Annotated in this window: 91 protein-coding genes and 1 pseudogene (1 of these 92 cut by a window edge); 48 read left to right on the forward strand and 44 right to left on the reverse strand. The window is 73.7% G+C overall.

Features of this window, described 5'->3' with window-relative positions:
• Nucleotides 1-5895, reverse strand: the 5' portion of a protein-coding gene (locus ACFYZS_RS27000; protein WP_389017653.1) for a LamG-like jellyroll fold domain-containing protein. The gene continues 1428 nt to the left of window position 1, outside the view; the window shows 5895 of its 7323 coding nt (coding positions 1-5895); its start codon is at nt 5893-5895; the stop codon falls past the left edge of the window.
• A 394-nt stretch (nt 5896-6289) separates the two neighbouring features.
• Between ACFYZS_RS27000 and ACFYZS_RS27005 the strand changes: the two genes are divergently transcribed.
• A complete protein-coding gene (locus tag ACFYZS_RS27005; RefSeq protein ID WP_389017656.1) occupies nt 6290-6538 on the forward strand; it encodes a hypothetical protein in 249 nt (82 codons plus the stop codon).
• 230 nt (nt 6539-6768) lie between these two features.
• Here the strand turns inward: ACFYZS_RS27005 and ACFYZS_RS27010 are convergent, their stop codons facing one another.
• On the reverse strand, nt 6769-8292 hold the full coding sequence (locus ACFYZS_RS27010) for an aldehyde dehydrogenase family protein (protein ID WP_389017659.1): 1524 nt from the start codon (nt 8290-8292) through the stop codon (nt 6769-6771).
• A 55-nt stretch (nt 8293-8347) separates the two neighbouring features.
• Nucleotides 8348-9673 carry a GAF domain-containing protein gene (locus ACFYZS_RS27015; RefSeq protein WP_389017662.1) on the reverse strand — a complete coding sequence of 442 codons (1326 nt, stop codon included), beginning with the start codon at nt 9671-9673 and terminating at the stop codon, nt 8348-8350.
• 215 nt (nt 9674-9888) lie between these two features.
• On the opposite strand from ACFYZS_RS27015, the gene ACFYZS_RS27020 reads away from it, so the two are divergent.
• Nucleotides 9889-10071, forward strand: a complete 183-nt coding sequence (locus ACFYZS_RS27020; protein WP_030158088.1) for a hypothetical protein — start codon at nt 9889-9891, stop codon at nt 10069-10071.
• A gap of 55 nt (nt 10072-10126) precedes the next feature.
• Here ACFYZS_RS27020 and ACFYZS_RS27025 read toward each other — a convergent pair whose 3' ends face one another.
• Entirely contained in the window at nt 10127-10582 is a 456-nt protein-coding gene (locus tag ACFYZS_RS27025) for an SAM-dependent methyltransferase (protein ID WP_389017911.1), read from the reverse strand.
• 43 nt (nt 10583-10625) lie between these two features.
• Nucleotides 10626-11420 carry a hypothetical protein gene (locus ACFYZS_RS27030; RefSeq protein ID WP_389017665.1) on the reverse strand — a complete coding sequence of 265 codons (795 nt, stop codon included), beginning with the start codon at nt 11418-11420 and terminating at the stop codon, nt 10626-10628.
• A 135-nt stretch (nt 11421-11555) separates the two neighbouring features.
• On the opposite strand from ACFYZS_RS27030, the gene ACFYZS_RS27035 reads away from it, so the two are divergent.
• Nucleotides 11556-12470: an oxygenase MpaB family protein gene (locus ACFYZS_RS27035; protein ID WP_389017668.1), complete on the forward strand. Its 915-nt coding sequence runs from the start codon at nt 11556-11558 to the stop codon at nt 12468-12470.
• A gap of 74 nt (nt 12471-12544) precedes the next feature.
• Here the strand turns inward: ACFYZS_RS27035 and ACFYZS_RS27040 are convergent, their stop codons facing one another.
• Nucleotides 12545-13144, reverse strand: coding sequence for a class I SAM-dependent methyltransferase (locus tag ACFYZS_RS27040; protein ID WP_389017670.1), 600 nt, complete (start codon nt 13142-13144; stop codon nt 12545-12547).
• Between the two features lie 158 nt (nt 13145-13302).
• Between ACFYZS_RS27040 and ACFYZS_RS27045 the strand changes: the two genes are divergently transcribed.
• The 5 genes from ACFYZS_RS27045 to ACFYZS_RS27065 are packed head-to-tail and all read left to right on the forward strand — an operon-like array spanning nt 13303 to nt 18319.
• A complete protein-coding gene (locus tag ACFYZS_RS27045; RefSeq protein ID WP_389017673.1) occupies nt 13303-14124 on the forward strand; it encodes an MHYT domain-containing protein in 822 nt (273 codons plus the stop codon).
• 58 nt (nt 14125-14182) lie between these two features.
• Complete coding sequence (locus tag ACFYZS_RS27050) at nt 14183-16831, forward strand: nitrate- and nitrite sensing domain-containing protein (protein ID WP_389017676.1); 2649 nt, start codon at nt 14183-14185, stop codon at nt 16829-16831.
• Nucleotides 16831-17274 carry a roadblock/LC7 domain-containing protein gene (locus ACFYZS_RS27055; RefSeq protein WP_099894014.1) on the forward strand — a complete coding sequence of 148 codons (444 nt, stop codon included), beginning with the start codon at nt 16831-16833 and terminating at the stop codon, nt 17272-17274. The genes ACFYZS_RS27050 and ACFYZS_RS27055 overlap by 1 nt, the downstream gene beginning before the upstream one ends.
• 17 nt (nt 17275-17291) lie before the next feature.
• Nucleotides 17292-17672, forward strand: a complete 381-nt coding sequence (locus ACFYZS_RS27060; protein ID WP_389017680.1) for a DUF742 domain-containing protein — start codon at nt 17292-17294, stop codon at nt 17670-17672.
• Nucleotides 17672-18319, forward strand: coding sequence for an ATP/GTP-binding protein (locus ACFYZS_RS27065; RefSeq protein WP_389017683.1), 648 nt, complete (start codon nt 17672-17674; stop codon nt 18317-18319). The genes ACFYZS_RS27060 and ACFYZS_RS27065 overlap by 1 nt, the downstream gene beginning before the upstream one ends.
• A gap of 36 nt (nt 18320-18355) precedes the next feature.
• Here the strand turns inward: ACFYZS_RS27065 and ACFYZS_RS27070 are convergent, their stop codons facing one another.
• The gene (locus ACFYZS_RS27070) at nt 18356-18784 is read right to left on the reverse strand and encodes a PPOX class F420-dependent oxidoreductase (RefSeq protein ID WP_389017686.1); all 429 of its coding nucleotides are present in this window, start codon (nt 18782-18784) and stop codon (nt 18356-18358) included.
• Between the two features lie 107 nt (nt 18785-18891).
• On the opposite strand from ACFYZS_RS27070, the gene ACFYZS_RS27075 reads away from it, so the two are divergent.
• A complete protein-coding gene (locus tag ACFYZS_RS27075) occupies nt 18892-19290 on the forward strand; it encodes a roadblock/LC7 domain-containing protein (RefSeq protein ID WP_030158066.1) in 399 nt (132 codons plus the stop codon).
• 112 nt (nt 19291-19402) lie between these two features.
• Nucleotides 19403-20263: a DUF6397 family protein gene (locus ACFYZS_RS27080; RefSeq protein ID WP_389017689.1), complete on the forward strand. Its 861-nt coding sequence runs from the start codon at nt 19403-19405 to the stop codon at nt 20261-20263.
• On the opposite strand, the gene ACFYZS_RS27085 is transcribed toward ACFYZS_RS27080, so the two are convergent.
• From ACFYZS_RS27085 to ACFYZS_RS27095, 3 genes and pseudogenes are all read right to left on the reverse strand, one after another.
• On the reverse strand, nt 20227-20628 hold the full coding sequence (locus ACFYZS_RS27085) for a YchJ family protein (RefSeq protein ID WP_030860500.1): 402 nt from the start codon (nt 20626-20628) through the stop codon (nt 20227-20229). The two genes, ACFYZS_RS27080 and ACFYZS_RS27085, sit on opposite strands and share 37 nt — an antisense overlap.
• 50 nt (nt 20629-20678) lie before the next feature.
• Complete coding sequence (locus tag ACFYZS_RS27090) at nt 20679-21581, reverse strand: acyl-CoA thioesterase II (protein ID WP_134068242.1); 903 nt, start codon at nt 21579-21581, stop codon at nt 20679-20681.
• A 79-nt stretch (nt 21582-21660) separates the two neighbouring features.
• A pseudogene (locus tag ACFYZS_RS27095) lies at nt 21661-24244 on the reverse strand (DEAD/DEAH box helicase).
• Nucleotides 24245-24328: 84 nt separating this feature from the next.
• Between ACFYZS_RS27095 and ACFYZS_RS27100 the strand changes: the two are divergent.
• Nucleotides 24329-25120, forward strand: a complete 792-nt coding sequence (locus tag ACFYZS_RS27100; RefSeq protein WP_389017692.1) for a metal-dependent hydrolase — start codon at nt 24329-24331, stop codon at nt 25118-25120.
• A 105-nt stretch (nt 25121-25225) separates the two neighbouring features.
• Here the strand turns inward: ACFYZS_RS27100 and ACFYZS_RS27105 are convergent, their stop codons facing one another.
• The 4 genes from ACFYZS_RS27105 to ACFYZS_RS27120 form a co-directional block, all read right to left on the reverse strand.
• Nucleotides 25226-27007, reverse strand: a complete 1782-nt coding sequence (locus ACFYZS_RS27105) for an ABC transporter ATP-binding protein (RefSeq protein WP_389017695.1) — start codon at nt 27005-27007, stop codon at nt 25226-25228.
• Nucleotides 27004-28866: an ABC transporter transmembrane domain-containing protein gene (locus ACFYZS_RS27110; protein WP_389017698.1), complete on the reverse strand. Its 1863-nt coding sequence runs from the start codon at nt 28864-28866 to the stop codon at nt 27004-27006. Before ACFYZS_RS27110 ends, ACFYZS_RS27105 begins: the two co-directional genes overlap by 4 nt.
• 155 nt (nt 28867-29021) lie before the next feature.
• Nucleotides 29022-31970, reverse strand: a complete 2949-nt coding sequence (locus ACFYZS_RS27115) for an FAD-binding and (Fe-S)-binding domain-containing protein (protein WP_389017700.1) — start codon at nt 31968-31970, stop codon at nt 29022-29024.
• Between the two features lie 67 nt (nt 31971-32037).
• The gene (locus ACFYZS_RS27120) at nt 32038-32499 is read right to left on the reverse strand and encodes a MarR family winged helix-turn-helix transcriptional regulator (RefSeq protein WP_389017703.1); all 462 of its coding nucleotides are present in this window, start codon (nt 32497-32499) and stop codon (nt 32038-32040) included.
• Nucleotides 32500-32612: 113 nt separating this feature from the next.
• On the opposite strand from ACFYZS_RS27120, the gene ACFYZS_RS27125 reads away from it, so the two are divergent.
• Nucleotides 32613-34469, forward strand: coding sequence for an ABC transporter ATP-binding protein (locus ACFYZS_RS27125; RefSeq protein WP_389017706.1), 1857 nt, complete (start codon nt 32613-32615; stop codon nt 34467-34469).
• Nucleotides 34470-34532: 63 nt separating this feature from the next.
• Nucleotides 34533-35441 carry an endolytic transglycosylase MltG gene (gene mltG, locus ACFYZS_RS27130; protein ID WP_389017710.1) on the forward strand — a complete coding sequence of 303 codons (909 nt, stop codon included), beginning with the start codon at nt 34533-34535 and terminating at the stop codon, nt 35439-35441.
• A 33-nt stretch (nt 35442-35474) separates the two neighbouring features.
• On the opposite strand, the gene ACFYZS_RS27135 is transcribed toward mltG, so the two are convergent.
• From ACFYZS_RS27135 to ACFYZS_RS27145, 3 genes are read right to left on the reverse strand one after another with little or no spacing between them, the layout of a single operon-like run.
• Nucleotides 35475-36596, reverse strand: coding sequence for an FAD-dependent oxidoreductase (locus ACFYZS_RS27135; RefSeq protein ID WP_389017914.1), 1122 nt, complete (start codon nt 36594-36596; stop codon nt 35475-35477).
• Nucleotides 36597-36655: 59 nt separating this feature from the next.
• Nucleotides 36656-37333, reverse strand: a complete 678-nt coding sequence (locus ACFYZS_RS27140; RefSeq protein WP_389017713.1) for an HAD family hydrolase — start codon at nt 37331-37333, stop codon at nt 36656-36658.
• Between the two features lie 46 nt (nt 37334-37379).
• Entirely contained in the window at nt 37380-37859 is a 480-nt protein-coding gene (locus ACFYZS_RS27145; RefSeq protein WP_229342613.1) for an Lrp/AsnC family transcriptional regulator, read from the reverse strand.
• Between the two features lie 123 nt (nt 37860-37982).
• On the opposite strand from ACFYZS_RS27145, the gene ACFYZS_RS27150 reads away from it, so the two are divergent.
• The 3 genes from ACFYZS_RS27150 (at nt 37983) to ACFYZS_RS27160 (ending at nt 42175) form a co-directional block, all read left to right on the forward strand.
• Entirely contained in the window at nt 37983-39683 is a 1701-nt protein-coding gene (locus ACFYZS_RS27150; RefSeq protein ID WP_389017716.1) for an SDR family oxidoreductase, read from the forward strand.
• Nucleotides 39680-41068 (forward strand): cryptochrome/photolyase family protein, encoded by a 1389-nt coding sequence (locus ACFYZS_RS27155; RefSeq protein ID WP_389017719.1) that lies wholly within the window; start codon nt 39680-39682, stop codon nt 41066-41068. Before ACFYZS_RS27150 ends, ACFYZS_RS27155 begins: the two co-directional genes overlap by 4 nt.
• 135 nt (nt 41069-41203) lie before the next feature.
• Nucleotides 41204-42175, forward strand: a complete 972-nt coding sequence (locus ACFYZS_RS27160) for a MerR family transcriptional regulator (protein WP_389017917.1) — start codon at nt 41204-41206, stop codon at nt 42173-42175.
• Here the strand turns inward: ACFYZS_RS27160 and ACFYZS_RS27165 are convergent.
• Complete coding sequence (locus tag ACFYZS_RS27165) at nt 42102-42689, reverse strand: RNA polymerase sigma factor (protein ID WP_389017722.1); 588 nt, start codon at nt 42687-42689, stop codon at nt 42102-42104. The genes ACFYZS_RS27160 and ACFYZS_RS27165 overlap by 74 nt on opposite strands.
• A gap of 291 nt (nt 42690-42980) precedes the next feature.
• On the opposite strand from ACFYZS_RS27165, the gene ACFYZS_RS27170 reads away from it, so the two are divergent.
• From ACFYZS_RS27170 to ACFYZS_RS27195, 6 genes are all read left to right on the forward strand, one after another.
• Nucleotides 42981-43574 carry a histidine phosphatase family protein gene (locus ACFYZS_RS27170; protein WP_389017725.1) on the forward strand — a complete coding sequence of 198 codons (594 nt, stop codon included), beginning with the start codon at nt 42981-42983 and terminating at the stop codon, nt 43572-43574.
• 45 nt (nt 43575-43619) lie between these two features.
• Nucleotides 43620-45767 carry an FUSC family protein gene (locus ACFYZS_RS27175; RefSeq protein WP_389017728.1) on the forward strand — a complete coding sequence of 716 codons (2148 nt, stop codon included), beginning with the start codon at nt 43620-43622 and terminating at the stop codon, nt 45765-45767.
• Nucleotides 45768-45857: 90 nt separating this feature from the next.
• Nucleotides 45858-46499, forward strand: coding sequence for a class I SAM-dependent methyltransferase (locus ACFYZS_RS27180; protein ID WP_389017730.1), 642 nt, complete (start codon nt 45858-45860; stop codon nt 46497-46499).
• 273 nt (nt 46500-46772) lie between these two features.
• Nucleotides 46773-48266 (forward strand): FUSC family protein, encoded by a 1494-nt coding sequence (locus ACFYZS_RS27185; RefSeq protein ID WP_389017919.1) that lies wholly within the window; start codon nt 46773-46775, stop codon nt 48264-48266.
• A 228-nt stretch (nt 48267-48494) separates the two neighbouring features.
• On the forward strand, nt 48495-49631 hold the full coding sequence (locus ACFYZS_RS27190; RefSeq protein WP_389017733.1) for a nitric oxide synthase oxygenase: 1137 nt from the start codon (nt 48495-48497) through the stop codon (nt 49629-49631).
• A gap of 58 nt (nt 49632-49689) precedes the next feature.
• Nucleotides 49690-50784: a lactonase family protein gene (locus ACFYZS_RS27195; RefSeq protein WP_389017736.1), complete on the forward strand. Its 1095-nt coding sequence runs from the start codon at nt 49690-49692 to the stop codon at nt 50782-50784.
• A 93-nt stretch (nt 50785-50877) separates the two neighbouring features.
• On the opposite strand, the gene ACFYZS_RS27200 is transcribed toward ACFYZS_RS27195, so the two are convergent.
• From ACFYZS_RS27200 to ACFYZS_RS27210, 3 genes are all read right to left on the reverse strand, one after another.
• Nucleotides 50878-51807: a sirohydrochlorin chelatase gene (locus ACFYZS_RS27200; RefSeq protein ID WP_389017739.1), complete on the reverse strand. Its 930-nt coding sequence runs from the start codon at nt 51805-51807 to the stop codon at nt 50878-50880.
• Nucleotides 51808-51916: 109 nt separating this feature from the next.
• Nucleotides 51917-52603, reverse strand: a complete 687-nt coding sequence (locus tag ACFYZS_RS27205) for a uracil-DNA glycosylase (RefSeq protein WP_119096650.1) — start codon at nt 52601-52603, stop codon at nt 51917-51919.
• Nucleotides 52604-52626: 23 nt separating this feature from the next.
• Nucleotides 52627-53718, reverse strand: coding sequence for a WD40/YVTN/BNR-like repeat-containing protein (locus tag ACFYZS_RS27210; RefSeq protein ID WP_389017741.1), 1092 nt, complete (start codon nt 53716-53718; stop codon nt 52627-52629).
• Between the two features lie 216 nt (nt 53719-53934).
• Between ACFYZS_RS27210 and ACFYZS_RS27215 the strand changes: the two genes are divergently transcribed.
• From ACFYZS_RS27215 to ACFYZS_RS27225, 3 genes are all read left to right on the forward strand, one after another.
• On the forward strand, nt 53935-55290 hold the full coding sequence (locus tag ACFYZS_RS27215; protein WP_389017922.1) for a wax ester/triacylglycerol synthase family O-acyltransferase: 1356 nt from the start codon (nt 53935-53937) through the stop codon (nt 55288-55290).
• Between the two features lie 80 nt (nt 55291-55370).
• Nucleotides 55371-56516, forward strand: a complete 1146-nt coding sequence (locus tag ACFYZS_RS27220; protein WP_389017744.1) for an NADH:flavin oxidoreductase/NADH oxidase — start codon at nt 55371-55373, stop codon at nt 56514-56516.
• A 96-nt stretch (nt 56517-56612) separates the two neighbouring features.
• Nucleotides 56613-56960 carry an ArsR/SmtB family transcription factor gene (locus ACFYZS_RS27225; protein ID WP_389017746.1) on the forward strand — a complete coding sequence of 116 codons (348 nt, stop codon included), beginning with the start codon at nt 56613-56615 and terminating at the stop codon, nt 56958-56960.
• Nucleotides 56961-57090: 130 nt separating this feature from the next.
• On the opposite strand, the gene ACFYZS_RS27230 is transcribed toward ACFYZS_RS27225, so the two are convergent.
• Nucleotides 57091-58452: an FAD-dependent oxidoreductase gene (locus ACFYZS_RS27230; protein ID WP_389017749.1), complete on the reverse strand. Its 1362-nt coding sequence runs from the start codon at nt 58450-58452 to the stop codon at nt 57091-57093.
• 52 nt (nt 58453-58504) lie between these two features.
• Nucleotides 58505-59161 (reverse strand): DUF305 domain-containing protein, encoded by a 657-nt coding sequence (locus ACFYZS_RS27235; protein ID WP_389017752.1) that lies wholly within the window; start codon nt 59159-59161, stop codon nt 58505-58507.
• Between the two features lie 91 nt (nt 59162-59252).
• Here ACFYZS_RS27235 and ACFYZS_RS27240 point away from each other — a divergent pair, with 91 nt between their 5' ends.
• Complete coding sequence (locus tag ACFYZS_RS27240) at nt 59253-60737, forward strand: LVIVD repeat-containing protein (protein WP_389017755.1); 1485 nt, start codon at nt 59253-59255, stop codon at nt 60735-60737.
• A 31-nt stretch (nt 60738-60768) separates the two neighbouring features.
• Here ACFYZS_RS27240 and ACFYZS_RS27245 read toward each other — a convergent pair whose 3' ends face one another.
• The 3 genes from ACFYZS_RS27245 to ACFYZS_RS27255 form a co-directional block, all read right to left on the reverse strand.
• Nucleotides 60769-61398, reverse strand: coding sequence for a TetR/AcrR family transcriptional regulator (locus ACFYZS_RS27245; RefSeq protein ID WP_389017758.1), 630 nt, complete (start codon nt 61396-61398; stop codon nt 60769-60771).
• A 163-nt stretch (nt 61399-61561) separates the two neighbouring features.
• On the reverse strand, nt 61562-62500 hold the full coding sequence (locus tag ACFYZS_RS27250) for a M56 family metallopeptidase (protein ID WP_389017761.1): 939 nt from the start codon (nt 62498-62500) through the stop codon (nt 61562-61564).
• Between the two features lie 91 nt (nt 62501-62591).
• Nucleotides 62592-63119 (reverse strand): DUF5134 domain-containing protein, encoded by a 528-nt coding sequence (locus ACFYZS_RS27255; RefSeq protein WP_389017763.1) that lies wholly within the window; start codon nt 63117-63119, stop codon nt 62592-62594.
• 146 nt (nt 63120-63265) lie between these two features.
• Here ACFYZS_RS27255 and ACFYZS_RS27260 point away from each other — a divergent pair, with 146 nt between their 5' ends.
• A complete protein-coding gene (locus ACFYZS_RS27260; protein ID WP_389017766.1) occupies nt 63266-63805 on the forward strand; it encodes a GNAT family N-acetyltransferase in 540 nt (179 codons plus the stop codon).
• A gap of 19 nt (nt 63806-63824) precedes the next feature.
• Here ACFYZS_RS27260 and ACFYZS_RS27265 read toward each other — a convergent pair whose 3' ends face one another.
• Nucleotides 63825-64517 (reverse strand): glycerophosphodiester phosphodiesterase, encoded by a 693-nt coding sequence (locus ACFYZS_RS27265; protein WP_389017769.1) that lies wholly within the window; start codon nt 64515-64517, stop codon nt 63825-63827.
• Nucleotides 64518-64705: 188 nt separating this feature from the next.
• Nucleotides 64706-65365, reverse strand: coding sequence for a PadR family transcriptional regulator (locus ACFYZS_RS27270; protein WP_389017772.1), 660 nt, complete (start codon nt 65363-65365; stop codon nt 64706-64708).
• A 49-nt stretch (nt 65366-65414) separates the two neighbouring features.
• Between ACFYZS_RS27270 and ACFYZS_RS27275 the strand changes: the two genes are divergently transcribed.
• The 5 genes from ACFYZS_RS27275 (at nt 65415) to ACFYZS_RS27295 (ending at nt 70690) form a co-directional block, all read left to right on the forward strand.
• Entirely contained in the window at nt 65415-66536 is a 1122-nt protein-coding gene (locus ACFYZS_RS27275) for an LLM class flavin-dependent oxidoreductase (protein ID WP_389017775.1), read from the forward strand.
• A 226-nt stretch (nt 66537-66762) separates the two neighbouring features.
• On the forward strand, nt 66763-68169 hold the full coding sequence (locus ACFYZS_RS27280; protein ID WP_389017778.1) for a DUF6421 family protein: 1407 nt from the start codon (nt 66763-66765) through the stop codon (nt 68167-68169).
• A 26-nt stretch (nt 68170-68195) separates the two neighbouring features.
• The gene (locus tag ACFYZS_RS27285) at nt 68196-68960 is read left to right on the forward strand and encodes an SDR family NAD(P)-dependent oxidoreductase (RefSeq protein WP_389017781.1); all 765 of its coding nucleotides are present in this window, start codon (nt 68196-68198) and stop codon (nt 68958-68960) included.
• A complete protein-coding gene (locus ACFYZS_RS27290; RefSeq protein WP_389017784.1) occupies nt 68957-70018 on the forward strand; it encodes a threonine aldolase family protein in 1062 nt (353 codons plus the stop codon). The genes ACFYZS_RS27285 and ACFYZS_RS27290 overlap by 4 nt, the downstream gene beginning before the upstream one ends.
• Before the next feature lie 72 nt (nt 70019-70090).
• Complete coding sequence (locus ACFYZS_RS27295; protein ID WP_389017787.1) at nt 70091-70690, forward strand: transglutaminase family protein; 600 nt, start codon at nt 70091-70093, stop codon at nt 70688-70690.
• Here ACFYZS_RS27295 and ACFYZS_RS27300 read toward each other — a convergent pair.
• The gene (locus tag ACFYZS_RS27300; RefSeq protein ID WP_389017790.1) at nt 70626-71870 is read right to left on the reverse strand and encodes an MFS transporter; all 1245 of its coding nucleotides are present in this window, start codon (nt 71868-71870) and stop codon (nt 70626-70628) included. The genes ACFYZS_RS27295 and ACFYZS_RS27300 overlap by 65 nt on opposite strands.
• An 81-nt stretch (nt 71871-71951) precedes the next feature.
• Between ACFYZS_RS27300 and ACFYZS_RS27305 the strand changes: the two genes are divergently transcribed.
• Both ACFYZS_RS27305 and ACFYZS_RS27310 read left to right on the forward strand, forming a co-directional pair.
• The gene (locus ACFYZS_RS27305; protein WP_389017793.1) at nt 71952-72518 is read left to right on the forward strand and encodes a CGNR zinc finger domain-containing protein; all 567 of its coding nucleotides are present in this window, start codon (nt 71952-71954) and stop codon (nt 72516-72518) included.
• Between the two features lie 177 nt (nt 72519-72695).
• Nucleotides 72696-73907 carry an alginate lyase family protein gene (locus ACFYZS_RS27310; RefSeq protein ID WP_389017796.1) on the forward strand — a complete coding sequence of 404 codons (1212 nt, stop codon included), beginning with the start codon at nt 72696-72698 and terminating at the stop codon, nt 73905-73907.
• A 253-nt stretch (nt 73908-74160) separates the two neighbouring features.
• Here ACFYZS_RS27310 and ACFYZS_RS27315 read toward each other — a convergent pair whose 3' ends face one another.
• Nucleotides 74161-74883, reverse strand: a complete 723-nt coding sequence (locus tag ACFYZS_RS27315) for a lysophospholipid acyltransferase family protein (protein ID WP_389017798.1) — start codon at nt 74881-74883, stop codon at nt 74161-74163.
• Nucleotides 74884-75119: 236 nt separating this feature from the next.
• Here ACFYZS_RS27315 and ACFYZS_RS27320 point away from each other — a divergent pair, with 236 nt between their 5' ends.
• The 5 genes from ACFYZS_RS27320 to ACFYZS_RS27340 all read left to right on the forward strand — a co-directional run bounded on the left by ACFYZS_RS27320 (nt 75120) and on the right by ACFYZS_RS27340 (nt 79720).
• Nucleotides 75120-75461 (forward strand): thioredoxin family protein, encoded by a 342-nt coding sequence (locus ACFYZS_RS27320; protein ID WP_389017800.1) that lies wholly within the window; start codon nt 75120-75122, stop codon nt 75459-75461.
• A gap of 268 nt (nt 75462-75729) precedes the next feature.
• Nucleotides 75730-76254, forward strand: a complete 525-nt coding sequence (locus ACFYZS_RS27325) for a flavin reductase family protein (protein WP_389017802.1) — start codon at nt 75730-75732, stop codon at nt 76252-76254.
• A gap of 203 nt (nt 76255-76457) precedes the next feature.
• A complete protein-coding gene (locus ACFYZS_RS27330) occupies nt 76458-77243 on the forward strand; it encodes an electron transfer flavoprotein subunit beta/FixA family protein (protein WP_030161916.1) in 786 nt (261 codons plus the stop codon).
• 62 nt (nt 77244-77305) lie between these two features.
• The gene (locus ACFYZS_RS27335; RefSeq protein ID WP_099894061.1) at nt 77306-78268 is read left to right on the forward strand and encodes an electron transfer flavoprotein subunit alpha/FixB family protein; all 963 of its coding nucleotides are present in this window, start codon (nt 77306-77308) and stop codon (nt 78266-78268) included.
• Between the two features lie 153 nt (nt 78269-78421).
• On the forward strand, nt 78422-79720 hold the full coding sequence (locus ACFYZS_RS27340; RefSeq protein ID WP_389017806.1) for a DUF6986 family protein: 1299 nt from the start codon (nt 78422-78424) through the stop codon (nt 79718-79720).
• Nucleotides 79721-79778: 58 nt separating this feature from the next.
• On the opposite strand, the gene ACFYZS_RS27345 is transcribed toward ACFYZS_RS27340, so the two are convergent.
• Nucleotides 79779-82337 (reverse strand): hypothetical protein, encoded by a 2559-nt coding sequence (locus ACFYZS_RS27345; RefSeq protein ID WP_389017809.1) that lies wholly within the window; start codon nt 82335-82337, stop codon nt 79779-79781.
• Nucleotides 82338-82536: 199 nt separating this feature from the next.
• On the opposite strand from ACFYZS_RS27345, the gene ACFYZS_RS27350 reads away from it, so the two are divergent.
• Nucleotides 82537-82731, forward strand: coding sequence for a hypothetical protein (locus ACFYZS_RS27350; protein ID WP_389017812.1), 195 nt, complete (start codon nt 82537-82539; stop codon nt 82729-82731).
• Nucleotides 82732-82741: 10 nt separating this feature from the next.
• On the opposite strand, the gene ACFYZS_RS27355 is transcribed toward ACFYZS_RS27350, so the two are convergent.
• Entirely contained in the window at nt 82742-83779 is a 1038-nt protein-coding gene (locus ACFYZS_RS27355; protein ID WP_389017815.1) for a LacI family DNA-binding transcriptional regulator, read from the reverse strand.
• A 148-nt stretch (nt 83780-83927) separates the two neighbouring features.
• Between ACFYZS_RS27355 and ACFYZS_RS27360 the strand changes: the two genes are divergently transcribed.
• The gene (locus ACFYZS_RS27360) at nt 83928-84968 is read left to right on the forward strand and encodes an NUDIX domain-containing protein (protein WP_389017818.1); all 1041 of its coding nucleotides are present in this window, start codon (nt 83928-83930) and stop codon (nt 84966-84968) included.
• Nucleotides 84969-85036: 68 nt separating this feature from the next.
• On the opposite strand, the gene ACFYZS_RS27365 is transcribed toward ACFYZS_RS27360, so the two are convergent.
• Nucleotides 85037-85738 (reverse strand): MBL fold metallo-hydrolase, encoded by a 702-nt coding sequence (locus ACFYZS_RS27365; protein WP_389017821.1) that lies wholly within the window; start codon nt 85736-85738, stop codon nt 85037-85039.
• A 74-nt stretch (nt 85739-85812) separates the two neighbouring features.
• Nucleotides 85813-87177, reverse strand: coding sequence for a dipeptidase (locus ACFYZS_RS27370; protein WP_389017824.1), 1365 nt, complete (start codon nt 87175-87177; stop codon nt 85813-85815).
• A gap of 300 nt (nt 87178-87477) precedes the next feature.
• Between ACFYZS_RS27370 and ACFYZS_RS27375 the strand changes: the two genes are divergently transcribed.
• On the forward strand, nt 87478-88749 hold the full coding sequence (locus tag ACFYZS_RS27375) for a geranylgeranyl reductase family protein (protein ID WP_389017925.1): 1272 nt from the start codon (nt 87478-87480) through the stop codon (nt 88747-88749).
• 269 nt (nt 88750-89018) lie between these two features.
• On the opposite strand, the gene ACFYZS_RS27380 is transcribed toward ACFYZS_RS27375, so the two are convergent.
• Nucleotides 89019-89477, reverse strand: a complete 459-nt coding sequence (locus ACFYZS_RS27380; RefSeq protein WP_389017827.1) for a nitroreductase/quinone reductase family protein — start codon at nt 89475-89477, stop codon at nt 89019-89021.
• Between the two features lie 146 nt (nt 89478-89623).
• Here ACFYZS_RS27380 and ACFYZS_RS27385 point away from each other — a divergent pair, with 146 nt between their 5' ends.
• On the forward strand, nt 89624-90322 hold the full coding sequence (locus ACFYZS_RS27385; RefSeq protein WP_389017830.1) for a TetR/AcrR family transcriptional regulator: 699 nt from the start codon (nt 89624-89626) through the stop codon (nt 90320-90322).
• Nucleotides 90323-90537: 215 nt separating this feature from the next.
• Nucleotides 90538-91470 carry a spherulation-specific family 4 protein gene (locus tag ACFYZS_RS27390; protein WP_389017833.1) on the forward strand — a complete coding sequence of 311 codons (933 nt, stop codon included), beginning with the start codon at nt 90538-90540 and terminating at the stop codon, nt 91468-91470.
• A gap of 96 nt (nt 91471-91566) precedes the next feature.
• Here the strand turns inward: ACFYZS_RS27390 and ACFYZS_RS27395 are convergent, their stop codons facing one another.
• Both ACFYZS_RS27395 and ACFYZS_RS27400 read right to left on the reverse strand, forming a co-directional pair.
• Nucleotides 91567-91818, reverse strand: coding sequence for a DUF6332 family protein (locus tag ACFYZS_RS27395; RefSeq protein WP_389017836.1), 252 nt, complete (start codon nt 91816-91818; stop codon nt 91567-91569).
• 94 nt (nt 91819-91912) lie between these two features.
• The gene (locus ACFYZS_RS27400) at nt 91913-92659 is read right to left on the reverse strand and encodes a maleylpyruvate isomerase family mycothiol-dependent enzyme (RefSeq protein ID WP_389017839.1); all 747 of its coding nucleotides are present in this window, start codon (nt 92657-92659) and stop codon (nt 91913-91915) included.
• A 48-nt stretch (nt 92660-92707) separates the two neighbouring features.
• On the opposite strand from ACFYZS_RS27400, the gene ACFYZS_RS27405 reads away from it, so the two are divergent.
• Both ACFYZS_RS27405 and ACFYZS_RS27410 read left to right on the forward strand, forming a co-directional pair.
• A complete protein-coding gene (locus ACFYZS_RS27405; protein ID WP_389017842.1) occupies nt 92708-93460 on the forward strand; it encodes an alpha-ketoglutarate-dependent dioxygenase AlkB family protein in 753 nt (250 codons plus the stop codon).
• Nucleotides 93461-93504: 44 nt separating this feature from the next.
• Complete coding sequence (locus ACFYZS_RS27410) at nt 93505-94809, forward strand: ROK family protein (protein WP_389017845.1); 1305 nt, start codon at nt 93505-93507, stop codon at nt 94807-94809.
• 116 nt (nt 94810-94925) lie between these two features.
• Here ACFYZS_RS27410 and ACFYZS_RS27415 read toward each other — a convergent pair whose 3' ends face one another.
• On the reverse strand, nt 94926-95450 hold the full coding sequence (locus ACFYZS_RS27415; RefSeq protein WP_389017848.1) for an ATP-binding protein: 525 nt from the start codon (nt 95448-95450) through the stop codon (nt 94926-94928).
• Nucleotides 95451-95648: 198 nt separating this feature from the next.
• Between ACFYZS_RS27415 and ACFYZS_RS27420 the strand changes: the two genes are divergently transcribed.
• The gene (locus ACFYZS_RS27420) at nt 95649-96785 is read left to right on the forward strand and encodes a PLP-dependent cysteine synthase family protein (protein WP_389017851.1); all 1137 of its coding nucleotides are present in this window, start codon (nt 95649-95651) and stop codon (nt 96783-96785) included.
• A gap of 33 nt (nt 96786-96818) precedes the next feature.
• Here ACFYZS_RS27420 and ACFYZS_RS27425 read toward each other — a convergent pair whose 3' ends face one another.
• The gene (locus ACFYZS_RS27425; protein ID WP_389017854.1) at nt 96819-97313 is read right to left on the reverse strand and encodes an SRPBCC family protein; all 495 of its coding nucleotides are present in this window, start codon (nt 97311-97313) and stop codon (nt 96819-96821) included.
• Nucleotides 97314-97596: 283 nt separating this feature from the next.
• Between ACFYZS_RS27425 and ACFYZS_RS27430 the strand changes: the two genes are divergently transcribed.
• Nucleotides 97597-100101, forward strand: a complete 2505-nt coding sequence (locus tag ACFYZS_RS27430; RefSeq protein ID WP_389017928.1) for a hypothetical protein — start codon at nt 97597-97599, stop codon at nt 100099-100101.
• Here the strand turns inward: ACFYZS_RS27430 and ACFYZS_RS27435 are convergent.
• The 5 genes from ACFYZS_RS27435 to ACFYZS_RS27455 form a co-directional block, all read right to left on the reverse strand.
• Nucleotides 100043-102502: a right-handed parallel beta-helix repeat-containing protein gene (locus ACFYZS_RS27435; protein ID WP_389017857.1), complete on the reverse strand. Its 2460-nt coding sequence runs from the start codon at nt 102500-102502 to the stop codon at nt 100043-100045. The two genes, ACFYZS_RS27430 and ACFYZS_RS27435, sit on opposite strands and share 59 nt — an antisense overlap.
• A 138-nt stretch (nt 102503-102640) precedes the next feature.
• Complete coding sequence (locus ACFYZS_RS27440) at nt 102641-103252, reverse strand: hypothetical protein (protein WP_389017860.1); 612 nt, start codon at nt 103250-103252, stop codon at nt 102641-102643.
• A 249-nt stretch (nt 103253-103501) separates the two neighbouring features.
• Nucleotides 103502-104326 carry an MOSC domain-containing protein gene (locus ACFYZS_RS27445; RefSeq protein WP_389017862.1) on the reverse strand — a complete coding sequence of 275 codons (825 nt, stop codon included), beginning with the start codon at nt 104324-104326 and terminating at the stop codon, nt 103502-103504.
• Nucleotides 104327-104428: 102 nt separating this feature from the next.
• Nucleotides 104429-104950, reverse strand: coding sequence for a DUF6643 family protein (locus ACFYZS_RS27450; RefSeq protein WP_389017865.1), 522 nt, complete (start codon nt 104948-104950; stop codon nt 104429-104431).
• A 259-nt stretch (nt 104951-105209) separates the two neighbouring features.
• Nucleotides 105210-106379, reverse strand: coding sequence for a glycosyltransferase (locus ACFYZS_RS27455; protein WP_389017868.1), 1170 nt, complete (start codon nt 106377-106379; stop codon nt 105210-105212).
• Between the last annotated feature and the right edge of the window lie 202 nt (nt 106380-106581).

A 106581-nucleotide genomic window follows, 5' to 3' on the forward strand; every position in this document is an offset into this window, starting at 1 on the left:
CAACTGGGCGTCGGCGAGCGGGGACGCGATGCCGAAGCCGGCCGGAGCAGTGATCGAGAGGACGCTGGCATCGGTCTCGAAGCCCACCGCGAAGCCGAAGGCGGCGTTGACGCTGCGGGTCTTGCTGGAGGACAGGCTCCGCACCACCTGGTTGGCCTCGGCGAACTCCACCGAGGAGGCGGCGGCGTAGCCGTCGGCCTTGTCTGTGAGGTTCTCCGAGGGCACCGGCGGGGCGCCCTCGATGTAGCCCATGAGTTGCGGGTCGAACTGGGCCTGGCCGACCCACTCGGTGGTCAGGTCGCCCACCTTGTAGCCGGTGACCAGGTGCCAGCGGCCGTCGCGGACGAAGCCGTAGCAGCGCTTGAGCACACCGAGCGTCTCGCCCTTCGCGTCGTACTGGAGGTCGGCGTACTCGGTGGCGCCGGGGGCGCCGGCGATGGTGTCGTGGAAGGGAGTGCGGACGTCGGCGAGGGCCGACCGCACCTGGGCGGTGTCCGTGGACACGGGGGCGGTGGAGAGCAGGACGCGGGGCCGCTTCGCGGAGAAGGCGAGGTTGTTGCCGCGCAGGCCCTCGTCGCGCACCGAGGTGGTGCCGGGTTCGGTGGAGTCCCGGTCGAAGGGCCAGTAGCCGAGCAGGTCCCGCTTGTTCTCGCGCAGGCGGGTGAACAGGTTGTCGCTGATCTGCTCCCGGGTGCGGACGGTGCGCCAGATCCGCACCTCCTCCAGCGTTCCGGTCAGCAGCTCCGTCGGTTTGGCCCCTTCCAGGCGGGCGCCCAGGGTGAGCTGGGCATCGCCCCAGGAGGCGGTGTCCTGGGCGGTCACGGGGGCCTCGGACAGCGGCTCGCCGTTGCGGTACAGCCGCAGCGGGCTGGCCGTGGGGTCGACGTCGCGGGTCCAGCGGGCGCCCCGCAGCTTGGCCGGGAAGGAGCCGGAGACGTCGACGGTGACGTTCCCGGCGTTCTCGTTGAAGGGCCAGCGGGCCAGCAGCCCCTTCTCACGCGCGGTGACCGGCTGCCCGAGCTGGACGGCCGGCCGTGCGGAGTTCCACAGCCGCACCTCGCACAGGACACCGTGCAGCCCACGGCCGATCTCCAGCTCGCCGGAGTTGGACTGTGCACCAGGGCCGCTGTACAGGTGACTGCCGGCGGCTGCGCCGTCCAGGTAGAAGCGGATGTCCTGCTCGGACTGGATGCTCGCGTTCGCCTGGGCGGCAGCTGAGGTGTCGGGTTTGCGGCGCTGCCGCACCACGGTCACCCGCTGGAAGGCACCGACCGTCACGGGCCGGTCGGAGGTATGCCGGACGGCCTTGCCGTCGGCCTCGGCGAAGGCGAACTCCACCCGGCCGTCGGCCAGGATGCCCAACTGGTACGGGACGCCGTCCCGGCCGCCGTCGACCACCGTGCCCTTGGCGAGCAGGCCCATCGGGGCGCCGAGCTTGTCGATCCGGACGAACGCCTCGATGGTGAGGTCCTCCAGGACGTCCAGCGAGTTCTGCGGGGCCACCGACAGGCCCGCGCCGCCGTTCAGGCTCAGGGCCCAGGACTGGGTGAAGGTGGCGGCCAGGTGCGCCCACTCGTTGCACGGGAAACGCTCTGCCGAGCGCACCACCCGGTCGCCCACCCGCGCGACCACCTGGTAGCCCTTGATCGGTGAGGGCGGGCTGCTCGGCCCGTCGAAGGTCCAGTGGCCGAGCAAGCCCGGTTCGCGGCCGGAGAGCCGCTGGTGGCGCTCGGAGGAGATCTCGTGCTGGGTGCGGGCCCGGCCGAAGACGCGGACCTCGTCGATCCGGCCGTCGAGGTAGTCGCCGGTGAAGGGGAAGTGGCCCAGGATCAGCGGGCCGTTGCCGGTGTAGGCCCCGTTGGAGGTGCGGCGGGCGACCTCGACGCCGTCCCGGTAGAGGATCTGCTCGTGGGTGGCGTTCTTGTAGACCGCGGCCCAGTGGTGCCACTCCAGGTCCGGGTAGGCCTGGGTGGTCTTCAGATCGTCGCCGTACAGCGAGAAGTAGAAGGTCTCGTCGGGGTGGACCCACAGGTGCAGGGACTGGTCGACCCGGCCGTCCGTCGCACCGTGGAACAGCAGCGGCTCGACGCGGCCCCGGGACTGGTTGCGCTTGGCCCACAGCTCGATGGTGAAGTCCCGGTTCGCCAGGTCGAGCGAGGGAGTCAGCTGGGCCTTGGTGCCGCCGACGAACTGCCAGGCCGGCAGGGCGGCCGGGGCGAGCGCCAGGGAGTAGCCCGATCCGTCCGTCCTGGCGTGGACGATCCGGCCCCCTCCGGCCTCGGGGTTGACCCAGGCCTCCAGGCTCAGGTCACCGGTCGGGGCGATGTTCTGCTGCTGGCCGGCGGGCAGGGTCAGGTACTGCTCCTTGCCGTCGAACAGGAAGGCCCGGCCGGGCATCTCGGCCCGCCAGCGGCAGCCGCGGCCGGTGATCGTCGCCTTGGCCGTGCCGTTGGGGACGGAGTCGACGCCGCCCGGGGTGAGCCCGATCAGGCGGGAGCCGGCGGACAGCAGGACCCCGGCCCGGGTGGACTCCGCCCGGGCCGAGTCGTAGCCGACCAGGCTGACCTTGTCGCCGGGCTTGATCGCGGTGCCCGCCGTCGTGAGGGTGAGCGTCTTGGCGCCGGTGAGGTTGTCGGCCTCCGCGGCGTAGCCGGTGCTGCCGATCACGAGGTGGGCCTTGGCCGGGACCGGCACGGTGGTGGCCCCGGTCAGCTCCACACTTCTGCCTGTCACCCGGGCGACCGCCCCGACCGTCACCGGCCGGCCGGGGCTCCCGGCCAGGGCGGCGGCCATCAGGTCGGCCTTGCGCGGCAGCGACCGCCAGGTCTCGGTGTCCGTCCCGACGGTGATCGTGAGGTCGCAGCGGCCGGGCGCGTCGCCGTCCGCGACCTTGATGGTGGCGCTGTCCAGGGCAACGGCCGGGTCGCGGGCGAGGAAGGTGAGCGTGCCGCCGTCCCCGGCGAGGGTCTGGGCACCGCGGACGACGCCGGTGTCGTAGTACACGGCGAAGAACTGGTTCTCGGCGCCGCGGAAGTACAGCACAACGTTGCCGGTGCCGCTGTCCAGCAGTGCGGGCCGGTCGGTGCCCCGGGCGAATTCGAGCAGGCCGCCGGACAGGCTCAGACCGGTGGAGTCCACCGCCAGCAGCGGCATCGCCACCGTCAGGTCGTCGTCCCCCTGCAGGGCGGTCGACAGGCGGGCCAGCTGGTCCCGGGCGTCCTTGAGTTCGGCCTGCTTGGCGGCCAGCACGAGCTGCAGTTCGGCGACCCGCTGTTGGGCTGTGCGCGCCTCCTGGAGGAGCTGGCGCGCGGCGTCCAGCTTCTCCTTGGCCGCGAGGTACGCCACGTCCACACCTGAGCGCATGGACAGACGCGTCATCTTGAACAGGCCAGAGTCCGCCGTGAGGCATTCGCTCGACTGGACCAGGTGGGGCAACTGGTACGTGGAGGGCGAACCGATCGCGAGCCGGCTGCCGCGGTTGACGATGCGGACGTACTCGCCCTCGGCGATCAGCTGGAACTGCGCGCTGACGTTGCCCGGTTCGCGGACGATCGTGCTCAGCCGGGCGGTATCGGACGTCGAGTTGCCGGTGACGCGCAGGTCCCGGTTGCGCTCGCGGGCGACCAGGAAGTAGCAGGGCCGGCCGTTCTGGCTCTGACCGGTGTCGTCCAACCACCAGGTCGTCCGGGGGCCGTTGGGGGGGACGAACTGCACCCCGGCCTCGTACTCCGAGGTGAGGATGGCGAAGAGCGACTGCGCCAGGTGGCCGCTGGCCAACTGGCGCGGTGTCTTGAGCTCCAGGCTGTAGGTCCAGGAGGTGACCAGGTCCTTCTCGGCGAGGTATCGCCGCTCCAGGTCGTCGAAGCCCGGCTTCAGCCGGTCGACTTCCGCCTGGCACTCGGCCACCCTGCCCGCGGTGCCGGCCAGCCGGGTTATCTCCGACTGAAGGGACGCGACCTCCGGCTCCAGCCGCTTGATCAGCTGCTGCAGGGCGCTGACCTGCTCCGAGTCCTGGCCCTTCGTCGGCCGCTTGAGCACCGCCGGGTCCAGCACGTCCGGCGCCTGAGCCAGCCGGCCGTCGCGGCCGACCGCGAAGTCCAGGCCCGCCAGGCACGGGTTCTGGCCGTACCTGGCGGCGAACGCCAGCAGCACCCGGGCCTGCCGCTTGGCGGGCTTGGGGTCGGGGCGGTACCCGGCGACCACGTTCTCCTGCTGGTGGTACAGCACGGCCGACAGGCCGGACACCACCGAGCGCCCCTTGAGGACGAAGCTGTCGCGCCGCACCCCGGGGTGGTCGCCGACCGGGGCCTCCGAGCCGGTCCACTGCACGCCGCCGCCGAGGGTGCCGTGCAGTGCCCGGTCGGTCTGGTCGTTCGCGGTGCTCCCCGTGCCCTCGTCGAACCGGTAGTAGGCCACCAATCCCGGCTCGTTGCCGATCAGCCGGTAGCTCATGTCCTCGGTGAGCTCGGCGGCAGAACGCACCCGGTCCCAGATCCGGAGCTCGTCGACGTCGCCCTTGAAAAGCTTGTCCGTACCGCCGGAGGAGTCCTTGCCGACCAGGGTGTTCACACCGGTGGCCGGGGTGAACGGCAGCGCCCCGGTGCCGGCCGGCCTGCCGTTGACGTACAGCTTCGCGGTGGTGCCGTCAAAGGTGGCGGCGATGTGGGTGTAGGCGTCCGTCGGCACCGACTCGGTGGACAGCAGCGGCGACGGCGCGCCCCGGTGGGTGAGGCTCACCAGGCCGGCGGCGTCCACCGCCAGCAGGTACTCCCCGCTCCTGGCCAGCACCGGACCGTCGAGGGCAGCCGGTTTGACCCAGGCCTCGATCGAGTACGCCTTGCCGCCGAACCGCAGCGCCGCCGGATCGCCCAGGTCGACGTGGGCGTCGGTGCCGTCCAGCCGCAGCGCGGTCTCCGCGCGCCCCTCGGTGCCCGTCACCGATACCAGCTCGCGACCGGTGAAAGGGCAGTTGCCCGGGCTGCGCTCGAACACCGCGTCGCGGTAGAGCGGGTCGGGGCTGGTGTAGAAGCGGGTGCCCCGGGTGTTGAACAGGCCCTGGGTGCCTTGCTCGACGCTGAAGGAGTCGACCCGCCCGGTGGCGTCGTTGTGGGCGAACAGCTGCCAGCGCTGCACGCCGCTGATCGCGGTGGGCACCAGCACGGCGGCGAACCGGCCCTGGGTCAGGTTCCGTACGAAGGACAGCTCCTGGGTCGGCTCGTGGAACGGGCGGCCCTCCATGTCCTCGGTGCCCAGGCTGTCCTTGGCCGACTCGGGACGGGTGGCGTGCCGACTGCGCTTGTAGCGGACCTCGAGCACCGGCTTGAGCTTGCCGTCCACCAGCAGGAACCGGTCGCACAGCAGGGTGTCGCGCACCAGCGGCACCTTCTTCGTACCGCTGAGCACGTAGTCCGTGCGGGACGCGTTGCCCGAGCAGCCGCCGCCGGTCAGCTTGTACACCGCGTCGGAGTGCGTCTCGCCGACCGACTGCCGTAACACCACCACGTACGTGCCGTCGGAGACCACGTGGAACGGGGCGTCCGCCGTCAGCCGCGCGGTGGTGGACAGGAACGGGTCGGTCTCCTGGGCCGTGGGCCGCTCGTCGACGGCCGCCTCGGCCCCGCCGCGCTTGACCGTCGGCATCGCCGTCGCGCCGACCACTGCGTACCCCACCTCGGCCAGCTCCCGGGGGAAGACCAGCTCGGCCGGGTTGTCGCTCCAGTACGCGGTGTCCGCCTCGCCCTTGGCCGGCGGGCCGGACAGGTCCAACACCGAGTAGACGATCCGGCGGGACGCATCCATCGCGAACGCGATGGTGGTGCCCTGGTGCCGCGCCATCGTCACGTGCCGGTACGACCGGTCTCCGTAGATCTTGAGCAGGGATTCCTGCGGTGCCACTGCTTCCCCTCCCGCGAGCATGGCCGCTGACCCCGGCCCTCACGGTCCGGAGCGGCGCTGGACGTGCGGATCACTCCTGACGGAGCGTCGGCCATTCTGGCACCCACAGTTACGATTGCGCGGAGGTCGTGGAGCCACTCGGGCGGTACACGGCTTGAACACCGCTCCGGGTGGCCGGACTTCGCCGTCCGGCGACCATTGTCACGGCCGAGGGGTCGCAGGCCCGGCGAAGCCGTCGGGTGGCCGCCCCGCCGTGTCGTTCCGCGTTCCACCCGCCGTCGGCACCCGTTGCGACCGGCGCCTGCTGCCGCCCGAGCGGTAGGCCGAGCGGCTCAACTCGCTCCTGCCGGAGCCGGGAAAACCGGAAACCAGCTACGGCCTTGGTCTTATGGGCGTGCGCGACTGGATCGGGCACACCGGCGAGATTCCCGGCTTCACCGCGACGCTCTTCTACCACCCGGGGCTGGACGCCACTGTGGTGGTGCTGGTCAACAGCGATGTCGCGGCGGGAGGATGCCCGCCTCAGATACCCACCTTGGCGAAGAGCCGCCGCAACGGCCCGTGCGACGTACCGGCGAACCTGATCAGTGCCGCACTCGCGGACGCCCTTGGCAAGCCCATTCCGCCGCCGCCCACCCCCTGAGAACATCCTGCGAGGCGAACGGCGACACCCCTCCGCCCGGCTGTAGCTGGAGGATCGACTTGCGCTGTTCCGCAGGGGCGCCGGCCGGGAATCTGGTCCGTGACTGGTCCGGAAGGAAGGGCTGAGTTGACCCCTTGGGTACTCGGTGCAGTGGTCTCACACCGGTCGGTGTCTGATCGCAAGAGAGCTCCCGGAGAGCAATCTGCATTCCAGGAGCTCGACTTCGGGCTCTAGAAGAATCCGAGCTTCTTGGGGGAGTAGCTGACCAAAACGTTCTTCGTCTGCTGGTAGTGCTCCAGCATCATCTTGTGGGTCTCGCGGCCGATGCCCGACTGCTTGTAGCCGCCGAAGGCGGCGTGGGCCGGGTAGGCGTGGTAGCAGTTCGTCCAGACGCGGCCCGCCTGGATCGCCCGGCCCGCGCGGTACGCGGTGTTGATGTCGCGGGTCCAGACGCCCGCGCCCAGCCCGTACGCCGTGTCGTTGGCGATGCGGACCGCGTCGTCGAAGTCCTGGAAGGAGGTCACGGACACGACCGGGCCGAAGATCTCCTCCTGGAAGATCCGCATCCGATTGTCCCCCTCGAAGATGGTCGGCTGGACGTAGAAGCCCCCCGCCAGCTCGCCGCCCAAGTCCTGCCTCAGGCCGCCCGTCAGGATCTTCGCTCCCTCCTTCTGGCCGATCTCCACGTACGAGAGGACCTTGCGCAACTGCTCCTCGGAGGCCTGCGCGCCGATCATCGTGTCCGTGTCCAACGGGTGTCCCGGCACGATCAGTTCGGTACGGGCCACGGCCGCGTCGAGGAAGTCCCCGTACCGGCCCCGCTCGATCAGCGCGCGCGACGGACTCGTGCACACCTCGCCCTGGTTCAGGGCGAACATGGTGAACCCCTCCAGCGCCTTGTCGCGCAGGTCGTCGTCGGTGGTCCAGATGTCGTCGAAGAAGAGGTTGGGGCTCTTGCCGCCGAGTTCGAGGGTGACCGGCTTCAGGTGCTCCGCCGCGTACTGCATGATCAGCCGCCCGGTGGAGGTCTCCCCGGTGAACGCGATCTTCGCCACCCGCGGGCTGGACGCCAGCGGCTTGCCCGCCTCCTCGCCGAAGCCGTTGACGATGTTGACCACCCCCGGCGGCAGCAGGTCCGCCACCAGGCTCAGCCAGTAGTGCACCGAGGCCGGGGTCTGCTCGGCCGGCTTCAGCACCACCGTGTTCCCCGCAGCGAGCGCGGGGGCCAGCTTCCACACCGCCATCAGGATCGGGAAGTTCCACGGGATGATCTGCCCGATCACACCCAGCGGCTCGTGGAAGTGGTAGGCGACGGTGTCCTCGTCGAGCTGGCTCAGCGTCCCCTCCTGGGCGCGCAGCGCACCCGCGAAATAGCGGAACTGGTCGATGGCCAGCGGCATGTCGGCGGCCAGGGTCTCGCGGACCGGCTTGCCGTTCTCCCAGGTCTCCGCGACCGCCAGGGCCTCCAGGTTCTGTTCCATCCGGTCCGCGATGCGCAGCAGGATCGTGGACCGCTCGGCGGCCGGGGTGCGGCCCCAGGCGGCCGCGGCCGCGTGCGCCGCGTCGAGCGCCCGCTCCACGTCCTCGGCCGTGCCGCGCGCGACCTCGGTGAAGGTCTGGCCGTTGACGGGGGAGGGATTGGCGAAGTAGGCGCCGCGGGCGGGCTCGACGTACTCACCGCCGATGAAGTGGCCGTAGCGGGGCGCGTACGACATGAGCGCGCCTTCGGTACCGGGCGCAGCGTAACGGGCCATGGTGTCCTCCCCTTGCCGGGCGCCGGCCGCCGTCGGACAGCGCTCGGGGAGGAGGCTAGGAGCGGGCAGGTTGCGGATACGTTGCGCGGCGCGAGGGCGCGGTCCCCTCCGCGCGTACGGGGGCGGGTCCGGCGCCGAGCTCCTCGTCGAGCCTCCGTACGCGGGCCAGCGCGGCCGGGCGACCCTCCGGCGGCAGCGCTTCGGCCAGCGCCCGCCACGCCGCCGCGTCCTCCGCGCCCCACGGGGTACACACCCAGTCGGCCAGCAGTCCCGCGTCCGCCCGGGCGATCAGCGCGGCCCGCGCCTGGTCCTCGATCCGGCGCCGCAGCCGGACGATGCCCGGGGCGCTCGATCCGGGGAGCAGCGGGCCCGCGTAGTGGTGGAGGGCCGCCGAGACGGCGCCGGCCGCCAGGTGGCGGGTCACCACGGTGAAGTCCGCCTCCAGCGGCGCCGCCGTGCGGTACGGGCGCGAGAGCGGGGCGCGGTCCCCCAACAGCCCGCGAAGGCGTGACATCTCGGCGCGCAGGGTCACCGGTGACACCGACTCGTCCTCATAGAGCGCGATCGCCAGCTCCTCGCCCGACAGGCCCGCCGGGTGGTGCGCGAGGAGCGCCATGATCTCGCTGTGCCGCCTGCCCAGGCGGACCGTGGCACCGCCGCCGGCCAGCAGCGCCTCGTCCCGGCCGAGGGCGCCGAGGGTGTCCCCGCCGGCCGGCGGGACCGGGTCCAGCAGCGCCAGCTGGGCCTCCGCGGCCCGGGCCACCGCCCGGACGAAGGCGAGGGAGTGCGGATGGGCCAGCCCGTCCCCGCCGGTGATGTCCACGGCGCCGAGCAGCCGCCCGGTGCGGGGGTCGCGCACCGGGGCCGCCGCGCAGGTCCACGGGTGGACGCGGCGGCTGAAGTGCTCGGCCCCGAAGACCTGGACCGGCTCGCCGACGGCGACCGCCGTGCCGGGTGCGTTGGTGCCCATCGCCGTCTCCGCCCACCGCGCGCCCGGCACGAAGCCGAGCCCCTCCGCCCGTCGCAGGGTGGCCGACTCGCCCTCCACCCAGAGCAGGCTGCCCCGCGCGTCGCACACCGCCAGCAGATGGGCCCCGTGCGCCGCGAACGCCCCGACGAGGTCCCGGAACACCGGCATCACCCGCGCCAGGGGGTGCTGCGCACGGTACGAGCGCAGTTCCGCCTCCGCCAGCTCCACCCGGGGCGCGCACTCCGGGCTGACCCGGGCCCGGGCGCACCGCCGCCAGGACTTCGCGATCACCGCCCGGACCGGAGCCTCGACCCGTCCGTCCCGCGTGAAGGCGGTGTGCGCCCGGCGCAGTACGCGCGTGCGCTCGGCGGGATCGGCCCCGCCCGGCAATGCCACCGACGGATCGTCCATTCACCCTCCCGTGGGTGCCGCGGTACCCGGAGCGCCCCCCATCGTCGTGCCGGCACCGGATCCCGACAAGCGCAGCGTCGGCCACGGCTCAGCCGAATCGCCGCCAAGGGGTGCCGCCCCGGTCGCGTTCGGTGACGGCCCGCGGGGCCGGGAACGGGTGGCCGCGGCGGCGCGTTGTGGGGGTAGTGGACGACGACAGGTGGAGGTGTCCGCAGATGTCCAAGCGCGGCAAGGTCGCGGTTGCCGGAGTCGCGGCAGCCATCGTGTTGTTCTGGACGGTCGGGTTCTGGGCAGGGCTGCTGGTCCTGATCGGTGTGCCGGCGGCCGCCTACCTGCTGCTGGACTCCTCCCAGCGGCGTCGTCTGCGGGGAATATCCAGGAAGCAGCTCGGCCGCTGAGCGGGCGGCGCCGGCCCGGCCCCGGGCCCGCGCCCGGGCCGGAGGGCGGCGCGGCTCAGTAGTAGTCGCGCATCAGGGTCGTGGCCCAGCCGGGCTGGCGAAGTTCGCCGCGCGGGCCGAACTCGGCCATGTACGGCTTCAGGTCCAGGACCGGGGTGCCGTCCACCGCGTCCAGGCCCTCCACGTGTACGTCCAGGCCGTCCACCTTCAGGATCCGGCAGCGGGAGACGCCCAGCCGGTTCGGCCTGTTCTTCCCGCGCTGGGCGAAGATGCCGACCAGCGGCCAGTCCGGGTTGCCCCGGGGATGCCGCGCGCCCGTCTCGATCTTCGCCACCGGGACCCGGTCGAAGTGGTAGACGACCTCCAGGTGGGAGAAGTCCGCCAGCCCGTACAGGGCTTCCGGGCCGAACCGCTCCGGGTCCAGGCGGATCACGGCCGTCTCCCGCCCCCAGTCGTCGTCGACCGCCTCGGCGCGGCCGCCCACCACCACGGCCACCGGCTCCGATTCCACCAGCACAGCGTCTCCCTCGGTTCAGGTTCGGGTCGGGCCCGCTTCAGGCCGGGCGTACGGCGACGCGGTCCAGGGCCGCGAGCAGCTCCGGCAGTTTCGGCAGGCCGAGATCAGGATCCCCGTCGCGGGGGACCGCGAGGACCTCGCTCGGCTCCTCGTCCAGCAGTACGAAGGCCGCGTCGCCGGTCCGCGCCACCAGTGACCAGCCGGGGCCGTCCACCCGCAGCGTCCGCACGCCCTCCCCCGCGAACGAGGACCGGACCCGGCCGGGCGGCGGCGGGCTCTGCGTGTACTCCAGGGCCTCCTGGAGCGCCCGCGCGAGCCCGGGGTGCGCCGCCGCGGCCGCGCCGCCGTCCGTCGCGACCCGCTCGCGCCACCCCGTCCACTCCCGGGCGATCTGGTCCGCGCCCATCCGCCGCTGCACCGGCCCCCAGACCTCGGCGGAGGGCGGCGCCAGCGGCACCCGCCCCGTGCCGTCTGCGCCCTGTTCCGGGTCGTGCGGCTCCGGGATGCCCGGCGCCGCCACCGACAGGGCCAGCGGCCATCCCGCCAGCGAGACCACGATCGAGCGCTCGTCGGGCGAGAGGTCGTACTCCATGCCGCAGTCCCAGGAGGCGATCGCCATGGCCACGAGGGAGACGTCGTCCACGACGACGGTCCAGCGCGCGCCCTCCTCGTCCTGGCCGAGCACCAGCCCGTATCCCTGCGGCGCCGGCTTCACACCCAGGAGCGAGCACGCCTCCGGGAAATCGTCGCCCAGGATGCTCGGAAACTGCGCGGGGGTCAGCAGTACGGCGGTCAGCACATAGAGCGAACCGCCCCCCTCCTCGTCGGTCACGTGGCCTCCCGGTCGCTCTCTCGTCGGCGCACCCTAACCAGCGGGTAACCCCCGCGTCGAGAGCCTGCGGCCGTCGATTTCCAAGCCCGCCACCTGCACGTAGAGTTGGCCACCCGCCACAGAAAGGGACACCCGGTGCAGCGTTACGACCGGCTGAGGGAGATCCTCCGTCTCGACCCCGACAAGGACTTCCTCGCCATCTACCGGCTCACCGCCACCTACGAGTTCCCCTGGGACTTCACCCGCGCCCTGGAACTCGCGCTCTTCCGCACGTACGCGGTCCCCGGCATCGGCCGCCTGCTCGCCGAAACCGCCGAATTCACCGAACGTCCGCAGAAGCGCTACGACGACACCTCGCTGCTCCTCGACGCCGTCGTGGAGCACGGCTTCGAGAGCGAGACCGCGCGCACCGCGATCCGCCGCGTCAACCAGATGCACCGCGCCTACGACATCAGCAACGAGGACATGCGCTATGTCCTGTGCACTTTCGTGGTGATTCCGGCGCGCTGGCTGGACGCCTACGGCTGGCGCCCGCTGACCCACCACGAGCGCCGCGCCAGCGCGAACTACTACGCCGAGCTCGGCCGGCACATGGGCATCACGGACATCCCGGACTCCTTCGAGGAGTTCGAGGAGACCCTGAACTCCTACGAGGACGCCCACTTCGGCTGGGACGAGGGCGGTCGCACGGTCGCCGACGCGACCATCGGTCTGATGGCCTCCTGGTACCCGGCGGCGCTCACCCCCGCCGTGCGCGCGCTCAGCCTCTCCCTCCTCGACGAGCCGCTGCTGGCCGCCTTCCGCTACGAGAGCCCCCGCCCGCAGGTCAAGCGGCTGTTCCGGGGCGCCCTCAAGCTGCGCGGGCGGGCGGTCCGGCTGCTGCCGCCGCGCAAGGCCCCGCACTACGCCCGGCAGAACCCGGAGATCAAGGGCTACCCCCACGGCTATGACGTGGGCGAGCTCGGCACGTTCCCGGTGCCCGGCTCAGGGGGGTGCCCCGTACCCCATCCCCGCCGGCCGGCCGGGGCCGAGGCTCAGCCTCCGATGTGATCCGGGGCGCCTCCGGGCATGCCGGGCCGGTGCCGACGTACTCGGTGCACTCGATGTCCTTCGGGAGGGGCCCTTCAGGGGCGGCGCAGCGCGAGCGCCAGGAAGCGGGCGTCCTCGTCGGCGTACGAGGTCATGTCCCAGCCCGAACCGGCCAGCAGCGGGCCCAGGTTGTGCTCCGCCCGCATGTCGTCCGGCGTCAGCTCGCGGCCCTGGCGCGCCGCCAGGGCCGCCCGCCCGATCGGGTGGAACAGGGCGAGCCGGCCGCCGGGGCGGACGACGCGGGCGAGCTCGCGCAGGTTCGCCCCGGGGTCGGGCAGGTGCGCGACGAGCCCGGCGGCGAACACGGCGTCGAGCGCCCCGTCGCGCAGCGGCAGCCGGGCCACGTCCGCCAGCAGCAGCGTGCCTTCGGCGTCCCGACCGGCCCGCCGCGCGGCGGCGAGCATCTGCGGGGTGAGGTCCGCCCCGAGCACCGTGCCGGCCGGGCCGACGGCGGCGCGCAGTGCCGTCAGTGCGCGACCGGTCCCGCAGCCCGCGTCGAGGACGCGGTCCCCGGGGCGCAGGCCGAATTCGGCCACGGCCGCTTCGAACGCGGGTCCGTCCGCCGGGAACTTGCGGTCCCAGTCGGCGGCGCGCGCCCCGAAGAACTCCTGCACGTGCGTGTGGTCTTCGCTCATGTGGACATGATCCCCCATGGGGCTCCGCGCGGTGCGTGTGCAAGCTGGCACGCGGCGTGATCGAAGATGAACGTAGCTCTGTCATATTCCAGCAGTTCCAGCTGCTTTCGGAATGCGCCCCTTGTTCGCGCCCTCACCCGGACTAGCGTCCCGGGGCCATGGGACACCTCGACCACGCGGCCTACGGCTGGCTGACACCCGTACTGTCATATGTGATGGCATCCATCGGCGCCGCCCTCGGGCTGCGCTGCACCGTCCGCGCGCTCGCCGCGACCACCGGATCCTCCCGCCGCAACTGGCTCCTGACCGCGGCCTCCGCCATCGGCACCGGAATCTGGACGATGCACTTCGTCGCGATGCTCGGCTTCAACGTCACCGGCACCGAGATCCACTACAACGTGCCGCTGACCATCCTCAGCCTCCTCGTCGCCGTGCTCGTCGTCGGCGCCGGAGTGTTCGCCGTCGGCTACGGCCGGGCCCGCGGCCGCGCCCTGGTCCTCGGGGGGCTCACCACCGGCCTCGGCGTCGCCAGCATGCACTACCTCGGCATGGCCGCCCTGCGCCTGCACGGCAGCATCTCGTACGACCCGCTCACGGTCGGGCTCTCGGTCGCCATCGCCGTCGTCGCCGCCACCGCCGCGCTGTGGGCCGCGCTCAACATCAAAGCGCCGGCGGCCGTGGCCGTCGCCTCGCTCGTCATGGGCGCCGCCGTCAGCAGCATGCACTACACCGGGATGCTGGCGGTCGCCGTCCGCGTCGTCCCCTCGGACCAGGCCCTGCCCGGCGCCACCGCGATGCAGTTCATCTTCCCGCTCGCCGTCGGACTCGGCTCGTACCTGTTCATCACCTCCGCGTTCGTCGCGCTCTCCCCGACGGCCGACGAGCGCGCCGCCTCGGCATCGGCCTCCCGGCACCTGGGCGGGCAGGCTCCGGCGCCCGGTTCGGCGGCCTACGCGGTGCCGCCCGCGCCGACCCGCTGAGCTCCCGAGCCGACCCGCCCCGACCGCCCCGCTGGACCGCACCCGGAACGAGGAGCCCATGCGCACCCCCCGAAGACGACCGGAAGTGGCTGCCTCGCAGGTGCCCGCGCCCCCGGCGCGCGGCCGCCGGGCCCACGCCGGCCCGCCCGCCGAGGAGCCGGCGGCGCCGGACGGCGGGTGGACGGACGGACGCGGTCCGGTGCCGGCGGCCGCGGCCGCCCCCGACGGCGGAGGGTCCCGCCGGCCCACGCTGCGCCCCGCCTCCGTCCGTGCGAAGATCGTGTCGCTCCTGATGGTCCCGGTCGTCTCCCTCCTCGCCCTCTGGGGCTTCGCGACCGTCAGCACCGCCCAGGACATCGCCCGGCTCACCCGCGCCCAGCGGGTCGACGAGCAGATACGCACCCCCGTCGCGGCGGCCGTCACCGAGCTCCAGGCCGAACGGCGCGCCGCCGTCCGCTACCTGGCCGATCCCGGCTCCGACCAGGGCGCCGCGCTCGAACAGCAGACGCGGCGCACCGACGCGGCCGTCCGGCGGCTCCGTCTCGGCGACCGGCACACCGTCGCCGAGTCCGGAGAGCACCGCTCCGACGTCGTGGTCCGCGTCGGCGCCTTCGTGGCCGCGGCGGAGGGGCTCGGCGCCACCCGCAAGGAGGTCACGGACCGGCGGGCGACCCAGGACGCGGCGTACGAGACGTACACGCGCGTCGTCGACAGCGCCCTCGCCGTCGACGGCTCCCTCACCGGCGGCGTGGAGGCCGAATTGGGGCCCGACGCCAGGGTCCTGCTGGAATTCGCCCGCGCCGGGGAACTCCTCGCCCGCGAGGACGCGCTGATCGCCGCGCCCGGCCCGCGCACCGCCGAAACGCTTCGGCGCCTCACCGGCGTCATCGAGACCCGCCGCGCCCTCACCGCGGCCAGCGCCGACGACCTGCCCGCCGCCCAGCAGGCCGCCTGGCAGTCCGTCGCGAAGAGCGCCGCCTACGCCGAACTGACCGCCGCCGAGGACCGGATGCTCACGGCCGGGGCGGCCACGGGACCACCCACCGGGTCACCCAAGGACACGGCCAAGGACACGGCCACCGGATCGCCCAAGGACGCGGCCACCGTGCAGGCGCAGGCCAAGGACGCGGCCCGCGGCGCGCCCGCCGGCTGGGACGCCGCGTTCACGAGCGTCAGCACCTCGATGCGCGAGATCGGGGCCGCCGCCCACGCCGGAGCCGTCGACCGCACCGACCCCCTCGCCCAGGGCGGTCTCAGCCCCGCCGGAGCCGCCGTACTGCTGGGCCTCGCCGCGGTCGCCGCCTCCCTCGTGATCTCCGTGCGCATCGGCCGCGCCCTCGTCGTGGAACTCGTCTCGCTGCGCAACACCGCCCTGGAGATCGCCCACCGCAAGCTCCCGCACGCCATGGACCGGCTCCGGGCCGGTCAGGACATCGACGTCGAGGCCGAGACCCCGCCCCCGCCGCCCGCCGACGACGAGATCACCCAGGTCGGCGAGGCACTCGCCACCGTCCACCGGGCGGCCCTGAGCGCCGCCGTCGAGCGCGCCGAGCTCGCCAGCGGCGTGAGCGGGGTCTTCGTCAACCTCGCCCGCCGCAGCCAGGTCCTGGTGCACAAGCAGCTCACCCTGCTCGACTCGATGGAGCGGCGCGCGGACGACCCCGGCGAACTCGGCGACCTCTTCCGCCTCGACCACCTCACGACGCGGATGCGCCGGCACGCCGAGAGCCTGATCATCCTGTCCGGGGCCGCTCCCGGGCGGGCCTGGCGGATGCCGGTCCCGCTGACCAACGTGGTACGGGCCGCCGTCTCCGAGATCGAGGACTACCCGCGCGTCGAGGTCCGCCAACTGGCGGAGGCCGCCGTGATCGGCGGCGCCGTCGCCGACCTCACGCACCTGCTCGCCGAACTCATCGAGAACGCCACCCAGTTCTCCCCGCCCCACACCAAGGTCCGCGTCAGCGGCGAGCCCGTCGGCGCCGGCTACGTCCTGGAGGTCGAGGACCGCGGGCTCGGCATGGGCCGCGATTCCCTCCACGAGGCCAACCGGCGCATCGAGCAGTCCGAGGCCCTCGACCTCTTCGACAGCGACCGGCTCGGGCTCTTCGTGGTCAGCCGGCTCTCGGCCCGGCACGGTGTGCGGGTGCACCTGCGCACCTCGCCGTACGGGGGCACGACCGCGGTGGTGCTCCTGCCGAACTCCCTCCTCCAGGGTGCGATCGAGACCGGCCCGGCGCCGGCGCCGGCCCCGGAGGCGCAGTTCGGGGCCCCGGCGGAACCGCGGCGGCAGGCGCCGCCGCCGCCCGCGATGACCGTCGTACGGGAGGACGCGCACCGCTCGGCGGTACGGGAGGAACCCCGCGGCATCCCGGCGCCGGAGCGGGGTCCCGTACGGGAGGAGGAGCCGCACCCGGCGCCGGTGGCCTCCCTGCGGCCGAGGGGCCCCGGGGGCGCGGCGGTCACCGAACTGCCGCGCCGCGTGCGCCAGGCCAGTCTGGTCCCGCAGCTGCGCGAGGCCCCCGCCGCGAAGGACCCGGCGGCCGGGGCGCGCCTGCCCGAGGACCCGCCGGGGCGCAGCCCGGAGCAGGCACGGGACCGGATGGCGTCCTACCGGGCCGGCTGGGTCCGCGGTGCCCAGGAGAGCGGCGTCCAAGACACGGGCGCCCGGGAGACCGGCGCCCACGCAGGCAGCGAAGGAGAAGCGTGATGATCGAGCACCAGAGATTCAACCCCGACGGAATCCGCAGGTCCGGCGAACTGGACTGGCTGCTGGACGATCTGGTGGTCCGGGTCCGCGAGGTCCGGCACGCCGTGGTCCTGTCCAACGACGGCCTGGCGGTGGGCGCGTCCAGCGCGCTCAGCCGGGAGGACGCGGAGCACCTGGCCGCCGTCGCCTCCGGCTTCCACAGTCTCGCGAAGGGCGCGGGCCGGCACTTCCACGCCGGGGGCGTGCGCCAGACGATGGTGGAGATGGACGAGGGATTCCTCTTCGTCGCGGCCGCCGGGGACGGGTCCTGCCTGGCCGTGCTGAGCGCGGCGAGCGCCGACATCGGGCTGATCGCCTACGAGATGGCCCGGCTCGTGAAGCGGGTCGGGGAACACCTCTACACCCCCTCCCGGTTCGCGGCCCGGCCGCCGGCCGCGGGCTGAGAGCGGCGGTCCGGTACATGAACGGCCAGTGGTACGACGCCGACGCGGGCCCGCTCGTCCGTCCGTACGCCATGACGGGCGGGCGTACGAAGCCGGGACCCCACGGCGTCCGGTTCGACCTGATCGCGCTGGTCGTCGTGGACGGCGAAGGCGGGGACGCGGCGGCCGAGTCGCTGCTCGGCCCCGAACACCGGGCGCTGCTGGGGCTCTGCCGGTCCGTGACCCAGTCGGTGGCGGAGCTCGCCGCGGACGCGGACCTGCCGGTGGGCGTGGTGCGGGTGCTGCTCGGGGACCTGCTGGAGGGCGGGCACGTCAAGGTGAGCCGGCCGGTGCCGCCCGCGCATCTGCCGGACGAGCGGATTCTGCGTGAAGTCATCGAGGGATTGCGAGCGCTGTGATGGGACAAGACCACGACGGAACCGGCGCGGCGGACGCGGATCCGCAGGACGACGGGGAACTGGCCGCGCTGGCGCTGAAGATACTCGTGGCGGGCGGGTTCGGGGTCGGCAAGACGACGCTGGTCGGTGCGGTCAGCGAGATCCGGCCGCTGCGGACGGAGGAACTGCTCAGCGAGGCGGGCGAGCTGGTCGACGACACGGGCGGGGTCGCCCAGAAGACGACCACGACCGTGGCCATGGACTTCGGACGGATCACCATCCGGTCCGGACTCTCGCTCTACCTCTTCGGGACGCCGGGGCAGGACCGGTTCTGGTTCCTGTGGGACGAGCTGTCGCAGGGCGCCCTCGGCGCGGTCGTGCTCGCGGACACGCGCCGGCTGGAGGACTGCTTCCCGGCGGTGGACTACTTCGAGCACCGGCGCATCCCGTTCGTGGTGGCCGTCAACTGCTTCACGGACGCGCGGAGGTACGGGGCGCACGAGGTGGCGCGGGCCCTGGACCTGGAGTCGGGGACTCCGGTGGTGCTGTGTGATGCGCGGGACAAGGACTCGGGGAAGGAAGTGCTGATCAGGCTGGTCGAGTATGCCGGGCGGGTGCACACCGCCCGGCTGCTGGACTCGGTGGAGCCGCAGGCCGATTCCGTGTGAGGGCCGGGCTGCGGCCGGGGAGGGGCGGTGCGCGCGTCAATGGGTGATGCCGTCGACGGAGATCACCTTGTCGACGGGGACGCGGACGAGGAGTTCGCCGGGGACGGCGTTGCGGCGGCCGAAGGCCTCGGCGCGCTCCTCGCCCATGTAGCGGGCGGCGATCCGCGTCGCCCAGGGGAGCATCTCCTGCACGTCCTCGCCGATTTCGGCGCGTCCCTGGAGGACGACGTAGGAGTAGGGCGGACGGTCGTCGTCCACGCAGAGCGCGACGCGGCCGTCGCGCAGCAGGTTGCGCCCCTTCACCGTGTCCTTGCCGGTGTTGAAGACGAAGGCGTCGCCGTCGAGAACGAACCAGACGGGTGCGACGTGCGGGCTGCCGTCCTCGCGGACGGTGGACAGCTTGCCGGTGCGGGTCCCGTACGAGACGAATGCCCGCCATTCCTCTTGAGTCATCTTCTTCGCCATGGGGACATCCTCCTTGCCCGAAAGGCGCTGGTGGGGAAGGCTGGCGGCACTTACTACCAGGGGTGGGGCGCGGCCGTGCCGGCGGCGTCGACGGGGAGGGGCTCGAAATGGCACTGGACAAGCAACTCGACTGGCTGCTCGATGACCTGACGCGCAGGGTCCAGCAGGTCAGGCATGCCGTGGTCCTCTCCAACGACGGGCTGGTGACGGGCGCGAGCGCGGGGCTGGCCCGGGAGGACGCGGAGCATCTGGCGGCGGTGGCGGCGGGATTGCAGAGTCTGGCGAAGGGTTCGGGCCGGCATTTCCGGGCGGGCGAGGTACGGCAGACGATGGTGGAGTACGACGACGGCGCGCTGTTCGTCATGGCCGCGGGCGCGGGGAGTTCGCTGTGCGTGCTGAGCGCGGCCGAGGCCGACATCGGCCAGGTCGCGTATGAGATGACGCTGCTGGTCAACCGGGTGGGCGAGCACTTGGGAGTGGCGGAACGGCGGATCACCGGGGGCTGAGGGCTTCCGGTCGCCGGGATTTCCCGGAGTTGTCCACAGGCCTCGCGGGCCGTCGTCGCGCTGAGTTACGGTCTTCACACAGAGTAATCGTCTCGTGTGGGGGAGGACCGTCATGGAGGTCGCGACGCAGGTCTTGTCGGATGTGCGGGGGCCGGCCCTGCCGGTGGTGCGGACTGCCGGTCCCTCGGTGGTACGGGCGGAGCCGCTGCCGGATGCTGCGGTGGGAGGTGCCCGGGCGGCCGGGGAACTGCGCCTGACCCGGACCGAGTTCGCCCGGGCCGTGCAGCTGGGCATCGTACGGGCCGGGCCGCCGGCGCCGGGTGGGGGCGCGCGGTACACCCGGGCCGAGCTGGAGCGGGTCCGTTCCGCCGAGGGCTTCCCGGACGCGCTGCGGGAGCGGGTCGAGACCGTGGCCGGAGCCGAGGCCGCCGGTGCGGTACTGGGCACCAGCCCGGGCCGGTTCACCCGGCTCGCCCGCTGCGGGCACATCACCCCGGTCGGCTACCGGATCAACCGCTACCGGGTGGTGGTGTGGCTCTATCTGGCCGCGGAGCTGAGGGAGTTCGCCGACCGGGAGGCGGGGATGCTGCGCGGCGGCGCGCCCCCGGGCGACCGGGAGCTGCTGGCCGCCAAGGCGGATCTGCGGCCGCGCAAGTGGCGTGGGCGGCATGTGGGGTTGCTGCTGAGACGAACCGCCGATCCCTGGGAGCGGGCCGCGGTGCTGGCCTCCGTCCTCCCGGAGGAGGAGCTGCGGGAGGCGGTGCCCGATCCGGCGGAGCGGCTCGTCCTGTCCGCGCTCGCCCCGCCCCCGCCGTACGGGCACCCGCAGATCCCGGCCGCGGCGGCCGTGGCGCTCCGGCTGCTGCGGGCGCAGCCGCCGGACGAGGTCCACTGGTACCGCACCAGCCTGGACTTCGCCCTGACCGGGGCCCGCGGTCAGTCGAAGTCGACGGGGGAGAGCGGGCCGACGTAGACCCAGGCCCCGGCCTCCCGGGCGAAGGCGCTGTGCTCGTGCAGGGAACCGGCGTGCCGGCCCTCGCGGTAGTGCGCCCGGAACTCCACCGACCCCTCCGTCTCGAACATCCCGCCGCGCTCGGTGGCGAGGATCTCCAGACGCTCCCAGCGCTGGCCGGGGTCCAGGTCGAGCCGGCCGGGCCGGGTGCTCGGGTGCCAGGAGCGCAGCAGGTAGGCGGTGTCGCCGACGGCGAACGCGCTGAACCGGGAGCGCATCAGCAGCTCGGCGGTGGGCGCCTGCTGCGCACCGGAGTGGAAGCGGCCGCAGCACTCCGGGTAGGCGGCGGGCAGCCCGCAGGGGCAGGGGAGGGCCGGGGTGGGCATGGGTGCGCTCAGCTCTTCGTGGACGGGACGGACTGCCGGAAGGGGGTGGGCTACTGGGGTGACACGGGCGGCTTGGCCGCGTTCTCGGCGTAGGGGCGGAAGAGGCCCTCCTGGACCACCGAGACCAGCAGCCTGCCCTCCAGGTCGTAGATGCGGCCGCGGGCGAGACCCCGGCCGCCGTGCGCGATGGGCGATTCCTGGTCGTACAGGAACCACTCGTCCGCGCGGAAGGGCCGGTGGAACCACATGGCGTGGTCCAGCGAGGCCATGTCGAAACCGCGCATGCCCCACAGGGGCTCCACGGGGATGCGCACGGCGTCGAGGAGGGTCATGTCACTGGCGTAGGTGAGGGCGCAGGTGTGCACCAGCGGGTCGTCGCCCAGCGGGCCGACCGCGCGCATCCACACCGCGCTGCGCGGATCGGCGTCCTTGAGCTCCTCGGGAGTCCAGCGCAGCCGGTCCGTGTACCGGATGTCGAACGGCTGGCGGCGGGCCATCCGCTCCAGCGCCTCGGGCAGCGCGCCCAAGTGCTCGCGGATCTCGTCCGCGACCTTCGGGAGCGTCTCCGGGTGGGGGAAGTCGAGTCGGGGAGGCAGCTGGTGCTCGATGCTGCCCTCCTCCGGATGATGGAAGGAGGCGGTGAGATTGAAGATCGTCTTGCCCTGCTGGACCGCGGTGACGCGCCGTGTGGTGAAGGACCGCCCGTCGCGCACCCGCTCCACCTGGTACACGATCGGCACCCCGGGGATGCCGGGGCGCAGGAAGTACGCGTGCAGCGAGTGGACCGGGCGGTCGCTCTCGGTGGTACGGCCGGCGGCCACCAGGGCCTGGCCGGCGACCTGCCCGCCGAAGACCCGCTGGAGGGATTCCTGCGGGCTGGCGCCGCGGAAGATGTTGACCTCGATCTGCTCCAGGTCGAGCAGATCGACGAGTCTCTCGGCGGGATTCGTCATCAGAGGTTCTCCACTGTCGGGTCCGGAGCCGCCGGCGGGGCCGGCTGCTCGGGCGGGTCGGGTCGCGTGCGCGGGTCGGTCAGAGCGCGCCGAGCTCACCGACCGAGGTCAGCCGGATGATCGCACGGCCTTCCTCGTCGGAGGCAGCGAGGTCGACCTCGGCGCTGATGCCCCAGCCATGGTCCCCGTTGGGGTCCGCGAAGGTCTGGCGGACGCGCCACAGGCCGTGCGCCGGGTCCTCCTCGATCTGGAGCAGCTTCGGGCCGCGGGCGTCGGGGCCGGTGCCGAGGTCGTCGTACTCGTCCCAGTACGCGTCCATGGCCTCGCCCCAGGCGTCTGCGTCCCAGCCGGCCTCGGCGTCCAGCTCGCCCAGCTGGTCGACGTGGTCCAGGGCGGCGAGCTCCACGCGGCGGAACATGGCGTTGCGCACGAGGACGCGGAAGGCGCGGGCGTTCGCCGTGACCGGCTTCACCTGGTCGGCCTTCTCCTGGGCCTGCTCCGCCGTCTCCACCTCCGGGTTCGCCAGCTGCTCCCACTCGTCGAGCAGGCTGGAGTCGACCTGGCGGACGAGCTCGCCCAGCCAGGCGATGAGGTCCTGCAGGTCCTCGGACTTGAGGTCGTCGGGGATGGTGTGGTCCAGCGCCTTGAACGCGCTCGCCAGGTAGCGCAGCACGATGCCCTCGGTGCGGGCGAGTTCGTAGAAGGAGGTGAACTCGGTGAAGGTCATCGCGCGCTCGTACATGTCGCGGATGATCGACTTCGGCGAGACCGGGTGGTCGCGGACCCACGGATGGCTCTTGCTGTACACGTCGTAGGCGTGGAAGAGGAGCTCTTCGAGCGGCTTGGGATAGGTGACGTCCTGGAGGCGCTCCATCCGCTCCTCGTACTCGATCCCGTCGGCCTTCATCGCGCCCACGGCGATGCCGCGCTCCTTGTTCTGCTGGGCGGCCAGGATCTGGCGCGGGTCGTCCAGCGTGGACTCGACCACGGAGACCATGTCCAGCGCGTAGGAGGGGGAGTCCGGGTCCAGCAGCTCGAAGGAGGCGAGCGCGAACGTGGACAGCGGCTGGTTGAGCGCGAAGTCCTGCTGGAGGTCGACGGTGAGCCGGATGGTGCGGCCCTCCGCGTCCGGGGTGTCGAGCTTCTCGACCACGCCGCCGTCCAGCAGCGAGCGGTAGATCGCGATGGCCCGGCGGATGTGCCGCAGCTGCGCCTTGCGCGGCTCGTGGTTGTCCTCCAGGAGGTGGCGCATCGCCTGGAAGGCATCCCCAGGACGGGCGATGACCGACAGCAGCATGATGTTGGTGACCTTGAACCGGGAGGTGAGCGGCTCCGGGTCGGCGGCGATGAGCTTCTCGAAGGTGGTGTCCGACCAGGCGACGAAGCCCTCGGGGGCCTTCTTGCGCACCACCTTGCGGCGCTTCTTCGGGTCGTCGCCGGCCTTCGCGAGGGCCTTCTCGTTCTCGATGACGTGCTCGGGCGCCTGGGCGACCACGTAACCGGCCGTGTCGAAGCCGGCCCGGCCGGCGCGGCCGGCGATCTGGTGGAACTCGCGGGCGCGCAGCGTGCGGACCCGGTTGCCGTCGTACTTGGTGAGCGCGGTGAACAGCACCGTGCGGATGGGGACGTTGACGCCGACACCGAGGGTGTCGGTACCGCAGATCACCTTCAGCAGACCGGCCTGGGCCAGCTTCTCGACCAGGCGCCGGTACTTGGGCAGCATGCCGGCGTGGTGGACGCCGATGCCGTGCCGGACGTAGCGGGAGAGGTTCTGGCCGAACTTGGTGGTGAAGCGGAAGTTGCCGATCAGATCGGCGATCTTGTCCTTCTCCTCGCGGGTGCACATGTTGATGCTCATCAGCGACTGCGCCCGCTCCACCGCCTGGGCCTGCGTGAAGTGCACGATGTACACCGGGGCCTGCCGGGTCTCCAGCAGCTCGGTGATGGTGTCGGTGATCGGCGTCGTGACGTACTCGTACGACAGCGGCACGGGCCGGGTCGCGGAGCGGACCACCGAGGTCGGCCGGCCGGTGCGCCGGGTCAGGTCCTCCTCGAACCGCTTCACGTCGCCGAGCGTCGCCGACATCAGGACGAACTGCGCCTGCGGGAGCTCCAGCAGCGGGATCTGCCAGGCCCAGCCGCGGTCCGGCTCCGCATAGAAGTGGAACTCGTCCATGACGACCTGGCCGATGTCGGCGTACTTGCCGTCACGCAGGGCGATGGAGGCCAGCACCTCGGCGGTGCAGCAGATCACCGGGGCGTCCGCGTTCACGGAGGCGTCGCCGGTCAGCATGCCGACGTTCTCGGTGCCGAAGAGCTTGCACAGGTCGAAGAACTTCTCCGACACCAGCGCCTTGATCGGTGCGGTGTAGAAGGTCACCTTGTCCTGGGCGAGGGCGGTGAAGTGCGCGCCCGCCGCGACGAGGCTCTTGCCGGAGCCGGTCGGCGTGGACAAGATCACGTTCGCCCCGGAGACGACCTCGATCAGCGCCTCCTCCTGAGCCGGGTACAGGGTGATGCCCTGATCCTCCGCCCACGAGGAGAAAGCCTCGAAGAGGGCGTCGGGGTCGGCGTTCGGCGGGAGCTGATCAATGAGGGTCACACCCCCCATCTTGCCTGGCTTCACGCCGGAAGAGGGAACCGGCGGACGGATCGAAGATCACCGCCGGTACGCTGTGCCGTTGACCGGGCCCGAACGAAACCGTCAACAGGGCCCGACCACCACACGACTGGGGCGGGGAACGACCATGATGGGTCCGGCGCACTCACTGTCCGGGGCGGCAGCCTGGCTGGGGGTGGGAGCGGCGGCCGCGGCCGCCGGGCACCCGATGCCCTGGCCGGTCCTCGTCGTCGGAGCGCTCATCTGCGCCGGCGCCGCGCTCGCCCCGGACCTGGACCACAAGTCGGCGACGATCTCGCGCGCCTTCGGCCCGCTCTCCCGGGGCCTGTGCGAGGTCGTCGACAAGATCTCCTACGCGGTCTACAAGGCCACCCGCGCTCCCAAGGACGCCCGCCGGACCGGGGGCCACCGCACCCTGACGCACACCTGGCTGTGGGCCGTCCTGATCGGCGCCGGCTCCTCCGCGCTGGCGGCCACGACCGACCGCTGGGGCGTGCTGGTCCTGCTCTTCGTCCACCTGGTCCTTGCCGTCGAGGGCCTGCTGTGGCGGGCTGCCCGGATGTCCAGCGACGTCCTCGTCTGGCTGCTGGGCGCGACCAGCGCCTGGATCCTGGCCGGCGTCCTCGACCAGCCCGGGAACGGCGCCGGATGGCTCTTCACCGACCCCGGCCAGGAATACCTCTGGCTCGGCCTGCCGATCCTGCTCGGCGCCCTGGTCCACGACATCGGAGACGCCCTGACCGTCTCCGGCTGCCCCATCCTGTGGCCCCTCCCCATCGCCGGGAAGCGCTGGTACCCCCTCGGCCCGCCCAAGGGGATGCGCTTCCGGGCCGGCAGCTGGGTGGAGCTCAAGGTGCTGATGCCCGTGTTCATGCTGCTCGGCGGGATAGGCGGAGCCTCCGCCCTCGGCTTCATCTAGGCCGCGCCCTGCGGATCAGGCAGGGCCGCCCAGCAGGGCCGAGGCCCCGGTCCCCCGCACACCGGCGGGGGACCGGGGCCCCGTACGGCCGCAGGCTCGGGCCGGTCAGCCGTGCCAGGAGCGCCACAGAGCCGCGTAGGCGCCGTCCGCCGCGACCAGCTCGTCGTGCGAGCCCAGTTCGCTGATCCGGCCGCCCTCGACCACCGCGATCACGTCCGCGTCGTGCGCGGTGTGCAGCCGGTGGGCGATCGCGATCACCGTACGGCCGTCCAGCACCCGGGCCAGCGAACGCTCCAAATGCCGTGCGGCCCGCGGGTCCAGCAGCGAGGTGGCCTCGTCCAGCACCAGCGTGTGCGGGTCCGCCAGCACCAGCCGGGCCAGCGCGATCTGCTGGGCCTGCGCCGGGGTCAGCGCCGTACCGCCCGAGCCCACCTCGGTGTCCAGACCGGCCTCCAGCGCCCGGGCCCAGCCGTCGGCGTCCACCGCGCCGAGCGCCGCCCACAGCTCGGCGTCACCGGCCCCGGTGCGCGCGAGGCGCAGGTTGTCCCGCAGCGAGCCCACGAACACGTGGTGCTCCTGGTTGACCAGCGCCACCTGCTCGCGCACCCGCTCCGCGGGCATCCGCGACAGCTCCGCCCCGCCGAGGGTGACCTCGCCGGTCCGCGGCGCGTAGATGCCGGCCAGCAGCCGGCCCAGGGTGGACTTGCCCGCCCCCGATGGGCCGACCAGGGCCATCCGGGTGCCCGGCGGCACGGACATGGACACCTGGTGCAGCACGTCCACGCCCTCCCGGTAGCCGAAGCGCACCTCGTCGGCCCGCACGTCACGCCCCACCGGGGAGACGCCCGCGTCGCCGGCGTCCGGCTCGATCTCCCGTACGCCCACCAGCCGGGCGAGCGACACCTGGGCGACCTGCAGCTCGTCGTACCAGCGCAGGATCAGGCCGATCGGATCGACCATCATCTGCGCCAGCAGCGCACCGGTGGTCAGCTGCCCCACCGACATCCAGCCCTGGAGCACGCAGTAGCCGCCGATCATCAGCACGGAGCCGAGGATCGTCACGAAGGTGACGTTGATGACCGGGAAGAGGACCGTCCGCAGGTACAGCGTGTACCGCTCCCACGCCGTCCACTCCTTGATCCGCCGCTCCGACAGCGCGATCCGGCCCGGCCCGAGGCGGTGCGCCTCCACCGTGCGCCCGGCGTCCACCGTCTCGGTGAGCGCGGCCGCGACCGCCGCGTACCCGGCAGCCTCCGAGCGGTACGCCGACGGCGCCCGCCGGAAGTACCAGCGGCAGCCGACCACCAGCACCGGCAGCGCCACCAGCGCGGCCAGGGCCAGCGGCGGCGCGGTCACGGTGAGCGCCCCGAAGAGCAGCGCGACCCAGACCACGCCGATGGCCAGCTGCGGCACGGCCTCGCGCATCGCGTTGGCCAGCCGGTCGATGTCGGTGGTGATCCGCGACAGCAGGTCACCGGTGCCGGCCCGCTCCAGCACGCCCGGGGGCAGGCCCACGGACCGCACCAGGAAGTCCTCGCGCAGGTCGGCCAGCATCTCCTCGCCCAGCATCGCGCCGCGCAGCCGGACCAGCCGGACGAAGAACGTCTGGACGACGAGGGCCAGCGCGAACAGCAGGGCCACGCGCTCCAGGTGGAGCTCGCGCGCCCCCGCCGCCAGCTGGTCCACGACCCGGCCCAGCAGGTACGGGCCGACCATGGAGGCGGTCACCGCGGCCGCGTTGACCGACACCAGCACGACGAAGGCCCGCCGGTGGCGGCGGAACAGGCCGCGCACATAGCCCCGTACGGTCGCCGTCGTGCCCACGGGCAGGGTGGCGGCCGATTCGGGGGCCGCCGGATCGTATTGCGGCGGCGCCACGCCGATCATGCCGATTCCTCGATCTCTGTCAGTGCCTTTTCCAGCCGGACTTCTTCCAGCCGGGTCAGTTCCCTCCGGGCCACCCGCTGCTCCTCCTCGGTCTCGCGGGTGACGACCGCCCGGTAGAGCGGTTCGCCGTGCAGCAGTTCGCGGTGCGTACCGGTCGCGGCGACCGCGCCCTCGTGGATCAGGACCACCCGGTCGGCGCGGTCCAGGAGCAGCGGCGAGGAGGCCAGCACCACCGTCGTCCGCCCGGCGCGCAGGGCGGTGATCCCGTCCGCGATCCGTGCCTCGGTGTGCGAGTCGACCGCCGAGGTCGGCTCGTCCAGCACCAGCACCTCCGGGTCGGTGGCCAGGGACCGCGCCAGCGCCAGCCGCTGGCGCTGCCCGCCGGACAGGGACCGGCCGCGCTCGGTGATCCGCGCGTCCATCGGGTCCTCCACCCCGTCCGGGGCCGACTGCAGCAGTGCGTCCAGGACGTCCGCGCACTGCGCGGCGGCCAGTGCCGCCCCGGGCTCGACCGCTCCGGACGCCGGTACGGCGAACAGTTCGCGCAGCGTTCCGGACAGCAGCACCGGGTCCTTGTCCTGTACGAGGACCAGCGTGCGCGCGGTGTCCAGTGCGAGCTCGTCCAGCGCGACCCCGCCCAGCAGCACCGAGACCCGCTCGGCAGCCGGGCCGTCGTCCGCCGGATGCCCGCCCAGGCGCTCGGCGAGCCGGCCCGCCAGGTCGGGGTCGCCGCACACCACGGCGGTGAACCGGCCCGCGGGGGCCAGCAGTCCCGTCGCGGGGTCGTACAGGTCCCCGCCCGGGGCCGGAGCCTCGGGGACCGCGGCCTCCGGTGCCTTCGGAGCCTTAGGCCCCGGGGCGTCCGTCCGTGTCAGCGACAGCACCCGCGCCGCCCGCGCCGCGGAGGGCCGGGAGAAGGAGTACGCCATGGCGATCTCCTCGAAGTGGCGCAGCGGGTAGAGCATCGTGGCCACCGCGCTGAAGGCGGCGACGAGTTCACCGACCGCGAGCCGGCCGTCCAGCACGAGCACGGAGCCGTACCAGACCACGGTGATCAGCAGCGCGCCCGGGAGCAGCACCTGGATCGCGGAGATCAGCGCCCACATCCGGGCGCTGCGCACGGCGGCCTTGCGGACCTCCTGCGAGGCCTCGCGGTAGCGGCCCAGGAACAGCTCCTCGCCGCCGATGCCGCGCAGCACCCGCAGGCCGGCCACGGTGTCGGAGGCGAGTTCGGTGGCCTTGCCGGCCTTCTCGCGCTGGACGTCCGCGCGCCGGGTGGCGCGCGGCAGCAGCGGCAGCACCGACAGGGCGAGCGCGGGGACGCCGATCGCGACGACCACACCGATCGAGGGCGCGTAGAACAGCAGGCCGACGCAGATGGCGACGACGGAGAAGGCGGCGGCGAGGAAGCGGGAGACCGCCTCGACGAACCAGCCGATCTTCTCCACGTCACCCGTGGAGACCGCGACCACCTCGCCCGCCGCGACCCGCCGGGTCAGGGCGGAGCCCAGCTCGGCGGTCTTGCGGGCGAGGAGTTGCTGCACCCGCGCGGCGGCGGTGATCCAGTTGGTGACGGCGGTCCGGTGGAGCATCGCGTCGCCGACCGAGATGGCGACGCCGATCAGCGCCAGCAGCGCGCCGACCAGCAGCAGCCGGGTGCCGTCGCGCCGGACGACCGCCTCGACCCCCAGGCCCACCGCGTACGGCAGCCCGGCGATGCCGCCGAAGTGCACCAGTCCCCAGCACAGGCTTTTGGCCTGTCCGCCGAGTTGGCCGCGCCCCAGCCACACCAGGAAGCGCGGGCCGGAGCGGGCGTCGGGTACTCCGGGGTCCGGATACGGAAGATCGCTGATCTGCATGACGCCTCATGACTGGTCGAGTGGTTCAAACCGAGCAAGGTTCGCCTTCCGGACCGGTCCCGGGCAATCCATTTTGCGTTGGCCAAGGCCCTACGCGGCGGGATGTTCGGCCCGCCCTTCCGTAAACCGCCAGGTCAGGGCCGCGGCCCCGCAGGTCAAGGGCGAGTGGCCCGCTCCAGTTCCAGCAGCGCCGAGTAATAACTGCGGCCGGTGGCCCGGTCCATGCCCACCTCGCACATCCGGTTCGCCGACAGATGCGCGTCGAACGCCCGCGAGGTCACCTCCGCCGCCTCGCGCTCCGTCGCCGAGGCCGTCAGCTCCGGATGCAGCATGCCCCGGTCGCCCGCGAAGGCGCAGCAGCCCGCATCGCCGGGAACCACCACCTCCCTCGCACAGGCTTCGGCCACCGCCCGCAGCTGTGCCACGTCGCCCAAGTGGTGCATGGAGCAGGTCGGATGGAGCACGGCCGAGCCCACCGTGCGCCGGATCTCCAGGTGCGGGAGCAGCTCGTCCGCCGCCCACACGAGGGAGTCGACGACCGTCAGCTCCGCGTGCAGCGCCCGGTTGTCGTCCGTGAGGTACGGGACCACCTCGTGCGCGATGCCCAGCGTGCACGAGGAGGCGTCGACCACCAGCGGCAGCCGCCCGCCGGCGGTCCAGCCCCAGGCGGCCTCCACGATCCGGTTGGCCATCAGCCGGTTGCCGGCTTCGTAGCCCTTCGAGTGCCAGATCGTCGCGCAGCAGGTGCCCGCGACGTCGCCGGGGATCCACACCGGCTTGCCGGCACGCTCCGACACGGCCACCACGGCCTCGGGGAGCGAGGGGCCGGGCCGGCCCGCGGGGCCGCCGAAGATCCGGTTCACGCACGCCGGGTAGTACACGGCGGCCGCGCCCACCCGCTCGGTCCGGGGCAGCTTCCCGGCCGCCGCGCCGGGCAGCTGCGGCAGCCACCGCGGAACCAGGTCGGGACGTACGGCCTTGCGCGCGGCCCCGGTCACCGCCTCCAGCAGCCGTTTCCCGGCCCGGTCGGCCGGCGGGCCGGCCAGCTTGTCGGCGGCGGCCACGGCCAGCCGGGCGGCGCCCTCCACGGCCTTGAACCGCTGCGCGGCGAGTTCGGCGGCGCGCTCCTCGCGCGGGCCGTGCCGGCGGTGGCGGAACTCCCGCATCAGCGCGCCCGTGTCGATGCCGACGGGGCAGGCCAGCTTGCAGGTGGAATCGCCCGCGCAGGTGTCCACGGCGTCGTAGCCGTAGGAGTCCAGCAGTCCCTCCAGCACCCGGGAGCCCGGCTGCTGGCGCATCATCTCCCGGCGCAGCACGATCCGTTGGCGGGGCGTGGTCGTCAGGTCCTCGCTGGGGCAGGTCGGTTCGCAGAAGCCGCACTCGATGCAGGGGTCGGCCACCGCCTCCACCCTGGGGATCGTCTTCAGCCCGCGCAGATGGGCCCGCGGATCGCGGTCGAGGAGGATGCGCGGGGCGAGCAGCCCGTCCGGGTCGACGACCCGCTTCGTCCGCCACATCAGCTCGGTGGCCTTCGGCCCCCACTCCAGTTCCAGGAAGGGGGCCATGTTGCGGCCGGTGGAGTGCTCGGCCTTCAGCGAGCCGTCGAACCGCTCGACCGTCATCCGGCAGAAGGCGTCCATGAAGGCCCCGTACCGCTCCACGTCGGTGGGCTTCGACGCGTCGAAGGCGAGCAGGAAGTGCAGGTTGCCGTGGGCCGCGTGGCCGGCGACGGCCGCGTCGAAACCGTGCTCGGCCTGGAGGGCGAGGAGGGCCTCGCAGGCCTCGGCCAGCCGGGAGGGCGGCACCGCGAAGTCCTCGGTGATCAGGGTGGTGCCGGGGGCCCGGGCTCCGCCGACGGCGGTGACGAAGGCCTTGCGGGCCGTCCAGTACCCGTTGATCGTCTTCGTGTCGCGGGTGAACGCATTGGTGATCGAGGCCGCCGGCGCGACCAGGTCCAGCCCGGCGAGGACCTCCGCGGCGCGGCGCTCGTACCGCGCGCGGCCCGCCTCGTCCGGGGCGCGGAACTCCACCAGCAGGGCGGTCGTGTCCTTCGGCAGCCCGGCCCAGTCGGCGGGCATGCCCTCGACGCTGACCGAGGCGCGCAGGGTGTTGCCGTCCATCACCTCCACGGCGAGGGCGCCCGCCTCGTTGAACAGTGGTACGGCGGATGCCGCGGCGGGCAGCGAGGGGAAGAAGAGCAGCGCGCTGGTGAGCTCGCGGTCCAGCGGCACGGTGTCGAAGACGACCTCGGCGATGAACCCGAGCGTGCCCTCCGAGCCGACCATCAGCCCGCGCAGGATCTCGACGGGCGTGGCGCCGTCCAGGTAGGCGTCGAGCCGGTAGCCGGTGGTGTTCTTGATCTCGTACTTCGCCCGGATCCGCGAGACGAGCTCCGGGTCGGCCTCGATCTCCCGCTTGATCTCCATCAGCCCGCGGCACAGCGCCGGTTCCGCGTGCGCCAGCTCCTCGTCGGCCAGCGGGTCGGCGGTGTCCACGACGGTCCCGCCGGGCAGGACGAAGGTGAGCGAGGAGAGGGTGCGGTACGAGTTCCTCGTGGTCCCCGCCGTCATCCCGGAGGCGTTGTTGGCGACGACCCCGCCGAGGGTGCAGGCGATGGCGCTCGCCGGGTCGGGGCCCAGGACGCGGCCGTGCCGGGCGAGCGCGGCATTGGCCCGCGCCACCGTGGTGCCGGGCCGGATCCGGGCGCGGCGGCCCTCCTCCAGCACCTCGACTCCGGCCCAGTGGCGGCGTACGTCGACCAGGATGTCCTCGCCCTGGGCCTGGCCGTTCAGCGAGGTCCCGGCGGCGCGGAAGACGACCTCGCGCCCGCGGCCGTGCGCGTACGAGAGGACCGCGGAGACGTCGTCGATGTCTTCGGCGACCACCACCACCTGCGGCAGGAACCGGTACGGCGAGGCGTCCGAGGCGTAGCGGACCAGGTCGGAGACCTTCCACAGCACCTTCTCGGCGCCCAGCAACCCGCTCAGCTCGGTGCGCAGCGGCTCCGGCGTGCCGGCGGCGCGGTGGTCCGGGACCCGGTCGGGGGCGGGGCCGGCGAGGCTGTGCGGCCGCAGGGCCCCGGGCTTCGGTTCCAGCAGCGGCATGCGCGACCCCTTGACTACTCGTTCGGCCCAATCCGGGGAACCCTCTCCCGGCCCCGGAGCGGCCTTGTCAGCAGGTGCCCTCCAGCGGGGCGTCCGTCAGAGCGTTCAGCAGGCCGCCGAGCACCTCGCGCTGCTCGGCGGTCAACGGAGCCAGGATCTCCTCTGCCGCGTCGGTTCGCGCGTTGCGCAGGCGGCGCAGCGTGGCGCGGCCCGTGTCGGTCAGCTCGATCCTTATGACCCGCCGGTTGGCCGGATCGGGCGCGCGGCGCACGCATTCGGCCGCCTCCAGGCCGTCCACCAGCGTGGTCACGGCGCGAGGCACGACTTCCAGGCGGGCGGCGAGGTCCGCCATCCGGGGCGGCTGGTCGCCGTCGTAGTGCGAGACGAGGCGCAGCAGCCGGCTCTGGGCGGGGGTGATGCCGAGCGGCTCCAGGTGGCGCTTCTGGATCCGGTGGAGCCGGCGGGTCAGCCGCAGCAGCTGCTCGGCGAGCACGCCGTCCGTGCTGTCGGTTTCGGATGCGGTCCTCATACTGGGAAACAGTACCAGGACCACATTCATTGTGAGTATAGGTAACAATGAGCTATGCTCATTCGAGTCTCGTCAGGTCTCGTACTCAGACAGGTCTCGCCAGAAGGAGGCCCATGCGCCCCGAAGAGCCGAAATGGATCCCATCGAAAGAAGCCCTCGATCCCAGCCGACCCGCCCCCGCGGAGCAGCCGCGTGAGCTGCGCCGGATCGTAGGCCTGTTCCGCCCCTACCGCGGCCGCCTCGCCGTCGTGGGGCTGCTCGTCTGCGCCTCCTCGCTGGTCGCGGTGGCCTCGCCGTTCCTGCTGAAGGAGATCCTGGACGTCGCCATCCCGCAGGGGCGCACCGGACTGCTCAGCCTGCTCGCGCTCGGCATGATCCTCACCGCCGTCGTCACCAGCGTCTTCGGCGTGCTCCAGACGCTGATATCCACCACCGTCGGGCAGCGCGTCATGCACGACCTGCGCACCGCCGTCTACACCCAGCTCCAGCGGATGCCGCTGGCCTTCTTCACCCGCACCCGGACCGGCGAGGTGCAGTCCCGCATAGCCAACGACATCGGCGGCATGCAGGCGACCGTCACCTCCACCGCGACCTCGCTCGTCTCCAACCTGACGGCCGTGATCGCCTCCATCGTCGCGATGCTCGCGCTCGACTGGCGGCTCACCCTCGTCTCGCTGCTCCTGCTGCCCGTGTTCGTGTGGATCAGCCGGCGCGTCGGCCGCGAGCGCAAGAAGATCACCCTGCAGCGGCAGAAGCAGATGGCCGCCATGGCCGCGACGGTCACCGAATCGCTGTCGGTGAGCGGCATCCTGCTCGGCCGCACCATGGGCCGCGCCGACTCGCTGACCCGGTCCTTCTCCGAGGAGTCCGAGAGGCTCGTCGACCTCGAGGTGCGCTCCAGCATGGCCGGGCGCTGGCGGATGTCCACCATCGGCATCGTCATGGCCGCCATGCCCGCGCTCATCTACTGGGCCGCGGGCATCACCCTCCGGCCGGGCGCCCCCTCGCTCTCGGTCGGCACCCTCGTCGCCTTCGTCACGCTCCAGCAGGGCCTGTTCCGGCCCGCCGTGAGCCTCCTGTCGACCGGCGTGCAGATCCAGACCTCGCTGGCCCTGTTCGGCCGCATCTTCGAGTACCTCGACCTGCCGGTGGACATCACCGAGCGCGCGGACCCGGTGCGCCTGGACCGGGCCCGGGGCGAGGTCCGCCTGGAGGACGTGCACTTCGCGTACGACGCCAAGCACGGGCCCACCCTGACGGGGATCGACATCACCGTCCCGGCCGGCGGCTCGCTCGCCGTGGTCGGCCCGACCGGCTCCGGCAAGAGCACCCTGAGCTACCTCGTGCCCCGGCTCTACGACGTCACCGGCGGCCGGGTCGCCCTCGACGGGGTGGACGTCCGCGATCTCGACTTCGACTCGCTGGCCCGCTCCGTCGGCGTGGTCTCCCAGGAGACCTACCTCTTCCACGCCTCCGTCGCGGACAACCTGCGCTTCGCCAAGCCGGACGCCACGGACGAGGAGATGGTCGAGGCGGCCCGCGCGGCCCAGATCCACGAGCACATCGAATCCCTGCCCGACGGATACGACACCCTGGTCGGCGAGCGGGGCTACCGGTTCTCCGGCGGCGAGAAGCAGCGCCTCGCCATCGCCCGCACCATCCTGCGCGACCCGCCGGTGCTGATCCTCGACGAGGCCACCAGCGCGCTCGACACCCGCACCGAGCACGCCGTGCAGCGGGCCATCGACAACCTGTCCCAGGGCCGGACCACGATCACCATCGCGCACCGGCTCTCCACCGTCCGCGACGCCGACCAGATCGTCGTCCTGGACAAGGGCCGCATCGCGGAGCGCGGCACGCACGAGGAGCTGCTGGAGGCGGGCGGCCGGTACGCGGCCCTGGTCCGCCGGGACCGGGAAGCCGCGATCGCACCGGAGAAGATCGTGCAGCCCACGCCGGTAAACGTGTGATCGTATGACTGATGTGTGGGTGTGATGCCCGGAATGTGGCGCTTCGCGGGTTAGCGTGCCCGCATGCGCCATGAGTACCAGCCGCCACGGCGTCGCTCCCGGCTCACCCGCCGGGGCCGTCTGGCGCTCTTCCTCGGCATGTTGCTGGCCATCGGTGCGGCCGCCCTGGTTCCGCTGCTGCGGAGCGGGGAAGCCCCCGAGAAGCCACGCCAGTTGACCATCCCGGAGGGCTGGCGGGCACCCCAGGTGTACGCCGCGATCGACCGCGAGCTGAAGCTCCCGGCCGGCTCCACCAAGGCGGCCGTCCCCACGGCCGTACTCGCCCTGCCCGCGGAGGCGAAGGGCAATCCGGAAGGCTTCCTGTTCCCGGCGACGTACCCGGTGACCTCCGCGTCCACACCGGCCACGCTGCTCGCGTACATGGTGGACACGGCCAACCGGAAGCTGGCGACCAAGGCGGTCGCCGACGGCGCCAAGGCGCACGGCATGACCCCGTATCAGACGGCCACGCTCGCCAGCATCATCGAGGCGGAGGCGGAGTCCCGCACGGACCGGGGCAAGGTCGCCCGCGTGGTCCACAACCGGCTGGCGCGCTCGATGCCGCTCCAGATGGACTCCACCATCAACTACGCGCTGAACCGCAGCACGGTGGACACCAAGCTGAGCGAGACGCGGATCGACAGCCCCTTCAACACCTACGAGCGCCAGGGCCTCCCGCCCACGCCGATCGACAGCCCGGGCCTGGAGGCCATGGCCGCGGCCGTCGCGCCGACGCCCGGCGACTGGCTGTTCTTCGTGACCGTGAAGCCGGGGGACACCCGCTTCTCGGCGACGTACGAGGAGCACAAGAAGCACGTCGCCGAGTTCAACCGGATCCGGGCCGGCGCCGATGCCGGCACCGGTACCGGTACCGGGTCGGGGACCAGCGACACGGCCGCCGGGCACGCCCGTGCGGGCTCCCGCGCCGGCTAGGCCGTCCCAGGCGCTTCAGGCGCTTCAGGCGCTTCAGGCCGAGCGGGCCGCGGCCGGTTCGAGGGCGTCGTCGGCGCGGTCCGCCCGTTCCCCGCCGTGGGTGCCGCGGGCCAGCAGGCGGCGGATTTCACGGACCGCGGCGCCTCCGGCGCGGTTGGCGCCGATCGTCGACGCCGACGGACCGTAGCCGACCAGGTGGATCCGCTCGTCGCGGACCGCGCGGGTGCCCTCGACCCGGATGCCGCCGCCGGGCTCGCGCAGGTGCAGCGGGGCCAGGTGCTCGATGGCGGCCCGGAAGCCGGTGGCCCACAGGATCACATCGGCCTCCACCCGCCGTCCGTCCGCCCAGGCGGGACCGGTCGCCGTGATCCGGTCGAACATCGGCCGCCGCTCCAGCACCCCGGAGGCCAGCCCGGCCCGGACGGCCTCGTTCAGCGGGAGTCCGGTCACGCTGACCACGCTCTGCGGCGGCAGTCCTCGGCGCACGCGCTCGTCGACCAGGGCCACCGCCGCCCGGCCTTCGGCCTCGCCGAAGCTCCCGTCGCGGAACACCGGGGGCCGACGGGTCACCCAGGTGGTCTCCGCCGCCACCTCCGCGATCTCCAGCAGGTGCTGCACCGCCGAGGTGCCCCCGCCCACCACGACCACCCGGGCCCCGGCGAACTCCTGCGGCCCCGGGTAGTTCGCGGTGTGCAGCTGGCGGCCCCGGAAGGTCTCCTGGCCCGGGTAGCGCGGCCAGAACGGCCGGTCCCAGGTCCCGGTCGCGTTGATCAGTGCCCGCGCGGTCCAGACCCCGGCCGAGGACTCCACCCGCAGCCGCCCGTCGCCCCCGTCCCGTACGGCCGTGACGTCCACGGGGCGCCGTACGCGCAGTCCGAAGCGGTCCTCGTAGGCCGCGAAGTACTCCCCGATCACCGCGGAGGACGGCCGCAGCGGGTCGGCGCCCGTGAGCTCCATGCCGGGCAGGGCGTGCATCCCGTGCACCTTGCCGTACGTGAGGGAGGGCCAGCGGAACTGCCAGGCGCCGCCGGGCCGCGGTGCGTGGTCGAGCACCACGTGCCCGGTCCCGGCCCGCGCCAGGTGGTACGCACTGGACAGCCCCGCCTGTCCGGCACCGATGACCACCACGTCCACGTCCGCCGCACCCCGCACCATGTCGTTCACGGTTCTACCAACCCGCGGCGATCGCGGGATCTTCCCCAGGGGGTGTCGGCCTAGGCCGACTGCAGGGAGGAGAGCCAGGCGTGTGCGGCCTCCGCGGTGAATTCCGGCTGGCCGGCGGGGAAGAGGAGGTCGGCCGCCGCGAACGCCGGGTCGTCGGCGGTGGCGGCCACGTACGGGACGGCCACGCAGTACATGCCTGCCGCGCGGGCCGCCCGGGCGCCCGGGGCCGCGTCCTCGACGACCACGCAGTCGGCGGGGTCCGCGCCGAGGCGCCGGGCCGCCTCCAGGAACACGTCGGGGGCGGGCTTGCCGTGCGCCACCTCCTCGGCGGAGACCACCGTGGTCAGCAGCGAGTCCAGGCCCGTCCCCACCAGCACGGCGTCGATCGCCTCGCGCGAGGACCCGGACGCCACCGCCATCGGGACCCCCTCCGCGTGCAGCCGCTCCACGAACCTCCCCATCTCGGGGAAGGCCTCGGTCCCGGTCCGGGCCAGCTCCAGGTACGCGGCGTTCTGCTCGGCCAGCAGCTGCTCCACCGGCGCCCGGATCCCGTACCGGTCCCTGAGGATCTCCAGCGTCTCCAGGGTGCCGATGCCGATGAAGTGCGCGTGCTGCTCCCAGGTGAAGTCGGGGACGCCGTGCCGTGCCAGGGTGCGGCGCCCGGACTCGTAGTAGTTCGGCTCGCTGTCCACGAGGGTGCCGTCGAGATCGAATATGACGGAAATCATCCGCTCTGCCCGTCCTGCCGGTTACGTGCCTGTCCCCGTCATCCTGTCAGGGTTTGCGCGCCGCCCGTCCCACGGACTCCACCAGCGGCAGCAGCCGGTGCGCCACGCGCTCGCGCAGCGCCACCTCCGTACGGGTGCGGACCACGCCCGGCAGCCGGATCAGCCGCTGGATCACGTCCTCCAGGTGTGCGTTGTCCCGGGCCGCCACCCGGGTCAGCAGATCCCCGCCGCCGGTGATGGAGAAGGCCTCGATGATCTCGGGCACGGCGGCCAGGGCCTCGCCGACCTCGTCCAGGTGCCCCTGCGTGACCTCGATGTGCACGAAGGCCAGCACCGGATGCCCGAGCGCCGCGGGGGAGAGGACGGGACCGGTTCCGGTGATCACCCCGGTGCGCTCCAGCCGGTCCAGCCGGGCCTGCAGGGTGCCGCGCGCGACCCCGAGGATCCGGGCGTACTCGCGGACGCTGGTGCGCGGCTGTTCGATCAGCAGACGCAGGATCCGGGTGTCGAGCTCGTCCACCGCCATGTCGCGACTGTACCAATGGCCCCATGCGGTGCCCTTCCCGCGGACCGGTGCATCCGCCGACGGCGGTCCGCCGGAATCCCCTCAGGGGCACGCGTCGAGGAACGCCGAGGAACGGAGAGAGCGATGACGGCCACCACCGGTCTGCACTGCCTGGTCACCGGGGCCACCGGCTACATCGGAGGGCGCCTGGTGCCCGAGCTCCTCGACGCAGGACACCGCGTCCGGTGCCTGGCCCGATCCCCCGAGAAACTGCGCGACCACCCGTGGGCCGGGCGGAGCGAGATCGTCCGCGGCGATGTCACCGACGCCGAGTCCGTCGCGGCGGCCCTGCGCGGCATCGACGTCGCCTACTACCTCGTGCACGCGCTCGGCGCCGGATCCGGGTTCGAGGACCGCGACCGCACCGCCGCCCGCATCTTCGCCGAACAGGCCCGCGCGGCCGGAGTCCGCCGCATCGTCTACCTCGGCGGGCTCACGCCGGCCGGGATCCCGGTCCGTGACCTGTCCCCGCACCTGCGCTCCCGTGCCGAGGTCGGCGAGATCCTCCTCGACTCCGGGGTGCCGGCCACCGTCCTGCGCGCCGCGGTCATCATCGGCTCCGGCTCGGCCTCCTTCGAAATGCTGCGCTACCTGACCGAACGGCTCCCCGTCATGGTCACCCCCAGCTGGGTCGGCACCCGGGTCCAGCCCATCGCCGTCCGCGACGTCCTGCGCTACCTCGTCGGCAGCGCCGCCATGCCGCCCGAGGTCAGCCGCACCTTCGACATCGGCGGCCCCGACGTGCTCACGTACGAGGAGATGATGCGCCGCTACGCCATCGCCGCCGCGCTGCCCCGCCGGCTCATCCTGCGCGTCCCGATGCTGACCCCGCGGCTGTCCAGCCACTGGATCGGCCTGGTCACGCCCGTGCCGCGGGCCCTGGCCCGGCCGCTGGCCGAATCCCTGCGCCACGAGGTCGTGTGCGCGGAGCACGACATCGCGCGGTACGTCCCCGATCCGCCCGGCACCCCGATCGGCCTCGACCGGGCCGTCTCCCTGGCCCTGCGGCGGGTGCGCGAGGCGGACGTGACCACCCGCTGGTCCTCCGCCTCGCTGCCCGGTGCGCCCAGCGATCCGCTGCCGACCGACCCCGACTGGGCGGGCGGCAGCCTCTACACCGACCGGCGCGAACGCGCGGTCGACGCCTCGCCCGGCGCCCTGTGGCGGGTGGTGGAGGGCATCGGCGGGGAGAACGGCTGGTACTCGTTCCCGCTGGCCTGGGCCGTACGGGGATGGCTCGACCGGCTCGTCGGCGGGGTCGGGATCCGGCGCGGCCGACGGGACGCGGCCCGGCTGCGGGTGGGTGACTCCCTGGACTTCTGGAGGGTGGAGGAGATCGAACCGGGCCGCCTGCTGCGGCTGCGCGCGGAGATGCGGCTGCCGGGGCTGGCCTGGCTGGAGATGTGCGCGGAGCCGGCCGCGCCGCCGGGCGGTGACCGGGACGCAGGCGGCGCGGTCCGGGCCGCCCGCTACCGGCAGCGGGCCCTGTTCCATCCGCACGGGCTGCTCGGCCACCTCTACTGGTGGAGCGTGTCGCCCTTCCACGCCGTGGTCTTCGGCGGCATGGCCCGCAACATCGCCCGCGCCGCGCGCCGCCTGGACGACGAGGCCGCCGAGGCGGCCGCCGCCGCGACCCGGGGCATCGCGTCCGGCCTGCCCGCGTCCGGCCGGCCCGCATCAGACCGACCCGCGTCCGAACGCCCTGCATCCGAACGCTCCGGGTCCGGCGAAGTACCGGAAGACAGCCGTCCCCCCGGCCCCGACGCGGAGCGAGAGAACCCATGAACGTCGCGGTGGTCCTGTACACCTCCGACCTGCGCCTGCACGACCACCCGCCGCTGCGCGCGGCCCTCTCCTCCTGCGACCGGGTGGTGCCGCTCTTCGTCCGCGACCGGGCCGTCGACGCCGCCGGCTTCGCCGCGCCCAACCGGCTCGCCTTCCTCGCCGACTGCCTGGCCGACCTCGATGCCGGACTGCGCGAGCGCGGCGGCCGCCTGGTGCTGCGTTCGGGCGACGCCGTCGCCGAAGTCGCAGCCCTGGTCCGCGAGTGCGAGGCCGACGAGGTCCACATGGCGGCCGGGGTCAGCGGCTACGCCCAGGCCCGCGAGGAGCGCCTGCGCGCCGCCCTCGAAGCCGAGGGCGTGCGGCTCTACGTGCACGAGGCGGTGGTCACGGTCGCCGCCCCCGGGGCCGTACTCCCCGCGGGCTCCGACCACTTCGCCGTGTTCACCCCGTACTTCCGCCGCTGGTCCGAACTGCCGCCCCGCCCCGTCGCCGCCGCGCCGCGCGCCGTCCGGGTGCCCGAGGGCATCGGCTCCGACCCGCTGCCGCGGCGCGCGGACGTCACCGGGGTCTCCCCGGGCCTGGCCCGCGGCGGCGAGCACGAGGCCCGCGAGCTCCTCAGGCGCTGGCTGCGCGCGGGCCTCTCCCGCTATGCGGACGCCCATGACGACCTTGCGGGCGACGCCACCTCCCGGCTCTCCCCGCACCTGCACTTCGGCACGCTCTCGCCCACCGAGGCCGTCCACCGCGCCCGAGCCTCCGCCACGGGTCCCACCGCGGACCCGGGCGCCGAGGCCTTCGTCCGGCAGATCTGCTGGCGCGACTTCCACCACCAAGTGCTCGCCGCCCGCCCCGAGAGCGCCGTACGGGACTACCGCGACCGCCGCGACCACTGGCGCACCGGAGCGGCCGCCGAGGAGGAGGCCGAAGCCTGGAAGGAGGGCCGCACCGGCTACCCCGTGGTCGACGCGGCCATGCGCCAGCTCCGCCACGAGGGCTGGATGCACAACCGGGGCCGGCTGCTCACCGCCAGCTTCCTCACCAAGACCCTCTACGTGGACTGGCGGATCGGCGCCCGGTACTTCCTGGACCTCCTCGTGGACGGCGACCTCGCCAACAACCAGCTCAACTGGCAGTGGGCGGCCGGGACGGGCACGGACACCCGGCCCAACCGCGTCCTCAACCCGGTGCGCCAGGGCCTGCGTTACGACCCGGAGGGCCGTTTCGTGCACCGCTGGGTGCCGGAGCTCGCAGGGCTGGACTCCCCGAAGGTGCACGAGCCCTGGCGGCTGCCCGCACCCGAGCGGGCCCGGTACGCCTACCCGGACCCGATCGTGGAACTCGCCGACGGACTCGACCGGTTCCGGCGCGGACGGGGCGCGCAGTGAGGGGCCTGCCCGGTCCCGGCGCCCTATCGTGAGCGGGTGGACCGCGCGCCCCAGACACCACCGCAGCCCCAGACACCACCGCAGACCCGGACTCAGCCCACTCAGCCCCGGACACAGTCCCGGCCCCCCGCCGCGCTGAGCACCGGCGCCGTCGCCCGGCGCCTCGGGGTCTCGCCGACGACGCTGCGCTCCTGGGAGCGCCGGTACGCGATCGGCCCGGCCCGTCGCGAACCCGGCCGGCACCGCCGCTGGACCCCCGGGGACATCGCCCGGCTGGAGCTGATGTGCCGGCTCACCGCCGACGGGGTGCCGCCCGCCGAGGCGGCCCGGGCCGCGCTCGGCGGCGCCCCCGGAGCGCGCGGCGCAGTCGCGTCACCGGGCCCGCCGACGTCCCCCGGCGGGCCCGACGCCCTCCCGCTCGGGGCGGTCCGCCCGGAGTGCCGGGGGCTCTCGCGGGCCGCCGTACGCCTGGACGCGCCGACGGTGGCGGAGCTGCTCGAGGGGGTACTGGCCGAGGACGGCCTGGTCACGGCCTGGGAGGAGGTCATCGCGCCGACCCTGCACGCCGTGGGACGCAAATGGGCCACCGCCGGGGAGCGTTACGTGGAGGTCGAACACCTGCTGTCCTGGCAGATCTCCGCGGCGCTGCACCGCATCCGGCCCCTGCCCGAGCCGCCCCGGAGCCCGCCCGTCCTGCTGGCCTGCGTCCCCGGCGAGCAGCACAGCCTGCCCATCGAGGCCCTGACCGCGGTCCTCGGCCAGCGGGGCGTGCCCGCCCGCATGTTCGGAGCCGCCCTGCCCGCCGAGGCCCTGCACGATGCCGTGCGGCGCACCGGCCCGCACAGCGTGGTCCTGTGGGCACAGTCCCGTACGACCGCCGACCCGGCCCTGGCCCGGTCGGTGGCCGGCATCGAGTGGGGGCTGCGCGGTGCCCGCACCCGTCCGGCGCTGCTGCTCGCCGGACCCGGCTGGGGAGCGGACGTGCCCGGGCCGCGCACCGAGCGGCTGTACGGGCTGCGCTCGGGCCTCGCCGTCATCGAGTCGCTGGCGCCGCCGCGGGCAGGGACCGGCGCAGCCGGTGCAGAGCCCTTCGCATATGGCTCTTGACGGTGCCCAGCGGCAGCCCCGTGCGATCCGCGATCTGCGTCTGGGTCAGGTCCGCGTAGAAGGCGAGGTGCAGCACCCGCCGCTGCTCGGACGGCAGTCTGGCCAGCTCCCCGAGGACCACGACCCGGTCCAGGACCTGCTCCGCCTCCGCCGGCGGGGGGCCCGTGGGCCGGTCGGCCGCACCGGGGGTGGCGCGTACGGCGGCCGCCGCGGCCCGGGCCCGCCGGGTCCGCGCCTCCAGGGCGTCGGCCACCTTATGGCGGGTGATGCCGGTGATCCAGGCCCCGAGCCCGCCCGGCCCCGGCCGGTAGCGGAGCCGGCCGTGCCAGGCGGCGAGGAACACCTGCTGGGTGACGTCCTCGGCCTCCCGCTCGTCGCCCAGGCACCGGTGGGCGATCGAGTGCACCAGCGGCCGCCAGCGCCGGTAGACGGCCTCCATGCACCGCTCGTCGCCCGCCGCGAAACCCGCCGCGACGCACTCCTCGCGCGCCCTCTCGTCCATGGCTTCGTCCATGGTCCGAGCCTCGCGAGCGCGCACCCGGCCGGCCACTCGCAGCGTTTGCGCATCGATTCACGCGCGGCCGTGGTGCCCGGCGCCCGGCGGCGGCCGACCGCTCAGCGCGCGGACCAGCGCCGCCCGGGCGCCTCCGACGCGCCTGCGAGCCGGGCCCCGCACACCGTCCCGAAGGCGAAGGCCGCCACGGGGCAGCCGCGACGGGTGCGCGCTCACGTCCATGACGCCCGAACGTGACATGCCGTCCGAATCCTCCGGCGCCGACATGCCGGAGGGCTTAGGGTCCGGAGAATGAGCGACCTGCTGCTGGTGAGGCACGGCGAGACCGCATGGAGCGCCAACGGGCGCCACACCGGACGGACCGACATCCCGCTGACCGCGGCCGGGGTCGAGGAGGCCATCTCGCTGGCCCCGTACTTCCGCGACCGGCACTTCGCCCTGGTGCTGACCAGCCCGCTGCGCCGGGCCGTCGCCACGGCCGAGCTCGCCGGACTGAGCGGCGGCGTCACCGACCCCGACCTGTACGAATGGGACTACGGCGGCTACGAGGGCATCACCACGGCCGAGATCCGGCGGACCCGGCCGCACTGGTCCCTGTGGACCGACGGCGTCCCGCCCGGCGACGCCGAACACCCCGGCGAGGACGCCGCCCAGGTCGGCGCCCGCGCGGACCGCGCCCTGGCCCGCGCGGCCGAGGTCCTCGCCGAGGACCGCGGCGACGCCGTCATCGTCGCCCACGGGCACTTCCTGCGGGTCCTGACCGCCCGCTACCTGGGCCTGCCCCCGCAGGACGGCCGGCTCTTCCTCCTGCGCACCGGCACCGTCAGCATCCTGTCCACCGAACACGGCCTCCCGGTGATCGCGGGCTGGAACACCCACCCCTGAGTCCGTCCCCAGGTCCCGCGGCCGTCCCCGTGGGATTCTGAAACCGTGCGAGCCCTTGGGGAACTCGAACGGGAACTCCGGACGGGCACCGGCCCGGTGCCGGCGGCCGCGCGCCGCGCCGTCCGGACCACGTTCGCCTCCTGCACCGGCTTCTTCGTGTTCCTGTACGGATTCGACCGGCCCGTCGCCGCCACCTACGCCCTCTTCGGCGCCGTCTCCCTGGCCGGGCTCGCCCGGATCCCCGGCACCGGACGGCAGCGGGCCGCCGTCATGGTCAGGCTGCTCCCGGTGGCCTGCCTCCTGGTCGTCCTGGGCACCTTCCTCGCCGTACGGACCTGGAGCGCCGTCCTCGGCATGGCGGTCGTCGGCTTCTGCGTGGCCTTCTCCTCGGCGGCCGGACCGCGGGCGGCGGGCGTCGCGCCGGGGCTCCAACTGCTCTACATCCTGCCGAGCTTCCCGCCGTACCTCCCGCACACCCTCGGCGAGCGGCTGGGCGGCACCCTCGCCGGCCTGCTGCTCCTGATCTTCGCCGAGGCGTGTGTCCTGCCCGACCCCCGCGCGGTGACGTACGCGGAGCGGGCCGCGGGCGCCTCGGCCGAGGCCGCCCGGTGCGCCGTCGCACTGGGGCACCCGCCCTACCTGCTGGCCGCTCCGGCGGCCGAGCGCGCCCGGGCGGCGGCCGAGGCGCTGCGCGCCTCCCGCGTACCGGAGGCGGAACGGCCCGCCGGGCCGGGCCTGCGCGATCGGGCCATGGCCCACACCGGGCTGGCCGCGCGCACCCTGCTCTCCCGGCTGCGGAACCTGCCCGCACCGGCGGCCGGGCGGGAGCCGAGACAGGCCGGGATCGACCTCCTCGGCGCGGTCCGCGAATCCGCGACCGGGACCGCGACCCTGCTGCGCGACCGGCGCCCGCCCGCCCTGGACTCGGCGGAACTGCTGCGCCTGCGGGCCCGCAACGCCCGAACCCCGGCCGAACTGCCGGAGTCCCGCCGCCGGCAGGCCGCCCTGCTGGAGGTCGCGGACGCCGCCGTGGCGCTGCGCACGGCGGCGGAGATCGCCGTGAAGGGGCGGCGGGCGCACCCGGCCGCCGACGCGGCGGACCGCTTCTGGTACGTCCGGCAGAGCACCGTCGCCCTGTGGTGGCACCGGCTCGCCGCGCACACCGGGCCGCGGTCCGTGCACTTCCAGAACGCCGTACGGATCGCGCTGGCCCTCGCCGTGGCCCGCACCGTGGCCGGGCTCGACTCCCTCCCGCACGGCTTCTGGGCGATGCTCGCGGTCATCAGCCTCACCCGGACCACCGCCGTGCAGACCCGGGGCACCGTGCGCAGCGCACTGATCGGCACCTTCGTGGGCGCGCTCGCCGCCGGCACGGTGCTCGCACTGGCCGGCGGGCAGACCACCGCGTACGCGATCGCGCTCGTGCCGCTGATGCTGTTCACGTTCACCGTCGGGCCGGTACGCGGCGTGGGCTGGGCGCAGGCCCTGTTCACGCTGGTCGTCTCCGTCGTCTTCGCCCAGCTGTCCCCGGTCACCTGGCAGCTGGCCGAGGTCCGCTTCCTGGACGTGCTGATCGGCAGCTCGATCGGGATCGTGTGCGGTCTGCTGGCCTGGCCGCGCGGGGCCCATGACGAACTGAGCCGGGCGGCGGCCGGGCTGCTGCGCGCCTGCGCCGACGACGTCGAGTCGACCACCGCCGTCGTCGCGGCGCCCGGCCGGCTCCCGGAACCCCCCGGGGACGAGGAGCACCGGGTCCGGGTCGCGCTGGTGATGGCCGAGTCGGCGTACGCCCAGTACCAGAGCGAGACGCAGCGCCCGGCGGGGCCGGGCCCCGACTGGCAGGCCGCGGTGATGACCGGGCACCACGTGCTCTGGGGCGCCGGCCGGGTGCTGGGCAGCGCCGACGGGACACCGCTCGCGCGCGGTGAGGCGGCGGGGCTCCAGGAGTACGCGGCGCGGGTGGCGGCCGGACTGCGCCGTGCCGCGGCGGAGGCCGACACCCCGCCGAAGACCGGGAGCGGCACCCCGGGCCGCGCAGCGCCCCTCCTTCCCGAGGCGGTGCCCGCGCCCACCGAGGCGGCGCCGCCCGACGCCGGGCTCGCGTACTTCGCCACGACGGCCTGGCTCGACACCCTGACGGCGGACCTGGAGGCCATCGACACGGGCCGGGCCGCGGCCCGGATCCCGGGATGAGCACGTGGCCCCGCCGTTTCCCTGCCGCCCGCCCGGGCAGAACCTCCACGGCGTCCGGACCGGCCGGGCGGCGGTGAGCACGGATCGAGGGTGACGGTGGGGGAGCCGATCAAGGGCGGCAAGTCCGCGGCAGAGGTCTTCGACGAGGTCGGCGCACGGTACGAGGAGGTGTTCGGGAGCGTCCCCGGACAGCTCGCGACCCTGGACTGGCTCACGGCCCGCCTCGCCCCCGGCGCCCGCGTGCTGGACGTCGGCAGCGGTACGGGCCGGCCGACCGCAGAGGCACTCGCCCGGGCGGGCTGCGAGGTGACCGGCATCGACGTCTCGGCGCACATGGTCGATCTCGCGCGCTCCCGGGTGCCGCAGGCCCGCTTCGAGCAGGCCGACGTCCGCACCTACACGCCCGCCGAGGGCGGCTTCGACGCGGTGTGCTCCTTCTTCCCGCTGCTCGTGATGTCCAAGCGGGAGGTGGCCGCGGCCCTGGAGCGGATGGCGTCCTGGGTGGCGCCCGGCGGGTACTTCGTACTGGCCACCGTGCCGGGGGACATCAGCGACCTCGACATCGTGTGGATGGGGCACGAGGTCACCGTCAGCAGCCTGTCCCCGGCGGAGCACCTGCGGCTGCTGGGCGGGGCCGGGCTGGAGGTGGTGGAGCACCACACCGCCCTGTTCCGCCCGGAGGGGGCCGAGCCGGAGGAGCACTTCTTCTGCCGCGCCCGCCGCCCCGCCTGAGCGGGCGCTGGTCCGTTGGTCGCCACCGGCCGGAAAATACCCCCCGGTAGTGCACCAATGGTCCAGTGATCCGAAGCCGTGTTGAGCCAGTGGGCCTCCGGATGCTTATCTGTGTCGTATCCATGTACTTACGGCGCCGCGCAGCGCCGGGCGGCAACGAGGCCGGTCCGGAGCGCGGTGCCTTCGCCGTGTCCGCGTGCCGCCCACCACCCCCGGGCGGACGCGGAACGGCGCGCAGCACTGCAAGGGGGGCGGCACACCGCCGTGAAGAGGATGTTCGTGGCTCCGGATCCGGGGCGCCTGAGACTGCGCAACTCGCTGCGGGCCGTGCTCGGCATCGGGCTCGCCGTCGCCGTGTCCGAGCTCTGCGGCCTCTCCCTCACCGCCTCCATCACCGGGGGACTGGCGGCCCTGCTCACCCTGTTCACCGTGCTCGACCCGACCGTGCGGGCCCAGCGCGTGACCAGCGCCCTGCTGCCCGTCGCCGGATTCCCCGTCCTCGCGCTGGCCACCACCCTGCACGGGACACCCCTCGCCCGGGACGCGGCCTTCCTCGCCGTCGTGTTCGCCGGGGTCTACGCCCGCCGCTGGGGGCCGCGCGGGCACGCCCTCGGGATCTTCGGCTTCATGATGTTCTTCGTCACGCAGTTCCTGCACGCCGTACCCGGCCAGCTGCCCGAGCTGTACGCCGCCGTCGGGCTGGCGCTGCTCTCCGCCGGAGCGGTGCGGTACGTCCTGTGGCCGATCGAGCGGCGCACCCCGCCGCCGGCCGCGCCGCCCGGCCTGCCCGGCACCCGTCTGGCCCGGCCGACCACACGGCAGGCCTTCCAGGCCACCGCCGCCTGCGCCTTCGCGCTCGGCATCGGCCAGGCGCTTTCCGACGACCGCTGGTACTGGGCCGTCGGCACCGCCTGGTGGATCTTCGTCAACACCGCCTCCCGCGGCGAGACCCTCGTCCGCGGGTTCCGCCGGGTCGTCGGCACGGTCGTCGGCATCGCCGCCGGGCTGCTGATCGCCGTGCCCCTGCACGGCGCGCCCGCGCCCACCGCGGCGCTGGTCGCCGTATGCGTCTTCGGGATCTTCTACACCGCGGCGCCCTCGTACTCCTGGATGATGTTCTTCGTCACCGTCATGGCCGGACTGCTCTACGGGCTCCTCGGCGTCCTCCACCCCGGACTGCTGCTCCTGCGCTTCGAGGAGACCGCGATCGGCGCGCTGGGCGCCGCCCTCGCCGTGGTGCTCGTCCTCCCGGTCACCACGCACGCCGCCAACGACGCCTGGATCCAGCGCGCCCTGCACTGCGTACGGGCCTCCACGGCGGCCGCCCTCGACCGCCTCGCCGGGGACCCCGACGCCGATCCCGCCCCGCACGCGGCCGAACTCGAACTGCTGCTGGGCCGGGTACGGATGGCACTCGCGCCCCTCGTCCACCCGCTGAGCCCGCTGCGCGCCCGCAAGGCCCGGGCCCGGCAGGTCCTCGGGCTGCTCGACGACTGCGCCCGCGAGGTGCGCGGACTGGTGGCCGTCGCCGCCGACCCGCAGGCCTCGCACGACGCACGGCTGGCCGCCGCGTGCTGGCGGGTGGAGACCGCCGTCGAGGCGCTGACCGCCCCGCGCGCCACGGCGGAGCACGCCGGTCCCGCCCAGCCGCGGCCCGCCGCCGCGGAGCCGGCCCTCGCGCACCTGCACGGGCTGGAGCACGCCCTCGTGGCCCTCCACGCCCCCCTGCGCACCGACCCGCGCGCGCCCCTCACCATCACCGCCTGACCCGGCCCCGTCCCTGATCCACGAGGTCAGAACCCTGATGGCGGCGGATCCTACGCCCAGTCAGGCCCGCTCCGCAGGGCAATGGCCCCCAGATCACCCGGTGGAGTTGCGCCGCTCGCACGTGCCCCATGCCGCTGACCTGCGGCATGTACAACGGGTGGGTGTTGATAGCACATTCATCCGGCACGTACAGGGTGGATCTGGTCGGACAGGGGGTAACCGCCCGGGATGGAAATACTTCAACAGCGCTCGACCACAGCCCAAGTGTGGGAAGCAGCCGAGGAGTTCATCCGACTCTTCCACCGGGAGAATCCGCAGGCGGGTGATCCGCGGGCCCGGCTCGCCGCCGTGCGGGCCGAGCTCGCGGACACCGGAAGCTACCGGCACACCCCGCAGGAGCTCGTCCACGGGGCCCGTGTCGCCTGGCGCAACAGTAACCGCTGCATCGGCAGGCTGTACTGGAACTCGCTGCGCGTGCGCGACCGCCGCGAGCTCACCGACGCCGACGCGATAGCCGCCGAGTGCTTCGAGCACCTGCGCGACGCGACCAACGGCGGCCGGGTCAGACCCACCATCACCGTCTTCGCCCCGGACGCCCCGGACCGCCCCGGCCCGCTGATCTGGAGCGAGCAGCTCGTCCGGTACGCCGGCTACGGCGACCACCACTCCGTCACCGTGGGCGACGCCCGCAACGCACCGCTCACCAGTGCGCTGCTCGCCCATGGCTGGACCGGGGGCGCGGGCACCCCCTTCGATCTGCTGCCGCTGGTGGTCCAGGGCGTCGACGACAAGCCCCGCTGGTTCGACACCCCCGCGGACGCCGTGCTGGAAGTCCCGATCGAGCACCCCGACGACGCCGGCTGGGCGGACTGGGGGCTGCGCTGGCACGCCGTACCCGCCATCTCCAACATGTGCCTGGAGATCGGCGGGATCCACTATCCGGCCGCGCCCTTCAACGGCTGGTACATGGGGACCGAGATCGGCGCCCGCAACCTCGCCGACACCGACCGGTACAACCTCCTCCCCGCCGTCGCCCGGCGCCTCGGCCTCGACACCGCCAGCGACCGCTCGCTGTGGAAGGACCGTGCGCTCGTCGAGCTCAACCGGGCCGTACTGCACTCGTTCGACCGGGCCGGGGTCACCATCGCGGACCACCACACCGAGTCCCGGCGCTTCCTCAGCCACATGGAACGCGAGGAGCGCAAGGGGCGCGAGGTGGGCGCCGACTGGTCCTGGATCGTGCCGCCGATCTCGGGCTCCGCCACCCCGGTCTTCCACCGCACGTACGAGGACCGGCCGAGCTCGACGGCGTACGTGCACCACCCGGGCGCGCAGGAACGGGCCCGAGGGCGGGATCTGGTCTAGACCCTTCTGTTAGCGTCGGCTCCGCACGGTCGATCCGAACGGCGAAGAGGGGGATCCGGTGGACGGCACCGAAGGCACCGATGGCACCGCAGGCGCGGACGGCAGGGGCCGGAGCGGCGGACTGCGGGCCCACATCGGCTCGTTCACCTCGGGAGGCGGCCGCGGCATCACCACCGCGGCCGTGGCCCCGGCGACGGGTGCGCTGACCCTCCTGTCCGCCACCGACGCGGTCGCGGACCCCTCGTACCTCGCCCTCGACCGGGGCACCGGCGTGCTCTACGCCGTGAGCGAGACGGAGCAGGGTGCGGCCGCCGCCTTCCGGCCCACCCCCCAGGGCCTCGCCGCCCTCGGCCCCGCCGTCCGCGTCGGCGGCTCCGGACCGACCCACCTCAGCGTGGCCGGGCGCCGGCTGCTGACCGCCAACTACACCTCCGGCAGCGTCAGCAGCCTCCCGCTCGCCGCGGACGGGGGGCTCTGCGGGCCCCCCTCGGTCCTCGCCCACGAGGGCTCCGGCCCCGACGCGAGCCGCCAGGAACGGCCGCACGCCCACCAGGTGCTGCCCGATCCCGGCGGCCGCTGGGTGCTCAGCGTGGACCTCGGCACCGATTCGGTGAGGGTCTGCGCGCCGGACCCGGCCACCGGGGCGCTGCGCCTGCACGGCGAGAGCGCGCTGCGCGCCGGGACGGGCCCGCGACACCTCGTCTTCCACCCGGACGGCGAGGTGGTCTACGTCCTGCACGAGCTGGAGCCGCAGCTGACCGTCTGCCGCTGGAACGCGGGCTCCGGGCAACTGGAACCGATGGTCGAGGTTCCGATCGCGCCTGCGGCCGCTCCAGGGGGCGTACGGGCCTACCCGTCGGCCGTGGTGGCCTCGCCCGACGGCCGCTTCGTGTGGGCGGCCGTGCGCGGCTCGGACGCCATCGTCACCCTCTCGCTCGCCGACGGGGCCGAGAAGCCGCGGCTCACGGGCAGCGTGGACTGCGGCGGCAGCTGGCCCCGGGACCTCGCCGCCGACCCCTCGGGGCGCCGGCTGTACGCGGCCAACGAGCGCTCCGGGGACGTCACCTGGTTCGACGTCGACCCGCTCACCGGCCGGCCGCACCGGGCCGGCTCGGTGGCGGTGCCGGCCGCGACCTGCGTGGTCTTCGCCTGACCCGACCGGCAGAGCCCGAGCACGGACGAGGGCCCGCGCCCCGGGATTCGACCTCCGGGGCGCGGGCCCTCGTCCGTGCGGACCTGCGCGGGATCAGTGGGCAGCGGCGCCCTGGGTGAGGCCGAGCGCCGCGGAGTACTGGGTGACGACGAGCTTGCCGAGCGCCGAGTAGGCCCCGAGCACCTCGGCGGCAGCGCAGTCGGCCTCCTTGCAGGCCGTGTCCAGCAGCCCCTCGGCGGCCTCCGGGCCGATCAGGTAGGGGGCCAGCGCGAGCTGCGTCGAGCCCTCGCTGCGCAGCTGCTCGGCGACCGCGGCCACCGAGCCCTCCTGGTCGAGCGCGGCGGCCTTGACCGGCACCGCGAGGCGCGCGGCCAGCAGCATGCCGGTGACCGCGGCGACCTGGACGGCTTCCGCGCCGCCGGTGGTGGCCACGATGATGCCGTCGGCGGCGGTGGTGACGGTGAACAGCCGGGCGCGGTCGGCGCGGGCCAGTCCGGCCTCGGAGAGCCGCACGTGCAGGCCCTCGGCGAGCAGCGGGTGCGGGCCGAGCACCTCGGCCAGCTCGACGGCGGCCGAGGAGTCCATGACGGCCTGGCGCATCCGGCGCAGCAGGTCGGCGTCGGGGCCGGCCAGCAGCGGTACGACCACGGCGTCCGGGCCGGTCGGCGCGGGTACCTCGTGGCCGGCGGCGCGGGCGAACTCCGCGCGGGCGATGCGCTCGGCCGCGACCGAGGTCAGGACGCGGGAGAGGGCCGGGAACTCGGAGCTCTCGGCGCCCTCGGAGTGTTCGCCCTCGAGGAAGCCGATGCGGGCGTCGAGGCCCGGCAGCTCGGAGCGGCCGATGCTGACGATCTCTTCCGCGAGCCCCCGGGAGGCGGCGGAAGGGGCACCGGGCACGGCGAGCACCAGCGCGGGCGCGCCCTCTGGCGCCACCGCGGGCTCGGGTCGGCGGTGCCGTCCGGCAGGGCGGGGTCGCGGCATTCGTACGGGCAGGCCATTCGCGGGCCCAGTGGGGGAGCTCATGGCGCCGCATGCTACTGGCTTATCGGAACCGAGTGTTCGGGCAGGGCCTCAACGGGCGGCTTCTGTCCGTATTTATCCGCGGAATGTCGTATACCGTTCAACCGAAAGGTCAACCGGCTGCCGGAAGCCGCCAGTCCACCGGCTGGGCTCCCTGGCGAACCAGCAGGTCATTGGTCCTGCTGAACGGCCGCGAGCCGAAGAACCCGTTGGCGGCCGACATGGGGGAGGGGTGGACGGACTCCACGGCCGGCAACTCGCCGAGCAGCGGCCGCAGATTGCGGGCGTCACGGCCCCACAGCACCGACACGAGCGGCTTCCCGCGCGCGGCCAGCGCCCGGATGGCCTGTTCGGTCACGGCCTCCCAGCCCTTGCCGCGATGGCCGCCGGTCTTGCGCGGGGCGGTGGTCAGCGCGCGGTTCAGCAGCAGCACGCCCTGCCGGGTCCAGGGGGTCAGGTCCCCGTTCGCCGGCCGGGGCACCCCGAGGTCCGCATACAGCTCGCGGAAGATGTTGTCGAGGCTGGGCGGCCACGGACTGACATCGGGCGCCACCGAGAAGGACAGGCCCATCGCGTGCCCCGGGGTGGGGTACGGGTCCTGGCCGACGATGAGCACCTTCACCTCGTCGAAGGGCTGCTGGAAGGCGCGCAGCACGTTCGCCCCGGCGGGCAAGTACGTCCTGCCAGCCGCGATCTCGGCGCGCAGGAAGTCGCCCATCGCGGCGATCTGCGCCGCCACCGGCTCCAGAGCCCGGGCCCAGCCCGGCTCGACGATCTCGTTCAACGGTCGTGCTGCCACAGCGAGTCACTCTACTGGCCCATTCAGTGAGCGACGACCGCCGCCCGTACGCACAGCACGTCGGGCAGGTGCTCGGCCAGGAGCAGCCAGCTGTCCCCGTCGTCGTGGCTGGCGTACAACTCGCCGTTGCGGTTGCCGAAGTAGACCCCCGCCGGGTCCGCGTCGTCCGTGCACAGGGCGTCCCGCAGCACCGTCCCGTAGTGGTCCCCGGCGGGCAGTCCGCGGGTGAGCGGTTCCCAGGTCGCGCCCGCGTCCCGGGTGCGGAACACCCGGCACCGGTGCTCCGCCGGGACCCGGTCGGAGTCGGCGTTGAGCGGGAAGACGTAGGCGGTGTCCGGCCGGTGCGGGTGCGCGGCCACCGCGAAGCCGAAGTCGGAGGGCAGGCCGGCGCCGATGTCGGTCCACCGGGCCCCGGCGTCGTCGCTGCGGTACACGCCCCAGTGGTTCTGCAGGTAGAGCCGCTTCCGGTCCCCGGCGTCCTGGGCGATCTTGTGTACGCACTGGCCGAACTCCGGATGCGGATCCGGCAGGAACACCGCCGAGACGCCCTCGTTGGAGGGGGTCCAGCGGGCGCCGCCGTCCTGCGTCCGGAACACCCCGGCGGTGGAGACCGCCACCGTCACCCTGGCGGGGTCGGCCGGGTCCGTCAGCACCGTGTGCAGGCCCTCACCGCCGCCGCCCGGCACCCAGCTCCCCCGGCTCGGGTGCTCCCACAGCGGCCGGACCAGCTCGAAGGACTCGCCCCGGTCCGTGGAGCGGAAGAGGGCGGCCGGCTCCGTCCCCGCGTACACCACGTCCGGCGCCTCGGGGCCGGCCGGATGCAGCTGCCAGACCCGCTCCAGGGAGGCCCCGGTGTCCTTCGGGAACTTCACGGCGGGGGCGGCGGGCTCGTGCCAGCTCGCCCCGAGGTCGTCGGAGCTGAAGACGGACGGCCCCCAGTGCGAGCTGTCCGCGCCGACGAGCAGCCGGGGTACGGGCCCCCGCCGGTCGACCGCGACGGCGTAGACGGCCTGGGCGTTGAAATGGGGCCCGTCGAGCTCCCAGGGGCCCTCGCCCCGCCTGCGGCCGATGAACAGGCCCTTGCGGGTCCCCGCGAGCAGGATCGTTTCCGACATGGTCGACACCTCCGGACTTCGCCGTCCCGGCCGTCGTGCTGCGCACCTTTCCCGCCAGTCTGCACCCGGCCACCGACGGCGGCCGGTCCGCCGGGCCGCTGCGCCGAGCAGTCGGTCGGCATCGATCAACAGGCGTATCCAGAGGGTGGCTACTTGATCGTAGGAGGCCGAAAGGGGTTGACTTCCACCTCTGCCACCGCACGCGAGAGGCAATACGTGGCCACCGAGCACCTGTCCCCGCTCGACCTCGCCTTCTGGCGGATCGAATCCGCCGCCCACCCCATGCACCTCGGCGCCCTCGCGGTCTTCGAGGCCGTCCCCCAGGACGGCCCCGGCGCCGGAGCCGCCCCCGGCACCGGGCCCGATCCCGCCGTCCGCGCCGCCGCACTGCTCACCGCCCGCTGCGCCGCCGTCCCCGGCCTGCGCCGCCGCATCCACGACGTGCTGCTGCCGATCGGCGCGGCCGCCTGGTCGCCCGACGCGGACTTCGATCCCGCCCGGCACGTGTTCCTCGTCCGCACACCCGACCCGCACGCCGCCGCCGGACCCCTGATGGCGCGTCCGCTGGACCGGTCCCGGCCCCCCTGGGAGGCGCACGTCCTGGCCGGGCCCGAACCGGGCTCCTTCGCGGTGCTCTTCAAGTTCCACCACGCCCTCGCCGACGGGCTCGGGGCCCTCGCCCTGGCGGCCATGCTCTTCGACGAGGGGGCGACCGTACGGGGTCCCGTGCGACCGGCCCAGGAGCCGCAGCCCGCCGGTTCCGTGCTGCGCAACCTCCCCGGCATGCTGGCCGCCCGGGTCCAGGACGTCGGCCAGGCCCTGGAGATCGGCGCCTCCGTGGCCCGCTCCGGGCTGCCGCTCGGGGTACCGGCGGCCCTGACGGCCGCCCCGGCGCGGACCGGCACCCGCGCGGTCGCCGGCCTCGCGCTCGACCTCGACGACGTCAACCGCATCCGCAAGGTCGCCGGAGGCACCGTCAACGACGTGCTGATCGCCCTCGTCGCGGGCGCCCTGCGGCGCTGGCTGCTGGGCCGGGGCGACCCGGAGCCCGAGGGGGCCGGCCCGCGCGCCCTGATACCGGTCTCCCGCCGCCGGTCCGGCGGTGCGGCGAAGTACGGGAACCGGCTCTCCGGCTACCTGCTCCGGCTCCCGCTCGCGGAGCCGGACCCGCTGCTGCGCCTGGACCGGGTGCGACTGGGCATGGACCGGAACAAGGAGGCCGGACCCGCCCGCGGCGCCGGGGCCGTCGCCCTGCTCGCCGACCACGTCCACCCGCTCGGCCACCGGCTCGGCGGCCCCCTGGTCGCCCAGGCGGCCCGGATGCTCTTCGACATCCTGGTCACCAGCGTCCCGCTGCCCGGCTTCACCTTCTCGCTCGGCGGCAGCCGGGTCCGGGAGGTCTATCCGCTGGCCCCGCTCGCCCGCGGCCACTCCCTCGCGGTCGCCGTCTCCACCTACCTGGGCACGGTCCACTACGGCCTGGTGGCCGACGCGGCCGCCGTGCCGGACCTCGCGGCCCTCGCGGAGGCGCTGCGCGCCGAGCTCGACGAGCTTGTACGAGAGGTCTCGTAGTACGGAAGGAATCGTAGTACGCTGACTCTCGTACAAGCCGCCGATGCGCGGCGTGCCCGGCCACCTCCGGAGAGTCCTTCATGAGTGCTGTCCCCCTCGCTCCCGCCGCCCCCACCGCCCACGCCGAGGCCCTGTTCGCGCCCTTCACCCTGCGCTCGGTCACCGCGCCGAACCGGATCTGGATGGCGCCGATGTGCCAGTACGTGGCCGAGGCCTCGGGTCCGGACGCGGGCGTGGCCCACGCCTGGCACTTCGCGCACTACGCCGCCCGCGCGGTGGGCGGCGCCGGCCTGATCCTCCAGGAGGCCACGGCCGTCTCCCCGGAGGGCCGGATCTCCCCCTACGACCTCGGCATCTGGAACGACACGCAGGTCGAGGCGCTGCGCCCGATCACCTCCTTCATCAAGGCCCAGGGCGCCGTCCCCGGAATCCAGATAGCCCACGCCGGCCGGAAGGCATCGACCGGCCGGCCCTGGGAGGGCGGCGGATACGTCGGCCCCGAGGCGGACGGCTGGCTGCCGAGCGCCCCGAGCCCGCTGCCGTTCGCCGAGGGCGACCCCGTGCCGCACGAGCTGACGACCGCCGAGATCCACGAGATCACCGGCCGGTTCGCGGCCGCCGCGCGGCGCGCGCTGGCGGCCGGCTACGAGGTCGTCGAGATCCACGGCGCGCACGGCTACCTCATCGGCCAGTTCCTCTCCTCGCAGATCAACCGGCGCACCGACGAGTACGGCGGCTCCTTCGAGAACCGGACCCGCTTCGCCCTCGAAGTCGTCGACGCCGTACGGGCGGTGTGGCCCGAGGAACTGCCGCTGTTCTTCCGCATCTCCGCCACCGACTGGCTGGAGGAGTCCGGCTGGACCGCCGAGGACACGGTCCGGCTGGCCGAACTGCTCCAAGTCCGCGGGGTGGACCTGCTGGACGTGTCCACCGGCGGCATGGCCCCGAAGGCGGACATCCCGGCGGCGCCCGGCTTCCAGGTGCCGTTCGCGGCCGAGGTCAAGGCCCGGACCGGCCTCCCCGTGGCCGCCGTCGGGCTGATCACCGAGCCGGATCAGGCCGGCGCGATCCTGGCCGACGGGCAGGCGGACGCGATCCTGCTGGGCCGCGAGCTGCTGCGCGACCCCTACTGGGCGCGCACCGCGGCCGCCGCACTGGGCGCCGAACGGGCCCTCGAACCGGGCGCCGGGGTACGGGTGCCCGTCTCGTACCACCGTGCCTGGTAGCCCAGGCGAGCAGCCGTACGCCTCCCTTCCGGCGGCAGCCGATGTACTACGGTGGTTCTCGTACGAACAGAGGAGCCGGGCGAGACGAGGGCAGACGTGACGGATACGGCCACCACCCGCGCGCTCGCCCATCCCGGGCCCGCCGAGATCCGGCTCGAAGCGGTGCTGCACGCGCTGTCGGACCCGATCCGGCTGTCGATCGTGCGGGACCTCGCGGCCACGCCGGACGAACTGGCGTGCTCGTACTTCGACCTGCCGGTCACCAAGTCGACGACCACGCACCACTTCCGCGTCCTGCGGGAGGCAGGTGTGGTCCGCCAGACCTACCGGGGGACGGCGAAGATGAACGGCCTGCGCGGCGCGGAGCTGGAGGACCTGTTCCCCGGGCTGCTCGACAGCGTGCTCGCGGCGGCCGCCGCGGAAGAGGCGCGCCGGGCCGCCTAGGGGGTGTCCGCAAAGTCCCGCCAGTCCCGCGGCGCCCGGCACACGCTCTCGGCGCATCGGACGCCGCGGGACCGCCCTGCGGGCGCACGGCGCTACTTTCCGGACGCCCCCAGGCCGGATCGGGCCGGGCTCATGCCCCCGCGTTCGCCGCGGCGAGCAGGCCCGGCCAGTCCGGGATCTTCACCGAGCGGCGGCCCAGTGAGCGCCCGAGATCGGCCTCCGCCGTCTCGATCGCCAGCCAGCCCGGCCACTCCACCGGGTGCAGCCCCGCCGCCCGCAGCGCGTCCAGCGGGTCGCCCGGCAGCTCCCGCCGGGCCAGCACCGGCGCGTCCTGGAGCAGCGAGGAGGCCGTCTCCTTGGCGCAGGGCCGGTTGGTGCCGATCACCCCGGTGGGGCCCCGCTTGATCCAGCCCGCCACGTACTCGCCCACCGAGGCCCGGCCCTCGCGCAGCACCCGGCCCGCGGCGTGCGGGACCGTGGCCTTCACCGGGTCGAACGGCAGGCCGGGCAGCGGGACCCCCTGGTACCCCACCGAGCGCAGCACCAGCTGCGCCTCGACGTCCTCGTACGCGCCCGTCCCGGTGACCCCGCCCCGGCCGTCCGGGGCGGTGCGCTCGAAGCGCATCCCGGCGACCCGGCCGCCGGGGCCGGCCAGCACCTCCACCGGGCGCAGGTAGAACCGCAGGCCGATCCGGCGCCGGGCGTCACCCGGGTCCTGCCCGGCCCAGCCGCGCAGCACCTCCAGGTTGCGCCGGGCCGCCGCGGGCAGCGCGGCGGCCACGCCCTCGTCCGCGTACGCGGGGTCGAGGGCCAGCTCGGCCGGGTCCACGACGGCGGCCACGCCCGGCAGCGTGCCCAGCTCCCGCAGCTCCTTGGTGGTGAACTTGCCCTGTGAGGGACCCCGTCGGGCCACCATCGACACCGATTCCACCCCGCTGTCCGCGAGCGCGCCCAGGGCCGGCTGCGGCATGTCGGTGGGGGACAGCTCCGGTTCGCCGCGGGCCAGCATCCGGGTCACGTCCACGGCGACGTTGCCCGCCCCGACGACGATCGCCGAGCCCACCCCGGGCAGGTCGAAGGCCTCGGCCACGGCGTCCGGATGCCCGCTGTACCAGGCGACGAACGCGGTCGCGGAGTGCACCCCGGCCAGCTCTTCGCCGGGGATGCCCAGCAGCCGGTCGCGCGCGGCGCCCACGCAGTACACCACCGCGTGGTACAGCTCCAGCAGCCGTGCCGTGGACAGCTGCTCCCCGCCGACCTGCACGTTGCCGAGGAAGCGGATCCGCTCGTCCTCCAGCACGGTGCGCAGGCTGCCCTGGAGCGATTTGATCTTCTCGTGGTCGGGGGCCACCCCGTAGCGCACCAGCCCGTACGGCGCGGGCAGCCGGTCCAGCACGTCGACGCGCACGCCCGGCACCTCACGCTGCTGTACGAGTGTCTGAGCGGCGTAGACCCCGCTGGGGCCCGAACCGACGACGGCGACACGAAGCACGGCGGAGCTCCTCCCGCAGGTGCTCCCAGCATGCCACCGGGCCCGGCGGCCGTCAGCCCATCGCGCGCATCCGGTGGATCTCGGCGCTCTGGGTGGCCACCACCTCGTTGGCCATCTCCTCCACCGCGCCGTTGTTCCCGGCGGCCAGCGCCTCGCCCGCCATCTTCACGGCGCCCTCGTGGTGGGCGGTCATCAGGGTGAGGAAGAGCCGGTCGAACGCGGCGCCCTTCGCCGCGGAGAGCTCGCCCAGCTGCTGCTCGGTCGCCATGCCGGGCATCGCGCCGTGGTCGTGGCCGGCGGCCGGGGCTCCGGAGGGCGCCGGGTAGCGGGCCAACCACTTCTCCATCGCCCCGATCTCGGGCCGCTGGGCGGCCGCGATCCGCTCGGCGGGCCGTTTGACGGCGTCCGCCGAGGCCCGTTCCGGGGCGAGTGCGCTCATCGTGAGGGCCTGCCGGTGGTGTTCGACCATGTGCCGTACGTAGGCCCGGTCGGCCGCGTTGGGGCTGTCGTCCGGCTGCGCCTTCGCGGCCTCCTCGGGGGAGAGGGTGCGGGCCTTCTCGCCCGGTCTGCCGGGGGCGATGACCGCCGCGCCGCCGTTCTTCGACCCGTCGTCGCCGTCCCCGCCCCCGCAGCCGGCCAGGGCGAGCAGGATCCCGGCGGCCACGGCCGCCGCGGTCGTTCGGCCGAGTGGCCCTTTTGCCATGTCCATGAAGGGAACATACTGCCGGGGGACCGCTCCGGTACCCCGGCGGGCACGTTCCCACCACGAGCGGAATCATCGGGCTCCCATGGGAGGCGCAGTGACCTCGAAGCACACCACCAGAGTGCGGCACAGGAGTCTGGGGGCGGCCGTGGCCGCGGCCGGGCTGCTGACCACGCTGTTCGCGGCGGGCCCCGCCGCCGCGACCCCCGATCCCGGGGACTTATCGCCCGGCAGCGCCGCCGCGCGGGGCGCCGACCCGGCGGGCGGCCGCGTGCTCGCCCCCGGCGAGATCCCCGGCCAGGACGAGATCGTGCACAGCGCCAACGTCAAGCACCTGACCAACATCCCGAGCACCTACGCGGGCGTCATCAACACCGACCTGGCCTTCCAGGGCAAGTACGCCTACGCCGGAAACTACAACGGCTTCACCATCTACGACATAGGCAACCCGAAGGCCCCGAAGACCGTCAGCCAGGTGCTCTGCCCCGGCGGCCAGAACGACGTCTCCGTCCAGGGGGACCTGCTCTTCCTCTCCACCGACTCCTCGCGCAGCGACGACTCCTGCAACAGCGTCTCGCAGCCCGCCACGGAGAAGTCCTCGTGGGAGGGCATCAAGATCTTCGACATCAAGGACAAGAAGAACCCCAAGTACATCAAGTCCGTCGAGACCAACTGCGGCTCCCACACCCACACGCTGGTACCGGGCGAGCGGGACATCTACCTCTACGTGGCCTCGTACTCCCCGAACGAGGCGTTCCCCGACTGCCAGCCGCCGCACGACGGCATCTCCGTGATCAAGGTCCCGAAGAAGAACCCGACGCAGGCGGCCGTCGTGGCCTTCCCCGTCCTCTTCCCGGACGGCGGCAACCCGGGCGGACCCACCAACCCCGGGGTCACCAAGACCACCGGCTGCCACGACATCACCGTGCTGCCGTCGAAGAAGCTGGCCGCCGGTGCCTGCATGGGCGACGGCATCCTCTTCGACATCAGCAAGCCCGAGCAGCCGCGGGTCATCGACCGGGTGCAGGACAACGTGAACTTCGCGTTCTGGCACTCGGCGACCTTCAACGAGAAGGCCGACAAGGTGGTGTTCACCGACGAGCTGGGCGGCGGGGGCGGCGCCACCTGCAACGAGGCCACCGGCCCGAACCGCGGGGCCGACGGCATCTACGACATCACCGGCCGCGGAGACCAGCGCAAGCTCGTCTTCCGCAGCTACTTCAAGATCCCGCGCCCGCAGGCCGACACCGAGAACTGCGTGGCCCACAACGGCTCGCTGATCCCGGTCGGCGGCGGCCGCGACATCATGGTCCAGGCCTGGTACCAGGGCGGCGTCTCGGTATGGGACTTCACCGACTCCGCCCGGCCCAAGGAGATCGGCTACTTCGAGCGCGGCCCGCTCACCACCGACCGGCTCGGACTCGGGGGGTCCTGGTCGGCGTACTACTACAACGGGTACGTCTACTCGAACGACATCGCCAAGGGCCTCGACGTGCTGCGGATCGACGACTGGCGCACCGAGAGCGCGAAGTGGGTGTGGATGGACCGGCTCAACGTGCAGACACAGCCCGAGTACCACTGAGCGGGGCCCGGGACGATGCGAGAGGCACGGCTCAGCCCGTTGAGGGGAACGTTCCGCCGGGCGGTCCGCCGTCCGGCGGGAAACCGAGCTCCCAGTCCAGCCCGTACCGCTGGAACAGCTCCGCCCGCAGCCGCGCCGCCGGCATCGGAGCCCCCGGCAGCAGGACCGCGACCACCGCGCCCATCAGCAGCGCCCGCAGCAGCGGGTAGTCGGTGTCCACGTCCGCCGACCCGTACCGCGTGACCGTGTCCCGGAGCAGCTCCGCGAGGCGCCGCTGCTCCGGGCACTGCACGAAGCCCTCGGCCTGGAGGATGCCCGCCATGTGCGTCCGCATCAGCAGCGGCTCGTCCCGGGCGAGCCCGAGGATCGCGTCGATGGCGCGGGCGAGCCGCTCGCGCCCGTCGTCCGTGCGCGGCTCCCGCTCCAGGGCGGCGTCGAGCCGCAGGTGCATCAGCCGGTGCACGGCCGACTGGAGCAGCTGCCGTTTGCCCGGGAAGTAGTACGAGACCAGGCCTCGGGCCGTGCCCGCCCGATCGGCGATGTCGCCGAGCGTCGTGGCCTCGTAGCCGCGCTCGGCGACGAGTTCGACCGTGGCCTGGAGCAGCCGCTCCCGGGAACGTCTGCGCAATTCTTCATTGACCGATGCGCTGCGCGGGGACATGCTTACTCCTGCGTTGACTGGCTCCCAGCCAATATACTCAGCGCACGGGGTCGCCTGCTCTGGGTGACGCGGGGGATCACCCAGAGCAGGGACTTCCAAACCTCGGCGGAGCGACCGGTTTCGGCCTGTCCGCACCGGGCCCGCCGCGAGCCGGCCCGGTGGCTCAGGCCAGTGCGCTCAGGCCCGGCATCAGGGCCACCACCAGCGGGACCGCCGGGACCAGTGTGGCCAGCGCCGTCAGCCGCAGCCGACGGCCCGCCGACAGCCGGGGCGCCGCCGACAGCAGCCGCCGCACCCGCTCCGACACGTGCGGCTGCGGGCTCGGGTAGGGCCCGAACACCCCCCGGTCCTCGTTGAGCCCGACCAGCGCGAGGGCCACCGTCAGCCTCCCGAACCGCCGCGAGGCCATGTCGTCGGCGGCCAGTTCGACGAGCCGGTGCATCTCCGCCTCGAACGCCGCGAACACCGGTACCTGCGGGAATCCCCCCGCCAGCGCTCGCGAGCAGTGCAGCAGCCAGTCGTGCCGGGCCTGCGCGTGCCCCTGCTCGTGCGCGAGTACGGCATCCAGCTGGCTCCCCTTGAGCCGTCCGAGCGCGGCCGTGGTCACCACCAGCTGCGGGGCCGCGCCCGGCAGCCACCACGCGTCGGGCCGCGTCCCCTCCAGTACGACGAGCCGCGCCCCGGCCGGGTCCTCCCCGGGCAGCAGCGGAGCCCGAACGAGCAGCTCGGCGCCGCGGGCCCGGCGCCGGGCCCGAGCCCGCAGCACCTCCCCGGTCAGCCGGGCCCCGGTCCACAGCCCGCCGCCGGCCAGCGCCAGCGCGGTCCCCACGGCCCACGGGCCGCCGGTCGGACCCAGTGCGTACGCGTCGACCACGCCGTGCGGGGCCGCGGCGAAGAGCCGGCCCCGGACCGCCAGCCACGCGGCGGCCGCGCTCAGCAGCATCGACAGCGCGAAGCACAGGAGGACCGCGCCCACCACGCACTGCCACACCCACAGGGCGACGACGGGCTCCCGCTCGGGCCATCGGGCCCGGGCCAGCAGACGGGGAGCGAGCACCGCGGTCAGGGCGCCGAGCAACAGGAGTGCGGCGGGGACCATCATGTCCGCCAGCCTATGAGCGCGGGGCTACCTGCCGGTACGGCCTTTCGTGATTGGTGACGCAGGACACGTTTGTCCCCCGCGCCCCGGAGCTTCACAGACTCAGCAGCATCGCCAACATGCCGATCCCCATGGCGAGTCGGCATGCGCGCGTCAGCTCCGCGGGCTTCGCGGACGGTCCGCCCGCGACCGGCTGCGCGACCCCGCCCGCCGTCACCAGCCGGGCCCCGCCGAGCAGTACGTACCCCGCGAAGTAGAGGAGCAGCGCCCCGGTGACGAGGGGCGGGCCCCCGCCGTGCCCGTGCCCGCCGGCCATCGTCAGCGCCATGTACGCCATGGCGAGCGAGCCGACCAGGTGGTGCGCGTGGTGCACCCCGCCCCGCAGCAGCCACAGCGCGTGCAGCGCCGCCCCACAGAAGACGGCCAGCAGGATCCCGGGCCCCCACGGCCCGATCCCCCAGGGCACGGCCATCACCGCCATCCCGAAGCCCATCAGCGCCTCGCCCGCCGCCCCGCCGCGCGCCTCCCGCTCCGATCTGCCCACCCGCCACAGGCAGTACGCACCGCTCGCCGCGCACAGCAGGACGAGCAGCCAGGCGGAGAGGGAGGCGGGAAGGGACATCGCGGGACCGTGCACGGCGGAACCCCCCGTTCGTCGGCGTCACGGGAAGAGATGCCCCGGCCCGGAGGCCCGCACGCCGCCCCGGGTTAGGCTCTCCTTGCCGCACCGGGCATGTCATATGCCACTGAGCCGAACGGAGCCCCCCGATGTCGACCGCTCACCCCACCGCCCTGAACTTCCGCAGTGCCGTGGAGGCGGACGTACCGGACCTGGTGGCCCTCGTCGAGTCCGCCTACCGCGGGGACGCGAGCCGTGCCGGCTGGACCACCGAGGCGGATGTCCTGGACGGGCAGCGCACCGACCCCGAGGGCGTCCGCGCGATCATCGACTCCGCCGACGGCGTCCTGCTCGTCGTCGAGCGCGCCGACGAGCTCGTCGCCTGCTGCCAGCTCGAACACCGGGACGACCACGCCTACTTCGGCATGTTCGCGGTCCGGCCGGGGCTGCAGGGCGGCGGCCTCGGCAAGGAGATCCTCGCCGAGGCCGAGCGCCGCGCCCGCGAGACGTGGGGCGCCAAGGAGATGCGGATGACGGTGGTCAACGTACGGGAGGAGCTCATCGCCTACTACGTGCGCCGCGGCTACCGGCGCACCGGCGAACTGAGCCCCTTCCCGTACGGTGACGAGCGCTTCGGCGTCCCGCTCCGCGACGACCTGGCCTTCGAACTGCTGGTCAAGCCGCTGTAGCACGCAGCAGGGGCCGCCGTCAGGCGATGAACCGGCCCGTGCTGCGGATCTCCGGGAAGTCGGTGGAGGCACCGTCCAGTTCGAGCGCCCGCGCCACCCGCAGCTGCTGCAGGGTGTTGACGGTCCAGCCGGTCACCCGCAGCCCGGCCGCGTGCACCGACTCCACCCTGTCCAGGGTGAGCTCCCGGATGCCGAGGGCGACCGTGTTCGCCCCCACGGCCAGCGCCCGGTCCTCGACGGGCCTGCGGTGGGCCATGCGCAGGTCCGCGTAGAGGGTGGTCCGTACGCCCGGCAGCAGCCGGGCGGTCTCGGCGAGCACCTCGTCCTCGAAGGAGGCCACCTCCACCCGCGCGCTCAGGTCGTGGCGCAGGACCAGCTCCGCGAGCGCCGCGGCGGTCGGCCCGTCCTGCACCGACACCTGGAGCGGGGTCCGGACCGCGTCCAGGACCTCCTCGAAGACCGGCACGCGCTCGCCCTGGCCGGCGTCCAGCTCGCGCAGCGCGGCCAGGGTCAGGTCGGCGACGGCTCCGGAGCCGTCGGTGGTGCGGTCCACCTCGGCGTCGTGCAGGACGACGAGCACGCCGTCCTTGCTCAGCTGCAGATCCAGCGCGATGACGTCCATCCCGGAACGTTCCGCGCGGACGAACGACCGCAAGGTGTTCTCCGGTTCGACACCCATGACCCCGCGGTGACCGATGGTGAGGAAAGTCAAGGTTCTCTCGCTTCCGTCGACGGCGGCTCCCCGCACGGTCGCGGCGTCCCTACCGGCCGGGCGGTGAGGACGCATGCTAGTGCGCCCGGGACGCGATGGGACCGCCCGTGCAGCGCCCGGAACGAGGCCTTCGGCCGGTTCCCGCCAGGGTTGTACGCCGCCGCGCGCGCCGCGGCGGCCCTGCCGCGTCACCCGGGCGTGGGCGCGTCCCCGCCGCCTTGACGATCCGCGGCCGGGGCTCCCGCCGGGGCCGCGCCCGCGGCTCCCGCACCGGCCGCCTCCAGCTCCGCGAGATCGGCCAGCAGGGCTTCGCCGAGCTCCAGTTCGGCCAGGTGCTGGCGCTCGCTCCAGCGCAGCGCGAGCGCGGGGAAGGCCCATTCCGCCACCTCGCCCGCCTGCGCCATGGCCTCGCGTACGGCGGCCAGTTCGCCCCGGGTGCGCTCCAGATGGTGGGCGACCATCGCGCGCAGCAGCTCCGGCTCGGCGAGGTGGCCGAGCCAGATCCGCAGCAGCAGCCCGTGCTTGAGCACGGGCGGTCCGGCCTCCGCGGTGTCCGAGGCCCAGCCGGCGAGGGCGGCGCGGCCGGCGTCCGTGATGGCGTAGCGGCGCTTGGCCCGGGCCTCCTCGGGGCCCGAGCGCGCGGAGGCCGCGTACCCGAGCTCCTCCAATCGGCGCAGTTCGGCGTAGATCTGGCTGATGGCCGGGGACCAGTAGAAGAAGCGCAGCGAGGAGTCCGCCCACTTCTTCAGCTCGTACCCGGTGCGCTCCCCGGGGAAGGACAGCAGCCCGAGCACGGCCCACGCGGTGGCCGGCAGGTCTTGCTTCTTCGACGTCTGACTACTAGTCATATTCCGAATTGAAGTAAGGCCGGGCACGGGACGCAACCCTGGAGGCATCGTGAAATTCTCCGTGATCTTCGAAGCTCAGCTCGCCGACCCGACCGTGGAGCGGGAGCACCAGGTCATCCGCGACTGCGTGGAACAGGCCGTGCTCGCCGAGCAGATGGGATTCGACCGGATCTGGGCCGTCGAGCACCACTCGCTGAAGTGGTACGCCCACATGTCCGCCCCCGAGATCTTCCTGACCTGGGTCGCGGCCCGGACGAACACCATACGCATCGGCCACGGGGTCGTCTGCATGCCCTTCAACTTCAACCACCCCGTCCGGGTCGCCGAGCGGGCCGCCATGCTCGACCTGCTCTCCGGCGGCCGCCTCGACCTGGGCGCCGGGCGCGGCGGCACCGAGCAGGAGACCTCGTTGTGCGGGGTGGACCGGGAGCGCACCGCGCAGGAGGTGGAGGAGGCGCTGCGGATCATCGGCAAGGCCTGGCAGGAGGAGGAGCTGGAGTACCACGGCGAGCTGATCGACATCGACCCGCACCCGATCCTGCCGCGGCCGCGGCAGACCCCGCATCCGCCGCTGTTCCTGGCGTGCAGCCGCGCCGAGACCCTCGTACAGGCCGCCGACCTGGGCGTCGGGGCCCTGGTGATGGGCTTCGCCGGGCCGGAGTCCATCGCCACGATGCGGGCCGTGTACGACGGGGCGGTGGCCGGCCGTGACCGCGCGCGCCTCGTCTCGACGGCGGTCAACGACCACTTCTCGGTGCTCTGTCCGACCATCGTGCTCGACGACCCGGCCGAGGCGCGCCGGATCGGCATCCGCGGCCAGCGGTTCTTCGCCCAGTCCATCGGCCACTGGTACGGCGGCGCCGGCATCCCGGACGAGGCCGTGGTCGCGGGCGCCGACGAGGCGGCGGAGATGCGCAGTGCCGCCGAGCAGGTGGTGGCCCGGCTGCACGAGCAGGCCATCCCGGTGCGTCCCACCTCGACGGCGACCTTCCACGCCGATCACGCGTACGGGAGCGCCGACGAGGCCATCGCCTATGTCCAGCGGCTCAAGGAGGCGGGGGCCGACGAGATCATGTGCCTGATCCAGATGGGCACGGTGCCGCAGGAGGCCTGCCTGGAAACCCTGCGACAGTGGGGCGAAAAGGTCATTCCGCACTTCCGTACCGCTTGAGTGACCGAGGTCACCGCTCGACCCCGCGGGCGACGGCCCGCGGGGTCGAGCGGCGTGGACTGCGGTGCGCGAAAGGGGCGAAGCGCTCGCGCGGACGATGGACGGCGGGAAGAATTACGGTGTCGATGGGGGTCGAGCAGGATAATTTCCCGCGCAGGCCCTTGAGCAGGAGAGGCCCGCACGCATACGCTGTGTTGACGCGAGGTTCTCCTGTGGAGGAAGTGACATGACGGAAATTCTTGTGCCGGGTTCTGGCGGTGCGGTGATAGCCGCCGGTGCGCGGGTGGTGGACCACCCGGCGTGGCCCGAGCTCAAGGCCGCCGTGGAGGAGATCCGCCCCTGGCAGGCCAAGGACGGCTCGATCGACTTCGAGGCCGCGGACGCTCCGGCCCCGACGGAGGTCGCCGCCGCCGTCGAGCGTGCGATCGCCGCCGTGGAGACGCTGTCGCCGCTGCTGCCGCACGCCGCCTCCTACCACCGCGCGCTCGTCTCCGACCTGCGCAAGTGGGTCGCGGACGGCTTCAAGGTGCCGGACTTCCTGGACTCCCTGCTGGCCTTCCACCCGGCCGCCGAGCGCGCCGACGGGCTCCAGCACCTGGTCGTCTTCCCCATGTACACGCAGAACGGCAACCTCGACCGCAACTTCGAGGCCGTCGTCCTGAAGATGGTGTGGCCCGAGTGGCTCTCCGAGCTGGAGCGCACGCGGTACGACAACCCGCTCTTCCTCGGCATCACCTTCGAGGACTTCACCCCCGGCTACGACACGCACTCCGCCGTGCTCTTCCCGGAGACCATCGCCGTGCGCGAGGCCCCCGAGCGCTTCACCTGGGGCGGCATCTTCTGCGACCGCGAGGCCGCCCGCTACCGCAAGGTCACCGAGGCCGCCGTCGACATCCTGGGCATCGAGCTGCCCGAGGACATCGCCCGCATGGTCGAGGACCAGGAGCGCTGCGAGAAGGCCTTCGTCCTGTGGGACATGGTCCACGACCGCACCCACAGCCACGGCGACCTGCCGTTCGACCCCTTCATGATCAAGCAGCGCCAGCCGTTCTGGATGTACGGCCTGGAAGAGCTGCGCTGCGACCTCACCGCCTTCAAGGAGGCCGTGAAGCTGGAGTCCGAGGGCAACGAGCACGGCCGTGACGTGCAGTACGCCGTCCTCTTCGACCGGATGTTCCGCTTCCCGGTCTCGGGCGACCGCAACCGCAACTACGACGGCCTCGGCGGCCAGCTGCTCTTCGCGTACCTCCACAAGCACGACGTCGTGCGCTGGACGGACAACAAGCTGAAGATCGACTGGATGCGCGCCCCGCAGGTCACCAACCAGCTGTGCGCCGAGATCGAGGACCTCTACCGGGCCGGCATCGACCGCCCGAAGCTCGTCCACTGGTTCAAGGCGTACGAGCTCGTCTCCACCTACCTCGCCCCGCACCCGGGCTCCAAGTGGGCCAAGGGCCCCGACGCCCTCGACCTGACGCAGCCGCCGCGCAAGCTCGTCGACGACGTGCTTCCCGACGAGTTTCCGCTGAGCATGTTCTATGAGGCCCTCGCCAAGAAGCTCAAGGGAGTGATCGCCTCCACGAAGGGCATCACTGCAGTGAACGCCGATTCGGCCGAGCGGGTCGCCGCGTGAGCGCTCGCCCACAGGAGGCTGCACAGATGAACAGCGCTGGGAAGTCCGGGAACGGCAAGCTCCACGGTGCCGTGGTGGCGGTCGCCGGGGCCGGCGGCCCCGCCGGGCGCGCCGCCCTGCTCCGCCTCGCCGAGGCCGGTGCCGTGGTCGTCGCGGCCGACGCCGACGCGACGCGCCTCGCCGAGTCGGTGGACGCGGCCCGCTACGCCCACGGCGGCGCCACCGTCACCGGTGACACCGTCGACCTGCTCGACCTCGAGGCCACCAAGGCCTGGGCCGACCGCACGGAGAAGGAGTTCGGCCGGATCGACGGGGTCGTCCACCTCGTCGGCGGCTGGCGCGGGAGCAAGACCTTCACCGACGTGGACCTCGCGGACTGGGACTTCCTGGAGAAGCTCCTGATCCGCACCGTCCAGCACACCTCGCTCGCCTTCCACGACGGGCTGCTGCGCAGCGACCGCGGCCGCTACGTCCTGATCAGCCAGTCCGGCGCGCACAAGCCGGTCGCCAACAACGCCGCGTACAACGCCGGCAAGGCGGCCGCCGAGGCCTGGACGCTGGCCCTCGCCGACTCCTTCCGCAAGGCGGGGGGCGAGGAAGGCCCGGGCGCCGCGGCTGCGATCCTGGTGATCAAGGCACTGGTGCACGACGCCATGCGCGCCGAGCGCCCCAATGCGAAGTTCGCGGGCTTCACCGACGTCAAGGAGCTGGCCGAGGCCATCGCCGGCGTCTGGGAGCGGCCCGCCATCGATGTGAACGGACAGCGTCTGTGGCTCACTCCGCAACCGTGAAAACCGATGCCCGCCGCCACCACGATCCGGCGGTTCGCGGATTCGCGAGCGACAACTACGCGGGGGTCCATCCGGAGATCCTGGAGGCCCTCGCCCTGGCCAACGGCGGCCACCAGGTCGCCTACGGCGAGGACGAGTACACCGAGCACCTGCAGAAGATCATCCGCAGCCACTTCGGCCCGTACGCGGAGGCCTTCCCGGTCTTCAACGGCACCGGCGCGAACGTCACGGCCCTCCAGGCCCTGACGGACCGCTGGGGTGCGGTGATCTGCGCGGAGACGGCGCACATCAACGTCGACGAGGGCGGCGCCCCGGAGCGGATGGCCGGGCTCAAGCTGCTCACCGTCCCGACCCCGGACGGCAAGCTCACCCCCGAGCTCATCGACCGGCAGGCCTGGGGCTGGGAGGACGAGCACCGGGCGATGCCGCAGGTCGTCTCGATCACCCAGAACACCGAGCTCGGCACGGTCTACACGCCGGACGAGATCCGGGCGATCTGCGAGCACGCGCACGCCCACGGCATGAAGGTCCACCTCGACGGGGCCCGCATAGCCAACGCCGCGGCCTCGCTCGACGTGCCGATGCGCACGTTCACCAACACGGTGGGCGTGGACGTGCTGTCCTACGGCGGCACCAAGAACGGCATGATGTTCGGCGAGGCCGTGGTGGTCGTCAACCCGGACGCGGTCCGGCAGATGAAGCACATCCGCAAGATGTCGATGCAGCTCGCGTCCAAGATGCGGTTCGTGTCGGTGCAGCTGGAGGCGCTGCTCGCCAAGGACCTGTGGCTGCGCAACGCGCAGCACGCCAACGCGATGGCGCAGCGGCTGGCGGCGGGCGTGCGCGAGACCGACGGCGTGGAGATCCTCTACCCGGTGCAGGCCAACGCGGTGTTCGCGAAGCTGCCGCAAGAGGTGACGCGGCGGCTGCAGCAGCGCTACCGCTTCTACTTCTGGGACGAGGCGGCCGGCCACGTGCGCTGGATGTGCGGCTTCGACACCCAGGAGGAAGACGTGGACGGCTTCCTCCAGGCGCTGAAGGAAGAGCTGTCCCGCTGAAGATCTGAATAGATATACCCCCGACCGCAATTTCATTGATTCGCGGTCGGGGGTATGCCTATGCTCCGGGCCATGCAGCTGATCCCGCAGAACCCGGAAATTCACGCCTATCTGGCGGCCGATGAGGTCATAGATCACGACCACCCGCTCGTACGGGAGACCGCCGACGTCCTCTGGACCGCCACCGGCGACGCATACTCATACGCCAAGGTCGCCTTCGAGTTCGTCCGTGACACCATCCCGCACTCCGCCGACTCGGGGGACCCTCGCGTCTCCTGGCGCGCCTCGGACGTGCTGCGCACCCGCAACGGCATCTGCTACGCCAAGTCCCACACGCTGGTAGCCCTGTTGCGGGCCCGGGACATCCCGGCCGGCCTCTGCTACCAGCGGCTCGCCGACGACGACGGCTCGAACCCCACCGTGCACGGGCTGATCGCCCTGCGGCTGCCGGGGGCCGAGGGCTGGGCCCGCCAGGACCCGCGGGGCAACAAGCCCGGCGTGGATGCCCGGTTCGCGCTCGACGCCGAGCGACTCGCCTTCCCCGTACGGCCCGAGCTCGGTGAGGTCGACTATCCCGAGCTGTACGCCGCCCCGCACCCGGCCGCGATCAAGGCGCTCCGGGACTCCGCCGACCGGCCGGAGCTGTGGCGGAACCTCCCGACGGCCCTGTAGCCGCCGCACCGGCCGGTGCCGGAGCCCGCCGCGCCACCAGCGCGTGCAGCAGGGCCGCCGCCAGGACCAGTACGGAGATGCCGCCCAGCAGCGCCCGCGGCGGCGCGGCCGCGGCGAGGCCCACGAGGGCGGCGCCGAGCGAAGCGGCGGTCAGCTTGAGGCCCGCCCCGAGCGTGAACACCTGGGTCCGTACGGCGTCGGGGGCGTACTCGGAGCGGATCCGGAGGGTGGCCGTCAGCAGCGGCCCGTCGCACACGCCGGCGGCGGTGAACAGCACCGCCGCGACGGCGACGGACGGGGCGAACGCGGCCGCCGCCAAGGCGGCCCCGGTGCCTGCCATGGCCCATCGCGCCAGCAGCCCCGGCTCCACGGCCGTGATCCGGCCCAGCGTCAGGGAGCCGGCCAGCGCACCCACCGCGAAGGCCGTCATCAGCACGCCCCCGGCTCCGGGACTGCCGAGCCTGGAGGCCAGCAGCACCGAGGTGGTGGTGAGCGTGCCGATCCCGACGAAGGCCAGCGTCGTGGCCGAGGTGATCGCCCGCAGCTCCCGGATCCGCCACAGGGCCGCCAGCCCGGCACCCAGACCGGCCGGGGCGGTGCCGGGCGCGGCCGGGTCCGGCCGCGGTGCCCCGTACGGGAGGGTCGCGGCGAGTGCGGCCGCCAGCGCGCCGGCCAGTGCCAGCGCCGCCATCGCGGGCGCGGCCGAGCCCAGCGCGGCGGTCAGGCCCACCACGGCCGGAGCGGTGACCGCCGCGGCGTTGTAGGTGGACGCGTCCCAGGCGTACGCCCGGTCCCGCGCCGCCCCCGCCGGGACCAGTCCGGCGACCAGGCTGGACATCCCGCCCGTCACCATCGGCCCGCAGCTGCCGCCCAGCAGCGCCACCGCGAGCACCAGCGGCGCCGGGGCCCGGCCCAGCAGTACGGACAGCGCCGCCACCGCACAGCCGAACCCGGCCAGCGCGCCCACGTGCAGCAGCCTAGGCCGCCGGGTCCGCGCCGCGACGGCGCCGGCGAGCGGAGCCGCGAGTACGTGCGGCGCCAGCCAGGCGGTCAGGACGAAGGCCCCGTGCGCGGCGCTCCCGGTGCGCTCCAGCGCGAGCAGGACCACCGCGAGGCTCGTGCCCTCGGAGGCGAACCGCGCGGCCAGCGCGGCGGCCAGATACCGCCCGAACGCGTGCATCCCCCGGACCCCCCGCGATGTGTAACGTGATATCGGCACAAGACGTTACGCGACACGGGTGTAGGGCGAAAGGATCCGAGGATGACGGATTCCACGCAGGGGTTCTCGGCGGGCCGGCGGCTGGTCGACCTCGCCGAGGCCGTCCGTACGGACCCCGAACTCCCGCGCGACGGACTCGCGGAGCTCCTCGCGCGGCACGGGGAGCGCCCCGCCGACCTCACCGAGGAGGCCTTCACCGAGGAGGCGGCGGCCGAACTGCGCGCCGCCGCCCGGCGGATGGGAGAGGTCCTCGCCGAGAGCGACGAGGACCGCGCGGCGCAGGCGCTCAACGCACTGTTCGCGCAGTACGGCACCCGGCCCCGCCTGACCCGGCACGACGGCCACGCCTGGCACCTGCACGTGGACCGGGGGGAGCGGGCCGGTTGGGGCGAGTGGTTCCTGGCCTCCGGGGCCCTGGAGCTCTCCCGGCTGCTCACCGAGTACGGGCGGATCGCGTGGGGTGCCTGCGCCGCCGAGGGCTGCGGGCGGTTCTTCCTCGGCGCCGGGCCGGGCAGTGCCCGCCGCTACTGCCGCGCCACCTGCGCCACGCGTGCGCGGGTCGCCGCGCACCGCAGGCGCAAGCGCGCGGAGGCGGCCGGGCCGGTGTGAGCAACCGGGCCCCGAGTGCGGGCGGTCGGGCCGGTGGAGCGGTCGGCCGGTGGAGCAGCCGACCTGTGGAGATAGGAAAGTTTCCTGTCGGATAACGTTGTCAACTTGGCATGCGCATGGGTACTTTCGGCGTCAGAACATCCCCCGTTCCCCCCACCCCCGAACGGAAGGTGCTCCATGCGCCACGGAGTTCCCGCCGGACTGGCCGCCCTCGCCCTGGGCCTGGCCGCGGCCCTGACCCTCACCCCCACCGCCCGGGCGGGCCCCGCGCCGGCTCCCGCCCCCGCCCCGGCCGCCCCCGCGCAGTTCGCCCACCCCGGAGTCCTCAACAGCCGCGCCCAGTTGGACTTCGTACGTACGAAGGTGCAGGCCGGCGAGCAGCCGTGGAAGTCGGCCTTCGACGCCATGCTCGCGAGCCCGTACGGCTCGCAGTCGCGTACGCCGCGGCCGCGCGCCGTCGTGGAGTGCGGCTCGTACTCGAACCCGGACAACGGCTGTTCCGAGGAGCGCGAGGACGCCATCGCCGCGTACACCGACGCCCTCGCCTGGTACGTCACCCGGGACGCCACGTACGCGAAGAAGTCGATCGAGCTGATGGACGCCTGGTCCGCGAAGATCAAGGACCACACCAACAGCAACGCCCCGCTGCAGAGCGGCTGGGCGGGCTCCACCTGGCCGCGCGCCGCCGAGATCATCAAGCACACGTACACGGGCGGCTGGCCGAACCAGGGGCGCTTCGCCACCATGCTGCGCGACGTCTACCTGCCCGAGGTCGTGGGCGGGAAGCCGAACAGCAACGGCAACTGGGAACTGATCATGATGGACGCCGCCATCGGCATCTCGGTCCACCTCGACGACCGGGCGAGCTACGACAAGGCGATGGCGATCTACCTGGGCCGGGTCCCGGCGTACTTCTACCTGGCCTCCGACGGGGCGCAGCCCGCGTACCCGCCGCGCTCGACCATCGACACCAGGAGCGAGCTGATCGACTACTGGCACGGCCAGAGCACCTTCGTGGACGGCCTGGCCCAGGAGACCTGCAGGGACTTCGGCCACACCGGCATGGCGATCGCCGCGACCATGCACGTGGCCGAGACCTCGCGGATCCAGGGGCGCGACCTGTACCCGCAGTTCAAGGACCGGTTCCGGTACGCGCTCGGCTTCCACGCCCAGTACGAGCTCGGCGCGAAGGTGCCGTCCTGGCTGTGCGGCGGGAGCGTGGCGAAGGGGATCGGCCCGGCCACCGAGGTCGGCTACAACGCCCTGCACACGCGCCTGGGCGTCAGCATGGAGAACACCCGCAAACTGACCGAGGGGCGGCGCCCGGCGGGCACCGAGAACCACTTCGAGGCGTGGGAGACGCTGACCCACGCCGAGAACCCCAACTAGGGGGTGTCGTCGAAGTAGCTTCGTCCGCCCGTGAGGGCGGGGCCGGCGGGGTCTGGTGCGTGTGATCGCAAGGCGGAGGAGAGAGGCGACGCTCGCGTCGTCGACCGACGACAACGCGGCGAGCGCGCGTGCCGGACCCCGCCGGCCAGAAGGGACTTTGACGACACCCCCTAGGTCGCGAGCCGCCGGCGCGTGAGCGCGGCCCCGCCGTGAACAGCGGGGCCGCAGGATCACCCGGTCCGGTGGTGTGCGGTCAGCCCGCTTCCTTGACCTGGGCGGCGGTCGGCGCGGTGCCGCCCAGGTGCGCCGGCAGCCACCAGGTGTCCTCGGGGCCCTTGGGCTTGCCCGGGTAGGCGCTCTGCGCGGCGTCCAGCAGCTCCTGCACCCGCTCGCGCAGGCGGCGGGTGATGGCCCCGGCGTACTGGTCGGAGGGTGCCTCGATGGGCTCGCCGACCCGCATCGTCACGGGGATGTGGCTGCGCTTGAGGTTCTTCGGGCGGCCCTTGGTCCACAGCCGCTGGGTGCCCCACAGCGCCACCGGGATCAGCGGGACGCCGGCCTCCTGGGCCATGCGCGCGGCGCCCGACTTGAAGCTCTTGAGGGTGAAGGACTGGGAGATCGTCGCCTCCGGGAACACGCCGATGATCTCGCCGGACCGCAGCGAGTCGAGAGCGTGCTGGTAGGCCGTCTCACCCTGCGTGCGGTCGACCGGGATGTGCTTCATCGCCCGCATCAGGGGGCCGGACACCTTGTGGCGGAAGACCGACTCCTTCGCCATGAAGCGGACCAGGCGCTTCTGCGGCCGCGCGGTCAGGCCGGCGAAGATGAAGTCGAGGTAGCCGATGTGGTTGGAGACGAGAACCGCCCCGCCCTTGCGCGGGATGTTCTCCGTGCCCTTCATGTCGATGCGGATGTCCAGCGCCTTGAAGAGGGTGTGGGCGGCGCCGATCACCGGAGGGTAGACGAGCTCAGCCATGAGGGGGAGACCCCGCTTTCTGCCTGGGGAGGTGCTCCCGGCCGGAAGTTACGGCTGCGTAGGTACGCTGCCCTTGGGGATCGTGCCCCATACGCGGGCTGCTGGCCAGCCCAGACGACCGTGCCCGAGGAGATTCTCGTCACGCCGGGAATGCGGCGCGCGGACGGGGCGCTCGGATCACCGTACGAACGCAATTCAATGATGCGGCAACGAGGTCCGCGGCGACGGGAGCAGGGGTGCACGGGGACGAGGACGCGCAGGCCACGAGCCTGGCACGGCTGGGCGCGGCCGAACTGGGCGCGGAGCCCGGACGCCGGGCCAGCCTGGTGCAGTTCTCCAGCGCGTTCTGCCAGCCCTGCCGGGCCACCCGGCGGATCCTCGCCGACGTGGCCGCACTGGTCGAGGGCGTCGAGCACATCGAGATCGACGCTGAGGCCCGTCTCGAGCTGGTGCGCGCCCTGGGCATCAAGAAGACGCCGACCGTGCTCGTCCTCGACGCCGGGGGCCGGATCGTGCGGCGCGCGGCGGGGATGCCGCGCAAGGCGGACGTGATCGCCGCGCTGGGCGCCGCCATATGACCGGCACGCCGGTGCGCGCGCCCGCACGCAGCGTGACGCGCCTCGCATCTGCCCGATGCGGCTTGACTGTGTACACGGGAGATCGCCAGGCTGGCGGCATGCGGTATGAACTCCTGCTTTACGGGCGGGTCCACGTGGACCTCGTCCGCCACGCGAGCGCGCGTTGTCGAGGCCGCTGAACCACCCCGGTCTGCGACCCGATCGACCTGATCGGACCGATCCCACCGCGCCCGTGTCCGCCGCCTCCGCGGCAGAAGGAAGCACCACCATGACGGCCCCGACCGCCTCCACCGCCGCGACCGCGACCTCCGGCCTGCCCGGCTCGCCTGACCTGCTGCGCTCCGTCTTCCGCCGGCACGCCGCGGGCGTGGCCGTGATCACCGCCGAGGAGGGCGGCCGCCCCGTGGGGTTCACCGCGACCTCGCTCAACTCGGTCTCCGCCGATCCTCCACTGCTGTCCTTCACCATCGCCACGGGAGCCTCCAGCTGGCCGGCGATACGCGACTCCGAGCACCTCGGCGTCCACATACTCGGCGAGCACCAGCAGGAGCTCGCGGGCCTGTTCGCCCGCAGCGGAGCCGACCGCTTCGGCCCCGGCACCGGCTGGGCCCCGGGTCCGTACGAGGTTCCGGTGCTGGACGGCGTACTGGCGTGGCTGGTGTGCCGGGTGGTGGCGCGCGTGCCGGCCGGGGCGCACCGGGTGATCATCGCGGAGGCGGTGGCCGGGGACCCGGCCGGGGAAGGGCGGCCGCTGCTGTACCACCAGGGTCGCTTCAACGCGCTGCGCGACTGAATCGTCCCTGCTGGGGTGGGTTCGGGCGGCGTTGGACAGATCACAGTTCACCGGCCTTGCCACCGCGGAGCACCCACGGTGTACTGACGAGTAACATTCCCTTCGGAGCGCGGGCCGCCCCGACCGGGATCCGCCCGACAAGGCGCCTATGCTGCCTGCACAAGGCGGTATCAGAAAAAAGACGATGCGGTAGGAGAGCCGGCGTGAGCCTGAGGATCGTTGTCTGTGTGAAGTACGTGCCCGACGCCACCGGCGACCGGCACTTCGCCGATGACCTGACGGTCGACCGCGACGACGTCGACGGTCTGCTGTCGGAGCTCGACGAGTACGCCGTCGAGCAGGCGCTGCAGATCGCCGAAGACGCCGACGACGCCGAGATCACCGTCCTGACGGTGGGCCCCGAGGACGCCAAGGACGCGCTGCGCAAGGCGCTGTCCATGGGTGCCGACAAGGCCATCCACGTCGAGGACGACGACCTGCACGGCAGCGACGTCATGGGCACCTCGCTGGTGCTCGCCAAGGCCATCGAGAAGGCCGGCTACGACCTGGTCATCACCGGTATGGCCTCGACCGACGGCACCATGGGCGTCCTCCCGGCGATCCTGGCCGAGCGCCTGGGCGTCCCGCAGGTCACCCTGCTCTCCGAGGTCAAGGTCGAGGACGGCACCGTGACGGGCCGCCGCGACGGCGACTCCGCGAGCGAGCAGCTGGAGGCCTCCCTCCCGGCGCTCGTCTCCGTGACGGACCAGTCGGGCGAGGCCCGCTACCCCTCCTTCAAGGGCATCATGGCCGCCAAGAAGAAGCCGGTGGAGTCCTGGGACCTGGAGGAGCTGGAGATCGAGTCGGACGAGGTCGGCCTCGAGGGCTCCTGGACCGCGGTCGACTCCGCGACCCAGCGCCCGGCCCGCACCGCCGGCACGATCGTCAAGGACGAGGGCGAGGGCGGCAAGGCGCTGGCCGAGTTCCTGGCCGGCCAGAAGTTCATCTAAGAGCTTCGGCCGAAACCCTCTCGATCGCCCCCTGACTACTTCGCATTCGCAGGAGCATTCCCATGGCTGAAGTCCTCGTCTACGTCGACCACGCGGACGGCGCCGTCCGCAAGCCCACCCTCGAGCTGCTGACCCTGGCCCGCCGCATCGGCGAGCCCGTCGCCGTCGCCCTCGGCGCCGGTGCGGCCGACACCGCCGCCGTGCTCGCCGAGCACGGTGCGGTCAAGGTCCTGACCGCCGACGCCCCCGAGTTCACCGAGTACCTCGTCGTACCGAAGGTGGACGCGCTCCAGGCCGCGTACGACGCCGTCTCCCCGGCCGCCGTGCTCGTCCCGTCCTCCGCCGAGGGCAAGGAGATCGCCGCCCGCCTGGCGGTCCGCATCGGCTCCGGCATCATCACCGACGCCGTCGACCTGGAGGCGGGTGACGAGGGTCCGGTCGCGACGCAGGCCGCGTTCGCCGCGTCCTTCACCACCAAGTCGCGCGTCTCCAAGGGCACCCCGGTCATCACGGTCAAGCCGAACTCGGCCCCGGTCGAGGCCGCCCCGGCCGCCGGCGCCGTCGAGGCGCTCGCCGTCACCTTCGGTGCCCTGGCCACCGGCACCAAGGTCGTCTCCCGCACCCCGCGCGAGTCGACCGGCCGCCCCGAGCTGACCGAGGCCGCGATCGTGGTCTCCGGCGGCCGCGGCGTCAACGGTGCCGAGAACTTCGGCATCATCGAGGCCCTCGCGGACTCCCTCGGTGCCGCCGTCGGCGCCTCGCGCGCCGCCGTCGACGCCGGCTGGTACCCGCACTCCAACCAGGTCGGCCAGACCGGCAAGTCGGTCTCGCCGCAGCTGTACATCGCCTCCGGCATCTCGGGCGCGATCCAGCACCGGGCCGGCATGCAGACCTCGAAGACCATCGTGGCCATCAACAAGGATGCCGAGGCCCCGATCTTCGACCTCGTCGACTACGGCGTGGTCGGCGACCTCTTCGCGGTCGTCCCGCAGCTGACCGAGGAGATCAAGGCCCGCAAGGGCTGACCTGCGTCGATGCTGTGACTCGGGGCCGCGTGGTGACACTCACCACGCGGCCCCGAGGTGTTTCCTGCAACCATTGACTAGACAAGAACCCCTCATTAAATTCTGCTATGCGGATCTATGCTTCCGTGAAGCGGAAAAAGAGGAGAGTGCACGATGGGTCAGCAGGAGAAGGTGGCGACGAGCCTCGCAGGCGCGGTCAGCGAGGGAATCAGCGCCTCCCTCGCGCCGGTGGACGCGGAGCTCGCGCGCCACTACCCGGGCGACCCCGGCACCCGCCAGCCCATCCACACGGTCTACGTCCCCGGTGACGTCTTCGCGGCCGACACCATCCGGTCCTGGGGCGACCAGGCCCTCGCCGCCCTCGACGAGCACGCCCCGGACGCCGCCACCTTCGCCAAGGTCCTCGGCATCTCCGACGAGCTGGCCGTACCGGTCTACGACCGTGTCCGCGCCAAGCTGCTGCGCGAGCCCATCGAGGACCTCCGCGTCGACTTCGAGGACGGCTTCGGCGTCCGCTCCGACGAGGAGGAGGACCAGGCGGCCGCCCGCGCCGCCCGCCTCGTCTCCGAGGCCTTCTCCAACGGCACGAACGCCCCGTACATGGGCATCCGCATGAAGTGCATGGAGTCCAACGTCCGCGACCGCGGCATCCGCACCACCGACATCTTCCTCTCCGGGCTCCTGGAGCACGGCGGGCTGCCCGAGGGCCTGGTCCTGACCCTCCCGAAGGTCACGTACGCCGAGCAGGTCAGCGCCTTCGTCAAGCTGCTGGAGGCCTTCGAGACCGCCCGCGGCCTGCGCCCGGGCCGGATCGGCTTCGAGATCCAGATCGAGACCAGCCAGTCGATCGTCGCCTCCGACGGCACCGCCACCGTCGCCCGCATGATCGAGGCGTCCAAGGGCCGTGCCACCGGCCTGCACTACGGCACCTTCGACTACAGCGCCTGCGTCGGCGTCTCCGCCGCGTACCAGTCGAGCGACCACCCGGCCGCCGACCACGCCAAGGCGATCATGCAGGTCGCGGCCGCCGGCACCGGCGTACGCGTCTCCGACGGCTCCACCAACGTCCTGCCGATCGGCAGCACCGAGCACGTCCACGAGGCCTGGAAGCTGCACTACGGGCTCACCCGCCGGGCCCTGGCCCGCGCGTACTACCAGGGCTGGGACATGCACCCGGGTCACCTGCCGACCCGCTACGCGGCGGTGTTCACCTTCTACCGCGAGGGCCTCGAAGCGGCCGCCGCGCGGCTGAAGGCGTACGTCGCGAAGATCGAGGGCGACGTGATGGACGAGCCCGCCACGGCCAAGGCCCTCGCCGGCTACCTGGTCCGCGGCCTGGACTGCGGAGCGGTGGGTGCGGAGGAGGTCACCGCCCTGACCGGCCTGACCCGCGCCGAGCTGGACGCCTTCGCGATCCCGCGCCGCTCGGCGACGCTGACGGCGACCGCCTGATCCGCCGCGCGGTGAGGAGGCCCGGCCGGGGACGCCCCGGCCGGGCCTCGCGGCGTTTTCACAGCGGGCCGACGACCCACCGGTTCAGGATCCCGTCCCGGCCCGCGGTGACGAGCAGGCTCCCGTCGGGGGAGAAGGCCACGCCGTTGACGGCCTCGTCGTGACCGGAGAGCGGACCGTCGGCCGGCCGGCCGGTCGCCGGGTCCCACAACAGGACGGCGCCGTCCTCGCCGGCCGAGGCCAGCAGGCGCCCGTCCGCCGAGAACGCCACGTCGTACACCGCCGACATGTGCCCGGTCAGCGGCCTGCCGATCTGCCGCCCGTCGGCCGCGTTCCACAGCCGTACGGTGCCGTCGGCGCCCGCCGTGGCCAGTACGGCCCCGCCCGGCGAGAAGGCCGCCGACCACACCCCGCCCCGGTGGCCGCGCGAGAAGCCGTCCGGCAGCAGCCGGACGGCGGGATCCCACCACAGCACCCGGCCGTCCGCGCCGGAGGTGACCAGACGCCGTCCGTCCGGTGCGATGGCGAGTCCGACGACCTCGTTGGCATGACCGTCCGCGGACCCGCGGACGTGCCTGCCGGTGGCCGGATCCCACAGGTGCACGGTGCCGTCCGCGCTCGCGGTGGCGAGCAGCCGTCCGTCGGGGGAGAACGCGAGCCGTTTCAGCGGGCCGCGGTGGCCGGTCGGCAGCTCCCGGAGGACCGCGCCGGTCGCCGGATCGCGCAGGTGCACGCTCCGGTCGGCGGAGGCCGTGGCCAGCGCGCTCCCGTCGGGGGAGAACGCCAGGCACCAGGGCAGGACGGGGGGATCGGACAGCGGCGGGCCGACGGGCAGCCCGGTGACCGGGTCCCACACCCGTGCGGACCGCTCGCTGCCGGTCGCCGCGACGAGACGGCCGTCGGGCGAGAAGGCCACCCGGACGAGGGCGGCCTCGGCCCGTACGGGCGGCAGCCGGACCGGCTGCCGCCCGCGCAGGGCGACGGCCAGGGCCTGGGCCGCGAGCGGTGTCGTGCGGGGGGTGCCGGACCGTTCGTACACCATCACCGTCTCGTCGGAGGACGAGGTGGCCAGCAGCCGTCCGGTCGGCGAGAAGGCGATGTCCTCGACCCGGCCGCGGTGATCGCTCAGCGGCGGGCCGACGGGCAGCCCGGAGGCCGTGTCCCACAGGCGTACGGTCGCGTCCTCGGAGCCGGTCGCGAGCAGTCGGCCGTCGGGCGAGAAGGCCAGGGCGCAGACCGGGCCGGCATGGCCCCGCAGCGTCAGCGCGCCGCGGCCGCCGGCCGCCTCGCACAGGGAGGTCCGGCCGTCCCGGTATCCGAGGGCGAGCAGGAGTACGTCGGGGGAGAGGGCGATCACCTCCGGCGTGCCCGTGGACGCGGTGCGGGGCGCGCCGGCGACGCCCCCGCCGAGCAGGTCCCACACGCGCGAACTCCGGGCGGCGGCCAGCAGCCGGCCGTCGCGGGCGAAGGCCACGGCGCCGACCGGGTCCGTGCCGCTGCCGCGCGTGACGACGACCGGGAGCCGGCCGACGGTCAGGTCGCAGAGCCGTACGGTGCCGCCGAGTTCGAGGGTGGCGGCCATGCCGCCCGCCGGTGCGCAGGCGATGGTCGTGACGGGGGAGGCGTGGCCGGTGACGGGCGGCCCGTCGCGGCGGCCCGTCGCGGGGTCGATCCGGTGGAGTACGGAGGGGTCTCTGGCGTCCGCCGCCAGCAGCCGCCCCTCGGGGGTGAAGGCGAGCGGGTGCGTCGCGGTGAAGGGGGTGATGGTGCCGACGCCCGTCGCGGTGTCCCACAGCTGGACGGTGTCCCCGCCGGCGGAGGCCAGCAGGCGGCCGTCGGGGGAGAAGGCCAGGTCCCTGACCGGGGCGAGGTGCCCGACGAGGCGGTGCCGGAGGGCGTACGGGGCCCGGCCCGCGAGCGGTCCGGCGGGCGGCCCGGCGAACGGCTCGGCGAGCGGTCCGGCGGGCGGCCCGGCGAACGGCTCGGCGAACGGCTCCGGAGGCGGCGCGGGAGCCGGCGCGGGCGTCGGCGCGGCCGTCGGACCGCCCGCCGGTTCGGGATGCCATGGCGCCCGGGCCCGTTCGGCGGTGCCGAGGGAGCCGGCGGGTTCGTGGGGTCCGGCGGGGTCGTGGGGTCCGGCCGGGTCGTGGGGCACGGCCGACTCACGGCGCCCGGTGGCTTCGCGGGGCCCGGCGGCCGTGTCCCGGGGGGCCTCCCGCACCGGTTCCCCGCGCCCGGTGGCGCTCTGCTCGGGGCGGACCGCGCGGGGAGGCTGCAGCGCGGCCAGTTCCTGCCAGCGCCGCCGCCAGACGGCGAGTTCGGGCGCGGTGTGGGCGGGGATGGCGGTCGGGCGGCCGTATTCGTCGTACGACAGCAGGATCCGGACGAGCGCCATGAAGGTGTCCGACCGGACGAGCCGCTTGCCGTTGAAGACATCGCTCTGGGTGGCCACCGGCAGCCGGAGATCGGTACCGGAACCGGCCGCACGGGCTTCGAGATCGCGGTACGAGGGCCGGCCCCGCCCGATCCGTAATCGCGTCAGGTCACCGGCGAGCGCGGCGAGCCCCTCCTCGAAGGTCGTGAAGGTGCCGTGCGGCTGCGGCTCCATGTCCCCCATGTCCCCCCTCGGCCATGTGTGGCCGCCCAGGTTAGAACGCCGCCAGCGGAACAGTCCCGAACTTTCCGGAACAGCTCGGAACGGCCGCCACGTTCCGCCGAACACCCGTGGCGTTCACCGGGTTTCCGGGGCGATCACCCCGGACCGGGTTCGTTCCGTACCTGCCCGCCGGCGGCCCGGCCGGGGGTGCAATCGAGCCATGACCACTCCACGCGAAACGGACCAGCCGTTCCTGTCCCTGCACACCGCCGTCGTGCTCGTCGTCGCCCTGCTGATCGGGTGCGCCGCCGGCGGGCTGAGCTTCATCGGCGGTGTGCCCGTCGCCCTCTCCGTACTCGCGGGGCTCACCGCCTCCGGCGGGGCCGTGCCCGTACTGCGGGGGCTGATCCGCTGAACCCGAACCCTCACGCGGCCGGGGGGAGTTCGCCCGAGCCGCGGGGGATCAGCCGGGTCGGGAGTTCGATGCGGGCCGGGGCGAGGGCGGCGCCCGCGAGGCGCTGGAACAGGCGGTCCGTGGCCACCCGGCCCAGGGCCGCCGCGTCCTGCGCCACCACCGTCACCCCGGGCCGCAGCAGATCGGCCAGCTCGAAGTCGTCGAAGCCGACCAGGGCCACCGGCCGCGGGTGTTCGGCCAGGACCCGTACCAGTGTCACCGTCACCCGGTTGTTCCCCGCGAAGACCGCGGTGACGGCGTCGGGGCCCGTCAGCATCGCCCGGGCCGCCTCCCCGACCCGCTCCGGGGAGGTCGAGCCGAGGGAGACCCAGGGCTGCGCCACCGGCAGGCCCGCGTCCGCCATCGCCGCGTGGTAGCCGCGCAGGCGCTCCGTCGCCGTGTGGATGCGCGGGTGGTCCCCGATGAAGCCGATCCGGCGGTGGCCGCCCCCGATCAGGTGCGCCACGCCTTCGCGCGCACCGCCGAAGCTGTCGGACAGCACGACGTCCGCGTCGATCCGGCCCGCGGGGCGGTCCACGAAGACCGTGGCCACCCCCGCCCGGATCTCCGGCTCCAGGTAGCGGTGGTCGTCCCCGGCCGGGATCACGATCAGCCCGTCCACCCGGCGCGCGCACAGCGCCAGCGCCAACTCCCGCTCCCGGTCGGGGTCCTCGGCACTGGACCCGTTGATGAGCAGCGCCCCGTGGGCCCGGGCCACCTCCTCCACGGCCCGGTTCAGCGGCCCGTAGAAGGGGTCAGCGAGGTCCTCCAGAACCAGTCCCACGGTGGCCGTACGCCCCTTGCGCAACACGCGGGCACTGTCGTTGCGGCGGAAACCGAGCGCCTCGATGGCCTCCTGGACCCGCCGCACGGTGTCCGGCGTGACCCCCGCCTCGCCGTTGACCACGCGCGAGACCGTCTTGAGGCCCACGCCGGCGTGGGACGCCACGTCCTTCATGGTCGGCCGGTTGCCGTAGCGGGGGTCGGACGGACGGCGGGTCTGCGGCACGGGACGGAAACCTCCGGAGGTGGCGGGACGGGCGGGGCCGGGCTCTGACCCTGAGGATAAGCACTGGGCCGAGGAGCGGGTTTCCGTGACAGGGTGTTGCGGGCAAGCCACTGGGGGCTCCGGACGAGCCATGGGGAGAGGTGTAGACGTGATTGTCTGGATCAACGGCACATTCAGCGCCGGGAAGACCAGCACGGCCCGCGAACTGACCAGGATCCTGCCGGACAGCACCCTGTACGACCCGGAGCTCGTCGGGGACTCACTACGCCAACTGCTGCCGCGCAAACGCCTCGCGGAGGTCTCGGACTACCAGGACCTGCCGAGCTGGCGGCGCCTGGTGGTGGACACGGCCGCCGCGATGCTCGCCGAGCTGGGCGGGGTGCTGGTGGTGCCGATGACGCTGCTGCGGCAGGAGTACCGGGACGAGATCTTCGGCGGGCTGGCGGCGCGCCGGATTCCGGTGCGGCACGTGCTGCTCGCCCCGGAGGAAACGATCCTGCGCGAGCGGATCGCGACACGTGAGGAGCCGGGGGACCCGGCCGGCGTGGACGTGCGGGTGCGGCAGTGGGCGTACGACCACATCCCCGTCTACCAGCAGGCGCTGGGAGGCTGGCTGGCGGCTGACGCGCACGTCATCGACAACGGCGCCCTGAGCGTGCGGGAGACGGCCGAGCGGATAGCCGAGGCCGTCCGCACGGATGCGGCCCGGGTCTGCGACATCGTGCAGACACCGGAGCCGACGCGGGAGACGGTGGCGGCCGGGGTGCTGCTCTTCGACGACGAGGACCGGGTGCTCCTGGTCGATCCGACGTACAAGCCGGGCTGGGAGTTCCCGGGCGGGGTCGTGGAGGCGGGCGAGGCACCGGGGGCCGCGGGGGTGCGCGAGGTCGCGGAGGAACTGGGCCTGGAGCTGGACGCCGTACCGGGGCTGCTGGTCGTGGACTGGGAGCCGCCGGTGCCTCCGGCGTACGGGGGCCTGCGGCTGCTGTTCGACGGGGGCCGCCTCCCGCCCGCAGCGGCGGCGCGCCTGCGGCTGCCGGGCCCGGAGCTGCGGGAATGGCGGTTCGTGACGGAGGCGGAAGCGGCCCACCTCCTCCCGCCGGTCCGCTACGAACGCCTCCGCTGGGCCCTCCGGGCCCGGGAACGAGGCCGCCCCCTCTACCTGGAGGCCGGCCGCCCGACGCCCTAGGGAGTGTCCGTCGGCGGGGCGACGCGGTCGGGCGCCCCGCCCGGCCGGGCGGGGGCCTTGGGGCGTGGCTACGGGAGGGCCGGTTCCGCGGCTGCGGCCGCGCGGAGGGCGGCCGCAGCGTCCTCGGTCAGCGGGTCGCCGTGCCCGAAGCAGGCCACCGACGGGGACAGAGCCGCGAGCCGCCGGAACGAGGCCAGGGCCTGTGCGCGGTCCACGTTGAACACACCCAGCATCACCTGCCCCACCGCCGCGATGCAGTCACCCGCGAACAGCACCCCGTGCCTCGGCAGGTGGATGCCGATGCTGCCCGGCGTGTGACCCGGGGCGTGGACCACCACCGCGCCGCCACCGAACGGGAGCACCTCACCGTCCTCGACCTCCCGGTCGACCCGGCTCGGGGGTGCCTCCGGGACCGTCAGGCCGTGCGCGTACAACGGGAGTTCCCAGTCCAGCAGGTCCGGCTCGGGCACCGGGACCCCGCCCCGGATCACGGGGGCGTCCAGCCGGTGCGCCACCACCTGCGCACCCCAGCGGCCGGCGAGCTCCTCCGCCGCACCGACGTGGTCGCGATGGCAGTGGGTCAGGACGATCCGCTCCAGCCGCTCCGGGCTCAGCCCGAGGGAGCGGACGGCCTCCTCGATCGCCGCCGCGGCCCCGGCATGGCTGGAGTCGACCAGGGTCAGGGCATCACCGTCACGCCACAGGTACGCCTGACCGATCGGGAAGCGGAGCATGTGCAGCCGCTGCGGGAGTACTTCGACGAGATCCATGCGCCGAACGTACGTCCGCCGGCTCCGCTCCCGGCACGCCTTTCACCGGGAGCGGAGTTCGCCCGTAGCGCAGGTCAGCCGCGCTTGGACTCCGCGTAGTTGACGAGGAACAGGGCCTCCGCGAGCGAAAGCCGCTCCAGCTCCTGCGGCGAGACGCTCTCGTTCACCGCGTGGATCTGGGCCTCGGGCTCGCTCAGCCCGATCAGCAGCATCTCGGCCTCCGGGTACAGCGAGTTCAGCGTGTTGCACAGCGGAATCGATCCGCCCATGCCGCTGACCTGCATCTCCTGGCCCGGGTACGCCTCCTGCAGGGCCGCCGCCATCGACGCGTACGCCGGGCTGTCCGTGTCCGCCCGGAACGGCTGGCCCTGGCCGACGACCTCGAGTCCGAGGCGCGCCTGCCACGGGGTGTGCGCCACCAGGTGCGCCTCCAGCAGCTTGACGGCGTCGGCCGTGTCCACGCCCGGCGGCACGCGCAGGCTGATCAGGGCGCCGGCGCTCGCGTGCACCGAGGGGGTGGCGCCGACGACCGGCGGGCAGTCGATGCCGAGCACCGTGACGGCCGGGCGGGCCCACAGCCGGTCCGCGACCGTGCCCTCGCCGATCAGCCCGACCCCGTCCAGCACGCGCGCGTCCGCACGGAAGTCCGCCTCCGGGTACTGCAGGCCCTCCCAGACGGCGTCCGAGGCCAGGCCGTCGACGGTCGTCGACCCGTCCTCCGCGCGCAGCGAGTCCAGCAGCCGGATCAGCGCGGCCAGCGCGTCGGGGGCGGCGCCGCCGAACATCCCGGAGTGCAGGTTGCCGCCGAGCGTGTCGATCTTCACCTTGATCAGGCACATGCCGCGCAGGGTGGCCGTCACCGTCGGCAGGCCGAGCCGGAAGTTGCCCGTGTCGCCGATGACGATCGTGTCCGCCGTCAGCAGCTCCGGGTGCGCCTCGGCGTACTGCTGGAGGCCGCCGGTGCCCTGCTCCTCCGAGCCCTCGACGATCACCTTCACGCTCACCGGCACGCCGCCGTTGGCCTTCAGCGCGCGCAGCGCCAGCAGGTGCATGATGAACCCGCCCTTGCAGTCCGCGGCCCCGCGCCCGTACCAGCGGCCGTCGCGCTCGGTCAGCTCGAAGGCGGGGGAGATCCAGGCGGCGTCGTCCAGCGGCGGCTGCACGTCGTAGTGCGCGTACAGGAGGACGGTCGGCGCACCCTCCGGGCCGGGCAGGAAGCCGTACACCGACTGGGTGCCGTCCGGGGTGTCGAGGAGGGCCACGTCCTGGAAGCCTTCGGCGCGCAGCGCGTCGGCCACCCAGTCGGCCGCGCCCTGGCTCTCGCTCTGCGGGAACTGCGCCCAGTCCGCCACCGACTGGAAGGCCACCAGCTCGCTCAGCTCCTGCTTGGCGCGGGGCATCAGCGAGGTGATGGTCTCGGCGATCGGATTCTGGGACATGGGCACGCTCCTCTTGGGTGCGACGTTGTATGGGTGTACGCCGTGTACGCGTACGCCGTGTATGGGTACTCGGCGGTACGAGTGCGCCGCCCGCATCCGCGTGGTGGGCGTATGCCGGGTACGGCGAAAGACAGCCCCGATCCTCGCACAGCAGGACGGGCCGGACTCGCGCCGTAGGATTTCCCTGCATCGGAGCAACCGCATGATCAGGAGCAGCAGCACATCGTGAGCAGCGACGACAGCACCGTCGGGGGACCCGACTCAGCAGCAGGGCAGGCCGCTCAGGGGGCGGAGGACGGGATGGCCGCGGTGCCCGGGGGCACCGGTGAGGTGTGGGACGTGGTCGTGGTCGGGGCCGGCCCGGCCGGCGCCTCGGCCGCGTTCGCGGCGGCGACGGCAGGGCGGCGCGTACTGCTGCTGGAGAAGGCCTCGCTGCCCCGGTACAAGACGTGCGGCGGCGGGATCATCGGTCCTTCGCGCGACGCCCTCCCGCCCGGGTTCGTCCTGCCCCTCCAGGACCGCGTCCACGCGGTCACCTTCTCGCTCAACGGGAAGCTGACCCGGACCCGCCGTTCCCGGCAGATGCTCTTCGGGCTCGTCAACCGGCCCGAGTTCGACGCGGGACTGGTCGCCGAGGCCGAGAAGGCCGGAGCCACGATCCGTACGGGTACGGCCGTCGCGCGGGTCGAGCAGCACGGGGCGGCGGTGCCCGACCGGCGCACGGTCGCCGTGGTGCTCGCCGACGGCGAGACCGTCCTGGCGCGCGCCGTGGTCGGCGCGGACGGCAGCGCGAGCCGGATCGGCGCGCACGTCGGCGTCGAGATGGACCAGGTGGACCTCGGCCTGGAGGCGGAGATCCCGGTTCCGCAAACGGTCGCGGAGGACTGGAAGGGGCGGGTGCTCCTCGACTGGGGTCCGCTGCCCGGCAGTTACGGCTGGGTCTTCCCCAAGGGCGACACCCTGACCGTCGGCGTCATCTCGGCGAAGGGCGACGGGGCCGCGACCAAGCGGTACCTGGAGGACTTCATCGCCCGTCTCGGACTCGCCGGCTTCGAACCCGCCGTCTCCTCCGGGCACCTGACCCGCTGCCGCAAGCCGGAATCCCCGCTGTCGCGGGGCCGGGTGCTGGTCGCCGGCGACGCGGCCGGACTGCTGGAGCCGTGGACCCGTGAGGGCATCTCCTTCGCGCTGCGCTCGGGCCGGCTGGCCGGGGAGTGGGCCGTGAAGATCTCCGAGGCGCAGGACGCGGTGGACGCGCGCCGCCAGGCCCTCAACTACGCGTTCGCGGTCAAGGCCGGACTGGGCGTGGAGATGAGCGTCGGCAAGCGGATGCTGACCGCCTTCGAGGCCCGGCCGGGGCTGATGCACGCGGCGATCACCGGCTTCCGCCCGGCGTGGCGGGCGTTCGCCCGCATCACCCGGGGTGCGACGACGCTGCCGGACCTGGTGCGGACGTACCCGATCGCCCGCAAGGCGCTGCACGTCCTGGACGGCAGGCAGGCGCGGAACCGGGCCGAGGGCGCGGGGCAGGGGCAGGAGCAGGGCCGCGAGCAGGAGGCGGAGAAGGCCTGAGGGCGCTTCCGGCGGGCGGCTCCGGGGCTTCTTGCCCGGGCCGGGGAGCCTGCAGGGGCGCGGGCCCGACCGGGGCCGGGCCCGAGGAATGGGTGCGGGTGCGGCGGCGGGGCTCTGCCCGGCCGGCGTACTGATCATGGTGGCGGTCTTGCCCGGTGTCCGGGCAGGGCCGCCGCTGCTTTTGCGCGGGGCGGGCCGGGCGGGCCGGGTGGGTTCGGGCGGGGTGCGGCGCGGGGTGGGGCCCGCGGGTGCGCCGGGTGCCCGGGGCGTCAGTTCGTCACCGTGATGCGGAAGACCGGGTGGTCGCCGGCGGTGGCCTGGAGCTCCGCGTCGGTGGACCGGGCCGTGACGCCCTGGAAGAACCGGTTGACCTCCCAGCCCCACTTCTCCAGGTAGGTGCGCAGCACGGCGGCCTTCTGCACCGGGTCGGTGATCTCCGTGACCGTGAAGGTGCGCACCTTGCGGCCCACGCGCAGCTCCCCGCCGCCCGCCACCCGCATGTTGCGCACCCACTGCGAGTGGCCGCGCGCCGAGACCAGGTACTGCTCGCCCTGGTACCGGTGCGGGTTGACCGGGATCCGCTGCATCTGGCCGGACTTGCGACCGCGCACCGACAGCTCGGCGGAGCCGGCCAGGCTGATGCCGAGCCGGGCCAGCTTCCCGAAGAGGGAGTTGAAGCGGGTGGCGAGCGGGCTGGCCTGGACGTAGTACGGGGTGGGCGCGTTCATGGTCTGCTCCGGGGTCATTGGGAGAGCGGTGCTCTCGCTTGAGATCAGTGTGCACGGATTGCCGCTCCAAAACAAGAGCATTGCTCTCTGAATGGAGCAACGATCCGATTTTTGGGCAGTGCTCTGATCTCTGGCACACTGCTCGTATGAGTACCGTGCGCGGGGCCCGGGAGCGGGCCCGTATCGAGGTCACCGCCGCCATCAAGGACGAGGCGCGCCGCATGCTCGTCGCCGAGGGCGCCGCCAAGCTCTCGCTGCGCGCCGTGGCCCGCGAGCTGGGCATGGTCTCCTCGGCCCTCTACCGCTACTTCCCCAGCCGCGACGAGCTGCTCACCGCCCTCATCGTCGATGCCTACGACAGCGTCGGCGCCGCCGCCGAGAAGGCCGACGCCCGCGCCCTCGCCGCCGGCGCCCCGCCCCGCGAGCGCTGGACGGCCGTCTGCGAGGCCGTCCGCGCCTGGGCCCTGGACCACCCGCACGAGTACTCCCTGATCTACGGATCCCCGGTCCCCGGCTACAGCGCCCCCATGGACACCGTCGCCCCCGCCTCCCGCGTCGGCAACACCTTCATCGGCATCGTCCGGGCCGCCCACTCCGGCCGGGGCCTCGCGCTGCCGCCGCTCCCCGCGGCCCTGCGCCCCGAAGCCGCCCGGATGACCGCCGACTTCGCCGAAGGGCTGCCCCCGGAGGTCACCGCGGCCCTGGTCGCGGCCTGGGCGCAGTTGGTCGGCCTCATCTCGTTCGAGCTGTTCGGCCAGTTCAACCGGGTCGTGGAGGACCGGGCCGCCTTCTTCGCGCACGCCGCGGGCCAACTGGCCCACGGGGTCGGGCTGCCCGCCGTGTGACCGCCCGCGCCGCCGTACGCCCGTACGCCGGCCCGCCCACACGGCCGCCCGTACGGCCGCATGGCCGCATGGCGCATGTGATTCACATGATGAGGTGACGGATCGCTTGTCTGTTCCTCACATCAATGCGAGTGGTTCGGCTTTCACCGAACGGGGGCCCGTCTAGTGTTCTTCGGGTCGTGCTCCTGCCCCCGCCCCTTGCCGGAGGAACAGCCGTGGCCCGCGCCGTGAAGGCCCTGTACGCCGTCCTGGTCACTTCCTTACTGGCCGCCCCCGCGCCCGCCGTGCCCGCCTCGGCCGGCACGGTGGCCGAGGACGCCGCCCCCGCCCCGAGACCCCGGATAGCCGGCGTGCGGGGCCTGGAGATCGCCGTCCCCGCGTACGCATGGGCCGGTGACCGCATGCTCGGCGACCTCGTCGCCACCACGCCCGCCGTCTCCGTGGTCGTCCTCAACCCGGGCAACGGCGACGCCCCCTTCGACGCCCGCTGGCAGGCCCGCGCCGACGCACTGCGGGCCGGAACCACCGCCACCGGCGAGAAGACCAAGGTCCTCGGCTACGTCCACACGGACCACGGCAACCGGGACGTCGACGCCGTCAAGGCCTCCGTCGACAACTACCTGAAGACCCGCGACGGCCGCCTGCACGTGGACGGCATCTTCTTCGACGTCGTCAGCCGCGACTGCGGCCCCGCAAACGCCACCCGCGACCACTACGAGCGGCTGCGCGAGTACGTGCAGGACACCATGAACGCCGCGGACCCCACGGCCGCCGACCTCGTGGTCGACAACCCCGGCACCGCGATCGCCGACTGCTACCTGGAGCCGGGCCACCGCACCGCGGACGTGTTCGTCACCTTCGAGGACACGTACTCCGCGTACACGGGAGGCGGCTGGCTCGGAGGGAACGTTTTCTCGGACGCGGGGGGCTACCGGGCCGGTACGGAACTCGACCCGACCGGCACGGCGTTCTGGCACCTCGTCCACGCCGTCCCGGACACGACCGCCATGCGCTCCACCCTCCGCACCGCCTTCGAGCGCGGCGCCGGCTACGCCTACGCGACCGGTACGCGGATGCCCAACCCGTGGGACGAGTCCCCGGGTTGGAAGTACCGCAGCCAGACGCTGTACGCCGCCACCCTGGGCTGACGGACGAGACGCCCCGCTGCGGGGACACGGCGCGGGAGGCCGGGGTGCGGCGCCCGGCGGCCGGGGGTGCGGCGCCCGGCGGCCGGGGCGCAGCGGTCAGCGGCCGCCGTCCTCCGGGCGGCGGGCGAAGCGCCACAGGACGTGGGTGATCCGGATCAGGAACACGACCCCTGCCAGGACCCCCGCCGCCACCGTCAGCGCCGCGTCGACGGCGGGGGAGAGGTCGAAGGCCAGGGCGGGGCCGTACACCGCCCCGAAGACGAGTGCGGCCGCGAAGCAACCGCTGACGAACGCGTAGCCGATCTCTATCGTGATCGCGTCGCGATCCGCCTGCGTACGTCGCCCCATGAACGCAGTGTCACAGCCCGTACCGCACCGTCACAAGAGTGCCTCGAGCCCGCTTCGACCGCCCGCCCCGGACCCCGTCAGCCGACCCCGCGCGTCAGCCGACGCCGGCCGTCTCCGCCCACTGCCGGGCCAGCGCCTCGTCCCCGGTCACCCCCGGGCCCATCAGCGGGAGCCGGTTCCACAGCGCCGCGTACAGCCACGAAGCCGTCCCGATCACCTCGCAGTCCGCCGGGTCGCCCGTGTCGCCCGAGACCGTACGGGGCGGCTCCGGCGACAGGTGTACGGTCCACACCGCGCCCGTGTCGGCGGCGCGGACCCGCATCACCCGCGGCTCCTCCGTCCGCATCCGGCTGCGCGGCCGCGCGTGGAAGCCGGTCAGCAGCTCGTCCACCCCGTCCTCGGCGAACTCCGGCGCCACCGGCGCGTAGACCACGCCGAGCGCGGACTCCGCGTCCATCCGGTGGACGGCCGTCTCGTGCGCCTGCCGGCGCGCCCAGAACGCCAGCGGCGACGGTGCGGCCGTAGGCAGGAAGGTCCAGCACTGCACGTCCGCCGGAGCCTCGGTCAGCGTCCGGACGAGGGCCTCGTGCCCCTCCCGGTACCAGGCGAGCAGCTCGGCGCCGGCCAGCTCCGGGGCGTCCGGGAACGGACCCGGCTCCAGGAGCGCGTCCCCGACGTACCCGGCGGCCCACCGGTGCACCGCGCCCGTGTGCCGCAGCAGATCGGTGACCCGCCACCCCGGACAGGTGGGCACGGGGGCCTCGGTACCCGCCCTCTCGGCGGTCTCGGCGAGCAACTCGCCTTCCCGGGCAAGGGTCTCCACATACTCCGAGATCTTCATGCGGGCAGTGTCGCACCGGCCGCCGGCCGTACCGGTGAGAATGGAGCCATGGACGGGGAACTCTTCCCGGCCGGCGGGGAACTCTTCCCGCGCGAGCGGACCGAGATCGCCCCGGGCGCCGTGCACGTGCCCGACTGGCTCGGCCCCGGGCGCCAGCGGGAGCTGCTCGACGCCTGCCGCGCCTGGGCGCGCCCGCCGGCGGGCCTGCGCACCGTACGGACACCCGGCGGCGGCACGATGACCGCGCGCCAGGTGTGCCTCGGGCTGCACTGGTATCCGTACGGCTACGCCAGGACCGCCGTGGACGGCGACGGGGCACCGGTCAAGCCGCTGCCCGGCTGGCTCGCGGAGCTGGGCCGGGAGGCGGTGGCGGCGGCGTACGGCGGACCCTCGCCGGCCGGAGCCGGAGCCGGAGCCGGAGCCGGGAACCGCGACGCGGCTGCGGGCGGGGCGGTGGCCGCGGCTCCGTACGTGTACGACATCGCGCTGATCAACTTCTACGACGGCGACTCCCGCATGGGCATGCACCGGGACGCCGAGGAGAAGTCCGGGGCTCCGGTGGTCTCCCTCAGCCTCGGCGATACCTGCGTCTTCCGCTTCGGCAACACCGCCTCGCGCGGCCGCCCGTACCAGGACGTCCGGCTGCGCAGCGGGGATCTGTTCGTCTTCGGCGGGCCGGCCCGGATGGCCTATCACGGGGTGCCGAAGGTCCTGCCCGGCACGGCCCCGCCGGGGCTCGGGCTGACCGGGCGGCTGAACATCACCCTGCGGGTCGGCGGCCTCGGGACGGCCCCCGACTGATCGGCGGCGCCGGGCACACCGCCGATCATGCGAGGATCGCTGTCATGAACGGCAACGGGGCCCCGCCGCGGGTGGGGGATGCGACCACGGTGTCCGCGGCGTCTTCTGCGGCCTCGGCTTCGGCTTCGGCTGCGCCCTCGGCCTCGGCGAGGACCAAGCTGGAGCGGGGCCGCGGCGCCCTCGGTCCGGCTCTGGAGCTCGTCCACACGGGCCGGGCCCCGACCCGAGCCGTCCTGACCGCGGAGCTCGGCGTCACCCGGGCCACCGCCGGGGCGGTCGCCGCCGAACTGGAGGCGCTCGGTCTGATCCGCGTCGACTCCCGCCCGGGCGGCGCGGGCGGCACCCAGGGCCGCCCCTCGCACCGGCTCTCCATCGACGAGAACGGCCCCGTGGCGCTGGCCGCGCAGGTGCACTCGGACGGGTTCCGGGCCGCGCTGGTCGGCCTCGGCGGCCGGATCGTGGCCACCGCCCCCGGCAAGGTCACCGTCTCCGAGGACCCGGCGCAGGTGCTCGGCGAGGTCGTGGCGGCGGGCGCGGAGCTGCTCGCCGAGACCGGCCGCCGCTGCATCGGTGCGGGGCTCGCGGTGCCGTCGGCGGTCGCGGAGCCGGACGGTACGGCACTGAACCCGCTGCACCTGGCCTGGCCGGCGGGGTCTCCCGTACGGGCCATCTTCACCGAGTGCGTGAAGGCGGCCGGGATCGACGGACCGGCCCTGACCGGGAACGACGTCAACCTCGCCGCGCTCGCCGAGCACCGGCACGGCGCGGGCCGCAGCGCCCAGCACCTGCTGTGCGTGGCCACCGGCCACCGCGGGGTCGGCGGCGCGCTCGTGCTGGACGGCCGCCTGCACAGCGGGAGTTCCGGGCTGGCCCTGGAGGTCGGCCACCTCACCGTGAACCCGGAGGGCCGGCCCTGCCACTGCGGCAGCCGCGGCTGTCTGGACGTGGAGGCCGATCCGCTGGCCTTCCTCACCGCGGCGGGCCGCGTCCCGGGCCCGGAGGTGTCGCTGCTCCAGCAGGCGCGCGACCTGCTGCACGAGGAGTACGCGGAGCCGGCGGTGCGGGCGGCCGCCGAGGAGCTCATCGACCGGCTGGGCCTGGGCCTCGCGGGGCTGGTGAACATCCTGAACCCGGACCGGATCATCCTCGGCGGGCTGCACCGGGAGCTCCTGCACGCGGACCCGGAGCGGCTGCGCGCGGTGGTCGCGGACCGCAGCCTGTGGGGTCGCAGCGGGGGCGTGCCGATCCTGCCCTGCACCCTGGACCACAACAGCCTGGTGGGCGCCGCGGAACTGGCCTGGCAGCCGGTCCTGGACGACCCCCTGGGCACGCTCGGGGCGGCGGCCTAGACCGCCCCGCCCGTCCCGTCCTGCCCTGCCCCGGCTCGGCTCGGCTCGGGCCGGCCGCAGCCCCGCGGTGCCGGCGGTGCCGGCGCTCCCGGGCCCGGGGTGCGGCCGCGGAACCCCTACCCGGGCCTGGCGCCGACCGAGGCCACCACCGGCACGGCCGTCGGTACGGCACCCGGGTCGACGGCCACCACCACCGTCGGCGCGGGCTCCCGTACGGGTCTGGAAGCGCCGGCGACCGGGGCGGCGCGGAGCGAGAACCACACCACCTTGCCGGGGCCGTCGGCGTGGTTGCGCGCGCCCCAGGCCTCGCTGACCGCCTCGACCAGCGCGAGCCCTCGCCCGCAGGTCTCCAGCGCGTCCGCGGCCGCCTCCCGCAGGACGGGAAGCCGCGGATCGCTGTCGTACACCGAGACCGTGAGCCGCCCCAGCCGCAGCTCGATCTCGACCGTGCAGGTCTTGTCCGGCTGCGCGTGGCGGTGGACGTTGCTGAGCAGCTCCGTCACGCCGAGCGCAGCCCGGTCTATGAGCGGATCGAGCTGCCAGTGGCGCAGTTGCGCTGAAACGATCCTTCGGATCTGGCCGATCCGGGACGGCAAGGCCTGCAGTTCGACGACGCAGTGCCTGCGTGAATGACTGATCACGGCTGCGACTCCCCGACATGAGTGTTACGGGTGCTGCACCCTCAGTAATGCTCCACCAGGGTCACCCACGGTGCCCGTGTATGCAACCGAACGCGATCGAAAGCGATCCGCATAGATACCCAAAGTGACTGTTTGTGCAGGTGGGGGAGGTACATTGCGAAAGCAGGGGGCGAAGAAACGCACGAAGGAGCCAGTCGCATGAGCACCACCCGTACCTCCGGTACGACGGCTACGACAATCGACGTCGACCGTAGCGACGCGGACTACCGCGCCTGGCTGAAGGAGGCCGTCCGCAAGGTCCAGGCCGATGCCAACCGATCCGCCGACACCCACCTGCTGCGCTTCCCGCTCCCCGAGGAATGGGGCATCGACCTCTACCTCAAGGACGAGTCCACGCACCCGACCGGCTCCCTCAAGCACCGCCTTGCGCGCTCGCTCTTCCTCTACGCGCTGTGCAACGGCTGGATCCGCCCCGGGCGCCCGGTCATCGAGGCCTCGTCCGGCTCGACGGCCGTCTCCGAGGCCTACTTCGCGAAGCTCATCGGCGTTCCGTTCATCGCCGTCATGCCGCGTACGACGAGCCCGGAGAAGTGCCGGCTCATCGAATTCCACGGCGGCGAATGCCACTTCGTGGACGACTCGATGAAGATGTACGAGGAGTCGGCGGAGCTCGCCGCCCGCACGGGCGGGCACTACATGGACCAGTTCACCTACGCGGAGCGGGCGACCGACTGGCGCGGCAACAACAACATCGCGGAATCGATGTACCAGCAGCTGCGGTTGGAGCGTTACCCCGAGCCCGCGTGGATCGTGGCGACGGCGGGCACGGGCGGCACGTCCGCGACCATCGCGCGCTACGTGCACTACATGCAGCACGACACCCGGGTGTGCGTCCCGGACCCGGAGAACTCCTGCTTCTTCGACGGCTGGACCAACAACGACCCGCACGCGAGCAGCGATTGCGGCTCGCGCATCGAGGGCATCGGGCGGCCGCGGATGGAGCCGAGCTTCGTGCCGGGGGCCATAGACCGGATGATGAAGGTGCCGGACGCGGCGAGCGTCGCCGCCTGCCGCGCCCTGGAACAGGCCATCGGCCGCAAGGCGGGCGGCTCGACGGGGACGGGCGTGTGGAGCGCGCTGAAGATCATCTCGGAGATGGTGGCCGAGGGCCGCAAGGGCAGCGTGGTCACGCTGCTGTGCGACCCGGGCGACCGCTACCTGGACAAGTACTACTCGGACGAGTGGCTGGCCGCCCAGGGTCTGGACATCGCCCCGTACGCGCAGACCCTCGAAACCCTCCTGGCCACCGGCGTCTGGCGCGAGCCGGCGGCCTGACCGGTAGCCCTGCGCCCGGACCCGGACTCCGCGTCACTGGCCGGCCGGGCGCTGGGACGTCAGGCGGGCGTCGAGTGCCCGGACCGCGGACCGGAACGACTGCCCCAGGGCCGGACGGGCGGCGGCGAGGGCGAGCCGGAGCGGCGCGGGGCCGTCCGCCGCGAAGGTCCACTGGACGAGGGTGCCGGAGCAGGGGTCGGCGGGGGTGAGCCGCCACTCCTCCAAAAGGGCCCGGATCCCGGGGGCGTTGGTCGCGTCGACCCGGTACGCGTAGCGCCGCTCCGGCTCCGCGGCCATGACGGTCTCCTCGAAGCGGGTCCCGCCGACCAGCCGGACCTCCCGGCCCGCGCCCCCGTGCGTCGGCCGGGCCAGGGTCACCGCCCGGAACCACCGCGGCCACCCCTCGACGTCCTCGGCCAGGGCCCGGTACACGGCCTCGGGCCCCGCCGCCGTCCGCGCGGCGAAGACCAGGCGGGTCGGGGCGTCCTCGATGAAGTCCAGCCCCACGGGGCGGAGTCGGCGAGCCATGGCGGTCCCTCCTGGGGGTGAGCGGTGGAACGTGCGTCCGCGTACCTTAGCTGCCGACCCGTCAGATGTCCGCCGTACGAAGGCCGCCCCTGCGGCCCGCGTACGAGGCCCCGGGCCCCGGGTGCCGCAGCCGGTCGCCGGTCGCCGGTCGTCCGTCGCCCGTCGCCCGGACGGGGCCTAGGCAGGAGGGCCGGAGAGCGGGATGCTGGAGTGCGCCGATCCCGCCCCGTGAGCGGAGGCCGTAGTGCCGGACCACCCCCAGCCTCCCCAGCCCCCGCACCCCCTGGCCCTCGAACTCCTCACGCCCCCGCGGCCCCTGGCCCTCGAACTGCGCGTGCACGGAGTCCACGGCGCACCCCCCGACGAGCTGCTCGGCGATCCCCGCACCGTCCGGATCACCGGGGACTCCACCGCCGCCGTGTTCCGCCGCGCCGCGGACGCGGACGCCGAGGACCACCCCGAGTGGTACGCCGGCCGGCCCGTGGTCGAGGCCTACTGCTGGTCCCGGCTCACCTCCGGCAACGGGTCCCGCGCCCTGTGGCTGCTGCTCCTGCCCTTCATGGTGGTCAACCTCGCCCACTGGGCCCGGCCGGCCGCGCCCGCCACCGGTCCGGCGCCCTGCGCGGTGCGCACGTACGGGGTGCTCGTACGGGTCCTCGCGCTCAGCCTCACCCTGCTGCTGATCGCGGCCGCCTGCGAGGTCGCGCTCGACCTCCTCGCCTGGCAGTGCGCCGGGTCCGGCGCCTGCACCGGCTCCCGGCCCTGGCTCGCTTTCCTGGAGCCGGGCGGCTGGTGGGGCCAGCCGGGGAGGCGGCTGGCACTCGGCGCACTGGTCCCGGCCGCGCTGACGGGCCTGCTCTGGTACCTGTCCAACCGCACGTGGAGCGCGTACGAGTCCCAGTCCCCGCCGGCCGGCACGGCCGTCCCCGCCACCGGGCCGGCCGGGACGCCCGCGCTCGGACGGCCCGGATTCTGGTACGGGCGGCGCATCGTGGCCCGGCTGCGCGCCGCGCACACCGCCGCCGGGCTGCTGATCGTCGCGGCCGCCGTCGCCGCGCCCACCGCGCGTCACGACCGCCGCGCCGGCGCCCCCGTACTCGAAGCCCTCGGCTGGGTGGTGGAGGCGGCGCTCGCAGCCGGGGCCGTCGCCGTCCTCTGGGTCGTCTGCCGGCGCGGCCGCACCGAGGACAGGGCCGACCACCGCCTCGACCGGGCCGCCGTCACGCTGCTGCCCGGCTCCGCCCTCGCGCTGCTCGCCGCCGTCCTGCTCTACGCCTCCTGGTCGCGCCCCGGGTGGACCTCCGGCGGGCGGCTCCCCGGAGACTTCGCGTTCGGCGCGCTCATGCTCGGCCAGGGCTGCTGCGTCCTGCTGCTGGCCGCCGTCGCCGTCCGGCTGTACCGGCTGGCCCCCGACCCGGCGACCGCGCTGTACGGGCTCGGCGGTCCCGCCATCGCCATGCTCGGCTGCGCCCTCGGCGGGGTGATGTCCGGCGGGGTCGCCCAGCGGGTCGCGGACTGGCTGGACGGAGCGGGGGTTCCCGGACCGGGTGGGGGAGCCGCTCCCGTGCCCGCGGTGCCCGCGCCGCCCGTGCTGCTGTCCTGGCAGGCCGCCGTACTGCCACCGCTGCTCCTCGTACTGGCCCTGCTCGCGGCCTGGTTCGCCGTACGGGGGATCCTCGCGCGGCGCGGGCTCGCGGCCGGGGTGGCCGCCGAATACCCGGGGGAGCCGCCCGACGAGAACCGCAGCCGCCGGATCGCCGGGGCCCGGGCCGCCGCCGCGCTCACCGACTCCGCGCCCTGGTTCGTGGCCGCCGTCTCCGGGGTCACCCTGCTGCTCGGCGCGGGCGCACTGGCCGGAGCCTGGCTCAGCGGGAAGGTCCCGGGCGATGCGGCCCACGGCACCCACCCGCTGCTGGAGACCGCCGCCCGGGCGGCGCAGGACGCCGGGTCCTGGCTGATAGGACTCGGCATCGCGGCCTTCGTGGCCTGGGGCCGCCGCGCCTACCGGGATCCGGCCGCCCGCCGCACCATCGGCGTGCTCTGGGACGTCGGCACCTTCTGGCCACGCGCCGCCCATCCGTTCGCGCCGCCCTGCTACGCCGAGCGTGCCGTCCCCGACCTGACCTGGCGGATGGCCGGCTGGACCGGCCGCACCGGCGGCCGCCTGGTCATCTCCGGGCACTCGCAGGGCAGCGTCCTCGCGGCCGCCGCCGTCTGGCAGCTGCCGCCGCACGTCCGCGGCCGGGTCGCGCTGCTCACGTACGGTTCCCCGCTGCGGCGGCTCTACGGCCGCTGGTTCCCGGCGTACTTCGGCCCCGTCCCCCTCGCCGCGCTGCACGCCGACATCGACTGCTGGCGCAACCTCTGGCGCGCGACGGACCCCATCGGCGGCCCGGTCCTCCCGCCCGCCGACCGCCCGACCCCGTCGGGATCGGCCGCCGCTGCCGCCCCCGGCGACGCCGGCTCCGTCGACCGGGGGCCGTTGGCCGACCCGCTCGCCTACGGGCGCAGCGCCCGCTACCCGCTGCCCGCGCCGATCCTCGGGCACTTCGACTACCAGGCCGACCCGGCCTTCGCCGCCGAGCGCGACGCGCTCCTGGCCCGGCTGGCCGGACCGGCCCGCCGCGCCCGGAACGCCGCCCCGGCTCCGGCACCACCGGCCCCGGAGGCACCCGCAACAACGGCCCCGCCGACCCCACCGCCCGCACCCGGCGTGCCCGGGCCCAGGGTCAGCAAGGCGTCGGCAGCGCCGGCAGAGTCGGGAGATCCTCCGGGAACAGGAGGGTGAGTTCGTCCGTGCCGGGATCCGACAGCTGGGCCACCCGGCCCGCATGGCGTTCGACCATCGACTCGAAGGTCTGCCGCGCCGTGCGGCCGTTGCCGAAGGCCGGCCCCTTCGGCAGCTCCGTGAAGTACGTCAGCAGTGCCTTCTCCGTGCCCTCCCCGAGCCGGTACTCGTGCTCCTCCGCCTGCTGCTCCACGATCCGCAGCAACTCCTGCGGCCCGTAGTCCCCGAAGGTGATGGTCCGGGAGAACCGCGAGGCCACACCCGGATTGACGGTCAGGAACCGGTCCATCTCCGCCGTGTACCCGGCGACGATCACCACGACCGCGTCCCGGTGGTCCTCCATGAGCTTCACCAGGGTGTCGATCGCCTCGCGCCCGAAGTCCCGCCCCGAGTCCTCCGGGGCCAGCGCGTACGCCTCGTCGATGAACAGCACCCCGCCGCGCGCCCGGTCGAACGCCTCCTGGGTCCGGATCGCCGTGGAACCGATGTGCTCGCCCACCAGGTCGACCCGCGAGACCTCGACGAGGTGGCCGCGCTCCAGGACCCCCAGCGACGCCAGGATCTCCCCGTACAGCCTGGCCACCGTCGTCTTGCCCGTACCGGGGCTGCCGGTGAACACCAGATGGCGCCGGACCGAGGCGGCCTTGAGGCCCGCCTGCTGCCGCCGCCGGCCCACCTCGATCATGTCGGTCAGCGCCCGCACCTCGCGCTTGACGCTCTCCAGGCCCACCAGCCCGTCCAGCTGCCCCAGCACCTCGCCGGAGCCGCGCCCCGCCCCCTGCGACTCCCGGTCCGCCTCCTCCACGGCGCGCGGGGCTGGCACCTGCGCCGCCTCCGCCGCCGGGCCCCCGACCGCGCCGACCGTACGGATCCCCGCGCGCTCACCGGCGAGGGCCCCGGCCCCGGCGCCCGCCGACTGGGCGGCGAGCCGCGAACCGGACTCGTCGCTGGTGCAGTCCTCGGCGATCGGCCCGTCCTCCGCGAACTCGTAACCCCCGCGCGCACAGCGCTCGGTGTGGCAGCGGGTCAGCGTGGTGCGGCAGCCGTCGATGACGTGGAATCCGAAGCCGGAACTGCCCGTCACCCGGCAGGACTGGAAACTCCCGCGGCCACCCGCCGACACGTAGAACCCGGCCTCGGAGGGGGAGCTGACCGTGCACCGCTCCAGCGCGGGGTCGGCGCCCTTGGTGACGATCACCCCCGTCTGGACCGCGTCGATCGTGCAGTTGGCGAGGGTGCCGCCGCTGCCGTGGTCGCGGAACCAGGCCCCCGTCGCCGCCTCCCGGATCCGGCAGTCGTCCACCTGCGCGGTGGCCCCGTCGCTCACCGAGACAGCCGTGTTGCGCACCTGGGAGAGATCGCTGTCGACCACGTCCGCGCGTGAGCCCCGGTCCAGTACGAACACCGCGTCCGGTACATCGTGCACCCGGCAGGAGCTCAGCGAGGCGGTGGCCCCGTCGCTGATCCACACCGCCGGATAGTCACCCGTACTGTCATGGATCTCGCAGGACTCGGCATCCACCCGGGTGCCCGGATCCCACACCGACAGGCCGTTGCGGCCGAACCGGCGCACGGTGGTGCGGCTGAGCGTGAGCACCGAACGGGAGCGCAGGTCCACCGCGTTCTCCGGAATGTCGTGGATGTCGCAGCCGGCGAGCGTGAGCACCGCGTCCGTGTCGAGGGTGACCCCGTCCGTCGACGTGCGGTGCACCGAGCAGTCGGTGAGGCGGGCCGCCGCACGCGCGGCGATCTGCACACCCGTGCCCTTGATCTCGTACACCTCGCAGCCGAGCGCCTCCAGGCCGGAACCCTCGCCGGTGACGGCGATGCCCGCCCCCGACGCGTGGTGGATCCGGCAGCGCTCCAGCCGCGGCCGCCCGCCGCCGCGGACGGAGACCCCGGTCTGTCCGGCGGCCACCACCTCGCACTCCTCGAACACCCCGCCGCCGCCGTCCAGGACGGCGATCCCGACGCCCGCCGGATTCTCCACCGTGCACCGCCGCACCAGGGGCCGGGCCCCGCCGCGCACCTCGATGCCCGCCGCGGACCGGGTGCTGACCCGCAGATCGGTGAGCTCGGGCGAGCCCTCCTCGACCAGCAGCGCCGGGGCCGCCCGGTCCTGCCCCTCCAGGTGCAGGTCCTGGACCAGGGCCGAGGCGCGCACCGTCAGCGCGACCCCGTCGAGCGGCGCGATCCGCACCGAACCCACCGAGCCCTCCGGCCCGCGCAGGGTCACGGCATGGTTGAGCACCAGGTTCTCCCGATAGGTGCCGGGAGCGATGGACAGCACGTCCCCGTCGCCCGCGACGGCGAGTGCGGCGGCCAGCGTCGGATACTCACCGGAGCGGCGCCGCCACCGCGAAGACCCGCCGTGCGTCACCTGGACCGTGCCCTGTGCCATGGTGCTGTCGCGCCCCCGCCCTCGTGCTCGTGCTCGTGCCATCGAAGCGGCGGAAACCACCGCCGCCGACCACCGCCTTGGCGGCGACCGACTCTGGCCGCACCACCGTAGCGCGCGCGGAGCCGGTGAGATGCCAGGTCAGCTGCCCGCGCCCGCCCGCCCCCAGTCCGGTCCCGCCGCCGCCCACGCGCGGTCCAGCCGCATGTACCGACGATGCATGAGCCTTCGTACGACGAGGCGGCGAACCGTCTCCACCAGCGCGGCCGCGCCGAGCGCGGCGGCCAGGCCCACCACCGCCGCGTGGACGCTCGCCGAGGCCTCGTCGAGGGGACGCCCCACGAGCCGGCCCTGCGTATCGGTCCATATCCGGAACCGGTCGCCCGCCTGCGGCGGTTCCTCCGCAGCCGGCACCGTGCCCTGGTGGCTGCTGCCGTCGGGCGCCGTCCAGGACGCGACGATCTGCGTGCGCTGCGGCGTCTGCCGCTGCGCCGACGGATCGGCCTCCGTCCCCGCGGACGGCTCCGCGGCCGGCCGGACCACCACCGCCGGGACGAGGTACCGCTCCTGCCGCTGCTCGCGCGCGGCCCGCTGCAGCGTGCCGTCCACCTCCAGGCCCGCGACCGTGCCGACGGCCGGAGCCACCAGCAGCACGCACACCAGCGCGGCGAACGCCACCCACGCCTCGAAGAGATCAGTCGGCCGGCGCAGTGGATTGCGCCGCCAACGCCACACACCCGTTGCTGTCCACACGGTCCGGCACCCCCTTTGCCTCCGTCTGCCTGCGGTCCAAGCCTCCCGCACCCCCCGGCAACGCGCATTCCGGGACGCGCGGCAGCCGTGTCACCCGATCCGGTCACATCGGGTTCACAGCCGTCGACTGCACCAACGGCCCACTCACGGTGCTTGGTTCCAGCGTTCCCCCACAGCCCCTCGAAGGTGTCATTCCGAGGGGGCGGTGCCGCGCTCTCGCGGCCCTGTGGTCCCGCCGGCTCCGGCCCGCTACTCCAGGACGCGGACCTCGTCGCCCACCCTCACCGTGCCCGTCCGCACCGGCACCAGCTGCCGCCCGAAGGCCAGGGACTTGCCGATCCGCCGGTGCCGGGCCAGGGTCTTGAGGGGCTCCTTGCCGCGCTCCGCCGTCGCCTGGTCGGTGGTCGTGACGATGCACCGCCCGCACTCCCGCGCACCGCGGAAGACGGCGTCGCCGATCGCGATGCGCCGCCAGCCGTCCTCCGCCCACGCCTCGGCGCCGGCGACCACCACATTGGGGCGGAAACGGTTCATCGGCAGCGGACCCTCCTCGGGATGGTCCCCCTGCGCGATCAGCGAGTTCAGGGCGTCCAGCGACGCGAGGGTCGTGAGCAGCACCGGGTAGCCGTCGGCGAGGCTCACCGTCTCGCCCGGCAGCGCGTACTGCGGGTCGACGGGCCGCCGTACGGCAGGGTCGTCCATGTGCACCAGCCGCGCCGGGACCCCCAGGTAGGCGCTGAACCAGTCGGCGGCGGCGCTCGCCGCGACCACCGTCTCGATCTTCTTGCCGAACAGGGTGACCGGCTCCAGCGGTCCCGGCTCCGGAACCTCCACGGCCAGCTCGGCCATGCCGGGTGCCGACAGCGCGACCGCGCCGCCCTCCAGCGGACGCGCCGCGGCCAACGCCAGCCGGGGCTGCTGGCGTTGGGTGATGACCGTGCCCTCGGTGTCGATCAGTGCCCACCGCCGGTCCCCGGACAGCCCCCAGGGCTCCACGGCCATCTCGTCGGGAGCTGTCCCCGCTACCGACTTGACGGGATGGATGTGGAGCGCCTGGACGTACAAGTTCGACATGGGAACATCCTGCCAGGAGCTCCCGCGCCCGCCCCAGTGAGCGTCCCCGGATCTGTCAGCACCGGGGCCTGTCGGTACCGGATCCTGCCGGTACCGGATCCCTCAGTAGCCGCGCCCCTGGTAGGGGCGGCCGTACGGGTCCTCGTACGAGGCGGCCGGAACCGGAGCCGGAACCTGCATCGGGCGCGGTGCGGCGGGCCGCATCGCCTCGTAGCCGGTGCCCGTGGCCATCGGCCGGGGCTGCTGCGGCTGGGCCTGCTGCATGTATCCCGCGCGGGCCACGGCCGGCTGCTGCTGAGGGATGTACGGAGCGGGCGCCTGCTGCAGCGGCATCGGCACGGGTGCCGCCTGCTGCTGGTACGGGTACCCGTACGCCGGGGCTTGCTGCTGCTGCGGCATGGCCGGGGGCAGCGCGGCCGGCAGGGCGGGCAGCGACGAGGCGAGGGCGGGGAGGTACCCACCGCTCGAGTAGCCGGAGCTGGGGGAGTCGTAGGCGGCCGGCACGCGGATCGGGGCGATCTGCGGGGTGCCCCGTTCGGCGACGAGGGAGTCGTAGATGGGGGTGTCCGGGAAGGAGGGCGCGGAGTAGTAACCGCCGCCATAAGTGGAGCGGGGGGAGGTCATGGGACCTAAGTTAAGCCCACGACTTCACGGGGTCCATAGCGAGGTGTGACGAACACCGCGCTGACCTGCATATTCCCAGGTCAGAGCCACACCCTTCACTTCCCGTTCACGTGCACGTTTTCGCCACTTCCGCACCGGATTGTTCCTACTCGTACTCACCGGTTGGCTGTTGCACCGACTTGCTGCTGACGCAGCGTCACAATGCGGTGACCTGGGATGACATAGATGAGGGGGGTGGTGTGGGGGGCGATTTTCCGTTTCAGGCATCACTCGGGCGGGCATAGGTACGGCCCTTCCAGGCCGCTCCGCGGCCGCGGTAGTGCTGAACCGCGGAGTCGACGGTCATCAGGAGGTACAGGAGGGCCGTGAGCGGAAGGAGTGGCGCGAGTGCCGCAGGCTGCCTGTAGTAGCGCAGCATCGGCAGGTACGTGCCCGCCATCAGCAGCCAGGCGAACCCGCCCGCCCACGCGGTCGCGGCGTGCCCGGTCGCCAGCCCCGCGAGGAGCGCGGCCGGGGGGACGAGGTAGACCAGCACGAGCCCGGCCACCGTCCCGGCCAGCAGCAGCGGCTGGTGGCGAAGTTGCGCGTACGCACTGCGCGAGACCATCCGCCACAGGTCCCCGAGCGCGGGATACGGGCGCACGCTGTCCACCCGCTCCGCGAGCCCCAGCCAGATCCGGCCGCCCGAGCGGCGGACGGCGCGGGCGAGGGAGACGTCGTCGATGACGGCCTGCCGGATGGAGTCGGGGACACCCGCGCGGACGGCGACCTCGGTGCGCAGCAGCACGCAGCCGCCGGCCGCGGCGGCGGTCCGGCCGGTGGGGCGGTTGATCCGGCGGAAGGGGTAGAGCTGCGCGAAGAAGTACACGAAGGCCGGCACGACGAGCCGCTCCCAGATGCTGACGGCGCGCAGGCGGGCCATCTGCGAGACGAGGTCGAGCTCGGCGCTGGTCGCGGCCGCGACCAGCTCGCGGAGGCTGTCGGGCTCGTGCGCGATGTCGGCGTCGGTGAGGAGCAGGTACTCGGGCTCGGTGGCATGGGCGGTACGGGCGAGCGCGATGCCGTGGCGCAGCGCCCACAGCTTCCCGGTCCAGCCGGGGGCCGGATCGCCGGGGGAGGTGACGGTGAGGGGCAGGCCGGGGTTTTCCCGGGCCAGCCGCCGGGCGAGGTCGCCGGTGCCGTCGGTGCTGCCGTCGTCGACCAGGATGACCTCGGCTTCGCCGGGATAGTCCTGGGCGATGAGGGAGGGCAGGCTGCACGGCAGCACCTCGGCCTCGTCCCTGGCCGGGACCACGATGGCGACGGACGGCCACCGGCCGGGGGCGCTGCGCGGCGGAAGCCGCACGTCGGTCCGCCAGAACATGCCCTGGGCGAAGGTGAGCCAGATCCAGGCGAGGAGGGAAGCGCAGGCGGCGCAGAGAAGGCCCATGCGGGCAGTGTGCCGAAGATGGAGGGGGGTGTCGTGGATTTGGGCAGGGCGGGGCGGGGCCGGTCTGTCGGGCGGGGTCGGCTGGGCGGGGACTCCGGCCGGGCGGGGTCAGAGGGAGTCCGGGGGTTTCCCGACAGTCCACTGTCCTTCCGTGTCGGTCCGGTCCGTCAAGGGCGCTCCCTGCGGTCGCGTCGCTTCGCGA

The sequence above is a fragment of the Streptomyces sp. NPDC001903 genome (genome assembly GCF_042891345.1).
Lineage (GTDB): Bacteria > Actinomycetota > Actinomycetes > Streptomycetales > Streptomycetaceae > Streptomyces.

Bases quoted from the DNA above. Each gene is read 5' to 3' on its own strand.
- ACFYZS_RS27010 (WP_389017659.1), bottom strand. From the start codon at position 8,292: ATGGCCCGTTACGCTGCGCCCGGTACCGAAGGCGCGCTCATGTCGTAC.
- ACFYZS_RS27015 (WP_389017662.1), bottom strand. From the start codon at position 9,673: ATGGACGATCCGTCGGTGGCATTGCCGGGCGGGGCCGATCCCGCCGAG.
- ACFYZS_RS27020 (WP_030158088.1), top strand. From the start codon at position 9,889: ATGTCCAAGCGCGGCAAGGTCGCGGTTGCCGGAGTCGCGGCAGCCATC.
- ACFYZS_RS27040 (WP_389017670.1), bottom strand. From the start codon at position 13,144: ATGAGCGAAGACCACACGCACGTGCAGGAGTTCTTCGGGGCGCGCGCC.
- ACFYZS_RS27045 (WP_389017673.1), top strand. From the start codon at position 13,303: ATGGGACACCTCGACCACGCGGCCTACGGCTGGCTGACACCCGTACTG.
- ACFYZS_RS27050 (WP_389017676.1), top strand. From the start codon at position 14,183: ATGCGCACCCCCCGAAGACGACCGGAAGTGGCTGCCTCGCAGGTGCCC.
- ACFYZS_RS27055 (WP_099894014.1), top strand. From the start codon at position 16,831: ATGATCGAGCACCAGAGATTCAACCCCGACGGAATCCGCAGGTCCGGC.
- ACFYZS_RS27060 (WP_389017680.1), top strand. From the start codon at position 17,292: ATGAACGGCCAGTGGTACGACGCCGACGCGGGCCCGCTCGTCCGTCCG.
- ACFYZS_RS27065 (WP_389017683.1), top strand. From the start codon at position 17,672: ATGGGACAAGACCACGACGGAACCGGCGCGGCGGACGCGGATCCGCAG.
- ACFYZS_RS27070 (WP_389017686.1), bottom strand. From the start codon at position 18,784: ATGGCGAAGAAGATGACTCAAGAGGAATGGCGGGCATTCGTCTCGTAC.
- ACFYZS_RS27075 (WP_030158066.1), top strand. From the start codon at position 18,892: ATGGCACTGGACAAGCAACTCGACTGGCTGCTCGATGACCTGACGCGC.
- ACFYZS_RS27080 (WP_389017689.1), top strand. From the start codon at position 19,403: ATGGAGGTCGCGACGCAGGTCTTGTCGGATGTGCGGGGGCCGGCCCTG.
- ACFYZS_RS27085 (WP_030860500.1), bottom strand. From the start codon at position 20,628: ATGCCCACCCCGGCCCTCCCCTGCCCCTGCGGGCTGCCCGCCGCCTAC.
- ACFYZS_RS27090 (WP_134068242.1), bottom strand. From the start codon at position 21,581: ATGACGAATCCCGCCGAGAGACTCGTCGATCTGCTCGACCTGGAGCAG.
- ACFYZS_RS27100 (WP_389017692.1), top strand. From the start codon at position 24,329: ATGATGGGTCCGGCGCACTCACTGTCCGGGGCGGCAGCCTGGCTGGGG.
- ACFYZS_RS27105 (WP_389017695.1), bottom strand. From the start codon at position 27,007: ATGATCGGCGTGGCGCCGCCGCAATACGATCCGGCGGCCCCCGAATCG.
- ACFYZS_RS27110 (WP_389017698.1), bottom strand. From the start codon at position 28,866: ATGCAGATCAGCGATCTTCCGTATCCGGACCCCGGAGTACCCGACGCC.
- ACFYZS_RS27115 (WP_389017700.1), bottom strand. From the start codon at position 31,970: ATGCCGCTGCTGGAACCGAAGCCCGGGGCCCTGCGGCCGCACAGCCTC.
- ACFYZS_RS27120 (WP_389017703.1), bottom strand. From the start codon at position 32,499: ATGAGGACCGCATCCGAAACCGACAGCACGGACGGCGTGCTCGCCGAG.
- ACFYZS_RS27125 (WP_389017706.1), top strand. From the start codon at position 32,613: ATGCGCCCCGAAGAGCCGAAATGGATCCCATCGAAAGAAGCCCTCGAT.
- mltG (WP_389017710.1), top strand. From the start codon at position 34,533: ATGCGCCATGAGTACCAGCCGCCACGGCGTCGCTCCCGGCTCACCCGC.
- ACFYZS_RS27135 (WP_389017914.1), bottom strand. From the start codon at position 36,596: ATGGTGCGGGGTGCGGCGGACGTGGACGTGGTGGTCATCGGTGCCGGA.
- ACFYZS_RS27140 (WP_389017713.1), bottom strand. From the start codon at position 37,333: ATGATTTCCGTCATATTCGATCTCGACGGCACCCTCGTGGACAGCGAG.
- ACFYZS_RS27145 (WP_229342613.1), bottom strand. From the start codon at position 37,859: ATGGCGGTGGACGAGCTCGACACCCGGATCCTGCGTCTGCTGATCGAA.
- ACFYZS_RS27150 (WP_389017716.1), top strand. From the start codon at position 37,983: ATGACGGCCACCACCGGTCTGCACTGCCTGGTCACCGGGGCCACCGGC.
- ACFYZS_RS27155 (WP_389017719.1), top strand. From the start codon at position 39,680: ATGAACGTCGCGGTGGTCCTGTACACCTCCGACCTGCGCCTGCACGAC.
- ACFYZS_RS27165 (WP_389017722.1), bottom strand. From the start codon at position 42,689: ATGGACGAAGCCATGGACGAGAGGGCGCGCGAGGAGTGCGTCGCGGCG.
- ACFYZS_RS27170 (WP_389017725.1), top strand. From the start codon at position 42,981: ATGAGCGACCTGCTGCTGGTGAGGCACGGCGAGACCGCATGGAGCGCC.
- ACFYZS_RS27185 (WP_389017919.1), top strand. From the start codon at position 46,773: ATGTTCGTGGCTCCGGATCCGGGGCGCCTGAGACTGCGCAACTCGCTG.
- ACFYZS_RS27190 (WP_389017733.1), top strand. From the start codon at position 48,495: ATGGAAATACTTCAACAGCGCTCGACCACAGCCCAAGTGTGGGAAGCA.
- ACFYZS_RS27200 (WP_389017739.1), bottom strand. From the start codon at position 51,807: ATGAGCTCCCCCACTGGGCCCGCGAATGGCCTGCCCGTACGAATGCCG.
- ACFYZS_RS27210 (WP_389017741.1), bottom strand. From the start codon at position 53,718: ATGTCGGAAACGATCCTGCTCGCGGGGACCCGCAAGGGCCTGTTCATC.
- ACFYZS_RS27220 (WP_389017744.1), top strand. From the start codon at position 55,371: ATGAGTGCTGTCCCCCTCGCTCCCGCCGCCCCCACCGCCCACGCCGAG.
- ACFYZS_RS27235 (WP_389017752.1), bottom strand. From the start codon at position 59,161: ATGGACATGGCAAAAGGGCCACTCGGCCGAACGACCGCGGCGGCCGTG.
- ACFYZS_RS27245 (WP_389017758.1), bottom strand. From the start codon at position 61,398: ATGTCCCCGCGCAGCGCATCGGTCAATGAAGAATTGCGCAGACGTTCC.
- ACFYZS_RS27250 (WP_389017761.1), bottom strand. From the start codon at position 62,500: ATGATGGTCCCCGCCGCACTCCTGTTGCTCGGCGCCCTGACCGCGGTG.
- ACFYZS_RS27255 (WP_389017763.1), bottom strand. From the start codon at position 63,119: ATGTCCCTTCCCGCCTCCCTCTCCGCCTGGCTGCTCGTCCTGCTGTGC.
- ACFYZS_RS27260 (WP_389017766.1), top strand. From the start codon at position 63,266: ATGTCGACCGCTCACCCCACCGCCCTGAACTTCCGCAGTGCCGTGGAG.
- ACFYZS_RS27270 (WP_389017772.1), bottom strand. From the start codon at position 65,365: ATGACTAGTAGTCAGACGTCGAAGAAGCAAGACCTGCCGGCCACCGCG.
- ACFYZS_RS27280 (WP_389017778.1), top strand. From the start codon at position 66,763: ATGACGGAAATTCTTGTGCCGGGTTCTGGCGGTGCGGTGATAGCCGCC.
- ACFYZS_RS27285 (WP_389017781.1), top strand. From the start codon at position 68,196: ATGAACAGCGCTGGGAAGTCCGGGAACGGCAAGCTCCACGGTGCCGTG.
- ACFYZS_RS27295 (WP_389017787.1), top strand. From the start codon at position 70,091: ATGCAGCTGATCCCGCAGAACCCGGAAATTCACGCCTATCTGGCGGCC.
- ACFYZS_RS27300 (WP_389017790.1), bottom strand. From the start codon at position 71,870: ATGCACGCGTTCGGGCGGTATCTGGCCGCCGCGCTGGCCGCGCGGTTC.
- ACFYZS_RS27305 (WP_389017793.1), top strand. From the start codon at position 71,952: ATGACGGATTCCACGCAGGGGTTCTCGGCGGGCCGGCGGCTGGTCGAC.
- ACFYZS_RS27310 (WP_389017796.1), top strand. From the start codon at position 72,696: ATGCGCCACGGAGTTCCCGCCGGACTGGCCGCCCTCGCCCTGGGCCTG.
- ACFYZS_RS27315 (WP_389017798.1), bottom strand. From the start codon at position 74,883: ATGGCTGAGCTCGTCTACCCTCCGGTGATCGGCGCCGCCCACACCCTC.
- ACFYZS_RS27325 (WP_389017802.1), top strand. From the start codon at position 75,730: ATGACGGCCCCGACCGCCTCCACCGCCGCGACCGCGACCTCCGGCCTG.
- ACFYZS_RS27335 (WP_099894061.1), top strand. From the start codon at position 77,306: ATGGCTGAAGTCCTCGTCTACGTCGACCACGCGGACGGCGCCGTCCGC.
- ACFYZS_RS27340 (WP_389017806.1), top strand. From the start codon at position 78,422: ATGGGTCAGCAGGAGAAGGTGGCGACGAGCCTCGCAGGCGCGGTCAGC.
- ACFYZS_RS27345 (WP_389017809.1), bottom strand. From the start codon at position 82,337: ATGGGGGACATGGAGCCGCAGCCGCACGGCACCTTCACGACCTTCGAG.
- ACFYZS_RS27350 (WP_389017812.1), top strand. From the start codon at position 82,537: ATGACCACTCCACGCGAAACGGACCAGCCGTTCCTGTCCCTGCACACC.
- ACFYZS_RS27365 (WP_389017821.1), bottom strand. From the start codon at position 85,738: ATGGATCTCGTCGAAGTACTCCCGCAGCGGCTGCACATGCTCCGCTTC.
- ACFYZS_RS27370 (WP_389017824.1), bottom strand. From the start codon at position 87,177: ATGTCCCAGAATCCGATCGCCGAGACCATCACCTCGCTGATGCCCCGC.
- ACFYZS_RS27375 (WP_389017925.1), top strand. From the start codon at position 87,478: ATGGCCGCGGTGCCCGGGGGCACCGGTGAGGTGTGGGACGTGGTCGTG.
- ACFYZS_RS27380 (WP_389017827.1), bottom strand. From the start codon at position 89,477: ATGAACGCGCCCACCCCGTACTACGTCCAGGCCAGCCCGCTCGCCACC.
- ACFYZS_RS27385 (WP_389017830.1), top strand. From the start codon at position 89,624: ATGAGTACCGTGCGCGGGGCCCGGGAGCGGGCCCGTATCGAGGTCACC.
- ACFYZS_RS27395 (WP_389017836.1), bottom strand. From the start codon at position 91,818: ATGGGGCGACGTACGCAGGCGGATCGCGACGCGATCACGATAGAGATC.
- ACFYZS_RS27400 (WP_389017839.1), bottom strand. From the start codon at position 92,659: ATGAAGATCTCGGAGTATGTGGAGACCCTTGCCCGGGAAGGCGAGTTG.
- ACFYZS_RS27405 (WP_389017842.1), top strand. From the start codon at position 92,708: ATGGACGGGGAACTCTTCCCGGCCGGCGGGGAACTCTTCCCGCGCGAG.
- ACFYZS_RS27410 (WP_389017845.1), top strand. From the start codon at position 93,505: ATGAACGGCAACGGGGCCCCGCCGCGGGTGGGGGATGCGACCACGGTG.
- ACFYZS_RS27420 (WP_389017851.1), top strand. From the start codon at position 95,649: ATGAGCACCACCCGTACCTCCGGTACGACGGCTACGACAATCGACGTC.
- ACFYZS_RS27425 (WP_389017854.1), bottom strand. From the start codon at position 97,313: ATGGCTCGCCGACTCCGCCCCGTGGGGCTGGACTTCATCGAGGACGCC.
- ACFYZS_RS27435 (WP_389017857.1), bottom strand. From the start codon at position 102,502: ATGGCACAGGGCACGGTCCAGGTGACGCACGGCGGGTCTTCGCGGTGG.
- ACFYZS_RS27445 (WP_389017862.1), bottom strand. From the start codon at position 104,326: ATGTCGAACTTGTACGTCCAGGCGCTCCACATCCATCCCGTCAAGTCG.
- ACFYZS_RS27450 (WP_389017865.1), bottom strand. From the start codon at position 104,950: ATGACCTCCCCCCGCTCCACTTATGGCGGCGGTTACTACTCCGCGCCC.
- ACFYZS_RS27455 (WP_389017868.1), bottom strand. From the start codon at position 106,379: ATGGGCCTTCTCTGCGCCGCCTGCGCTTCCCTCCTCGCCTGGATCTGG.